General features: G+C 63.6%; 96 protein-coding genes and 1 tRNA gene (1 of these 97 running past the window's edge). 34 read left to right on the plus strand and 63 right to left on the minus strand.

What is annotated here, in order from left to right:
* The 3 genes from B5X73_RS05795 to B5X73_RS05805 form a co-directional block, all read left to right on the plus strand.
* A partial coding sequence (locus B5X73_RS05795; RefSeq protein ID WP_139382668.1) for an N-acetylmuramidase family protein occupies positions 1-1967 on the plus strand: 1967 nt, incomplete at its 5' end.
* A 979-nt stretch (positions 1968-2946) separates the two neighbouring features.
* Positions 2947-3276 carry a hypothetical protein gene (locus tag B5X73_RS05800; RefSeq protein WP_079520928.1) on the plus strand — a complete coding sequence of 110 codons (330 nt, stop codon included), beginning with the start codon at positions 2947-2949 and terminating at the stop codon, positions 3274-3276.
* A gap of 25 nt (positions 3277-3301) precedes the next feature.
* Positions 3302-3841 carry a hypothetical protein gene (locus B5X73_RS05805; protein ID WP_079520929.1) on the plus strand — a complete coding sequence of 180 codons (540 nt, stop codon included), beginning with the start codon at positions 3302-3304 and terminating at the stop codon, positions 3839-3841.
* 73 nt (positions 3842-3914) lie between these two features.
* Here B5X73_RS05805 and B5X73_RS05810 read toward each other — a convergent pair whose 3' ends face one another.
* The 10 genes from B5X73_RS05810 to B5X73_RS20565 all read right to left on the minus strand — a co-directional run bounded on the left by B5X73_RS05810 (position 3915) and on the right by B5X73_RS20565 (position 15291).
* Complete coding sequence (locus B5X73_RS05810; RefSeq protein ID WP_176167744.1) at positions 3915-5399, minus strand: DUF2875 family protein; 1485 nt, start codon at positions 5397-5399, stop codon at positions 3915-3917.
* A gap of 350 nt (positions 5400-5749) precedes the next feature.
* Positions 5750-6112: a hypothetical protein gene (locus B5X73_RS05815; protein WP_079520931.1), complete on the minus strand. Its 363-nt coding sequence runs from the start codon at positions 6110-6112 to the stop codon at positions 5750-5752.
* Positions 6105-8759 carry a type VI secretion system ATPase TssH gene (gene tssH, locus B5X73_RS05820; RefSeq protein ID WP_079520932.1) on the minus strand — a complete coding sequence of 885 codons (2655 nt, stop codon included), beginning with the start codon at positions 8757-8759 and terminating at the stop codon, positions 6105-6107. Before tssH ends, B5X73_RS05815 begins: the two co-directional genes overlap by 8 nt.
* 12 nt (positions 8760-8771) lie before the next feature.
* On the minus strand, positions 8772-9845 hold the full coding sequence (tssG, locus tag B5X73_RS05825; protein WP_079520933.1) for a type VI secretion system baseplate subunit TssG: 1074 nt from the start codon (positions 9843-9845) through the stop codon (positions 8772-8774).
* The gene (gene tssF, locus B5X73_RS05830; protein WP_079520934.1) at positions 9809-11560 is read right to left on the minus strand and encodes a type VI secretion system baseplate subunit TssF; all 1752 of its coding nucleotides are present in this window, start codon (positions 11558-11560) and stop codon (positions 9809-9811) included. Before tssF ends, tssG begins: the two co-directional genes overlap by 37 nt.
* A gap of 29 nt (positions 11561-11589) precedes the next feature.
* Entirely contained in the window at positions 11590-12111 is a 522-nt protein-coding gene (gene tssE, locus B5X73_RS05835; protein ID WP_079520935.1) for a type VI secretion system baseplate subunit TssE, read from the minus strand.
* Positions 12112-12156: 45 nt separating this feature from the next.
* The gene (locus B5X73_RS05840; protein WP_079520936.1) at positions 12157-12660 is read right to left on the minus strand and encodes an Hcp family type VI secretion system effector; all 504 of its coding nucleotides are present in this window, start codon (positions 12658-12660) and stop codon (positions 12157-12159) included.
* 35 nt (positions 12661-12695) lie between these two features.
* Positions 12696-14183 (minus strand): type VI secretion system contractile sheath large subunit, encoded by a 1488-nt coding sequence (gene tssC, locus B5X73_RS05845; protein ID WP_079520937.1) that lies wholly within the window; start codon positions 14181-14183, stop codon positions 12696-12698.
* A complete protein-coding gene (gene tssB, locus B5X73_RS05850) occupies positions 14180-14680 on the minus strand; it encodes a type VI secretion system contractile sheath small subunit (RefSeq protein WP_079520938.1) in 501 nt (166 codons plus the stop codon). Before tssB ends, tssC begins: the two co-directional genes overlap by 4 nt.
* Before the next feature lie 23 nt (positions 14681-14703).
* Positions 14704-15291, minus strand: coding sequence for a tetratricopeptide repeat protein (locus B5X73_RS20565; protein ID WP_139382669.1), 588 nt, complete (start codon positions 15289-15291; stop codon positions 14704-14706).
* A 301-nt stretch (positions 15292-15592) separates the two neighbouring features.
* Between B5X73_RS20565 and tssK the strand changes: the two genes are divergently transcribed.
* Together tssK and icmH are read left to right on the plus strand one after the other, a co-directional pair.
* Positions 15593-16933 carry a type VI secretion system baseplate subunit TssK gene (gene tssK / locus B5X73_RS05860; protein ID WP_176167745.1) on the plus strand — a complete coding sequence of 447 codons (1341 nt, stop codon included), beginning with the start codon at positions 15593-15595 and terminating at the stop codon, positions 16931-16933.
* Positions 16930-17694, plus strand: coding sequence for a type IVB secretion system protein IcmH/DotU (gene icmH / locus B5X73_RS05865; protein ID WP_139382670.1), 765 nt, complete (start codon positions 16930-16932; stop codon positions 17692-17694). The genes tssK and icmH overlap by 4 nt, the downstream gene beginning before the upstream one ends.
* 11 nt (positions 17695-17705) lie before the next feature.
* On the opposite strand, the gene B5X73_RS05870 is transcribed toward icmH, so the two are convergent.
* Positions 17706-19301, minus strand: coding sequence for a Na+/H+ antiporter (locus B5X73_RS05870; protein WP_036112374.1), 1596 nt, complete (start codon positions 19299-19301; stop codon positions 17706-17708).
* Positions 19268-20059: a VOC family protein gene (locus tag B5X73_RS05875; protein ID WP_254857239.1), complete on the minus strand. Its 792-nt coding sequence runs from the start codon at positions 20057-20059 to the stop codon at positions 19268-19270. The genes B5X73_RS05870 and B5X73_RS05875 overlap by 34 nt, the downstream gene beginning before the upstream one ends.
* Before the next feature lie 108 nt (positions 20060-20167).
* On the opposite strand from B5X73_RS05875, the gene B5X73_RS05880 reads away from it, so the two are divergent.
* The gene (locus B5X73_RS05880) at positions 20168-20386 is read left to right on the plus strand and encodes a hypothetical protein (protein ID WP_036112371.1); all 219 of its coding nucleotides are present in this window, start codon (positions 20168-20170) and stop codon (positions 20384-20386) included.
* A gap of 3 nt (positions 20387-20389) precedes the next feature.
* On the opposite strand, the gene B5X73_RS05885 is transcribed toward B5X73_RS05880, so the two are convergent.
* Positions 20390-21268 carry a LysR family transcriptional regulator gene (locus B5X73_RS05885; RefSeq protein ID WP_239709069.1) on the minus strand — a complete coding sequence of 293 codons (879 nt, stop codon included), beginning with the start codon at positions 21266-21268 and terminating at the stop codon, positions 20390-20392.
* Positions 21269-21412: 144 nt separating this feature from the next.
* On the opposite strand from B5X73_RS05885, the gene B5X73_RS05890 reads away from it, so the two are divergent.
* Positions 21413-22195 carry a dioxygenase family protein gene (locus tag B5X73_RS05890; RefSeq protein WP_079520942.1) on the plus strand — a complete coding sequence of 261 codons (783 nt, stop codon included), beginning with the start codon at positions 21413-21415 and terminating at the stop codon, positions 22193-22195.
* Positions 22196-22351: 156 nt separating this feature from the next.
* On the plus strand, positions 22352-24337 hold the full coding sequence (locus B5X73_RS05895; RefSeq protein ID WP_079520943.1) for a CocE/NonD family hydrolase: 1986 nt from the start codon (positions 22352-22354) through the stop codon (positions 24335-24337).
* A gap of 90 nt (positions 24338-24427) precedes the next feature.
* Here the strand turns inward: B5X73_RS05895 and B5X73_RS05900 are convergent, their stop codons facing one another.
* Genes B5X73_RS05900 through B5X73_RS05910 form a run of 3 tightly spaced genes read right to left on the minus strand, consistent with a single transcriptional unit; the run spans position 24428 to position 26785 of the window.
* On the minus strand, positions 24428-24757 hold the full coding sequence (locus tag B5X73_RS05900) for a hypothetical protein (protein WP_079520944.1): 330 nt from the start codon (positions 24755-24757) through the stop codon (positions 24428-24430).
* 14 nt (positions 24758-24771) lie between these two features.
* The gene (locus tag B5X73_RS05905) at positions 24772-25539 is read right to left on the minus strand and encodes a LytR/AlgR family response regulator transcription factor (protein WP_079520945.1); all 768 of its coding nucleotides are present in this window, start codon (positions 25537-25539) and stop codon (positions 24772-24774) included.
* Positions 25532-26785: a sensor histidine kinase gene (locus tag B5X73_RS05910; protein WP_079520946.1), complete on the minus strand. Its 1254-nt coding sequence runs from the start codon at positions 26783-26785 to the stop codon at positions 25532-25534. Before B5X73_RS05910 ends, B5X73_RS05905 begins: the two co-directional genes overlap by 8 nt.
* A 202-nt stretch (positions 26786-26987) precedes the next feature.
* Here B5X73_RS05910 and B5X73_RS05915 point away from each other — a divergent pair, with 202 nt between their 5' ends.
* Positions 26988-27329: a hypothetical protein gene (locus tag B5X73_RS05915; RefSeq protein WP_036112357.1), complete on the plus strand. Its 342-nt coding sequence runs from the start codon at positions 26988-26990 to the stop codon at positions 27327-27329.
* Here the strand turns inward: B5X73_RS05915 and B5X73_RS05920 are convergent, their stop codons facing one another.
* The 3 genes from B5X73_RS05920 to B5X73_RS05930 form a co-directional block, all read right to left on the minus strand.
* Positions 27330-28301, minus strand: coding sequence for an LD-carboxypeptidase (locus B5X73_RS05920; RefSeq protein WP_254857240.1), 972 nt, complete (start codon positions 28299-28301; stop codon positions 27330-27332).
* A gap of 74 nt (positions 28302-28375) precedes the next feature.
* Entirely contained in the window at positions 28376-29356 is a 981-nt protein-coding gene (locus B5X73_RS05925; protein WP_079520947.1) for a helix-turn-helix domain-containing protein, read from the minus strand.
* A gap of 201 nt (positions 29357-29557) precedes the next feature.
* Positions 29558-30934: an Hsp70 family protein gene (locus tag B5X73_RS05930; RefSeq protein WP_079520948.1), complete on the minus strand. Its 1377-nt coding sequence runs from the start codon at positions 30932-30934 to the stop codon at positions 29558-29560.
* A gap of 115 nt (positions 30935-31049) precedes the next feature.
* Here B5X73_RS05930 and B5X73_RS05935 point away from each other — a divergent pair, with 115 nt between their 5' ends.
* On the plus strand, positions 31050-32792 hold the full coding sequence (locus tag B5X73_RS05935) for a M28 family metallopeptidase (protein WP_079520949.1): 1743 nt from the start codon (positions 31050-31052) through the stop codon (positions 32790-32792).
* A gap of 143 nt (positions 32793-32935) precedes the next feature.
* Here B5X73_RS05935 and B5X73_RS05940 read toward each other — a convergent pair whose 3' ends face one another.
* Positions 32936-34327, minus strand: coding sequence for a porin (locus B5X73_RS05940; protein ID WP_217699744.1), 1392 nt, complete (start codon positions 34325-34327; stop codon positions 32936-32938).
* Between the two features lie 347 nt (positions 34328-34674).
* Here B5X73_RS05940 and B5X73_RS05945 point away from each other — a divergent pair, with 347 nt between their 5' ends.
* The 7 genes from B5X73_RS05945 to B5X73_RS05975 all read left to right on the plus strand — a co-directional run bounded on the left by B5X73_RS05945 (position 34675) and on the right by B5X73_RS05975 (position 43637).
* Positions 34675-36942, plus strand: a complete 2268-nt coding sequence (locus tag B5X73_RS05945; protein ID WP_254857241.1) for a TonB-dependent receptor — start codon at positions 34675-34677, stop codon at positions 36940-36942.
* 275 nt (positions 36943-37217) lie between these two features.
* On the plus strand, positions 37218-37400 hold the full coding sequence (locus B5X73_RS05950; RefSeq protein WP_079520951.1) for a hypothetical protein: 183 nt from the start codon (positions 37218-37220) through the stop codon (positions 37398-37400).
* A 49-nt stretch (positions 37401-37449) separates the two neighbouring features.
* Positions 37450-37785 (plus strand): hypothetical protein, encoded by a 336-nt coding sequence (locus B5X73_RS05955; RefSeq protein ID WP_079520952.1) that lies wholly within the window; start codon positions 37450-37452, stop codon positions 37783-37785.
* 5 nt (positions 37786-37790) lie between these two features.
* Entirely contained in the window at positions 37791-38165 is a 375-nt protein-coding gene (locus B5X73_RS05960; RefSeq protein ID WP_036112341.1) for a GntR family transcriptional regulator, read from the plus strand.
* Positions 38162-39019: an ABC transporter ATP-binding protein gene (locus B5X73_RS05965; protein ID WP_036112339.1), complete on the plus strand. Its 858-nt coding sequence runs from the start codon at positions 38162-38164 to the stop codon at positions 39017-39019. Before B5X73_RS05960 ends, B5X73_RS05965 begins: the two co-directional genes overlap by 4 nt.
* Complete coding sequence (locus B5X73_RS05970) at positions 39016-39978, plus strand: hypothetical protein (RefSeq protein ID WP_079520953.1); 963 nt, start codon at positions 39016-39018, stop codon at positions 39976-39978. Before B5X73_RS05965 ends, B5X73_RS05970 begins: the two co-directional genes overlap by 4 nt.
* Positions 39979-40196: 218 nt before the next feature.
* Positions 40197-43637 (plus strand): patatin-like phospholipase family protein, encoded by a 3441-nt coding sequence (locus B5X73_RS05975; protein ID WP_079520954.1) that lies wholly within the window; start codon positions 40197-40199, stop codon positions 43635-43637.
* A 37-nt stretch (positions 43638-43674) separates the two neighbouring features.
* Here the strand turns inward: B5X73_RS05975 and B5X73_RS05980 are convergent, their stop codons facing one another.
* On the minus strand, positions 43675-45789 hold the full coding sequence (locus B5X73_RS05980) for a TonB-dependent receptor family protein (RefSeq protein ID WP_079520955.1): 2115 nt from the start codon (positions 45787-45789) through the stop codon (positions 43675-43677).
* Between the two features lie 454 nt (positions 45790-46243).
* Positions 46244-47641: a class II fumarate hydratase gene (locus B5X73_RS05985; RefSeq protein WP_079520956.1), complete on the minus strand. Its 1398-nt coding sequence runs from the start codon at positions 47639-47641 to the stop codon at positions 46244-46246.
* 202 nt (positions 47642-47843) lie between these two features.
* On the opposite strand from B5X73_RS05985, the gene purB reads away from it, so the two are divergent.
* The 3 genes from purB to B5X73_RS06000 all read left to right on the plus strand — a co-directional run bounded on the left by purB (position 47844) and on the right by B5X73_RS06000 (position 51365).
* Entirely contained in the window at positions 47844-49211 is a 1368-nt protein-coding gene (gene purB, locus B5X73_RS05990) for an adenylosuccinate lyase (protein ID WP_079520957.1), read from the plus strand.
* A gap of 151 nt (positions 49212-49362) precedes the next feature.
* Positions 49363-49806 (plus strand): lysozyme inhibitor LprI family protein, encoded by a 444-nt coding sequence (locus tag B5X73_RS05995; protein ID WP_079520958.1) that lies wholly within the window; start codon positions 49363-49365, stop codon positions 49804-49806.
* Between the two features lie 26 nt (positions 49807-49832).
* On the plus strand, positions 49833-51365 hold the full coding sequence (locus B5X73_RS06000; RefSeq protein WP_079520959.1) for a peptidoglycan-binding domain-containing protein: 1533 nt from the start codon (positions 49833-49835) through the stop codon (positions 51363-51365).
* Positions 51366-51531: 166 nt separating this feature from the next.
* Here the strand turns inward: B5X73_RS06000 and B5X73_RS20570 are convergent, their stop codons facing one another.
* The gene (locus B5X73_RS20570) at positions 51532-51714 is read right to left on the minus strand and encodes a hypothetical protein (RefSeq protein ID WP_090351280.1); all 183 of its coding nucleotides are present in this window, start codon (positions 51712-51714) and stop codon (positions 51532-51534) included.
* A gap of 193 nt (positions 51715-51907) precedes the next feature.
* On the opposite strand from B5X73_RS20570, the gene B5X73_RS06010 reads away from it, so the two are divergent.
* From B5X73_RS06010 to pilH, 8 genes are all read left to right on the plus strand, one after another.
* On the plus strand, positions 51908-53110 hold the full coding sequence (locus B5X73_RS06010) for a cupin domain-containing protein (RefSeq protein ID WP_079521116.1): 1203 nt from the start codon (positions 51908-51910) through the stop codon (positions 53108-53110).
* Positions 53107-53601, plus strand: coding sequence for a DUF7931 domain-containing protein (locus tag B5X73_RS06015; RefSeq protein WP_052191321.1), 495 nt, complete (start codon positions 53107-53109; stop codon positions 53599-53601). The genes B5X73_RS06010 and B5X73_RS06015 overlap by 4 nt, the downstream gene beginning before the upstream one ends.
* Positions 53602-53733: 132 nt before the next feature.
* A complete protein-coding gene (locus B5X73_RS06020) occupies positions 53734-56586 on the plus strand; it encodes a 2-oxoglutarate dehydrogenase E1 component (RefSeq protein ID WP_079520961.1) in 2853 nt (950 codons plus the stop codon).
* A gap of 7 nt (positions 56587-56593) precedes the next feature.
* Positions 56594-57805: a 2-oxoglutarate dehydrogenase complex dihydrolipoyllysine-residue succinyltransferase gene (gene odhB / locus B5X73_RS06025; RefSeq protein ID WP_079520962.1), complete on the plus strand. Its 1212-nt coding sequence runs from the start codon at positions 56594-56596 to the stop codon at positions 57803-57805.
* A gap of 112 nt (positions 57806-57917) precedes the next feature.
* The gene (gene lpdA / locus B5X73_RS06030; protein ID WP_043694639.1) at positions 57918-59345 is read left to right on the plus strand and encodes a dihydrolipoyl dehydrogenase; all 1428 of its coding nucleotides are present in this window, start codon (positions 57918-57920) and stop codon (positions 59343-59345) included.
* Between the two features lie 159 nt (positions 59346-59504).
* Positions 59505-60095: an LOG family protein gene (locus B5X73_RS06035; protein WP_036112310.1), complete on the plus strand. Its 591-nt coding sequence runs from the start codon at positions 59505-59507 to the stop codon at positions 60093-60095.
* 56 nt (positions 60096-60151) lie between these two features.
* Positions 60152-61144 carry a YhdH/YhfP family quinone oxidoreductase gene (locus B5X73_RS06040; RefSeq protein WP_079520963.1) on the plus strand — a complete coding sequence of 331 codons (993 nt, stop codon included), beginning with the start codon at positions 60152-60154 and terminating at the stop codon, positions 61142-61144.
* Positions 61145-61327: 183 nt separating this feature from the next.
* A complete protein-coding gene (gene pilH / locus B5X73_RS06045) occupies positions 61328-61693 on the plus strand; it encodes a twitching motility response regulator PilH (RefSeq protein WP_036112304.1) in 366 nt (121 codons plus the stop codon).
* 91 nt (positions 61694-61784) lie between these two features.
* Here the strand turns inward: pilH and B5X73_RS06050 are convergent, their stop codons facing one another.
* Together B5X73_RS06050 and B5X73_RS06055 are read right to left on the minus strand one after the other, a co-directional pair.
* Positions 61785-62702 (minus strand): DnaJ C-terminal domain-containing protein, encoded by a 918-nt coding sequence (locus B5X73_RS06050; RefSeq protein ID WP_079520964.1) that lies wholly within the window; start codon positions 62700-62702, stop codon positions 61785-61787.
* Between the two features lie 92 nt (positions 62703-62794).
* Positions 62795-63247 carry an Hsp20/alpha crystallin family protein gene (locus B5X73_RS06055; protein ID WP_079520965.1) on the minus strand — a complete coding sequence of 151 codons (453 nt, stop codon included), beginning with the start codon at positions 63245-63247 and terminating at the stop codon, positions 62795-62797.
* Between the two features lie 158 nt (positions 63248-63405).
* Here B5X73_RS06055 and B5X73_RS06060 point away from each other — a divergent pair, with 158 nt between their 5' ends.
* Positions 63406-63888, plus strand: a complete 483-nt coding sequence (locus tag B5X73_RS06060; protein ID WP_079520966.1) for a peroxiredoxin — start codon at positions 63406-63408, stop codon at positions 63886-63888.
* Between the two features lie 409 nt (positions 63889-64297).
* Here the strand turns inward: B5X73_RS06060 and gyrA are convergent, their stop codons facing one another.
* The 7 genes from gyrA to B5X73_RS06095 all read right to left on the minus strand — a co-directional run bounded on the left by gyrA (position 64298) and on the right by B5X73_RS06095 (position 73753).
* The gene (gene gyrA / locus B5X73_RS06065; RefSeq protein ID WP_079520967.1) at positions 64298-66961 is read right to left on the minus strand and encodes a DNA gyrase subunit A; all 2664 of its coding nucleotides are present in this window, start codon (positions 66959-66961) and stop codon (positions 64298-64300) included.
* A 139-nt stretch (positions 66962-67100) separates the two neighbouring features.
* Positions 67101-67514: a GtrA family protein gene (locus tag B5X73_RS06070; protein WP_254857242.1), complete on the minus strand. Its 414-nt coding sequence runs from the start codon at positions 67512-67514 to the stop codon at positions 67101-67103.
* Complete coding sequence (mtnA, locus tag B5X73_RS06075) at positions 67511-68524, minus strand: S-methyl-5-thioribose-1-phosphate isomerase (protein ID WP_079520968.1); 1014 nt, start codon at positions 68522-68524, stop codon at positions 67511-67513. Before mtnA ends, B5X73_RS06070 begins: the two co-directional genes overlap by 4 nt.
* A gap of 91 nt (positions 68525-68615) precedes the next feature.
* Positions 68616-69683 (minus strand): class III poly(R)-hydroxyalkanoic acid synthase subunit PhaC, encoded by a 1068-nt coding sequence (locus B5X73_RS06080; protein WP_036112288.1) that lies wholly within the window; start codon positions 69681-69683, stop codon positions 68616-68618.
* Positions 69680-70705: a poly(R)-hydroxyalkanoic acid synthase subunit PhaE gene (locus B5X73_RS21495; protein WP_079520969.1), complete on the minus strand. Its 1026-nt coding sequence runs from the start codon at positions 70703-70705 to the stop codon at positions 69680-69682. The genes B5X73_RS06080 and B5X73_RS21495 overlap by 4 nt, the downstream gene beginning before the upstream one ends.
* A 41-nt stretch (positions 70706-70746) precedes the next feature.
* Positions 70747-73104 carry a glycoside hydrolase family 3 N-terminal domain-containing protein gene (locus tag B5X73_RS06090; RefSeq protein WP_079520970.1) on the minus strand — a complete coding sequence of 786 codons (2358 nt, stop codon included), beginning with the start codon at positions 73102-73104 and terminating at the stop codon, positions 70747-70749.
* An 82-nt stretch (positions 73105-73186) separates the two neighbouring features.
* Positions 73187-73753: a TetR/AcrR family transcriptional regulator gene (locus B5X73_RS06095; protein ID WP_079520971.1), complete on the minus strand. Its 567-nt coding sequence runs from the start codon at positions 73751-73753 to the stop codon at positions 73187-73189.
* 77 nt (positions 73754-73830) lie between these two features.
* Between B5X73_RS06095 and B5X73_RS06100 the strand changes: the two genes are divergently transcribed.
* The gene (locus B5X73_RS06100) at positions 73831-74580 is read left to right on the plus strand and encodes an SDR family NAD(P)-dependent oxidoreductase (RefSeq protein ID WP_079520972.1); all 750 of its coding nucleotides are present in this window, start codon (positions 73831-73833) and stop codon (positions 74578-74580) included.
* A 123-nt stretch (positions 74581-74703) separates the two neighbouring features.
* On the opposite strand, the gene pnp is transcribed toward B5X73_RS06100, so the two are convergent.
* The 7 genes from pnp to rimP form a co-directional block, all read right to left on the minus strand.
* A complete protein-coding gene (gene pnp, locus B5X73_RS06105) occupies positions 74704-76809 on the minus strand; it encodes a polyribonucleotide nucleotidyltransferase (protein WP_036112279.1) in 2106 nt (701 codons plus the stop codon).
* Between the two features lie 30 nt (positions 76810-76839).
* The gene (gene rpsO, locus B5X73_RS06110) at positions 76840-77106 is read right to left on the minus strand and encodes a 30S ribosomal protein S15 (RefSeq protein ID WP_036112276.1); all 267 of its coding nucleotides are present in this window, start codon (positions 77104-77106) and stop codon (positions 76840-76842) included.
* A 143-nt stretch (positions 77107-77249) separates the two neighbouring features.
* A complete protein-coding gene (truB, locus tag B5X73_RS06115) occupies positions 77250-78167 on the minus strand; it encodes a tRNA pseudouridine(55) synthase TruB (RefSeq protein WP_079520973.1) in 918 nt (305 codons plus the stop codon).
* Positions 78168-78202: 35 nt separating this feature from the next.
* Positions 78203-78577 (minus strand): 30S ribosome-binding factor RbfA, encoded by a 375-nt coding sequence (gene rbfA / locus B5X73_RS06120; RefSeq protein WP_036112272.1) that lies wholly within the window; start codon positions 78575-78577, stop codon positions 78203-78205.
* Between the two features lie 77 nt (positions 78578-78654).
* A complete protein-coding gene (infB, locus tag B5X73_RS06125) occupies positions 78655-81576 on the minus strand; it encodes a translation initiation factor IF-2 (protein ID WP_079520974.1) in 2922 nt (973 codons plus the stop codon).
* A gap of 133 nt (positions 81577-81709) precedes the next feature.
* Positions 81710-83224 (minus strand): transcription termination factor NusA, encoded by a 1515-nt coding sequence (nusA, locus tag B5X73_RS06130; protein ID WP_036112267.1) that lies wholly within the window; start codon positions 83222-83224, stop codon positions 81710-81712.
* A 44-nt stretch (positions 83225-83268) separates the two neighbouring features.
* Positions 83269-83814: a ribosome maturation factor RimP gene (rimP, locus tag B5X73_RS06135; protein ID WP_036117358.1), complete on the minus strand. Its 546-nt coding sequence runs from the start codon at positions 83812-83814 to the stop codon at positions 83269-83271.
* Between the two features lie 498 nt (positions 83815-84312).
* Between rimP and B5X73_RS06140 the strand changes: the two genes are divergently transcribed.
* Positions 84313-84942, plus strand: coding sequence for a GIY-YIG nuclease family protein (locus B5X73_RS06140; protein WP_079520975.1), 630 nt, complete (start codon positions 84313-84315; stop codon positions 84940-84942).
* Between the two features lie 7 nt (positions 84943-84949).
* On the opposite strand, the gene B5X73_RS06145 is transcribed toward B5X73_RS06140, so the two are convergent.
* The 7 genes from B5X73_RS06145 to B5X73_RS06175 form a co-directional block, all read right to left on the minus strand.
* Positions 84950-85945 carry a GlxA family transcriptional regulator gene (locus tag B5X73_RS06145; RefSeq protein WP_079521118.1) on the minus strand — a complete coding sequence of 332 codons (996 nt, stop codon included), beginning with the start codon at positions 85943-85945 and terminating at the stop codon, positions 84950-84952.
* On the minus strand, positions 85945-86508 hold the full coding sequence (locus B5X73_RS06150) for an isochorismatase family protein (RefSeq protein ID WP_036112262.1): 564 nt from the start codon (positions 86506-86508) through the stop codon (positions 85945-85947). The genes B5X73_RS06145 and B5X73_RS06150 overlap by 1 nt, the downstream gene beginning before the upstream one ends.
* An 86-nt stretch (positions 86509-86594) precedes the next feature.
* Positions 86595-87038, minus strand: coding sequence for a GFA family protein (locus B5X73_RS06155; protein WP_079520976.1), 444 nt, complete (start codon positions 87036-87038; stop codon positions 86595-86597).
* Positions 87039-87053: 15 nt separating this feature from the next.
* Entirely contained in the window at positions 87054-87578 is a 525-nt protein-coding gene (locus B5X73_RS06160; protein ID WP_176167746.1) for a 2'-5' RNA ligase family protein, read from the minus strand.
* A gap of 40 nt (positions 87579-87618) precedes the next feature.
* Positions 87619-88779, minus strand: a complete 1161-nt coding sequence (locus B5X73_RS06165) for an AAA family ATPase (RefSeq protein WP_079520978.1) — start codon at positions 88777-88779, stop codon at positions 87619-87621.
* A gap of 110 nt (positions 88780-88889) precedes the next feature.
* The gene (locus tag B5X73_RS06170; RefSeq protein WP_139382671.1) at positions 88890-91373 is read right to left on the minus strand and encodes a protease pro-enzyme activation domain-containing protein; all 2484 of its coding nucleotides are present in this window, start codon (positions 91371-91373) and stop codon (positions 88890-88892) included.
* A 364-nt stretch (positions 91374-91737) separates the two neighbouring features.
* Entirely contained in the window at positions 91738-92205 is a 468-nt protein-coding gene (locus tag B5X73_RS06175; protein ID WP_176167747.1) for an antitoxin Xre/MbcA/ParS toxin-binding domain-containing protein, read from the minus strand.
* Between the two features lie 142 nt (positions 92206-92347).
* Here B5X73_RS06175 and B5X73_RS06180 point away from each other — a divergent pair, with 142 nt between their 5' ends.
* Positions 92348-94198: a glycoside hydrolase family 35 protein gene (locus B5X73_RS06180; RefSeq protein ID WP_139382672.1), complete on the plus strand. Its 1851-nt coding sequence runs from the start codon at positions 92348-92350 to the stop codon at positions 94196-94198.
* Positions 94199-94330: 132 nt separating this feature from the next.
* On the opposite strand, the gene B5X73_RS06185 is transcribed toward B5X73_RS06180, so the two are convergent.
* The 3 genes from B5X73_RS06185 to B5X73_RS06195 all read right to left on the minus strand — a co-directional run bounded on the left by B5X73_RS06185 (position 94331) and on the right by B5X73_RS06195 (position 97280).
* A complete protein-coding gene (locus B5X73_RS06185) occupies positions 94331-94975 on the minus strand; it encodes a PKD domain-containing protein (protein ID WP_176167748.1) in 645 nt (214 codons plus the stop codon).
* 327 nt (positions 94976-95302) lie between these two features.
* Positions 95303-95764, minus strand: a complete 462-nt coding sequence (locus B5X73_RS06190; protein ID WP_079520981.1) for a YccF domain-containing protein — start codon at positions 95762-95764, stop codon at positions 95303-95305.
* Positions 95765-95918: 154 nt separating this feature from the next.
* A complete protein-coding gene (locus tag B5X73_RS06195) occupies positions 95919-97280 on the minus strand; it encodes an ankyrin repeat domain-containing protein (protein WP_079520982.1) in 1362 nt (453 codons plus the stop codon).
* Between the two features lie 499 nt (positions 97281-97779).
* Here B5X73_RS06195 and B5X73_RS06200 point away from each other — a divergent pair, with 499 nt between their 5' ends.
* Both B5X73_RS06200 and B5X73_RS06205 read left to right on the plus strand, forming a co-directional pair.
* The gene (locus B5X73_RS06200) at positions 97780-99003 is read left to right on the plus strand and encodes an MFS transporter (protein ID WP_079520983.1); all 1224 of its coding nucleotides are present in this window, start codon (positions 97780-97782) and stop codon (positions 99001-99003) included.
* A 391-nt stretch (positions 99004-99394) separates the two neighbouring features.
* Entirely contained in the window at positions 99395-101140 is a 1746-nt protein-coding gene (locus B5X73_RS06205) for an FAD-dependent oxidoreductase (RefSeq protein ID WP_079520984.1), read from the plus strand.
* A 145-nt stretch (positions 101141-101285) separates the two neighbouring features.
* On the opposite strand, the gene B5X73_RS06210 is transcribed toward B5X73_RS06205, so the two are convergent.
* The 14 genes from B5X73_RS06210 to B5X73_RS06275 all read right to left on the minus strand — a co-directional run.
* Positions 101286-102248 carry a DUF6338 family protein gene (locus tag B5X73_RS06210; protein WP_139382675.1) on the minus strand — a complete coding sequence of 321 codons (963 nt, stop codon included), beginning with the start codon at positions 102246-102248 and terminating at the stop codon, positions 101286-101288.
* A gap of 42 nt (positions 102249-102290) precedes the next feature.
* On the minus strand, positions 102291-102560 hold the full coding sequence (locus B5X73_RS06215; RefSeq protein ID WP_036112231.1) for a hypothetical protein: 270 nt from the start codon (positions 102558-102560) through the stop codon (positions 102291-102293).
* A 144-nt stretch (positions 102561-102704) separates the two neighbouring features.
* Positions 102705-102781: transfer RNA gene (locus B5X73_RS06220), tRNA-Met, on the minus strand.
* Between the two features lie 239 nt (positions 102782-103020).
* Positions 103021-104481, minus strand: coding sequence for an NADH-quinone oxidoreductase subunit NuoN (nuoN, locus tag B5X73_RS06225; protein WP_036112228.1), 1461 nt, complete (start codon positions 104479-104481; stop codon positions 103021-103023).
* A gap of 13 nt (positions 104482-104494) precedes the next feature.
* Positions 104495-106006, minus strand: a complete 1512-nt coding sequence (locus B5X73_RS06230) for an NADH-quinone oxidoreductase subunit M (RefSeq protein ID WP_036112225.1) — start codon at positions 106004-106006, stop codon at positions 104495-104497.
* A gap of 14 nt (positions 106007-106020) precedes the next feature.
* Positions 106021-108084 carry an NADH-quinone oxidoreductase subunit L gene (nuoL, locus tag B5X73_RS06235; RefSeq protein WP_079520986.1) on the minus strand — a complete coding sequence of 688 codons (2064 nt, stop codon included), beginning with the start codon at positions 108082-108084 and terminating at the stop codon, positions 106021-106023.
* A 4-nt stretch (positions 108085-108088) separates the two neighbouring features.
* Positions 108089-108394: an NADH-quinone oxidoreductase subunit NuoK gene (gene nuoK / locus B5X73_RS06240; RefSeq protein ID WP_036112219.1), complete on the minus strand. Its 306-nt coding sequence runs from the start codon at positions 108392-108394 to the stop codon at positions 108089-108091.
* Positions 108391-109050 (minus strand): NADH-quinone oxidoreductase subunit J, encoded by a 660-nt coding sequence (locus B5X73_RS06245; protein WP_036112216.1) that lies wholly within the window; start codon positions 109048-109050, stop codon positions 108391-108393. The genes nuoK and B5X73_RS06245 overlap by 4 nt, the downstream gene beginning before the upstream one ends.
* A 19-nt stretch (positions 109051-109069) precedes the next feature.
* Entirely contained in the window at positions 109070-109561 is a 492-nt protein-coding gene (nuoI, locus tag B5X73_RS06250; protein WP_036112213.1) for an NADH-quinone oxidoreductase subunit NuoI, read from the minus strand.
* Positions 109562-109566: 5 nt separating this feature from the next.
* Positions 109567-110589, minus strand: a complete 1023-nt coding sequence (nuoH, locus tag B5X73_RS06255) for an NADH-quinone oxidoreductase subunit NuoH (protein ID WP_036112211.1) — start codon at positions 110587-110589, stop codon at positions 109567-109569.
* 3 nt (positions 110590-110592) lie between these two features.
* The gene (gene nuoG / locus B5X73_RS06260; RefSeq protein WP_079520987.1) at positions 110593-112905 is read right to left on the minus strand and encodes an NADH-quinone oxidoreductase subunit NuoG; all 2313 of its coding nucleotides are present in this window, start codon (positions 112903-112905) and stop codon (positions 110593-110595) included.
* Positions 112902-114245, minus strand: a complete 1344-nt coding sequence (nuoF, locus tag B5X73_RS06265; protein ID WP_036112206.1) for an NADH-quinone oxidoreductase subunit NuoF — start codon at positions 114243-114245, stop codon at positions 112902-112904. The genes nuoG and nuoF overlap by 4 nt, the downstream gene beginning before the upstream one ends.
* Positions 114246-114255: 10 nt before the next feature.
* Positions 114256-114783, minus strand: a complete 528-nt coding sequence (gene nuoE / locus B5X73_RS06270; protein ID WP_079520988.1) for an NADH-quinone oxidoreductase subunit NuoE — start codon at positions 114781-114783, stop codon at positions 114256-114258.
* A gap of 21 nt (positions 114784-114804) precedes the next feature.
* A protein-coding gene (locus B5X73_RS06275; RefSeq protein ID WP_239709167.1) for an NADH-quinone oxidoreductase subunit D crosses the window boundary here: on the minus strand, positions 114805-115343 show its final stretch. 691 nt of this gene lie beyond the right edge of the window; only the last 539 of its 1230 coding nucleotides appear in the window; its start codon lies off the right edge, out of view; it ends in the stop codon at positions 114805-114807.

Consider the following 115343-nt stretch of genomic DNA (forward strand, 5'->3'; position numbering starts at 1 on the left):
TCGTCCTCGACCCGCCTTGCCCGGTCAAGGCGGGTGATCTACTGGGGTTTCTCGGAGAAAATCCGGGCAAGCATCAGGCCGAACCGCAGGGCGGGGTGCCTCGCCTGAAAGCGCGTGTGGCGATCGAGGTCTTTGCCGGTGCGGAATTCCCTGATTATCTGGCTGAAGCACGACGGCGAGTGGCGGCGCTTCCCGAAGCCGAGAAGCCCATGTTGATTGTCGAAAAGGGTGCGAAGCTGTGTCGGGGTCCGCGAGCTGCCGAGATGACGCTTACCCCGGGTTATGTCCTGGTTCCCCCGGCCGGCGTATCGACGACGGGGAGCTTCGTTTACGGCTCCATCCACCGCATCGAGCGGGTGCCGGTGCACTCGACCCTTCCGCGAGGCGCGATTGCCCGGGACTATGCGAAAGGGGACGGCACGCCGTGCATCGACAGCGCCCACTACAGCCGACTGAATCGGACAAACAAGGCGCTGTACACGCAGCGCGAGATCCTGATACCCGACGGCGATAGCGCGCCGCGCTGGGCCTATAGGGACCAGCCCCCCGATGCCAACATCCCGCTGTGGGATGCACCGCCGCTGCGAACGGAAGATGCCGACCTCGTCGCGGACTTTGAGCTTTCACTCAACCGTGGGCAGCTGAACGACCTGGAGGCTTCACGACGTTTCGTCGACATCGATGGGACGCATTGGTGGCAGATTGCAATAGGCGACGACGGAAACGAATGTCTGCTTGGCTGGGTGTGTTCAAAGGATCACCCGGGGACGCGCTGGGAGAGTCCGCATGCGTGGCCTGCGTTTCATCTTTCCGACGCGACCATGTTCGAACCGATGGCGGCACTTCAGCGGAGCGTCTGTCTGATGGGCGACGTGCGCGACGAGCACAGGGATGCCTTTGAAGCGGTTACGACCGAACTGGGCGCCAGTTACTTCATTACGAACCTGGAGCACATCATCGGCCTCGTCGGTACTCGCCGAGGGAGTGTCGTGTCGTCCGATATTGGCGAGGCTCAGCAACGTCCGTGGATCGCTCATCGCGTCAGCCGTCAGATCGTACGCTTCGAGAGTCACTGGAGCAGCAATATCGATCGATGGACGCAGTTGAATCCGTATATGAACGCCGACTGGCATGTGGACATGGAGCGGCAGGAGAAGAGTGGTTGGTGGAATGAGGTGGCGGGGAAGCTGGCAGGGTTTCCCTCGGACGCGAAGGTGCACCACATACATCCGTTTGGGTGGGTTGATAACTTCCGTGTCCCTGCTCAGCGTTTCCCAAGGATGACGATAGCCGGTCAAAAGGTGGATTTGCCATTCCTAGAAATTTTTTCGGGTCACGAGCTTTCCGAAGAAGACTTTGTTGAAGCTGCGAACGATCTCCAATGCGAAGCCGAAGTTATTAAAGCTATTGCCAAGGTTGAAACTGGCTACCCTGGACCATTTTTTCGCCCTGGGGAAATCTTGGACGAAGGCGACGATATCGTGCCGACCATACTCTACGAGCGGCATATCTTTCACCGCCGAACTGGCGGTGCCTATGACCTCACACACCAAGAGATTAGTGATTCGGCTCATTACGTGCGAAAGCTGGTACATGGTGAGCGTGAGACACCAAAAAAGATACTTTACGGAGACAGTGTAAAGCAGTACGAGCGCCTTCTTAAGGCTTACGCGATCTCTCCTCATGAAGCACTAATGTCTGCCTCCTGGGGAGCCTTTCAGATCATGGGGTTTAATTATGAGGCCTGCGGACACTCGTCAGTGGACGCTTTCGTCCGTGCGTTGAGCGAAAGCGAGTCAAATCATTTGAAGGCGCTAGTGTCTTTTATGAAAAAAAATCCTCGGCTTCTTACTGCGATTCGCCAGAAGGATTGGACGGCAATTGCCAAAAATTACAACGGGCCGCAATATGATGATTACGATGTTCGGATGTCAAGGGCATATGGTGCGATCAAAGAAAATGACTAGATCGCTAGTCATTCTTGTGGCGGCGACCTTGACTGTGGGTGAGGCACGTGCGGCCAGTAACTCATGCGTCAACGACGAATCGGAAATCTTTTCGTGCAGGCTACAGAATAGGAAGATGGTTTCACTTTGTACGCGAGCTATCGCAGAAGGTAATTTTCTCGTCTATCGATATGGAAAGCCTTCGCAGATTGAGCTTGAGTTCGCTGGTGATGCGTCGAAGACCGGCCCGTTCTTCTATGCTGGTTTGCGACAGCGCTTCGCATCCTATTTCGAAATAGGCTTCAAAAATGGAGGGTATCAATATTTACTGGTGCGAAAGTGGGGCGACGGAGAGTCGCTCTCATATCACCTGCTTGTTGACGAGGTCGAAAACGAGAACGGCAGGCATTTGGACCTTCGGTGCGTTAGCGACATCGTCGACAATGGACTTAGCGACGAAACCAACGGTTCGTGCGACCCGCGAGCAGTCGTAGGCTGTAACTACGCTGATCGGAGGTAATAACTAGCGGCGCGCCGACTATAAATCGGCGCGGAGTGCCGGATTTGCGATAAATGATGAATGATAATCTAATTAATCTCAAAGTTGACATGACAGTCACATCTTTGTCGCTCGTCGCATCGATTGCAGTCAACGGTGGACAAGACTACGTCGATGCGTGGTCGGGTATTCGATCTGCGGGCCCTAGGCATCGTCCGTCAACAAAAAAGATGAGGTCATGGTATTCGGGCATTCAAGAACAAAAAAATGGACCATTCGCATATAGCAAAAATCAAGGAAGGTCATGATTGCAAAAAGAAGTCGCGCTATTAGGCTTGCCGTGACAGGATGCCTTACTCCGAGCGTTCCGGCATTCTCAGGTGACCTGTGCAAGCCAGGCGAATCGCTTCATTTCTCCTGCGCAGTAGGTACCACAAAATTCATTTCGATCTGCAGGTCCGCAGACCGCGGGAGCCTGACCTATCGTTTCGGTCGCGTCGGTTGACCGAACTGCAACATACGGACATCGTAGGAAAGGACAGCTCGTTCAACTATGGAGTGCTGCATGGCCGCCTGACCGGCATATTTGAAGTAGGCTTCTCACGCTTGGGATACGACTACACGGTGTATCGCCAGACTGACATGCAGAGCGGTACGACGGCTCGTGGCGTTCGTGTGCACGCCAAGGGTTCCGATTCACTACACGATATCCCGTGTGACGGGGAGTTCAACGACACGAATTTCAACGCAGTCACCGACGTTCCGTGCGATTCGAATAAGGTGGTCGGATGCTCGTTTGAAAAGAACGAATATCACCGATATCTACTTTGAGAGTATAGGCGAAGACATGATATCTATGGCAATTGCGTTCGCCTTGCTCGCCGCAAATACAAGTTCGAACCCGGATGCCAGTGTCTTCGCGAGCGACGAGTCTCTCGTGTTTTCGTGTCGGTTCAAAAGCAGGAAGACGGTTTCTATCAGTAGATCGTCTGCGAACAACGATGATTACACAACGTTTAGGTACGGGTCGCCGGGCCAGCCGGAGATCACGCATCATGCGAAAAATAACAAGAAGAGCGATTTCTACTATGCGATGTTGGCCGATATGCAAGCGATCTTCTTCGAGTTCGGATTTGTCAACGATGGATCGAAATACAGCTTAATTCGCGATTGGTACGAAGGCGTAGGAGAGCCCTCGTATCTCTTGCGCGTGGTTGGCATGGAGCCACGCGAAGGATACGGCCTTCAGTTGCGCTGCGCTGACGACATTGTCGACAACGGCCTGACTGATCAAAGAAGCGTTCGGTGCGATGTCGACATGAAGCCGGGCTGTGACGACGAGGACAATGAGAAGGCTGGCTATCCCATGAAAGCGCCAGCGTCAGCGCAGCATTGATCTTTCGTAGAGGTATGGCGAAAGTGGTCCAGACCCCTCGTTGCTCGTTGCAACGAGGGATCGCTTCTACGCGTTATGTTTGAGAAGAACCCGCCGGTTCAATCAATGCCACGCTGACCGAGCCATCCGCGATGGAGACAAGGGCCGAGACATCACCGGCTTGTCGTGATGCCGCTACCGCTAACGCCATCGTTGTTGGATCTGCGCTGCTGCCAAGGCTGCCGGTGATTTCCTGGACGTTCGACAACTGAGCCAGATACCGCTTGTGCTCGGCATTGCTCAAGGTGAGAAGTTCGCGCAGTGCGTCTTGAAAGCGTTCGTCGGCTGCTTCACCCAAAACGGCTCGTTGAGGAGCCGGTGTGTCCGGATGGTTCGTGAGTACTGCTTTCCAGGCGGAGGACAGCGCGTCCGCGCGGTCTTTCGAAAGGTCAACCGCCCTGTGGGAGACTGATACCGGGCGATGAAGCGTTGCCACAGATGGCACTTTATCGAATTGGTTGAACCACGCCCTCATCCATGGTGAAGGCAGGTGAATGCCTGCCGACGAGTACCCGGGGGTGGGATGATTCTTTATGAATGCTTGCGCGTGGACGCGCCAACATTCCATGTCCATCCAGTACTTACTTCTTCCATGGTGCGGATCGCTTGCGACTTGGTCTCGGTAAATGCGGATCAGGTCTCGCTGCGCGTTGGGTGGCGTTGCTCTCCCGGGGATGTCTTCGATAAGGAACGGCTTGACCAACGTTTCGATGCGCTCCCGGTGTACAAGCACCATCAGGCTGGCATTCGACGTTACGCCGCTATCGGCGCCTACACGGAAGTTCTTCCCGTCCGCTGCCATGACCACTAGTATGGGTAGGGCGGGGTTGTCGTCGAACATGGAAAAGATGGTGTCGGCGAGATGCTCGCTCTTTCGCTTTTCGGCAGGGTGTTCTTCGACAAAGAAGAAGCCGTGGCGAATGGAGTCGGTAAACGCGTCGAGGGGATCGAACGCTAAGCGATCGCTATCGGATGGGGGCCATACCAGCAAAGGAATGGGCCAGGCACCAGGAAGCGCCGGTACGATCGCATCGAAAAGCTCAGCGATGGCGTCGGCCGGGTAGGCTTTGGCGCCCTTATAGGACCTCCCGCTGCGGCCTCCTGCGATCTTGTTCTGCCAGCCTTCCTTACCATGGCGAACGGCGTTCCACGCATCGACCTGCGAGCGTGGTCCGACAATGACATGGATACACCTGATCTCCAGCTTGCTCGTTCCATGCTCAACGGCGGTAAGGCGCTCGTGCCGTTTCTCCTCTTCGGACATCATCACCAGTTTTGTCGCAAAACTTCCGATAGCAACGAGCAGCATCACCAGCTCGCCTTTAAACGCCAACGTGCGCCATGATCTAAAGGTCAACCATTCGAAGTGGGGTGCTGCCCAATGAAGCAATGCGATGACAGCGCACCACGCAATGGTGAGAAAACATACCAGCATGGTATGAGAAAATGCGGAGTCGACGACAGGCTTGCTGGGGGACTTCCATGTCCAAAGGGGGCTGGTGCGGCGCAGCTTATCCATTCGCCACCTCATGGTCGAAACTTGATTCGAACGGGCAGTAATCCTTCATTGGCGCTCCTTCGTGAGTTGATGCTTCTGAGCGCGGCATACGCACGCGCAGGAAATGACCTGCGGCATGAAGTGCGCGGTCTTAGCAAAGAAATGTCAGTTTTTCAGAATCTTTCTCTGCCTAATGCCCGGCGATTCGCCGGCTTCGGTGTCAAGGTGATGCCGATGTATGCCCTTAGCACGAGTGTGTGGGGATCTGGGCCTTTCTGACCGAGCAACACGGCGCGGGAGTCTCGCCCGAATTCATCAATCGGAGACCGACGAGGTCATGGGAAAAGTCGTAGTACGGCGACAATAGCCGCTCAATGCCACGTACCCAGTCGTTCTCTCTGCCTCTCGACTAGATCGTCAGAAACAGGCAGACCCAAGGTGGCCTTTCTACCATTTGTGCCAGCGCTCTCAGAACGCAGAATGAGGCCGATAACAAACGCCGCAATGCTCACGATCATGCTGGCCACGCTGCCCTTTATTGGAAGGTTAGTCCAACCCATATAGGCAGCATCCCATTCGATGTGGGCCGTCATCCAACGCAAGACGAAAACGACGACGCCCCATACGATCGTCAAACACAGCCCTATGCTGCCCATCGTTCGAGCTGCCTGAGTCACCTTCGCCCCGGGATTCAAGATGCCTTCCAAAGCGGTACGAAGGACTTGCTTAGACACACTGCACCTCCATAGCACGCGTCTCTCCCAGTTCGCAGCACAGGAAGTCGTCACCGTTAACCGTCAGTTTCAGCGCTGCCCCGGGCACACCTTTCTCGTCCCGCCCCATAACGACGCGTGCGATCGTCCCCGCAACCTTTCCGTCAACCACCCGTATGGCATCACGCGCCCCCGCATCGATCTCCCGGCATTGCGACATCACCCAGTCCACGACCGACTGGTCGTAGACGAGGTCCTGCCCGGCTCGCTGTTTCAAGCGATCTCCCAGCTTATCGATCCGTCCACGGATGATGGCTTCGAAAGCGTCGTCGGTCAGGGGAAAATAAGGAACAGCGGTCAACCTGCCCAGAAAGGCCGCGTTAAACGCTTTGTAGAGGAACGGAAGCATGACCTCGAGGAGCGCGCCCGATGTCGGCCACCCTCCCTCTTCCGCCTGGAAGCAAGCTTGCATCGCGGCCCTGGAGCCCACATTGCTCGTCAATACGATTGTCGTCTGCCGGAAGTCGATCTCGCGTCCCTCAGCATCGGCCATGTAGCCTCGGTCGAACACCTGATAGAAGAGTTCGAGCACATCGGGATGGGCTTTCTCGACCTCGTCCAGCAGTAGGACGCTATACGGCTGCCGACGAATCGCTTCGGTCAGCGTGCCACCCTCTCCATAACCGACATACCCCGCGGGTGCCCCTTTCAGACTGGAGACGGAATGTGCCTCCTGGTACTCGCTCATGTTCACGGCGATCAGCTTCCGCTCGCTGCCGTGCAGCACTTCGGCGAGAGCGAGCGCGGTTTCGGTCTTGCCGACTCCCGACGGACCGACAAACAGGAACACCCCCTGCGGACCGTCCGGATCGCAGAGGCCGGAACGCGCCACGCGCACGCGATTCGCCACCTGAGAAAGCGCGTCTTCCTGACCGAGCACGCGCTCGGCCAGGCGAGCTTCGAGGTGATTAAGCACGGAAGTCTCTGACTGCGTCATCTTTCCGGCCGGGATGCCCGTCCAGTCGGACAGTACCGCGGCGACAACGCCGGCATCGACCACCCGTGGCACGAGGGGAGCGTCACCCTGAAGTTCTGCAAGGCGACGAGTTGCCGCGAGTCGTGACGCGACGACGTCGACATATTCAAGGGCGTGGCTATCGGAGGACTGGATCTGCTCGATCAGCGCCTTCTCGCCAGCGATGGCCGCCCTTCTGTCCTCGATACCTCGGGCAAGTTGTACGACCCGTTCCTGCGCCTCGTCCATGCTTTCTGGCGCCAGGTCACCGTCACCCTCATCCCGCGCCAACGCTTCAACACGAGTCAGTGCCCGGGTAAGGAAGGCTTCATCCATGGTCACGACCGGATGCGGATCGCAGCGACTCAGCATGACACGTGCGACCGCCGAATCGAGCAAGGCGATCGCCTTGTCCGGCAGCTGCCTGTCCGCGATGTATCGGGCGGATAGTGCGACCGCTGCCTTCACCGCATCATCCATGATTCGCACACCAGCGTGCGCCTCCAGCGTTGGAACCAAAACACGAAGCATGTCCTCCGCCGTTTCCTGGTCAGGCTCATCTACTTTCACTGGCTGAAAGCGCCGCGTCAGGGCTGCGTCTTTCTCGACATGGCGTTTGTATTCGGCCCAGGTGGTTGCGGCAATGGTGCGGAGCTCGCCACGCGCAAGGGCGGGCTTCAACAAGTTGGCTGCGTCGTTTTGACCAGCAACGCCTCCGGCGCCGATAAGGGTGTGCGCCTCGTCGACAAAAAGGATGACCGGGTTCGGACTGGCCTGAATTTCCGCCAGAAGGTCGCGCAAGCGGCTTTCGAACTCGCCCTTCACGCTGGCGCCAGCCTGTAACAGCGCCATGTCCAGTGACCGGATCTCCGCCTCCTTGAGAAGGGGCGGGACTGCACCTCGGGCGATCGCCAATGCGAGGCCCTCCACGACGGCGGTCTTTCCGACGCCCGCCTCACCGACTAGGATCGGATTGTTCTGGCGGCGGCGACACAAGATGGTGATCAGCTGGAGCGTCTCTTTCTCCCGGCCCACGACGGGATCCAGCCGCCCTGCCCGTGCGCGCTCCGTCAGGTCGATCGTAAACCGCTCCAACGCCAAGGCAGGACCGTTCGCGTTTAGAGGACGGGTGTCGCTACCTGGATCCCTTGCATCCGCGCCTGCGCCCTCGCCCGGGTGTTCCGACGCGCCGATGCCAAGCGACGCCATACACTGCCTCACCGCGGTCAAATCCAATGCCGCTAGATGCGGCGACACGCGGGCCAGCATCGGTCTCCAGTCGCCACGGCCCAGCAATCCCAGCAGCAGGTGGCCCGTTCGGATGGGCTGGTCCATGAGCTCATGCTTCGCGACCGCATCGGCCTCCTCAAAGAGCGACGGGATGAATCCCGCGAATACCGGCGTGCGCGCGTTGCCGCTACGAAAGACTTGTAAGCGACTTTCCAGATCTGCCCGAACCAGCGGCGAAACATTCCCTAGCCGCTCCAGAATCAGGTCGAGGTCGCAGCCACGCGTGTCGAGCGCTGCGAGCAGCACATGCTCGATATCGACTTCGTGATGCCCGTGGGCGACGCACAGATTGGCGGCTCGAGCGGTCGCACCGCGCAGGGCCTGAGTCATGGAGCTTATCAATTCGGACAGGTGATCAGACATGGAAAGTCCCTTTCATAGTTTTAGGATGTACCGGCCATCGCCGCGATGCACCTGGGCAGGGCCTGAAGACAAAAAGGCGTCGCGACCAAGCTGGCCAAAGCCCGATGGACCGAGGCGGATACCCTGCACATCGTCGCGGTGAAGCATGGGAATCACTTCGAATTCGCAGGCGCTGCCCACTGTATTCGCGAGCCACACCCGTAGCGAAGCTGCCGCCTCGCCCTTTGGCAGAAACGCCCGGTAGCGCTCAAGTCGTAGAGGTCCGATATGAATGCGCACGCGAACGTCGCGCCGCCAGCTGCGACTCCCGAGGATCATGTCGGCGCCCAGGCGCATGTTGGCGTTGCCAAGGCTGGCACGAAGCGGCCCAGGCAGGTCATACCACGCGCCGACGAAGTCTTCGACGCGGATGGTCTCGCCCAACGCAACGGACAAGATCCGGCTGAGGTACGGTGCCGACATGGGCGTCTGACGAAGGCCGGCGCAAATGCTGGCCACCTGATTATCGGGAATAGCCGCCAAGGGCCGGGCATGTCGTACTACGTCGCTGCTAAGCACCTGACCGGCCAGCGACGCCAGGCTGCGAGCCAGCGGATTCGCGTCCGACTCTTCATAGGCGACAACGGGGTGGCGGTAGCGCCACGCCTCGCAGTACTGCTCCATCGCCCGCCGGGTGAGCAGGTCGATGAAGGGATGCACCATCCCGCCCTGACGATCCATTTCTAGCGAGGACAGCCACTCGGTGTAAGCGAGCGGAAGCCCGCCGAACGTCCCGAACAGCCCCATGAAGGCCGGCGTCACTTCTACGTCGACTTCGGCGGCTGGGTCGGTCAGTGCTGCCAACGCCTCTTCGTGCCCGTCGATCGCTCGGCCGTCGCGGACGATCCGAATGGACTCGATGTCGCCTGCCGGATACGAGAGCGACACACTGTTGCGAAACCGGATCTTTGCCCGAACACCTTCTCCCTTCGTGCGGACCAGAACGCGACGGAGCAAACGTATGGCCTGATGAAACTCGAAGACCTGCGGTGTGGTGAGCAGCCGAAGCGTCAGATCAGCGGGCCGGTACCGGTACGCATGGCGCATCGATGCAACTCCTTTCCGGTGTGGGAAGACAAGACGGCCAGCTCCGTAAAGCTGTTCATCTGAGCGTATTGCGAGAAAAAGACGTCAAGCACTCGCAACAGCGCGTGCAGCCCAAGCCCTACCAGACAGGTCTCGTCGATAGAAATCGCGATCTCTGTTCCCCTCGCCAGCGTCGGCGGGAAGGCTCCGGGAAGCCAGCGGGTAACTGCCTCGTGCCGGACCGACACGAGCGCACTGACCATTTGCCGGCCCCATCGCGACGTGGGTGGAACGTATAGTTCGATGACCTGCTTTAGAACGCTGCAACTTGGCTCAAGAAGCGACACTTGCGTGAATGCCAGCTGCGATACCAGGCGCCACGTGGCCTGTTTTCCCAGTTGGAAGCGCGAGGCCCTTGTCGGGCGTGTAATCAATTGCCCGGTCGCGCTGGATGTTTCCGACCGGGAGGAGATCTTAGCCTCAGGTGTACCGCATGCGATTCGAGATGGCCTATCGCCATCGCAGCACCGGAGTTCGAGGCTAACACCGTAATCGAGATCGACAGGCTCACACACCCGGTCGACAAACATGATCGATTCGGCACCCGTGCGTTCATTCCGGTCGCCCTCCATCCAAAATGGCCCCACGTCTCCCGCACCGGCTCTCCGCAGGGCATAGAAGTGCGGAATTTCGCGGCGAACATCGACGTCGCCCGCGGACTGAGCAAAAACAGAGTCGACGGCTATGAGCCCGCCAGGCAAGATATCCAGGGCCGGTGCGTCTATTTCGAAAGACGTTCCAGCGTGCCTGTTAGCCGGGAGGCCAACTGTCCTTCGATAGATGTTGGCAACCGCTACGCAGCGCGTAAGAAGGTTTGCCGACCCCATCCTTTCGAGCGCATGTCCATCGCCGGTCACACCTGGATCGAGCACGACAATCAACCGACCCGAAGACGCCCCTACCATTTGCTGCGGATGAACGAGGTCGAAAAATCCGAATTTATCCGGAAACGCGAAGAGCTCGCGGAGCAAGCGCAAGCCCGGGTGAGCCGTACCGGGATCGTCCAGAACGCGAAAGTCATCGTCGAACCCCAGCGCGCGCACCGAGCCGCCATCCATGTAGCGCCCATCTTGGGAGGGATCGGGTATCAGCAATGCTTTCACGCCCAGCCCAAGGGCATCGCGCAGTGACGCCACCACGGAGGGGTCGCCGTCGACAAAGACCCGCAGCCGTTCGGTCGCATGTCCGTGCCAGGTCAGTTCCACGTAAGGGCCTGAATATGAAGCGCCACTCGTGCAGTGAAACGTGCCCGCGGTATGAAAGGCCGCGTCGGTGACCTCCGGATCACGCGTGCTTACCGCCATCAGCGTCGTAAAGGAGATCCGACTCGCGGCACCCGCCCCGGCGCGCACGGCTTTGCCCACCGGCCATTCCTCGGCGGCGCTGCCCGGCGTAAGGCGGGCAACGGCGCAAGCTGGGAAAGGTCGCCTGTAAACGGGATAAATGGCCTCGAGAAGTTTCTCGGCGAACCCGGCGTATTCATCATCGAGCCGCATGGAGATCCGCGCCGTCAGCAATGCAACCGACTGAAGCAGGTTGTTGACTTCGGGATCGCCGCCACCTTCATCAAACATGTGAAGCCCAGCGGCGAGCCGTGGGTAGCGGTCGGATAACTCGCGCGCACCTTCCCGCAGCGCGGCTATTTCGCGCTCGTAGTAAGAGAGCAATGTATTCATCGATGTCTGTCGTCGGCGTGAGTGTTATCTCATCCCCGACGACCGCCCTCCGGCTTTACTGAGAACTGCAATCTCGCCGATTCGAAGCACGCTTCGAAGCCGACGACGGATGCGACACCGGCCATGTGAAAACGCGCATGAATGGCGAAGTGCAGGGAGGCTCCGGCACTGGCCTCTGCCGGGAGCGTCACCTCGACCTGACTGAAGCGCCGGTCGTGCGTTTTTATGGCCTTCGCGACTTCCTGGGTCAGCCGCTGCCTGTCATTGCCGTTTGACAGGCTCAGCGCGGAGAAATCGGGCACCCCGTACATGACGATCGAGCTGTCGATTACGCTCACCGGCTCCGCCGCACCCTCGGTTCGCTCGCCTTTCCGCGTCACCGATGTGAGGTTTTTGCGTGCGTTCCGGGTGTTGAGCAACCGCTCTATATCGCGGGCGGCCATACCCACATAGGTGGCCTCGCTGACGTGCCCCGGAAGAAACGCGCCGGACGGATCTTCAACACCCAGCAAGCGGTCGATCAGCCCCGCCTTGATTCCCTGCTTTGTCATATTCCCTCGATGAGACGGGCGGTAGCCCGCCCACCTCCTTTCCAATCAGACCGTAAAGGTCTTGTCATTCTTCGTCAGGCTCCACGCACCCTGCGTGACGCCACCCTGCCCGCCATCGATGTTCTGCTTCTGGTACTTCCACTGAATCGCGGCATATTTAAGACAGAAAGACTCCGACGGAAGCGCCTTCCCATCGTTCGTCGGCGCAATGTGGGAAATCAGGACGTTCTTCATCTGGATATCGAGGTACTTGACGCGCTTGCCGTCGCCCGCATCACGGAAGAACTCTATCTGCGCCGTCTGGAACGTCGTACCACTGGACACCGCCTGATAGAGCAGCGGGCTGGCCGAGTCGAGATCCTTCACCAGCACCATGTCGCCGTGCTCGGTGCGCTCAGCGGTGTGGCCGCCCGAAGTGGACGCCGAGCCCGACTTCGGCTGCGTGATCGAGTGGTTCCAGGCGGTGATCTCGATCCACTGGTCGTGGTCTTTGTCGGCCGATTCGCCCTTCAGGTCGGGGCCGGTCAATTTCAGATAGATACTCTTCATGGGAAGTTTCCTTTCGGGGGTTGGGGAACGTGGGGTCAGCCGCCTGTAGCGGCAGGGAGCTCCGTGACCAGGCGCAGGGACACGGAGAGCTCGTCGAGCTGAAAATGCGGGCGAAGGAACGCCACCGCGCGGTACACGCCTGGCTTGCCTGCCACCTCGGACACCTGGATCGACGCTTCGCGTAGCGGAAAATTCGACTTCGCCTCGTGCGTTGCGTTGTCGTCAAGAAGCACGTACTGGCTGATCCAGTCGTTGAGAAAGGTCTGGACGCTGGAGGGCGAGGCAAAGCTACCGACCTTGTCGCGCATCATCGCCTTGAGGTAATGCGCAATGCGGGACACGGCCATGATGTACTGCAGCTGCGTCGACAGGATCGCATTGGCATTCGCCGAATCCGTGTTGTAGCGGGCGGCCTTCTGAATCGACTGAGCACCGAAAAACGCGGCGTAGTCGGTGTTCTTGCAATGAACCAGCGAGATGAAGCCCAGATCGCTGAGTTCCTTCTCGCGCCGATCGGTAATCGAAACCTCCGTCGGACATTTCAGGGCCAGCTCACCATCGCCCGTCTTGAAGGTGTGGGTCGGAAGATCCTCGACCAGACCGCCACCTTCGACGCCGCGGATCGCAGCACACCATCCGTAATCGACGAACGCCGATGCCAGACGGGAGGCAAACGCATAAGCGGCATTGCACCAGAGGTATTTCTCATGGTCGGTACCGTCGACATCCTCGCGGAACGCGAATCCTTCGGTGGGCAGCCCTTCCTGAGGGTCATACGGCAGGCGACCCAGGTATCTCGGCAACGTGAGCCCCACATAGCGACCGTCCTCCGATGCACGTAGCGAGCGCCATTTGACGTACTCCACCGTATCGAAAACCTTAGCCATGTCCCTTGGCTTGCTCAGGTCAGCGTAAGACGAAAGACCAAACATCGAAGGTGATGCCGCCGAGAGAAAAGGCGCATGTGCCGCCGCAGCCACATGCGACACCTGTTCGAGGAGGTAGAGGTCTTCAGGTTGACGCCCAAACTCGAAGTCACCCACGAGCGCGCCGAACGGCGCCCCGCCGAAAGAACCGAACTCCTCTTCATAGACCTTCTTGAACAAGGCGCTCTGGTCGAACTCCACGGCCGCACGGAAATCCTTGGCCAGTTCCTGGGTGCTCGCGTTGAGCAGCTTGACCTTCACCGAAGCGCCTCCCGCAGCGGTGGTGCATAGGTAATGCAGGCCTCTCCAGCTCGCTTCGAGTTTCTTGAACTCTGGGGCGTGCATTACCTCGCTCAGCTGGGCGGAGATGAGTTCATCGATCTGCGCAATGCGACTGTCGATGGACCGCCCCAGGGAGTCGGCCACAACGATCGTGCCATCCATCACTTCGCGGACCAGCTCGCCGATCACGTCCGCCGCCCTCTCCCGTTCCGCCGACGTCTGCGCGATATGAGTCCGTGAAATGATCTCAGCCAGGTCATCTTCCAGCACGATCGGGTGGCCGACCACCGGAGCACTCGATGCCGCTGCGCTCATGCGCCCACCTCCAGCCCATCCTCAGACACCGCGCCACTTCGGGTCTTCGCAAGCACATCGACAAGAAGGTCCTCCAGAAGGTCACTTCCGTTCATCTTGTTGCGCAAATCGGCCAGCCGCCCCCGCGCCTCGAGCAGCCGCCGCAGCGGCTCAACCTGCCCGACAACGGATTCCGGCCGAAAATCATCGATCGCCTTGAAGCTGAGGTTCACGGCGAAGGAGCCTTCACCCTCAAGCGCGTTCGGAACCGTGAAGCTCGCGGACGGCGTCATCCCCGCCATCACATCGTCGAAGTTGTCGACATCGACCTGCACGAACTGACGATCTCTGAGTTTAGCTTTGGAAGGGCTCTGCCCGGCGAAATCACCGAGCACACCGACAACGAAAGGAAGTTCCTTGGCCTCGATGGCGTCGCCCCTCTCTACTTCGTAGGTGAGGTGAACGCGCGGCTTTCGGACCTTCTGGAGTTTCTTCTGCGAACTGATTTGTTTCGACATGGCTCGATGCTCGGGTAAAGGGATCAGTTGTCTGCACGCAACGCCGAAAAAGGGTCACTGGAGTCGTGGATGCCGCGGGTCACCGCTGCTCCACGAGCCTGTTCCGCGGCGGTCGTAGCGGCCGACTTCGCAGGACGACGCTTCTTCTTGGGAGGCAGCAGCAAGTCCTGGCCAAGTGTTTCGCGCAATTTCTGTGCAACCTTGGCGGCTTCCAGATGCGCAGGACCCTTCGGGTCCGACTCACTGTGAATCAAACCGAGCGCATCGAGAGCGACGCGCAGACCGGAGACCGTCAACACGCTCTGCGCCGTCGTATCCATGGGGTCGCGCTTGAGAACTTCCTGAGCCTCCGTGATCGCCGGACCGTAGTCCTGCGCATTGAAATCAAGCTCAGCCATGCGTCGCCACGGTGCTTTGGACGTTGAATCGACCTCAGCAGCCTTACGAAAACTCGCCTTCGCGGAGGCAACGTCCTGAGCACGAATACTAGCCTCCGCCCGCGCCATCCAAAGGTCATAAGGCGGCAAAGGCGGCTTTGTCGGCGTCTTCTGGCACGCGGAAAGCGAAGCGATAAGGACTGGCACCGTGGCCAGTCGGAAGAGACTCTTCAATGGGATTCCTTTCTGTTACGTCGTCGATGACTTCTGCGCGGACCATGTAGGCGCAGGCGGACGCTTTATATAGATGTCTGACGACATATGTTTGAGAATTTGAGCCGACGTCGATCTTCGTACGGCATTCGTTCATGTGCACATCGTCAACTGAAGTGCACGAGATATCTATTGGATGTCGCCCAAGATGAAACGTAGGACTACGCCTATACACATCTGCATTCGTCATGGGATACGATGCGCGCCCCATTGAATGGACGTCCGTCGAGCGATCGACGTCGACACCGAGCGAGAGGATCGCATGACACTTCCATCCAAAGTCCTTTGGTCCGAGGGACTGTTCCTTCAGCCACAACACCTGCAGGCACATGACCGCCATCTGGAGGATCGTCTGTTGGCGACGTCCAGGGCGATTCACCCGTTTCCCTGGGGTATACGGCAAGTGGTTCCCGCGCAGGTAAACGGCCACATCGAGAGCCTGTCCCTGCTCAGGATCGACGTCGTGCTTCCCACCGGCGAGCACCTCGACACGCCGCTTACGTCGCGGCTTCCCGCGCCACTCTCGCTCCATGACATCCCGTCGACGTGTCAATCTTTCATCGCCAGCGTGGCGCTCCCTGTCGCCCGCCTGGACGCAAACAACGTCGCGCTCAATGACGAGAGCGGTCGCCGTTACGTCAACGAGGCTTTCGATGTCGCCGACATTTTTGGCGATGCCGCGACGGCGTCCGTACACTTCGCCGTCTACACGCCCCGCCTCATCATCGATGACAAAGCGACGCCAGACGTGAGCAAGGTTCCGGTTCTCCGCCTGCATCGCGGGACGGCCGGCAAGTTCGAAATCGATCCGACATTCATACCCCCCTCATTGACGATAGGGTCGTCGGTACCGCTCTTCCAGCGCCTGGTGGCGCTGCTTGAGAATCTGCGCACCAAAGCGGCCGCACTGATGGCCGAGAACGCGGAGCCGATTCATCAGGCGGTTGCCTTCCGTGCGGGAGACCACGCGTCGTTCTGGCTTTTGCATACGGTCAGCAGCGCCGCCGCGTCACTTCAGCACCTCGAGAAAGTTCCGGACGCTTCGCCGGAGAGGCTTCATCACGAGCTGCTTCGCCTGGCTGGCGGCCTGATGGCCTTTTCCCGTGCATACCGTATCGCCGACTTGCCTGCTTACGAGCACCACGCACCGCACGACGGTTTTCATTTACTTTTCAAGATGATCGACAAGCTCGTCGACACGGTGATCCCGACCCGCTTCATCCCTATCCCTCTTGAGAAAGCGGGGAAATCGTATTTCACCGGAACCATCGACGCCGCCAAGATCGATGCCTCCGCATCCATCTATCTGGGCGTATCCGCTGGAACTTCCGGTCAGGACCTCGCGACGTCGGTGTCATCACGATTCAAGATCGGCGCGTCGGATGACGTTGAGAAAGCGGTGACCTCCGCGCTTCCCTGCGTCAAGCTGATCCACATCCCGATTCCACCGCCGACGATTCCGGTCAAGCCGGGATATGCGTACTTCTTGCTCGAGGCCCATGGTGGCGCCTATGAGCGCATGCTCAAGACAGGCGCAGTGCGCGTCTTTGCGCCGGCTGGCCTCGAAGACCTTCCGCTTGAAATGTTCGCGGTGGTCGCGTGAATCCCGACATGGGATCGCCTCCGTTGAAATCGATCCACCGACCAGCGGACGCTGGCGGTGATTTCTCGCTCGTAGACGAGTACGCCGAAGCGTTTCAGTTGCTTCATATGTTACGTGCCGGTCCTGTCCCGATGGATAGGGAACGACTGGCTAATGAAGTCAGGATGCTCATCGGCGACGTACGAAAGCGTGCGCTTGCCGCGGGCATCGAGGTGACATCGGCCGACGACGCGGGCTACGCGATCTGTGCGGCAATCGACGAGGCCGTACTCGCGTCGGTCTGTGACTTTCGGAAATCATGGGAGTCGGCGCCACTACAGCTGGCGCTGTACGGCGATCAGTTGGCGGGGGAGCACTTCTTCGACCGACTTGAACGCCTGCGCGAACGCGGTCGGAGCCAACTACCCGCTATCGAAGTCTTCCATATGTGCCTGACACTCGGTTTCCGAGGCCGCTACCACCTGGATGACGAGGACAAACTTCGTTACCTGATGGCTCGAGTGGCCGACGAGATCTCCCAGGCAAGGCAAGGCTCCACCGGCCTCGCGCCGAATTGGGCCCGACCCGACGCTCCCGCCTTCCGGTTGCGCCGCATCGTATCCGCTTTTGCCGTGGGCGGTCTGCTGGCCGGCATCGGCATCACCTGCTGGCTCGCTTTACACGCCGGACTGAGGCGGGAGGCGCTCGGTGCAGTGTCTGGCCAAGATGACATCGTGCAGCTCCCCGCGCAGGTCGCTCGCGTGTCGATTACGCTCCCCTAGCGTCGCCGCCCTCACACCGGACTCTGCCGATCATTCTCCGCAGCGATCTCCTGCAGATCCAGATCCCGCTCCAGATAATGCAGCAGATCGTCATGAATCCGCCCTGCGCGGTGCAGCTTGAGCAGTTCAACACGCCCCGCTGCGATCGCCGCCAGGATCACGTCGTAATGTGACTCCCGCCCGCCGGTGAAGTCCTGCGGCGCGGCGGCGAAACGCTCCGCAATCGTCGCCCGATACGTGTACTGCTCCAGCAGACGCGGATGAATCAACGATCCATCCGCGCCATAGGCACGCGCCTTAACCGCTTCGAGCTGCGCGGCATCGATCAACGCACCTGCCTGCCCTTCGGTCAGATGCGCCATGTCGACATGCACCACACGGTCCAGCCCGAGCCAGCGAATCACCGGCCCCATTGTGCCGCCCTGCAACACCACGGTGACGAGAATCACCGCGAAGGCAGCGGCCAGGGTCAGGTCGCGCCCGGGCATTTCCTCAGGCAACGACAGTGCGATGGCCAGCGTCACCACCCCACGCATCCCCGCCCAGCTCAGCAAAAATGACTCCCGTGGCGACGGCGGCGCGGCTCCACGTCCGATCAGATGCGCGAGCGGCCGACGCAGATAATCCGTGGCATACACCCATACGAACCGCGAAAGGATCACCGCGGCCACCACCGCGAGGATGGGAAGGCCCAGCGCCTGCAGCGCATCGCCGAGGCCGCCCAGCCGCTCCACGACACCGCGCAGCGAAAAGCCGATCAGGATGAAGACGAGTGCTTCGAGCAGGAAGATCATCACCGCCCAGAAGGTCGTGGCGCGCACGCGGATGTTCGCCGAGAACACCTCGTGCTGGTACCAGCCGAAAATGATGCCGGTCGTCACCACCGCCATCACGCCGGACACGTGCACGGCCTCACCGCCGATGTACGCGGCCCATGGCGAGAGGCACGACGCGGTGATGGCGAGAAATACCTGATCCATCCGGCGCAGCACCAGGACGACGACCGCACCGATCAGCGCACCCACCGCGATGCCACCCAGCGCCAGGCCGGCGAAGCTCATCACCGCGCCCTGAGCGCTGAAGGCACCGGTCAGGGCGGCGGCCACCGCGAAGCGGAAAAGAACCAGCCCGGTCGCGTCGTTGAGGAGGCTCTCGCCTTCCAGCAACACCATCGGCCGACGCGGCAGCTTCACCTTGCCCAGCACCGCTTTCGCGGCGACAGCATCCGGCGGCGAAACGACGGCGCCGAGTGCGAAACATGCCGCCCATGGCAGCGACGGCAACACGGCATGCACCGTGACACCGACGGCGAAGGTGGTGAACACGACCGCCCCCACCGCCAGCCAGAGGATGCCGCCGAGGTAGCGGCGGAAGTCCGACCAGACCGTGTAGAACGCTCCGTCCATCAGCAGCGGCGGCAGGAAAACGATCAGCACCAGCTCGGGATCGAAGCTCACCGCCGGTATGCCAGGCAGAAAGGCGATGCCGATGCCACCGGCCAGCAACGCCGCCGCGGTAGGCAGGCGAAGACGTCGCGCGATGAGCTCGAGCGCGACGATCGCGACCAGAAGGATCAGGACGAATTTGAACGTTTCTGTCGATGACATGGTGAGGCCGACGCGGCGGGACGTACCGCTTGTGGCAAGGATAGTCGAGGTGACCGGCCATCGGTCTTGGCCGTCCGCGCGGTCAGCAACCAGCCGTTGGCATCGGCGAAGTGGCCGGTTGGCATCGCGCCTTCCAGCGTGACATGCAGGCCCAGTGCGCCGGGCACGCGACGCAGGTCGGGGAACCAGCGGCGGTCACGGTCGACGAGGATCAAGAGACCCTCGTGATCGCCCAGAGGGGCGAACAGGTCGGACGACTCGCCGAACGGTGCGATGCCGAATCGCGTCACCATGTCCCGCACAAGCGCGGGCACATCGTCGGTGGGCAGGCCCACTTCGCTGACGCAGGCGATCTCCATGCCGTGGAACGGGCCATCGACACCGTCCTCATAGGCGTCGTCGAAGGTGTCCGCCAGCGCGTCCCGCGCGATCAGCTCGAGCACCGCGTCATGCGGCCCGGCGAAGTAGACCGAATCCGACCGCCAGGCACCGCCCAGCCGGAAACGCTCCTCGTCCATGGGATCCCGCAGCAGCAGGGCTCGCTCGCGCAGCCAGGAAAAGGCGGCTTCGAAGCGGCGAGGCGATACGTTGAACGCCAGATGGACCGAGCCCGTATCGGCCGTCGCAGGCACGATCTCGAGGGTCGTCCAGCCGACCCGCACGAGCCGCCCTTCGACAGGGAGCTGCATGACGTCGCGATAAAAGGCCACACAGGCACCGACATCGACGGAAGGAAGGGTGATCCGGGTGATGCGCATGGGGGTCTCCTGCGATGTGCGAGACACCCATTGAACAACCTCAAGCGCGCTCGAGGTCAACCCCCTCCTTTACATGCGGCAGACACATCGTGGGGGTACGCTCCGTCCATGACGAACCGCGATGAACTCCGCCAGATGCTCGAACGCCTCGACAGCGAGGTGACCACCGGCTTGCGCGACAACCCCGACCGCGACGCTTTCTGGCCGGAGTTCGCGATGCAGTCGAACGCCGTGCTCGAAGCCGCCGGCGACGAGCACTTCGACTGGGTCAGCGCGGAGATTGCCGACATGCTGCACCGGCACGGCATCCCGGCTCCGGAAGCCTGAGCTTCAGCCAGCGCTCCAGTCCACGTCCTTGAAGGACTCGGCGAGAAAGTCGACCAGTCGACGCACCTTCACCGGCAGGTGCTTGCGCGACGGATACACGGCGTGGATGCCGATGACGCCCGCGGCGTGCCCCGGCAACACCTCGTGCAAGCGCCCCGCGCGCACGTCGTGTCCCACGATGAAGTCCGGCTGCAACGTGATGCCCTGACCGGCCAATGCCGCAATACGGCAGGTATCGCCGTTATTGCTTCGGATCACCGGGCGCACCGTGACGCGCTCCACCGCCCCCTCGTGCACGAACTGCCAGTCATCCGGCCAGTAGCTGTAGCCGAGCACGGCGTGACGGGCCAGGTCGGCGACACGTCCGGGCGCGCCGTGGGCGGCGAGGTAAGCGGGAGACGCGCACAGGATCATCCGCGTGGTCCCCAGCGTGCGACTGACCAGGGTCGAGCTGGCCAGCGTGGAGATGCGAACGGCGAGATCGTAGCCTTCCTCCACTAGGTCGACCACGCGATCCGACAACGTGATGTCCAGCGACACCTTGGGATGCGCCTGCGCGAACCGCGCCCACAATGGCGCAAGATGCAGCACACCGAAAGTCAGCGGTGCCGTGATGCGAAGCAGGCCACTGGCCTCTCCATGCCGGGCGGTGAGCTCCGACTCCGCCTCGGCGATCCCGGCCAGCAGCTCGCGCGCCCTTGCGTAGAAAAGACGTCCCTCCTCGCTCAGCGACAGCCGCCGGGTGGTCCGGTGGAGCAACCGCACCTCCAGCCGTTTTTCGAGGTCGGCGACATGGCGCGAGATGGCGGCCTTGGTGAAGCCGGTGGCCTGAGCCGCGCCCACGAAGCTCCCGGCATCGACGACCGCCACGAAACTGCTCATTTCCTGGACCTTGTCCACGTCCTACCCCGTATGCCGTGACGTCCGGAGTGTCTCATAAAGCGCAACACTGGGTCGTTCAAAACGCCGATTATCCGCGCCGGAGGAACCAATATCGTGACGATATCCGCAGAGGAACCGCCTGCCATGTCCACCACTCCCGTTGTCTTCATCTCCCACGGCGCGCCCACGTTCGCACTCGATCCCGGTCTGCTCGGGCCCGCACTGCAACGCTTTGGCGCCGGCTTGATCGATATCCGTGCGGTACTCGTCGTCTCGCCCCACTGGCAGGCCCAGGGCCTGACCGTGATGACCGGTGAGCGGCCGGCCACGTTGCACGACTTCCGCGGTTTCCCCGAGGCGCTGTATCGCCTGCAATACCCGGCTCCGGGCGCGCCCGACGTCGCGAGGGAGACGGCCGTGCTGCTGCAAGAGGCGGGCTATACGGTGCACGCCGATGCGACGCGTCCGCGGGATCACGGCGCCTGGTCGCCGCTGCGCTTCCTGTTACCCGCCGCCACGCTGCCCGTTTTCCAGCTCGCCATGCCGTACGACCTCGACGCCGCCGGTGCGCTCGCGCTGGGTCGTGCGCTGCGTCCCCTGCGCGATCGCGGCGTGCTGATCGTCGGCTCGGGCAGCGTCACGCATAACCTCTACGACATCCGCATGACGGCAGATGTCGCGCCGTATGCTCAGGCCTTCGCGGACTGGACGAGCAAACGCCTCGTCGCGCGCGATGCGGGTGCACTCGAAGACTATCGGCGGATCGCTCCGTCCGCCGAGCGCGCGCATCCGACGGAAGAACATTATCTGCCCTTGCTCGTGGCTTTCGGCGCCAGCGACGAGGCCGACCGGTTCGAGGTGCTGCACGGCGGAATGACCTACGGCGTGTTGTCGATGGATTCGTATGCATGGAGCGCCGCGACGTAACCGGACTGGACACACATCATCGATGTCAGTCGCTTCGTGCGATCGCCGGCAGCGGACGTCTGGATGGCAGACCGCCCCCTGCCGGAAGTCATGCATTGTTCTGACTGGACCGTTTTGTCAGACTCGATGAACCGTCCCTGAAATAGGCTTCGCCCGATGCGAACCCCGCGCCCTGCCCTCCACTCTGTCAGGACCGCGCTGTCGGTCGGCCTGGCGTCCTGCTGTCTGGCTCTGATCGCGGCCCCTGTTGCCGCACAGCAGACGACGCTCACGCCGGAACAGAAGGCGACCATCGCCAAGCGCATCGAGACCGAGCAGCAGCTCGAGGACATCGCCGTCGTCGACCGCAAGGTGATGGTGAAGATGCGCGACGGCAAGCGCATGGCGGCGGACGTCTATCGTCCGAAGAACGCGACCGGTAAGGTGCCGACGATCTTCGTCCGCACTCCCTACAACTTCAATTTCTGGGACGTGAAGCTCGGCGCGCCGCGCGACATGACGCGTCAGCTCGCCGCCGTGAAGCGCGGCTACGCGTATGTCGACATGAACGAGCGTGGCCACTACTTCTCCGAAGGCAATTACGACATCCTCGGCGCGCCGCTCAGTGACGGCGTCGACGCTGTGCGCTGGATGACCTCGCAGCCGTGGTCCAACGGCAAGGTCGGCACCACGGGCTGCTCGTCCACCGCGGAGTGGCAGATGGCCGTGGTGGCCGAGAACGAGCCAGGTCTGGCCACGTTCAACGTCCAGGGCTTCGGTGCGGGCGTCGGTCGCGTCGGCCCCTACTACGAGCAGGGCAACTGGTACCGCGGCGGTGCGGTGCAGATGCTGTTCCAGGCCTGGATCTACGGTGAGCAGAACCAGGTGCGCCCGATGTTTCCGGCGAACACCTCGCAGGCCGATCTGATCCGTGCATCGAAGGCCTTCGACCTCGACCCGCAGATGCCGCCGGTGGACTGGGACCAGGCGTTCTGGCACCTGCCGGAAAAAGACATCCTCAAGGCGGTCGACGGCCCGAAGGGCATCTTCGCCGATGTGATGGACGTGCCGACCGGCGGCAACATGATCGCGCGCACGCCCAACAGTCCCGCCTGGTACAAGGGCGGTCTGTGGCACGAGAACATGAAGATCAACAAGCCGGGCCTGTGGTTCATGAGCTGGTTCGACGTGTCCGTGTCGCCCAACCTGGCCGCGTACAACCACGTGCGTGCCACGGCGCCGAAGGAGATCGCGGACGAGCAGTACGCGGTGATCGCGCCGGTGCTGCATTGCGCATTCAGCCGCGCGACCGAGCACACCATGATCGGCGACCTCGACGTCGGCGATGCGCGCTTCGATTACGACAGCCTGGTCTACGGCTGGTTCGACAAGTTCCTCAAGGGCGTCGACAGCCCCGTCGTCGATAAGCAGCCCAAGGTCATGTACTACGTCATGGGCGAGAACAAGTGGCACAACGCGACCATGTGGCCACCGGCGAACGCGACCACGCGAGATCTGTTCTTTACCAGCGGCGGCAAGGCCAACACGCTTTACGGCGACGGCAAGCTGGTCACGGCGGCGGGAGGCACCGATCAGCCGGACCACTTCCTCTACGATCCGATGAACCCGGTGACGACACTGGGCGGTGGCGGTTGCTGCCAGGGCAATGCCGTGAAGTTCGGCTCGTTCGACCAGAACCCGCAGCTCACGCGTAACGACATCCTCGTCTACGACTCCGAGCCGTTCAAGGAAGGCACGGAAGTCAGCGGTCCGATCACCGTGACGCTGTATGTGTCGTCCGATGCGAAAGATACCGACTTCACCTTCAAGGTGATGGACGTCGGCACCGACGGCAAGGCCTTCAACCTGACCGAAAACATCCAGCGCATGCGTTACCGCGAGGGCTACGACAAGCCGCCGGTGTGGATGAAGGATGGCGAGGTGTACAAGGTGACGTTCCAGCCGATCGACACCAGCAATTTCTTCTATCTGGGACACAAGCTGCGTGTGGCGATTTCGAGCAGCAACTTCCCGCGCTTCGACCGCAACCTGAATACGGGTGGGAACAACTTCGATGAGACCAGCGGCGTGATCGCGCATAACGCGGTGCACCACGACGCGGCACACCCGTCGAAGATCACGTTCACGGTCGTGCCGCGGTAAGCGGCGTGTCGCGATCCACGTAGGAGCGCGCCTCGCGCGCGATGGGGCACGATCGAAACGTCCAATCGCGCGCGTCGCGCTCCTACGATTTCAGATGGCCTTGCAGGTCGGCGACATCTTTGCCCCGTCGCGGGTCACGCACTGCGCAAATCCACCGGGCAAGCCATCCACCCGCCGCTCTTCGCGCACCGCGAGCACGAAGCTCCGCAGCGGCTTATCCCCGTCGAACACCGTGTAATGACACTGCCCCGAATCGCTCGCTTCGCAGGCGAAACGCGCGCGTCCCATGCGCACCTCCGTTCGGCTGTCCAGGTTCACGTGGCCGTTTTCCTTCGCGGTCACCACCATGATGCGGTTCTGCGAGTCCGTGCAACCGGCAAGATTCAGAAAGCAGTAAAAAATCGCGAGGAACCATCGCATGACGTTCTCCTTCGTCACATGGCCCGGAAGATGGCCATGAAGGGCTGACTGACGCTCAGCGTTTCGGGACGACCGCGCAGGCGAAGACAGCCTTTACCGCTGTCGTCTCGCTCTACCGATGCCACCTGGCGCAGATTGACGATCGTGGAGCGGTGGATTTGCCGGAACGTCCTGGCATCCAGCTGACGCAGCAGGTCGCGGATCGGCCTCGTAAGCAAGGCATCGCCCTCCGCGGTAGCCACCAGCGTGTATTTGTTGTCCGCGCGGAAATAGATCACGTCGTCGACGAGAATCAGACGCGTGGCCTTCCCCGCTCCTGCGGTGATCCAGGTCAGCGGCTCATCGGTGGGCTCATCGAAACGGCCGATCAGATCCTTCGCCAGGTCGCCCGTGCGGCGTGAATGACGCTCCGCTTCGGCGAGCCGGCTGCGCAGGCGTCTCACGGTCTGCACCAGTCGATCCGCCACCACCGGCTTCAACAGGTAATCGACCGCGCCACGTTCGAAGGCATCGACGGCATACTGGTCATACGCGGTCACGAACACGACGAGCGTCGTCGGGCTGGCATCCGCCGCCGCCGCCGCGACTTCCATGCCGGTAAGACCCGGCATTCGGATATCGAGAAAAGCGACGTCGGGACGGTGCGTCGCGATGGCATCCAGCGCTTCGCCGCCATCTCCGCAGACCGCCACGATGTCCAGGTCCGGCCATGCCTGTGCCAGTTCACGCTGAAGCGCGGCGGCGAGCAGCTTCTCGTCTTCGGCCACGATGCACTTAGGCACGGTCGTTCACTCCCCGGGCCGGCAGCATGATGGTCGCCGCGACGCCGTGCGGAAAATTGTTGCCGATAGCGAACGTGGCCAGGGCACCGTAGGTCAGGCGCAGCCGTTCACGCAGATTCTTCAGGCCGATACCGGTGCCCGAGCCTTCGCTGCGGAAGCCGACGCCATCGTCGGCCACGGTGAGCGACAGCGAGGGGCCATCCAGCGTCGCGCGGATCCAGATGCCGCCGCCACCGGGCTTCGGCTCGAGCCCGTGCTTGATCGCGTTTTCCACCAGCGTCTGCAGCATCATCGACGGCATCGGCGTATCAGCGATAGGTGCCGGGACATCGACATGCACGGTGAGGCGCTCGCCCATGCGCAGCTTCATGATCTCCAGCCACGCCGTGGAACGTTCGAGCTCCTGCGCCAGCGTCGAGAGCGAACCATCGGTGCGCGGAAGCGAGCGACGCAGGTAATCGATGAGATGGCCCAGCATGCGATCGGCGCGCGCCGGGTCGGTACGGACGAGCTCCTGGGCACTGGCCAACGTGTTGTAGAGGAAGTGCGGTTCGACCTGCGCCTGCAGCAGTCCCAGCTGCGCCGCGGTCAGTTCCTTCTCCATCGTGGTCTGGCGCACGTCGGCGCGCTCGCGGTTACGACGTTCGGCCAGTCGCTGGGTCAAGGCGCGGACCAGGGTCTCCACGTACTCGAGCGAGGCGCCCCGATCGGGATTGAACCAGTCGCTCCAGGCACCGGCATCCGGCTCACAGACGAACATGACGCTGCATGATCCGTCGGCGGGCGTGATGGTCGCCGAGATGCGCGTCTGGACGTCCATCGGCAGCCGGGGCATCTGGCGCCCACGAAGACGTGGCCGCTCGTGCTCCGGTCCGCGAATGACGGCGCGCACCTGCAGGCCGCCGCGGGCCGCCGCGACCTCGTGAACGTCAGGCAGATCGCGCACCACGCTTTCGACGAGGGCGTAGGCCTCGTCGGCGGGATGAGGTACCTCGACACGGCGGCGCTGACGGTTCGACAACGTCTCCGCATCGATACGGCCGGCAATGGTCCGCACGCGATAGAGATGCGTGACGCCCCTCCCGAGTGCGATCAGCACACCGACGAACCACAGAAAGGTGAAGATCCATGGCAGCTCGCCATGGTTCCAGCCGAGCGCGTTCCACACGACGAGCATGACGCACCATGCCGCGACCCACGCCACCGCGATGCGCCCCAGAAATCTGACACTCCTGCCCCATGCCATCGCAGCCACCCGCGTCCTGAAAGTGCGGCGAGCATACGACGCTCCCGGCGCCCGGTGAGGGCCGATCCGACGAAACCGGCCATGGGCCGACGAAACCACGCTCCCGCGCCGCAGCATGACCTTGGCTGCGCGATGGGCCATGCTCGGGAAACGGCCCGGCGGTGGGGATCGCTGGCCAAGACAATGACAAAGGGGTTAACGCATGGCTTTGTTGCTCGTCGTTTTCGCTGTCGCTGTTCTCGCCATCTTCCTCGGCATCAACATGCTGCCGAAGAATCACCCCGCCAACTGGCTGCTCGGCATCGTCGGAGGCGCCTGCCTCGTCCTTGCCTGGTACGCCATCTTCCGTCCGATGCTGATCGCATCCGGCGGTGGCGACCCCTCGCTCGTCGCGGTCGGACTCACCGCCGCGGGCATCGTGTCCTGCGTGCTCGGTCTGGTGTGTCTGGGCGTATGCGTATGGCGCGATCCGGCACGCTTCTGGGTGCTGTCCATCGTTTTCATCGGCGTCATCGGCGCCACGCAGGTCACTGCCCTGGCGTGATCAGGATGGCAGGCGCGATCCGCCCGCGCAGTGGTATCCGCGGGCGGAGAGCAACGCGTTGCCGTCGACGATGCGCAGTTCGGCCGGCGCGCCGAAGGGAAGCGTGACCTTGTCCGGCCCGTGGCCGAAATGCAGACCGCGTACGAGCGGGGTCTCGGCAATGTCCGCGAAACGCTCGAGTGCGTGTTCCATGTCGTAGCCGTTGTCGTACTCGCTGATGCGCTGGCCGCCCAGGCCACCGATCAATATCGCCGACTGCCGGTCGATGACGCCACTCAGCTTCAGCTCGTAGAGCATCCGCTCGATGCGAAACGCCTGTTCGCCGCTCTCCTCGATATAGAGGATGCCGCCCTCGATGTCGGGCAGATAAGCCGTACCGGTGAGGCTGCACAGGGACGAGAGGTTACCGCCCCATAACGTGCCGCTGGCGCGCAGGTCGGTCTGGGTATCCGGGCACAGCCACTCGAAATCCGCACGCGGCGAGAGCACCGTGAGCCAGAACTGCCGCCAAGTCGTCTCGCGCAGGTAATCGGCGCCGAAGTCCGGCACGAGCATGGGCCCATGGAACGAGCTGATTCCGCTACAGGCCAGCAGGGCGCACTGCAGCACCGTGAACTCGCCGTGGCCGACGAAGGCGCACTGCTCGTCGGCAAAGCGCTCCCGCAACCCGGTGTAGTCGAGGCGATCCAGCAGCGGCACGGCACCGTAGCCACCACAGGTGGCCATGACGATGTCCGGGAGCGCCCGCCCCGCATCGGCCAGGCGATTGATCTCCGACGCGCGCTCGGCATCGCTCCCGGCGAAACGCAGCGAGACGCGGTCGAGCACATCGGTGCCCAGAATGGTATGGCCTGCGGCCTGGAGACGTTCGATCCCGCGCTGACCAGCAGCGCGGTCTTCCGCATAACCAGAGGGTGCGATGAGCCGTATATCGAGTCGTTTCGGCATATGAAGCAAAGTATGGACGCCCATACCAATACCCCTACGCCGACCGGAAGGCAACCCGGAGTTGGACGGACCGCCTCTGTCCGACGCTTACCCCTCCGTCACCAGCCGTCGTACTCCTCGGCAACCGTGAGGTCTTCCGCCGGTGCGCTTCGGGTCAGTGTCTCGCGTGGCTGCTCGCCAAAGACGCTGCGGTATTTCTCAGCGAAGCGAGACAGATCCCACATGCCGCAGCTCAATGCCACCGACTTGACCGAACGACGGCCGGCCTCCGCGGTAACCAGACTGCGATGGGCCGTACACAGCCGTAGCATCGCCAGATAGCGGTTGGGCGGGATACCGAGCAGGTCGTCGAAGGCGTAGCGCAAGCCGCGCTCACTGGCCCCTGCCGCCTGACAGAGCTCCTGCGAGTAGATATCGCGGCGCAGGTTAGCCCGCATGAAACGTTCCGCCCGCCGCATGACCTGATAGTGCGCCCGCCGTCCGCGCGAGGCCACCGGGCGGTCTTCCGGGGACGAACCGAGTGCGACACGGATGTGCTCGTCGAGGAGATCCTCGACCGGACCGAAAGCCAGGTCGTCGGACTCACGCAACCTGTCGGCGATTTGCCTGTAAGCCCGCTTGAGATGATCGGAGTTGACCGAAAACAGACGCAGTCGCTGGGCCGCCATGTCGACGTCGGCATGGTCGGAGGCGAGGAACCGGGAGCGGAACCGTGCGTACGGGGCCACGACCAGGGTAAAGCGCGTGCCTCGCTCGAACATGAAATCTGTCGGTGTTCCCCTGAGCAGGGTCACCGCCATTTCCGATTCCACGCTGATGCCCTGGCACCAGCTTCGTTCACCTGCCTCGTGCAGGTATACGAGCATGCAGGCATCTTCAGGAACGGTCAGTGTCCCGCGCACGTCGAAGTCCAGGTGCGCGGTGACATAGGTGACACCGTCATGCGACTTCGAGGACAGCGCGGCGCGAGGTCGCGCCGGACTCAGAGTGAGAAGATCGACGTCGCATACGCCCAGGGCGGCGCCCAGCGTCACCAGGTCGTAATCCTCGAGCCCCTGTACATCGGAAGGACGATTCATGTGCGGTCCTCCCAGCGATTCATCGTAGCCATACGTCTACACCCCCACCGTCCCGGGGACAGGCACTCTGCCTGTCCGCAGCATCTCCCTAGCCAATCGCCCTCACACATTCGAGTGAGACGACGTCAGACCGTATAACTACTCATGTAAGGCAAGAAATGCTAGTGGTGTGTGAATTTGCCGAATAGGCCTAACGTTCACTCAAGCATTTGATGAAATTGGCAAAAGTGCCGCCTGAGCCAGGCCTGCGACGACGCCCAGCGAGGGGTCCCCATGCACCACCGCCACGCCGGGGAAGCTGGCGCCCACCCGTGCGCGCACCTGTGGTGAACGCGAGGTGCCGCCGGTCAGGAAAACGCTGCGAGGCGCCTCGTCCAGGTCCGCACTTGCCTCGCTAAGCAAACGCGCCACGCGATCGAGGAAGTCCTCGGAAGCGGCGTCGAAATCCGCCGACACCGCATGGATCGCCAAGCCTGGCTCGATGAAGTCCAGCGAGGCCGTTGTGGAGTCGCTGGCCGACAACCCGATCTTTACCCGCTCCGCCGACTGGTTCAGGCGCGTCGTCGAGCCCGTGCCCTGCAGTGCCTGCAGGCGCGAGCGGAACGGCTCATCGACGAAGCGGTAGTCCTGTTTGCGGAACTCGCGCTGCTTGGGCAGGTTGTGCACGCTGGCCGCTTCGACGAAGTGGTGCACGGGAACGCCGGTGGTGTCCTTGCCGAACAGAGGCATGAAGCTGTGCAGGCTCACGCCGACATCCAGATCGGTACCCCCGCGCGGCAAGCCCCAACTGCGATGCATGACCGGCGTCTCGCCCGCGCCCAGCTCGGCATAAGCCACGTCGGTGGTACCGCCGCCGATGTCGACGATGATGGCCCTCTGCCGCTCCGGCAGGGACAGGTGGTAATGCATGGCCGCCGCCGCGGGCTCCTCGAGAAACGAGACCTCGTCGAAGCCGGCGATGCCCGCCGCCTCGCGCAGGATCGAGAGCGCCTGCTCGCCACCCGCCGCGCCCATCGAACTGCGGAATTCCACGGGGCGACCGATCACGGCCGCCCGTACCGGGGTGCCGAACTGGCGGGTCGCCACCAGGCGGACGTGCTCGAGAATGTGCGCCGCGATGCTGACGATCGTCTTGCGGACACGGGGATCCAGCTTATAGCCGAACATCGACTTGGGCGATTCGATCAGGTTGCCTGTGCCTTCTTCGAGGTAGGCCTCGACCGCCTCCTCGCCGAACAGGGCGTCCTGGAAGCTGGCCACCGATGCCGAGGCCTCCCGGGTCCGCTCCTCCATCCACTGGCGGCGGACCACACGGATCGCGTCGCGGCGCAGATCGCCTTCCGGGCGAGGGGTACGCCCTGACTGGCGTTCATCCGCACGCGAGGCGCGCACGAAAGCGTCCACCTGGGCCTCGAGGGCCGGCGTCAGCACGAAGTCGTCGATATTCGGGACGACCTCGGGGAAGAACACGGCGGTGCGAAATTGCTGGGCGTCGCCGAAGCGGACCAGTTCGAGCTGGCCGTCGACGACCGCGGCGGCGGCCGAGTAGCTGGTGCCGAAGTCGATGCCGATGCGCATGTAGGCGTTTCCGGACAGGAAAACCGTCCATTATGACCATGCTTGAGGCCGGGCGACAGGGCCGGCGATGCGGCTACACTCGGGGACCACCTCATCCACAAGGGTATGCCCGCCGATGCGTCGACTCGCTCTCGCCTGCCTGACCGCCCTGACCCTGGCGGCCTGCCAGTCCCACGACGAAGACAAGACCGCCGCGGCACCCGCGCCGGGCCCGGCCAGGGTGTCCACCTCACCGCCCCCGCCGTTGCCCGCCGTCGCAAACGAACACCACGATTTCAGCCCGGAGATCACGGCTGGCGACTTCGCGTCTCACCTGCGCACGATATCCTCGGACGAGTACGACGGCCGCAAGCCGGGCACGCTGGGCGAGCGCCTGACCACCAACTACATCGTCGAGCAGTTCAAGCGCATGGGCGTCGAGCCCGGCAACAAGGGCGACTGGCTGCAGACCGTGCCCGCGGTCTCCACGGCGTTGAACGACCAGGACACCCTGAAGCTCGATGTCGCCGAGGGCGGCGCCCGGGAGGACTTCGCCTTCGGCAAGGACATGGTCGTGGGCACGCTCCAGGCCAGGGCCGACGTGGAACTGAAGGATTCGGACATGGTTTTCGTCGGCTACGGCGTCAACGCGCCGGAGGCCCAGTGGAACGACTTCGACGGCGTCGACGTGAAGGGCAAGACCGTCGTCATCCTGGTCAACGACCCGGGCTGGAACGGCAACGACCCCAGGCTCTTCAAGGGTCGCGAGATGACCTACTACGGCCGCTGGACATACAAGTTCGAAGAGGCCGCACGTCAGGGTGCCGCCGCCGCGTTCATCGTCCACCAGACCGAGCCGGCCGCCTACGGCTGGAACGTGGTGCAGAGTGGCTGGACCATGCCGCGTCTGGATCTGCCCGAGAGCGAGGCGCCGGGCCCCCGACTGCCCGTGGCCGGCTGGCTCACGCATGAGGCCGCACAACGACTGTTCGCGAAGGCGGGCAAGAATTTCGACGACCTCGCAAAACAGGCCGACGTACGCGGTTTCAAGGCCGTGCCACTGGACGCGAAGGCGAACATCCACCTCAGCAGCACCATCTCGCATTCGCTCAGCAACAACGTGATCGGCATGATCAAGGGCAGCGAGAAGCCCGACGAAGCCGTTGTCTACACCGCGCACTGGGATCACCTTGGCCACGATCCATCGTTGAAGGGGCACCAGATCTACAACGGCGCTATCGACAACGGCACCGGCATCGCCGCCATGCTCGAGATCGCCGGCAAGTTCGCGCAGGAGAAGCCGAAGCGCACCGTCGTGTTCGCGGCGGTGACGATGGAGGAATCGGGTCTGCTGGGCTCTCAGTTCTACGTCGCCCACCCGCCCTTCCCACTCGCGAAAACGGTCGCCGACATCAACATGGACGCGCTGCCGGTCACGGGAGCCACGAAGGACATGGAAGTGACCGGCTTGGGTCAGGGCACGCTGGAAGACATCTTCGCGGATGTGCTGAAAGCCGATGGCCGTGTCGTCAGTGGTGACGCCACGCCCGAGAAGGGCCACTACTTCCGCTCGGATCACTTCAACTTCGCCAAGGCCGGCGTACCCGCCCTGGCCGCCGGTGGTGGCATCGACATGGTCCAGGGCGGCAAGCCCGCGGGTGAAGCGGCCGCCGAGGATTACACGAAGAATCACTACCACCAGCCCACCGACGTGTACGACATGCGCTGGAACTTCGACGGCGTGATCCAGAACGTCAAGGCGTATTACGCGCTGGGCGAAAAGCTGGCCGACAGCGATGTATGGCCGGAGTGGAAGGAAGGCAGCGAGTTCAAGGCGATACGCGAAAAATCGCTGGCGGCAGGTACCAAAAAGAAATAACAAGGTAGGAGCGCGCCCTACCCCGCGCGGTAGGAGCGCGCCCTGCGCGCGAAAAGCCTACGCAGCGAAAAAGCGGCACCCCTTCACCGCTGCGACGGCTTCTCGCGCGCAAGGCGCGCTCCTACAATCATGCGCTCCTACCGTCAGTAATTGACCTGCAGCTGCACCCTCAGCAGCTGCCCGTCGATCCGCCGGTACGGCGCCGCACTCACGTCGGTACGGCGCATGTTCGCCCACGCCACCGCCAGTTCCACGGCGCTCGACGGCTGCCACTCCACGCCCAGCTCCGTCTCGTCCACCGACATCTTCGGCGCGTTGTTATCGAACTTGGCCGCGCCGCGATACGTCTGCCATTTCGCGTAGGGAATCAGCGATCCATAGGCATCGCCATCGAACTTGTACATCACCTGCGCATAGCCGCCCCGCAAGGACTTCGTCCGGACGGTGCGGCTGGCCACATCGAGTTCCGGCCCCTTTCCGACCGTCCACTCCGCCTGAAAACCGAACGGCTGCGGGTAATACACCACGTGCGCGGCGACGCGCCGATCCGTCGAACCCGCTTCGGGCGCGTCGACCACCGGCGTGAACGTGCGGCCATCGATCGTCGCCGACGCGGTGCTCACCTTGTAGCGACCCGAATACGCATCCGCGCCGACTTCGAGGAACTGCCCGTTGGCGAACTTGAACGGATACGAGAAGTGGATGACCGAGTGCAGCTGGTCGTTGCGATCCGGTCGGTTGGCGCCCTGCCCGTTATAGACGCCGATACCGAAGACACCGTAATCGCCGGAGCCCTTGAGGCCTGACTTGACCAGGTACGCGTAGCGCTCCTTGATCTCCTTCGGCGTCCAGTAGAAGAACACGCCCAGGTCACGCTCGTCGCGTACGCCGGAGTTGAGCGCGTCCGCGCGATCCAGCGCCAGACGATTCTGGCTCGACTGCAGGTCTTCCCAGCCGTACGGAATCTTCGACTGACCCGCGCGGATGCGGAAGGTCTTGTCCTTGTCGAGCCAGAGGTCCGCGTAGGCATCGCGCAACTGAGCAAAGTTGCCCGTGCTCGAGCCCGACGGCGTGCTGGCGAGGTCCGGCTGGATGTAGATCGACATCTTGTCGGTGACATCGCCGCTGATCACCACACGGGCGCGGCGGATGCCAAAGCCCTGTTCGCGGCCGATGTAGCGATCGCCGGGCGACTTCAGGTCCTTCGCGTCATCGCCGAGTTCCTGGTTGTAGCGCATCTGCACGTAGCCGCGGATCCCGATCTTGTCGTACCAGGCTTTCGACGACGAAGCCGGCTTTGCGGCACTCGCCACGCTTGCCGACGCCGACGCGGCTCCACGTGGAGCGGCGATCCCCGCGTCCGCGACAGCGGGCGCCGTGACGGCGGCAGGCGCCGGGTTGTCGCTGACCTGGGCGAACTTGCCCAGACGCGTGCGACCCGGGCCGGGTTCCGCAAAGATCTGGCGGGTCTCCGAGTCCACATACAACTCGATGGCTGCCTGAGGCACGCCCTCGGCGGCCGCGGTTCCGCACATGGTCCAGAAGGCGGCGGCAAGGGGAAGTCTCTTCATACCAGCGTGCTCCGAAAGTATTGAGAAAAACCTCAAACGTCGTCGATCATGACGTTTAATGGTTATAAACACCGACAAGGCGTCGGACGGGGCGCAAGGTATCGAGCCCTCGTTTCACTTCCGTGACAGCCCGCGATTTCGTGACGCGGCAGTAAGTTTTTGCAATGCAACGCTTTCGTCATGACAGCGTCACAGGGGATAATTTGCGGGTTCGGGCCCCGCCAGGGGATTTGGCACCGTACGAACGGTTCGTACGTTGGCGAGGCTCGTTTTCCCACCCAAGTACCCCCACCCAGGCGGAAACCAACACCATGTCCCATGCCAGCACGCGCCGCATGCCGCGTCGCCTCGCCATTGCCCTGAGTATCGCCACCGTCCTTGCGGCCGGTTCGAGCTTCGCCCAGGACGCCACGCCCACCAGCCAGGCCCCCGGCAAAACCAAGTCGGCCACACTTGAGACGATCAACGTCACCGCCGAAAAGCGCACCGAAGACCTGCAGAAGGTGCCCATCTCGATGACGGTGGTCACGGCCGAAAAACTCGAGTCGTTCGGCCAGGCCGGTGACGGCGTGCTGCAGCTCGCTTCGCGCGCGCCGAGCGTCTATGCCGAGACTTCTTACGGTCGCGAGTTCCCGCGCTTCTATATTCGCGGTCTGGGCAACAGCGACTTCGACCTCAACGCGTCGCAGCCGGTGTCGATGGTTTACGACGACATCGTCCAGGAAAACCCGATTCTCAAGGGTTTCCCGCTGTTCGATCTGGAGCAGGTCGAAGTACTGCGCGGCCCGCAGGGCACCCTGTTCGGCCGTAACTCGCCGGCTGGCGTGATCAAGTTCGAGTCGCGCAAGCCGACGCAGGAAACCGAAGGCTACGCCCGCGTGTCTTATGGCTCGTACGGCACGGCCAACGCGGAAGCCGCTCTCGGCGGCAAGCTCAGCTCCAGCTGGTCGGGCCGCGTCTCCGCACTCGCGCAGCACCGGGACGGCTGGATCGACAACGACTACAAGGGCAAGAAGGACGACCTCGGCGGTTACAACGATCGCGCGGTCCGCCTGCAGGCGCTTTACAAGGCGACCGAAGATTTCGACGCCCTGATCAACGTCCACGCCCGCTGGCTCGACGGCAGCGCGATGGTCAACCGCGCCAACGCGATCACCCCCGGCGGCGATCAGTTCGTGCCCGGCTTTGATCGCGACTCCGTCTCGCAGGACGGCAACAACAAGCAGCACCTTTTCACCTGGGGCAGCAACCTGCACCTGAACTGGCACTTCGGCGACCTCAACTTCGCGTCGATCACGGGCCTCGAGCGCGCGACCACGTACAGCCTCGGCGACGTCGACGGCGGCTACGACGCCTCCGAAACCCCTGCCCGGAGCAGCTTCACGAACCGCACCACTCCGTTCTTCTCGGAAACGGCCGACGCCCTGCCGAAGGACCGCCAGATCACTCAGGAATTCCGCCTGTCGAACGACGCGTCGGATCGCCTGAAGTGGCAGGTCGGCACGTACTACTTCGACGAAGACATCGCGATCAGCAACTTCTCGTACGACACGCTCAACAACCACGTGCTCAACGGCTGGGTGGATCAGAGCCAGCGCACGAAGGCCTGGGCGGTGTTCGGCTCGGCGGACTTCAACTTCACCGATACGTTCGACGTACGCGCCGGTGCGCGCTGGTCGCACGACAAGCGTGAGTTCAAGGCGGAGCGCTTCCTCGGCTTCACGGGCCCGGTGGGTCCGCTGACCTCCGATCCGACCGATGCGCGCTGGAGCGGCGACCTGACCGGGACGTGGCAGCTGTCGAAGAACGCCAACGTTTATGCTCGCGTGGCCAACGGTTTCCGTGCGCCCAGCGTGCAGGGCCGGATCAACTTCGCCAACAGCATCTCGACGGCCAAGCCGGAGACGATCACCTCGTACGAAGTGGGCTTCAAGTCGACCACGGACGACCAGAAGCTGCGCTTCAACGCGGACGTCTACAAGTACAACATGCACAACCAGCAGCTGACGGCCGTCGGCGGCGCGACCAACGTCACGCAGCTGATCAATGCGAAAAAAACCGAAGGCTACGGTGCCGAGTTCGATCTCGAGGCTTACCTGACCCCGCAGTTCTACATGACCGCCGGCGGCAGCTATAACCACACCGAACTGAAGGACCGCGATCTCGCCGTCGCACCCTGCGGTGGCGGCTGCACCGTGCTCGACCCGCTCAACCTGTCGGGCAATGCGCTGATCAACGGCAACGCGCTGCCCAATGCCCCGAAGTGGATCGGCACCTGGACCGCGCGCTATGGCATCCCGTACGGCGAGAGCGGCGAGTTCTTCGTCTACACCGACTGGAACTACCGCAGCGAAGTGAACTTCTTCCTGTACGACTCGGCGGAGTTCAAGAGCAAGCCGTTCCTGGAAGGCGGTATCCGTGTCGGTTACAACTGGGACTTCGGCAAGCGTGAAGTCGCGTTCTATGGCCGCAACATCACCAACAAGAAGGTGATCACCGGCGGCATCGACTTCAATAACCGCACGGCGTTCGTCAACGACCCGCGGATTATCGGTGTGGAGTTCCGCGCGGAGCTGTAAGGCTTCGGGCGGCATCGTTCGGCTGACGGCCGGCTCTCTTGGAGCCGGCCGTTTTCGTATGTGAACCGCGAGCAGGGCTCCCGCTAAACCTTTTGAGAAAACCCTGCATCAGAAGGGGTGCCTGCCGACGCACCGCACCAGCACAGCGCGGCACGGCCATTCGGCCTAGGCCATAAGTCATATGGAAATTAACGAAATTTCCGTTGACGACTAAAAATCTGGTGTTATAGTTCACTACAACACCGGTCACCCACAGCACCACAGGAGCATACGTCATGAAATCGCCGAACTACATCGCCCTCGCCGCTTCATTCGCCATCGCCGTCGCCAGCCTGGCCGTCTTCAGCAGCACGTCGACGACCGCCGCGCCGCTGGCTGTGATCAACGGCACCAAGGTCACGAACATGGCCCCCGTCGTCGTTTACGCCGACACCGGCGCCACCGTCGCCGCCCTCTAACCTCAACACCTGCACGGCAAAGCCCGCAGCACGTCATCGGAGTCGTCCCATGAAAGCGCCGAATCTCATCGCACTGACCGCCTCTGTACTCATCGCCGGAACCAGCGTGTTCGCCCTGCGCTCCTTCGATGACCGTGCTGCCGCCATGATTGCCGCACCCCATTTCGTCAACGGCGTTCGCGTCGTCGACCTGCCCGCCCTGGAAGTCCGCCCCACCGCCGCCGATGTGCGCGAAGCGGCTCTGGGTAGCGAAGCCAGCCTCGATTCGGCCGCCGCCGCGCTCAAGCGCGGCGCGGAGGATCGCGCCGCCGCCCTTATCGGCGCGCAGCTGGCCATGCCCTACTATTCGTTTGGAAATGCACTGCGCCGCACGGCGAAGGATTGAACTACATGTCCATCACCTGGAACGACAGCGTCCCGATCTACCGCCAGCTGCGCGAACGCGTGGTGGCGATGATTCTGGACGGCGCCTTGAGTGAGGGCGACCCGCTGCCGTCGGTACGCCAGGTCGCGGGGGATTTTCAGATCAACCCGCTGACCGTTTCGAAGGCGTATCAGGAGCTGGTCGACGAACAACTGGTTGAGAAACGGAGGGGTCTTGGCATGTTCGTGATTGACGGAGCGCGCGACGCGCTGCTTAAAAGTGAGAGAGAGCGCTTCCTGCGCGAAGAGTGGCCGGCGCTGTTCGCCCGCCTCCAGCGCATGGGCCTCGACCTGAAAACCCTGATGCGTGAAGCCCATGGCTCCACAGAGGATCCGTCATGACCGCGGTCGTTACCGCCACCGGCCTGACCAAGCGCTTCAAGTCGTCCCTTGCGCTGGATGGCGCCTCCTTCCAGATCGGTTCGGGCCGCATCGTCGGCCTGATCGGCCCGAACGGCGCCGGCAAGACCACGGCGCTCAAGGCGATCCTTGGCCTGACCACCTTCGACGGCGAGCTCAACGTGCTCGGCCTCGACCCCCGCAAGGATCGCGGCAAGCTGATGGAACAGGTCTGCTTCATTGCTGACGTCGCGGTGCTGCCGCGCTGGCTCAAGGTGGGTGACGCGGTGGACTTCGTCGCCAATACGCACCCCCGGTTCGACCGCAAGAAGTGCGACGCCTTCCTGGCCCGCACCAAACTGCAGCCGGGGCAGAAGGTGAAGCAGCTGTCCAAGGGCATGATCGTCCAGTTGCACCTCGCACTGGTGATGTCGATCGACGCGAAGCTGCTGGTCCTGGACGAGCCGACACTGGGCCTGGACATCCTCTATCGCAAGCAGTTCTACCAGAGCCTTCTGGAAGACTACTTCGACGAAGAGAAAACCATCCTGGTGACGACCCACCAGGTCGAGGAAATCGAACACATCCTCACCGACCTGATGTTCATCCGCGACGGCAAGATCGTGCTCGATACGGACATGGACAGCCTGGGCGAGCGCTTCGCTGAAGTTCTGGTCGGCGCCGAACATGCTCCCGCCGCACGCGCCCTGCAACCCCTGGATGAACGCCAGGTGTTCGGCAAGAGCATCTTTCTCTTCGACAACGTCAACCGGCTGAAGCTGGAAGAGCTGGGCGAGGTACGACGTCCGTCGATCGGCGACCTCTTCGTCGCCACCATGAAGGGCACTTACGCATGAAAACCTTCTACTGGATGGTCAAGCGCGAATTCTGGGAGCACAAGGGCGGGTTTTTCTGGGCCCCGGTGATCACCGGCATCGTTTTCCTCGTGCTCAACACCATGGGCATCGCCGTGGGCGAAGTGTTCGGCCGCAGCAGCAAGTGGGGCGGCTTCAAGTTCGACCAGATGCACTTCCAGGGCGGCATGGACGCGGATCAGCTACGCAATGCCGGGGCGGCCGTCGACATCATGTTGTACGCCGTGGCTGGCATCGTGCTCGCGGTCACCGCCATCGTGATTTTCTTCTACTGCCTTGGCGCGCTGTACGACGACCGACGCGACCGCAGCATCCTGTTCTGGAAGTCGCTGCCGCTGTCCGATACGTCCACCGTGCTGTCGAAGGTGGCGAGTGCCGCGCTGGTCGCCCCGGTCATTTCCATCGTGGTCGGCGTGGTCGTGGGTCTTTGCCTGGCGATGGTGCTGGCGGTGGTCGGGTCCCTGCATGGCCTGGGCATCTGGCGCCTGCTGATGGAGGCTCACCCGATTCAGGTCGTGCTGAAGCTGGTGCTGCTGATCCCGCTGTATGCGATCTGGGCGCTGCCCACCATCGGCTGGCTGCTGCTCTGCTCCGCCTGGGCTCGTGGCAAGCCGTTCCTCTGGGCGATCGCCCTGCCCCTCGGTGCCGGCGTGATCGTCAGCTGGTTCGGCCTGATGGGGCTGGCCGGTCTGGAAAGTGGCTGGTTCTGGAAGAATATCGTGGGCCGCCTGCTGGGCAGCCTGGCTCCCGGTGGATGGGTCGGCAATGCGTCCCCCATGATCGTCCCCGGTCACGACAACCCGGCCGACCTGCTCGAAAGCCTGGATCTGGCCTACCACTACAGCGCGCTGGCCAGCCCCTCGCTCTGGATCGGAGCCGCGGCGGGTGTGGCGATGATCGCCGGCGCCATCTGGTTCCGCCGATGGCGCGACGACAGCTGATCCATGCACCAGGCAGCGGCCCCTTCGGGGGCCGTTTGCTTTCAGGCGCCGCTGATGACCGCCGCCCATGTACGAGGCGCTTTCCGATTCGTGCGCCAGCGCACGGGAATACGCTGGATGGCGGGTTGCGAGCCATCGGCACGGACGCTACAACAACGTAACGAAGCGCCCGGCGTGGGGACCGCCGCATCGTATCGACCCAGCCAAGGGATTCGGATATGACGGCAGTGGAAACTGAAAGCGAGGCGCTGGCCCGGCGGCGCTCCGAGGCCGGCGTGGCCAGCGGCGAGCCCGTCATCGGACTGGCGTTGTCGGGCGGCGGCATTCGCAGCGCGACGTTCTGCCTGGGTCTGCTGCGTGCGCTGGCGCGTAACAAGGTGCTGCACCGGTTCGACTATCTGTCCACCGTCTCGGGCGGCGGCTACATCGGGTCGGCACTGGGCCGATTGTTTCATGCCGGTGCGCATGGCGACGCCGCCTCAGTGGAAGCCGGCGTCGCCAATGACCGGTCGTTGTTCCTGTGGTGGCTACGCAACAACGGTCGCTTTCTCGCACCGGCCGGGGCTCGCGACCTGCTGCAGGCGTTTTCCAGCCAGCTTCGCGGCTTTCTCGCCACGCAGGCGGAGGTCCTGGTGCTGATGATGCTGGTCGCCTGCGCGGTCACCCTTCCTCACCTCGCCTATTCGTGGTTCGTCCCCCTCACACAAAACGTACCCCTGGCCGTCAGCCTCTGGTGGTGGCTTTTACCCGTTCCGCTGGCGGGTGTGCTTACGGCTTGCTACGGGTACTGGTTCCTCGGAAAGGAAACGGGTAGCGGGATAGCGACCGCTCTGATCGCCGCCGGCGTCGGCATGTACCTCGGACACTGGGCCTACACGGCTCAGGGCGGAGCCACGCCGGCCTCGTTCGACCAGATTCTGCTGGGCACCGCGGCCTTCCTCCTGCTACCCGCGCCACTCGCATGGCTCTGCGCACGGGTCAGTGGCCTGCGAAGAAAAGAAGAAGCCAACCGCGTGCGTTACACGACGGCGCTGGCGATGTGCCTGAGGGCGCTTGCCGCGGTCTTCGCCCTCGGCGCATTCGACATGCTCAGCTGGTACCTGAAGGTCTGGCTCGTCGCGGCACTGAGCGGGAACGCGACGGGTCACGTCGCCGCTGGCGTCGGAATCACCACGCTGCTGATGAGCCTCGCGCGCTACCTCATGCCCATGCTGCAAGACGGCGGTAAAGGCGGCATGGTGAAGATCTCGTGGGGTGTCGTGGCGAACGTGCTGGGTATCGCCCTGACGCTGGCCCTCACGCTGTTCTGGACGACGATTTTCCAGACGCTGATCTTTCCTGCGAAGGATGATCCACTCAGCATCCTCCTGCGCAATGCGTATGCGCGGTGGGCATGGGTGGCGATCGTCAGCGCCATCTACATCCTGCTCAACGGACGGGCCCTGCAACAGCTCAATCGATCGTCGCTGCACTACTTCTACCGTTCGCGCATCGCACGGGCGTATGTTTCCGTCGGCAATGTCGCGAGTGACGGGGCGGCCAGCCCGCGATTCCCGGCCAGCCCGCTCGTGGACAACACGCGCGAACTCACCGAAGAAGTGACCAAGGTCACCCGGCTGCTGGATGGCGACGACCCTGCAATGACAAGCTACACGCCACATCGCTTCGGCGGCCCCATTCATCTGGTCAACTGTTGCATCAATCAGACGGTGGACGACCGCACGGGTACCTATAACGCGGATCGCAAAGGCGTCAGCCTGACCGTGAGCGCGCTCGGTGTGGAAACGGGAACCCGCGGGCCCGTGGCCGGATCGGAGGCGCTTCTCGAGCACACCACACTGGCCGAATGGATCGCGATTTCGGGCGCGGCCGTGGGCTCGGGCATGGGATCATTGACCCGGCCTGGCACGGCGGCGATGTCCTTTCTGAGTGGCCTCCGCCTCGGCTACTGGCAGGCCAACCTCACGGTCGGTTACGTACGCGGGCGAGCATGGTTCGCCAAATACCGCGCGATGCTGGCGGAGATGTTCGCGCGCTTTCCCGGCCTGCGCAGCCGTGACTGGTATCTGTCCGACGGTGGCCAGTTCGACAACACCGGCGTCTACGCGCTGCTCAAACGACGCCTCTCGCTCATCGTGCTGGCCGACTGTGGCGCCGATCCCGATTTCCGCTTTGCGGATGTCGAGAATCTGGTGCGCAAGGCGCGCATCGACTACGACGCAACGATCGCGTTCGTGGATCCCGACCAGCTGGCGCCGGCGGCCGGCCCGCTCGCGGCGTTGTTCGGCTCGCCGAACACCCTCGAAGCCGCACCGGGCGACGCCCACCTGATGCTGGCCCGCATCACCTATGTCGATGGCACGCGTGGAACGCTGCTGGTGGTCAAACCACGCCTACCCACCGACCTGCCGCTGGACGTCGCCGGCTACGCCGGCAGCGACAGCAGCTTCCCCCAGCAAAGTACGACCAACCTGTTCTACAGCGAAGCCCAGTGGGAGAGTTATTGCGAACTCGGTGCGCTGCTTGGCGCGCCGGTCGATGCCGCCATGCTGCGCCACGCCGGCGACTGGGCATGGAGCACACCGGTCCTCGGCGCGAACTGCGCCACGCTCTCTCCGGCGGCGACGCCAATGACCCGTGGACAGCGACTGGCTACCACCGTCGGTACCGGCATCGGCGTGGGCGCCCTGCTGACCGCCCTGCTCGCCGGATGGCAGGCGTGGGATGCCCATTCGCAGCAACGCCTGTCCCTGCAAGCGGAAAGCGCGAATCTGGCCCGTCAGCTCAACAGCGATACCCGTCTGCTCATCGATTACCTGTCCACGCCCACCGTCAAGGGCGGCGAATTCGACAGCGAGATGGACGCGCAGGTAAACATGCTCACCGCGGTGATCGGTGGCCTGACCTTATCGGACGAGCAAAAGCGCGTTTTCCAGGATGTGAGCGACCTGCTGCAGCCTATATGCCTCCGCACATCGGATGCCGGACTCTCGACCCAGTGCAGCCGCCAGGCGTTCGCCCTGAGCGCCGACGGGATGGCGTCGAAAGGCGACTGGGACCGGGCCATGGACGACTATCAGGCCTGGCGTGACGCAGAGCGAGACGCCGTGTTGCAGGCCCGACGCGATGCCGAAGTGCTCGCCCGCACGCCGCCGGCGACGCAAGCCTCGACGCCCGGGGCAGCCTCCGCACAACCGACGAGTGCCGTCACCGGCACGGTTGCGAGCGCGCCGCCACCGGCCGCGCCTGCGCCGTCGCGCGCCCCGCCGTCGGTCGGACTCCGCGACGCGGCGATCAAGGCCTGCGGCAGCGCACGCCAGCCTTTCATGCTCTATACGCAGATCTACGAGGAAAGCCAGCGCATGATCGTGCTGCGCGAACTCGCGGCGGTGCGCCAGCTCGGCATCGTGGCGGCGGGCGTCGAGAACGTCACCGAGACGGCCAGACGTGACGGTCGCCACGGCCCGTTCGAATGGAAGACGCCAACCCTCCTCTATGCACCCGATGGCAAGGACTGCGCCACTGCACTCGTGAACTGGGCGAACGCGACCATGCCTTCGCTCACGCACAATCCCGCGCGGGCCGTGCCGCTGCCGATCGGCACGGGTAGCGCGAATGTTCTCGAACTGTGGGTGCCGCGGCCGCTGGCCGCGCGGTGATCCGTGCGAAGCTGGCCGATCGTCGAAACGTCGAGCGTCAGAAGGACAGCTCCAGCCCGACAGTCACACTGCGACTCGGAGCCGGCTGGCGGCCCCACGGGCTGGTATCGATTCCCCTGTACCAGTACCGCTTGTCAAAAAGGTTGTTTACTGCGAGCGATCCCGTCAGCACCGACGTGCCACGCGTCATCAGCACCTGCGTCCACTGCGCGTTCCATACGGCGTAGGAAGGAAGCTGACCGACCGAGGCGATGGCGTTCTCCGTGCGCGTATTGGCCGCGTCGGTGTACGCGCTGCTGAAGTAATAGCCGGACAACGCGACCGTTGTATGACCCCGTGTATACGAAGCGCCGAGATTGACCTGGTTACGCGAGGTGTATGGCACACGAAGGCCTTCGTACAGACCGGATTTCTGCTCGGCGTCGAGGTAGGCATAGCCTGCGGTGAGCTTCAGACCGTCCAGCACTTCAGGTGACCAGGCGACATCCGCCTCGAGGCCCTGATGCACGGTCTTGCCGATATTGCCGTAGGTACGCGTGGTGTTGTCGAGCTGGATCTGCTTATCGAAGTCGATCCGGTAGACGTCGGCGTGGATCGCCGTGCGCGCGGATGGGTTGAACCGCGCACCGAGCTCGTAATTCCATGCGAGTTCGGAATCGAGGTTATCGCCGAACACGATCTGGGTCACCTGCGGCGCGCGCAGGGAGCGCTGCGCATCTGCGTAGACGTACCAGCGCTCGGATGCCTTGAAGCCCAGGGTCAGGCCGGGCAGCCAGTTGCGCACGTTGTTGGTGAACGACACACCGTTGGCGCGATTGAGATAGGTCGCGTCGAGGTGCTCGTAACGCACACCCGGGGTCACGGTGAAGCGATCGTCCGCGAAGCCGATGGCGTCGCTGAGGTAACCCGCCCAGGCGCGGTCGCGGAACTGCCAGTCGCGGACGAGCGTGTAGACGCCGTTATCCAGGCCCGTGTTCCCCACGAGAAAATCGATATTCTCGTGGACGGCACGGGCGCCCACGGTGATCTGCTGGGTCACCGGCCCATCGACGTGCAGACTGAACTGGGGTTGCGTGCCGTAGACCTTGAAGCCGCGCGGTGCACTCTGCAGCAACTGCGGCGGCAGATCGGGGCGCCAGGTCTCGGTGGCGAGACGACGCATGCCCACGATGAAGTTGCGCTCGCTGTCCGCGCTGAAGTTGGTCCAGCTGAACTTCGAGCTGTCGAAGGCCCACCATGCACCCAGGTCCTGCTCATACGTCAGCGAGGCACGCGTGGTGGTGCCATGGAAGCGATCGAGCGGACGTGTGGCCTGCCGCGGGTCGTCAAGGTAATCGGCGACAGACAGTGCACCGGCCATATCCATGCGCGCCACGTAGCGCTGCACATCGGCCTTCACTACCTTGTCGTCCGCGATCCACCATTCGGTCCGCAGACGTACGTTTTTCACGTCGGTGCCGCTGTGTCCGCGAAAGTATTCGCCTTTGAGGTAATCGGCGTCGAGCTGCATGCCGAAGTTCGGCGTGAGGTAGCCACCTGTCGATACCGACGTGTCGCGGAGCATCTGGCCACGGCCGTAAGCGGTGATCTTCTCGCCGACGGTCGTCGTCCAGCCCTCCGGGATCGGCTTGCTGACGAAGTTGATCACGCCGCCGACGTTGTTCGGGCCGTACTGCACCGCCGCGCCGCCACGCACGATGTCGATGCGGTCGATCTGGTTCATGGTGACCGGGAACAGCGAGAGGCTGGTCTGTCCGTAGGGCGCAAGCGAGAGCGGAATGCCATCGAGCAGCGCCTGAACGCGACCGCTGCGGCTTTCATAGAGACCACGCAGAGCGATCTGGGGCAGTACGCCGGTACCGGTCTCGTCGAAGATCTTCACACCGGGAACGCGCTGCAAGGCATCGTCAAGAGACCGGTTCGCACCTGTCGACAGCGCTTCGCGGTCGATGACCTGGCGGCTGCCCGCATACGTCCTGACGTCTTCCACGCGCGACGCGCCCAGCACGCTGCCCGTCACGACGACCGGGTCGAGCTTGCGTGTCTTGTCCGTCGCCGTGTCCTGCGTGGTGTCCTGCGCCGCCGCGGCTTGCGCGGCGAGCGCGAGGGCCAGGGCGAAAACGATCTGGCGCTGGCGGATGCGGTCCTTCATGTAGCGTTTCCGTTGGAGAAGAGAGAAGTCGGACGTCGCGCAGCCCGGCGACGCGGTTGCGCGAGGCGACCTGAAGCAATCCGCGGTTTTCGCCGCAGGAACCACGGACAACGTGGAGCCGGGAGCGAGTTCGGAATGCCGGTCTGACGCCTCATTGCGTCCTGTCGCATCGATGGTGAAGCGACTACGACGAACGATAATGCGAATTATTATCAATAACAAGGGGTGCCGATCGCACGTGCAAGGCGGGAATGAGCGATGCAGCCGCGTCGTCGGGAGAGGTGGCGATCTACCGTGCCAGACCCACGTGTAGGAGCGCGCCCTGCGCGCGATCCGGCGTCGTCCGGCGTCGTCCGGCGTCGTCCGGCGTCGTCCGGCGTCGTCCGGCGTCGTCCGACGTCTATCGCGCGCAGGGCGCGCTCCTACCTTAATTCCGTTGGGCTGACCTGGCGGGTCAACCGCCTCCGCCACCGCCGCCGTGGATCCCGCCCTTGGTCAGTGCCGCCGGATCGAGCAGCTTGGCCAGCTCGGCTTTGCTGAGCCCCGTGGTTTCGAGCGCCACATCCATGATCGGACGCTTTTCCTTGTAAGCCTGCTTGGCGGTCGCGGCGCCCTTCTCGTAACCGATCACCGGATTGAGTGCGGTAACCAGAATCGGATTCTTGTCCAGGGCTTCGCGGATGTGCTCCTGGTTGACCTTGAAGCCAGCGATCGCCTTGTCGGCGAGCAGCGTCGTCACGTTGGCCAGGATCTCGATCGACTGCAGCAGGTTGTAGGCGATGACGGGCAGCATGACGTTGAGCTGGAAGTTGCCCGACTGACCCGCGATCGCGATGGTCGCGTCATTGCCGATGACCTGAGCGGCGACCATCGCGGCGGCCTCGGGGATCACCGGATTGACCTTGCCCGGCATGATCGACGAACCCGGCTGCAACGCCGGCAGCTCGATTTCACCCAGGCCGGCCAACGGACCGGAATTCATCCAGCGCAGGTCGTTGGCGATTTTCATCACCGCGACGGCGAGCGTGCGCAGCTGGCCCGACAGTTCGACCGGTGCGTCCTGTGCCGCCATGCCGGCAAAGTAATTTTCCGAGGACTCGAATTTCAGCCCCGTGAGCTTCGACAGCTCCGTCGCCACGGCCGGGCCGAACTTCGGATCGGCATTGATGCCGGTGCCCACCGCGCTGCCGCCCTGCGGCAGGCGGCGTGTACGTTTCAGGGTGTCGGTAAGGCGCTCGGCGGCATCGCCGATCTGCGCCGACCACCCCGAAAGCTCCTGACCGAAGGTGATCGGCATCGCATCCATCAGATGCGTGCGGCCGGTCTTCACCACTTTCCTCAGTTCCTTCGCCCGGCCGTCGATCACCTTGCGCAAATGCTTCAGCGCGGGCAGCAGCTTCTCGCTGGTCGCCAGCGTTGCGCTGACCAGGATGGCCGTCGGAATGACATCGTTGGAGCTCTGCCCCGCGTTGACGTGATCGTTCGGGTGAACCGTGCTCCCTGCCGCCTCGGCCAGGTGTGCGATCACCTCGTTGGCATTCATGTTCGAGCTGGTGCCCGAGCCGGTCTGGAAGACGTCGATCGGGAAGTGCTCGTCGACCTCACCGGCTGCCACGCGCTCGGCGGCGGCGCGGATGGCCTTGGCGGACGCTTTGTCGAGGTGACCCAGCTTGACGTTGGCCTCGGCGGCGGCCGATTTGATCAGGCCCAGTGCGCGGATGAACTCGCGCGGCAGGGTGAGGCCGGAGACAGGGAAATTGTCCACCGCGCGCTGGGTCTGGGCCCCGTAGAGGGCTTTGGCAGGGACCTTCAACTCACCCATGCTGTCACGTTCGGTGCGGAACCTTGTCATGCGGGAAGCTCCTGTGGGGATTCCCTTACATTAAGCCTCGCAAGCACCCATCGCCAGCCGTCTGGCTCCCGTCGGGCCGCCGCTAAGCGGTAGAGGCCCGTTCTGGCGGGAGCCCGCCTCATCGCCGTTCGCGGTAACCGGACCCCACCACCCCGCCGGGTTATAATCTCCGGCTGCTCCCGCCAAGCCTCAGGAACACCCCATGTCCCACGCCACGCTGACCGCCCTCTCGCCGCTGGACGGCCGCTACGCCTCCAAGGTCGAGCCGCTGCGCCCGATCTTCAGCGAATTCGGCCTCATGCATCGCCGCGTACATGTGGAAATCCACTGGCTGCTGGCCCTGGCCTCGCATCCGGGCATCATCGAGCTGCCGGCCTTTCCGGCCGACGCGGTGAAGACCCTGCTCGCCATCGCCGACGACTTCTCCATCGAAGACGGCGAGCGGATCAAAGCGATCGAGGCGACCACCAACCACGACGTCAAGGCGGTCGAGTATCTGATCAAGGAGAAGATCGGCAACGATCCCTCCCTCGCCCAGGCCAAGGAGTTCGTGCACTTCGCCTGCACCAGCGAAGACATCAACAACCTCGCCTACTCGCTGATGCTGCGCGACGCCCGTGAGTCGGTGCTGCTGCCGGCGCTGGATCAGGTCATCGCGAAACTCCGCGCACTGGCTCACGAACACGCCGGCCTGTCGCTGCTGTCGCGCACGCACGGCCAGACCGCCTCGCCCAGCACCATGGGCAAGGAAATCGCCAACGTCGTGGCGCGTCTCGAGCGCCAGCGCAAGCAGCTGGTCGCGATCGAGATCCCGGGCAAGATCAACGGCGCGGTCGGCAACTACAACGCGCACGTCATCGCGTACCCCGCGGTGGACTGGCCGGGTCTTGCCTCCCACTTCGTCGACGGTCTGGGCCTCACCTTCAATCCGTACACCACGCAGATCGAACCGCACGACGGCATCGCCGAGTTCGCCGACGTGCTGCGCCGGATCAACATCATCCTGATCGATCTCGCGCGTGACATCTGGGGTTACATCTCGCTGGGATACTTCCGCCAGGCACTGAAGGCGGGTGAAGTCGGCTCGTCCACGATGCCGCACAAGGTCAACCCCATCGACTTCGAGAACGCCGAAGGCAACTTCGGTCTCGCCAACGCCCTGCTCGGCCACTTCGCCGAGAAGCTCCCGATCAGCCGCTGGCAGCGCGACCTCACCGACTCCACCGTGCTTCGCGCGCTGGGCACGGCCTACGGTCACTCGCTGGTCGCCATCGAGTCGCTGCTCAAGGGTCTGGGCAAGCTCAACGTCAACGCCGAACGCGTCGCCGCCGACCTCGACAACAGCTGGGAAGTGCTGGCGGAGGCCGTGCAGACGGTCATGCGCCGCTTCGGCCTGCCGGAGCCGTACGAGCAGCTCAAGGCCCTGACCCGCGGCCAGGGGATTACGAAGGAGTCGATGCGCGCGTTTATCGCTGGCCTCGACCTGCCCGCCGACGCGAAGCAGGCGCTGGCCGAGCTGACGCCGGCCAGCTACATCGGACTGGCAGACAAGCTGGCCAAGGCGATCTGACTCAAGTAGCAAGAAGCAAGAAGCAAAACGACAAGCCCGGCGCAGCCGGGCTTTTTTCGGTCAGCTTTTCAGAATTATTCGATGGACCACAGCGGTTGGCTACGGTAGCGTCACTGCATTGCGCTGTGAGCCCTCAAACTAAGGAGCGTGCATGAGAGGCAGGTTTATTGGCTTCGCCGCCGTGGCAGTACTCGCGGCATCGCTTCAGACGCATGCCGAGGATGTGAGCACGGCTCAATCAATTCGTCTCAAGGCCCCCAGGGGAATTTCCGACGCTTTCTATTCGTGCATTGGCAAAGCAGGATCCGACAAGGACAAGCTCAGCGACTGCATCGACGTCGAAAAGAAGGCCCAGGACGTTCGCCTCAACAAAGCATACAACTCGCTAATGGCTCATATCGACGAGAAGTCGAAAGCCAGTCTTCGGGCCGCGGAACGCGCATGGCTTGATTTCAACGACAAGTCGATCACCGCGCAGACGAGTATCGGCGCATCCGGCCAGATCAACGATTTAGACGTAGCGGAATCGGAGCTCTTCCGGTATTGCCTGCAGGCTAACACGCTTGAGCATTATCTTTTCGGTATCGGCTATTAGCTAAAACTTATCAAGGAGGATAATCCATGACGGAATCAACGCGTAGTTCGAGAGACCTGACGGGAGCCATGTACTTCGTCGTCGGACGGGGCACAGAGGGAGGCGTCGCATCCTACCGGCTGAGCGTCGCTGGCGTGAGCGATTCGCACTGGGGCGACGTCAGCTACGTAAAGCAGAATAGCGGTTACTCGATCGGTACGATTCAGGTCGACCTCGGCCAGCGTGGAACGTGGCCGGTCGGATCAATCGACGGCAGCGGCCGAAAAGATGCGCCAAGCTACGTCGATGCAGTTATAACGCAATCGGCCGCCTATGCCGAGACCCACCGCCTTGCGTTCCCAGAGAATCATGCCGCATTACGTTCGGATTTGCTGACGCATGGAAATGGAAAGCATGATCGGCCGACCTTATCATTCATCAGTAATGACACTCGAACCGTAGTCAATGAATGGGCGTCATCTGTCGACGGTAAGAAATGGATTCATGCCAATATTGACTATCCCCAGGTCAAGAATGCAACGGAGATAGCCACACGCATGGTCGATAGCGCTGGAGAAAGAATCTCCGAGGATCATCGACTTGAAACCGTGGCTATTCTGGCGAAAACGGCCAACCAGTTTCCCAGTCAGCTAAAGCGATTTCAGGTCGCTCTCGACCAGGGTGGGGGGTACGCAGAAGTGCTGAAGACGGCTGAGCAGATCAAGGAGAACTATGATTTCTATGACGGCGTGAAAGCAGCCGACATAGCCCGTGCGTACCAGAGTGCGCTTAATGAATACGAGCGAGGTGACGCACTGCGGCGTGCTGAGCAAAAGGTCGCGGATCGAAACTTCGACCCTTCCAGCCAAGGTGCCGACGACGACGTCAGGGAAGCGCTGCATGTCATTGGCGGTACATCTGCTGTGCATTCGACGCATGTGTCCGCCGTGCTTCGCGTCGGATCGCACGGCGCGGGGGTCACTGCGCTACAGTCACAGCTAAACGAGCTGAGCACACCTTCAAATGACAATCTTGCCCTGCAAGTCGATGGTCACTTCGGGCCTGCCACGCAAGCAGCCATCGAGTCGTTTCAGCGCGACCACGGCATGTCGGTGGATGGAGTCGCTGGCCCCAGGACGCTGGACGCTCTCGCCAACGAGCTAGCATCAGCGCGCGAAGTGTCACGCATGAGCCTGAGTGACATCCGCCATCCTGGTGTGTCGCTATATACCCAGGCACTGGATGGTGTACGAGGCATCGACGAGCAACGTGGCCGCACGACCGACCAGGCTAGTTGCAACTTAGCAGGGTCGTTGGCCGTAGCTGCGTGCTCCGAGAGGATGCATCGTATTGACCATGTAGTTATGAGCGACGACGGCGCCCGGGCCTACGCCGTCCAGGGGAATATCAATTCTCCGTTCAAGGTACACGCCAACGTTGACGTTGCTCAGGGCGTGAATACATCACTTGAACAGAGCGGCGAGGCGTTTGTTCAGGCGACCCAGCAGCAGGCGCAACAACAGCCAGTACAGCAGCAAACGCAAGACACGCCAGGCCTTCAACCGTCAAGGCATCGATAAGAGGCAGGGAGAAGCCGATTCACGGCAAACATCGATGCCGGGCGCCGCTTTTACTTACCCGACGTCGAACGGCGTTGGCGCTTGAAGATCGACTCAGCCTGGCAGGCTTATCAAAAAGCCCCGGTCCATTGTCGGCCCGGGACTCAGATAGGAACCTTGGCCGATGTTAATGACGCGAGTGATCGTCATCGCAGCGATGGTCGCGATCATCGCAATGACGGTCACGATCGTCATGGTAACCCGGACCACCGCGGTCTCCGTAGCCACCGTGGCGATGGTCGCGAATGATGCAGCCGCTCAGGGAGAAAGCGGAAAGCAGAACCAGTGCGATAAGCAGCGGACGTTTCATCAGAACCTCTTTCGATCGCGGCTTATTGCCTTGGACGTAACGTACGCGTGCGTCAATCAATGCGGGATGAAGCGCGGCAAGCGGTGTTCTGGCTTTTCGCGCGCAGGGCGCGCTCCTGCGACGCAGGCGCCGGCTGGGCGGTGACGCAGCGTGACGCAGCGCGGAGGCGGGCTGCGCGGCTACAATGCCGGCCATGGCCATCCAGACCCCCACCCGTAAGCCCCTCCCGATCGAAGTGCGCGGCAGCGCCAGCCAGCCGCTTGGCATGAGTGCCGCGCAGTTTCTGCGCGATTACTGGCAGAAGCGTCCGCTGCTGATCCGTAACGCCTTCCCGGACTTCGAAGCGCCCATCGAGCCCAACGACCTTGCCGGCCTCGCCTGCGAAGAGGGGGTGCTCGCCCGCCTCATCGTTCATGACGAAAAGCGTGACCGCTGGACGGTCAGGAGCGGCCCCTTCGAGGAAGCCGAATTCGGCAAGACGCCCAAGCGCGACTGGACCCTGCTGGTCCAGGATGTCGACAAGTGGGATGCCGACGTGGCGGGCCTGCTCGAGCACTTTGCGTTTCTGCCCAGCTGGCGCGTGGACGATGTCATGGTGTCCTATGCCGAGGACGGCGGCGGCGTCGGCGCGCACGTCGACCAGTACGACGTCTTCCTCATCCAGGGCATCGGTCAGCGCCACTGGGCGATCAGCGACGACCCGGACGCACCGCTCGACTTCCGCAACGACGTCGAACTGAAGCAGCTGAAGGAATTCCTGCCGACCCACGAGTGGCTGCTCGAACCCGGCGACATGCTTTACCTTCCGCCAGGCGTGCCGCACGACGGCGTCGCCCTGGGCAATTGCATGACGTTGTCGGTCGGCATGCGCGCGCCCTCGCAGGCCGAGCTGACCGGCGACCTGGCGGACTTCCTCGCCGAACGCATGCCCGACGAGCTTCGTTACACCGATGCCGACCTGACCCCGGTCAAGCGCATCGGCGAGATCGACACGGCTGCGCTCAACCGCCTGCGTCAGGCCCTGCCCTTCGCCGCCGCGCTCGATCGTGACCTGCTGGCCGACTGGTTCGGGCGCTTCATCACCCGCTACCGCAATGCCCAGTCCCCGGCCGCGCCCCCGAAGGCGACCACCGTTGCCGCGCTGGACAAGGCACTGGCCGGTGGCTCGGGCCTGATCCGTCACCCCTACGCGCGGCTTGCGTGGGTGCGTGGCAAGAAGGACGCCACCCTCTATGTCAGCGGCAGTGCCTACGCCTGCCCGGCCGACCTGGCCGAGCGACTGGCCACCGAGCGGGACGTACGCCTGCAGCGCGCACCCTCGGCTGCCGAACGGGAGGTTCTGCTGGCTCTGGTCAACGACGGCGCGCTGGTCGTTCGCAAGGGTCGCTCCCGGTGAGCGGCGCGGCGGACACCGCGCTGATCGTCGAAGACCGTGCCGGTCTCGAGATAGCGCATGTCCGCCTGCTGACCCAGGCCCGCTACCGGGCCGCGATCTACCTGCCGCGCATGGACGTCGGCATGCTGGACCATGAGACGATCCTCACTGAGCTTCGCCGCCTGGCCACCAGCGGGCGGCAGGCGCAGGTCCGTATCCTCACCCATGATGCCGAGCAGGCGCACCGCGAGGGTCACCGGGTGATCGCCCTCGCCCAGCGCCTCCCCACGGCGGTCTCCATCCGTGTGCCGACCGATGAAATCCACCTGGGCTACGCATCGGCGTTCATCTGCGATACGACAAGTGGCTACCTGTTCCGACCCGTCGCGAGTCGCTTCGAGGCACGCGGCGACCTCGACGCACCCGGTGAGACCTCTCGCCTGATGGCCTATTTCGAGGAAGTCTGGGAGCGGGCCGAGCCCGCGTGGCAAATAAGACCACTTGGGATCTAGCTGGCATGAGAAACGTCGATTCAAGTTGGCGTGATGCCGCAGCACGGAGCTATACTTAACGGATTCTTATGCCGCGGCACGCCCTCGTGCGGCCAGCGGCAGCCCGTCCTTTTCGTGTGTGCCGGTGGTGACGTGAGCGCAAACCTGATCCGCGAGTTTTCCGAATCCTCCCAACTCGCCGGCGGTAACGCCGACTACGTAGAGCAGATCTACGAATCCTGGCTGGCCGATCCCGGCTCCGTCACGGCCGAGTGGGATGGCTATTTCAAGACGCTGAAGGGCCGCGAGGCCGGCGACGTCGCCCACTCCGCCGTGATCGCCCGCATCGAGGCCGCGCAGAAACAGCGTCGCTCCGCGGTCGCCGCACCCGCCGTCGGTTCCGCCGACGATGCCTATGCGCAGAAACAGGCCGGCGTCCTCCGCCTGCTGACAGCCTATCGCTCGCGCGGCCACATTTCCGCGCAGGTCGACCCCCTCGGCCTGACCGTCTCGGACGTCGACACCCCGGACCTCGGTCTTGCCTTCCACGGCCTATCCGACGCCGACCTCGGCACCGAATTCGACGCGGGCACCTTCGCCGGTGGCGGCCAGCGCATGACCCTGCGCGACCTGCTGGCGAAGCTCAAGCATATCTACACCGGCACCATCGGCGCCGAGTTCATGTACATCTCCGACTACGACCAGCGGTCGTGGATCTACTCGCGTCTCGAGAAGGCCGCCGGTTCGCCGGGCCTGCAGAACGCCGAGAAAGTCCGCATCCTCGAGGCGCTGACCGCCGCCGAGGGTCTGGAGCGTTACCTGCACACCAAGTACGTCGGCCAGAAGCGCTTCTCGCTCGAAGGGGGCGACAGCCTGATCCCGATGGTCGACGACGTCGTCCGTGCCGCCGGCGACAACGGCGTCAAGGAAGTCATCATCGGCATGGCCCACCGCGGCCGCCTCAACGTCCTGGTCAACATCCTCGGCAAGGCGCCCTCGCAGCTCTTCAACGAGTTCGAAGGCAAGTTCGAGCATGACGACAGCGCCATCCACACGGGTGACGTGAAGTACCACATGGGCTTCTCCACCGACGTCAAGACACCCAACGGCGGCGTCCACGTCGCGCTGGCGTTCAACCCGTCGCATCTGGAAATCGTCAACCCGGTGGTCGCCGGCTCGGTGCATGCGCGCCAGTCGCGTCGCCGCGATGTCGCGCGCGACAAATCGCTGGCCGTCCTGATCCACGGCGATGCCGCCTTCGCGGGCCAGGGCGTCAACATGGAGCTCCTGCAGATGTCGCAGGCGCGCGGTTTCGCCATCGGCGGCACCTTGCACATGGTGGTAAACAACCAGGTCGGCTTCACCACGTCCAAGCGCGAAGATTCGCGCTCCACGCTGTACTGCACCGATCTGGCCAAGATGGTCAACGCACCGGTGTTCCACGTGAACGGTGACGACCCGGAAGCGGTGATCCAGGTCACCCGCCTGGCTTACGAGTTCCGCAAGCAGTTCAAGAAGGACGTGGTCATCGACCTCGTCTGCTACCGCCGTCATGGCCATAACGAGGCCGACGAGCCGGCGGCGACCCAGCCGCTGATGTACCAGATCATCCGCAAGCGCCCGACCACGCGCGATCTCTACGCGCAATCGCTGGTCAAGTCCTCGACCATCGGTGCCGACGACGGCCAGAAGATGCTCGACGATTACCGCGCCCGCCTGGAAAAGGGCGAGCCGCTGATCGCGATCGATCCGAACCCGACGCGCGACATCCCGGTGGACTGGAGCCGTTTCCAGAACAACAAGCTGTCGATGTCGGTCGACACCGGCGTGCCGCGCGAACAGCTCGGCAAGGTGCTGGATGCGCTGCTCGACATTCCGTCCGACGTCACCCTGCACCCGCGCGTCGCCAAGATCTACGAAGACCGCCGCAAGATGGCCGCCGGCGAGCTGCCGGGTGACTGGGGCTTCGCCGAGAACCTCGCTTACGGCACGCTGATCGCCGAGGGCAACGACCTCCGCGTGGTCGGCCAGGACGCCGGCCGCGGTACGTTCTTCCACCGTCATGCCGTGTTGCACGACCAGAAGAGCGACGACACCTACCTGCCGCTGTCCAAGGTGCGCGCCGACGCCCGCGTCGACGTCATCGACTCGCTGCTCTCCGAAGAAGCGGTCATGGCCTTCGAGTACGGCGAAGCCACCACCTCGCCCGATCAGCTCACCATCTGGGAAGGCCAGTTCGGCGACTTCGCCAACGGCGCCCAGGTCGTCATCGACCAGTTCATCAGCTCCGGCGAAGCCAAGTGGGATCGCCTCTGCGGCCTGTCGCTGTTCCTGCCGCACGGTTACGAGGGCCAGGGTCCGGAGCACTCCTCCGCGCGCCTCGAGCGCTTCCTCCAGCTGTGCGCGCTGGACAACATGCAGGTCTGCGTGCCGACCACCCCGGCCCAGGCGTTCCACATGATCCGTCGCCAGCAGGTGCGCCCGGTGCGCAAGCCGCTGATCGTCATGACGCCCAAGTCGCTGCTGCGCCACAAGCTGGCCGTATCCTCGCTGGACGAACTCGCCCACGGCCAGTTCAAGCTGGTGATCGGCGAGCATCGCGAACTGGTCGCCAGGAAGGTTCAGCGCGTCGTGCTGTGCTCGGGCAAGGTCTACTACGACCTGCTCGAAGACGCCGAGAAGCGCGGTCTGACCGATGTGGCCATCGTCCGCGTCGAGCAGCTCTACCCGTTCCCCCGCCCGGAAGTCTCGGCCGAACTGGAAAAGTACCCTTCCGCGAAGGAAGTGGTCTGGTGCCAGGAAGAACCGATGAACCAGGGCGCGTGGTTCCAGATCCGTCATCACCTGCAGGCCTGCATCGGGTCGAAGCAGAGCCTGTCCTATGCCGGACGCTCGCGCTCGCCCTCGCCGGCCGCCGGTCACCTCAACACCCATATCGCCGAACAGACGGCGCTCGTCGAGCAAGCGCTCGTCGCGCCCGTCGGCACCGATCACGCAGCGGAGTAAGACAAGCATGTCCATCGAAGTCAAAGTCCCGGTCCTGCCGGAATCGGTCTCCGACGCGCTCATCGCCACCTGGCACAAGAAGGCCGGTGATGCGGTCAAGCGCGACGAGAACCTGCTGGATCTCGAAACCGACAAGGTCGTGCTCGAAGTGCCCTCGCCCGTCGACGGCGTGCTGAAGGAAATCAAGTTCGAGGAAGGCGCCACGGTCACCAGCAGCCAGGTCATCGCCGTGATCGAGGAAGGCGCCGCCGCTGCCGCGCCCGCCCCGGCCGCCGCGCCGGCCGCCGCCGAAGCACCGAAGGCTGAGAAGACCGAAGCCGCCGTCGCACCCCAGGGTGTCGACGAGCTGTCGCCCGCCGGCCGCCGCGTCGCCGTGGAAGAAAACATCGACCCGTCCAAGGTCGCCGGCACCGGCCGCGATGGCCGCGTTACCAAGGAAGATCTGGTCAACGCCGGCAAGGGTGGCTCCGCCGCGCCTGCCGCCGCTGCCGCTCCGGCCGCCAGGCCGACGCCGGGTTCGCGCCCGGAAGAGCGCGTCGCCATGACCCGCATCCGTACGCGCATCGCCGAGCGCCTGATGCAGTCGAAGAACTCCATCGCGATGCTCACCTCGTTCAACGAGGTGAACCTTGCCGAGGTGGTCAAGCTGCGTAAGTCGCTGGGCGAGCAGTTCGAGAAGGCCAACGGCGTCAAGCTGGGCTTCATGAGCTTCTTCGTGAAGGCCGCGACCGAAGCCCTCAAGCGCTACCCGGTGATCAACGCTTCGGTCGACGGGTCGGACATCATCTACCACGGCTACCAGGACATCTCCATCGCCGTCTCCACCGACAAGGGCCTCGTGACCCCGGTGCTGCGCGACGTGCAGGACATGTCGTTCGCCGACGTCGAGAAGGGCATCATCGGTTACGCCAAGAAGGCGCGTGACGGCAAGCTCGGCCTGGACGACCTCCAGGGCGGCACCTTCACGATCACCAATGGCGGCACCTTCGGTTCGCTGCTCTCCACGCCGATCGTCAACCCGCCGCAGAGCGCCATTCTGGGCATGCACACGATCAAGGAGCGCCCCATCGTCGAGAACGGCCAGGTCATCGCCGCCCCGATGATGTACATCGCCCTGTCGTACGACCACCGGATCATCGACGGCCGTGACGCCGTGCTGTTCCTGGTAGACATCAAGAACCAGCTGGAAAACCCGCAGCGGATGCTGCTCGGCCTGTAATGATCGGCTGAACGTCACACGTGAAGGCGGGAGTCGAAAGACTCCCGTTTTCGTGTTCCGACCCCATATTGGGCGGTAGCCAACTACCGCAGAAACATCCGGAGCAAGAGCTATGAGCGACAAGTTCGACGTCATCGTCATCGGTGCGGGTCCCGCGGGTTATGTGGCCGCGATCCGCGCCGCGCAGCTGGGCCTGAAGACCGCCGTGGTCGACGCGTTCGTCGGCAAGGACGGCAAGGCCGCCCTCGGCGGTACCTGCCTCAACGTCGGTTGCATCCCGTCCAAGGCGCTGCTGGATTCGTCCAAGCAGTTCCACAACCTGACGCACAACTTCAAGGATCACGGCATCACCGCCGAGAATCCGAAGATCGACATCGGCACGTTCATCGGCCGCAAGGACAAGATCGTCAAGCAGTTCACCGGCGGCGTGACCATGCTGTTCAAGGCGAACAAGGTCACCTCGTTCTTCGGCAAGGGCAAGCTGCTCAAGGGCAACGAAGTCGAAGTCACCGGTAACGACGGCACGGTCTCGACCATCTCGGCGACCAACGTCATCCTCGCCTCGGGCTCGGTGCCCATCGAACTGCCGTTCGCCAGGTTCGACGGCAAGCACATCATCGACAACGCCGGCGCGCTCGACCTGACCGACGTGCCGAAGCGCCTGGGCGTGATCGGCGCCGGCGTCATCGGCCTGGAGCTGGGCAGCGTGTGGAAGCGCCTGGGCGCCGAGGTCACCGTGCTCGAAGCGCTGCCGAAATTCCTCGCCGTGGCCGACCAGGACATCGCCAAGATGGCCGCCCGCGAGTTCGCCAAGCAGGGCCTCGACATCAAGGTCAACGCCAAGGTCACGTCCGCCGAGGTCAAGGGCGACGAAGTGCACCTGGGCTACACCGACAAGGACGGCGCCGCGCAGTCGCTGGTCGTCGACAAGCTGCTGGTTGCCGTGGGCCGTCGCGCCTACACCGCCGGCCTGCTGGCAGACGATACGGGCGTGAAGCTCGACGAGCGTGGCCGCATCGTCGTCGACGAGCATAACCACACCGGTGTCGACGGTGTGTGGGCCATCGGCGATGCCGTGCGCGGCCCGATGCTGGCACACAAGGGCTCCGAAGAAGGCGTCATGGTCGCCGAGCTGATCGCCGGCAAGCCGGGTCACATCAACCTCGACACCGTGCCCTGGGTCATCTACACCGAGCCGGAAATCGCCTGGGTCGGCAAGACCGAAGAACAGCTGAAGGAAGAAGGCATCCCCTACAAGACGGGCGCATTCCCCTTCGCCGCCAACGGTCGCGCTGTCGCGATGAACGAGGGCATTGGCCAGGTCAAGATGATCGCCCACGCCGAAACCGATCGCATCCTCGGCGTGCACATGGTGGGCCCGGTCGTGTCCGAGCTGATCCATGAGTGCGTCGTGGCGATGGAGTTCAAGGGCTCGTCGGAAGACCTTGCCCGCATCGTCCACGCTCACCCGGCGCTGTCGGAAGTCGTGCACGAAGCTGCCCTGTCGGTCGACAAGCGCGCTATCCACAAGGGCAACTAAGCCCGCGTGAAACGAGCCCGCCCCTGCGAGTAGCATGGGCGGGCTTTTTCGTTCCGGAAGCGGCGCCTTTGTAGGAGCGCGCCCCGCGCGCGATGGATGTCATCGCAAGCCCCATCGCGCGCAGGGCGCGCTCCTACAAATACGTTGGAGGCTTTTTTTATGCGTGACATCAAATCGCTGTGCGTTTACTGCGGATCCAACAGCGGCTCGCACCCCGAATACACCGAGGCGGCCATCGCCTTCGGGACACGAATGGCGAAGGAAGGCATCGCCCTGGTTTACGGGGGCGGCAAGGTCGGCCTGATGGGTACCGTGGCCGATGCCGTGCTTGCCGCGGGTGGCCGCGTCATTGGCGTCATTCCGCGCCAGCTGGTCGAGAAAGAAGTCGCGCATACGGGCCTCTCGGAACTGCAGGTGCTCGAGACCATGCACGAGCGCAAGACGCGCATGTACGAACTGTCCGATGCCTTCGTCGCCCTGCCCGGCGGCTTCGGCACGATGGACGAGATGTTCGAGATGCTGACCTGGGCGCAGCTCGGTCTGCACAGCTATCCCTGCGCCTTCCTCAACGTGCGTGGCTTCTACTCCCACGTGTCGGCGAGCATGGACCACATGGTGGCGGAAGGCTTCGTCAAGCCGAACCAGCGCGAGCAGGTCTGGTTCGGCGACAGCATCGACGCGCTGTTCGACTGGATGAAGCACTACGAGTCGACCTACACACCCAAGTGGATCACCAAAGACGCCGTGTAGGAGCGCGCCCCGCGCGCGAAAGCCCCAAGCAGCCACCGCCAGGAAAGACGCCGCCGATGCCCCTCATGAAAGCCTTCCGCATCCACAGCGACGACACCGGCTATCGCGCCGGCGTCGAAACCATGGACACCGACGCCCTGTCACCCGGCGAGGTACTGGTCAAAGCCGAGTGGTCCTCGGTGAACTACAAGGACGCCCTCGCCGGCACCGGTAAGGGAAAAATCCTGCGCAGGTTCCCATTGAACGGCGGCATCGATGTCGCCGGCACGGTCGTCGCATCCACCGACACCCGCTTCAGAGAGGGTGACAAGGTGCTCGCTACCGGCAGCGGCCTCTCCGAGACCCGCGACGGCGGCTACGGCGAATACGTCCGGCTTCCGGCCGATCTGACCATTCCCCTTCCCGCCACACTGACCACGCGCGAAGCGATGATCCTGGGCACCGCCGGCTTCACCGCCGCGCTGGCGCTGCTGCGCATGACCGACAACCGGCAGACACCGGACCTCGGCCCGATCGCCATCACCGGTGCCACGGGTGGCGTAGGCATGCTCGGCATCGATATCTTCACCCGGGCCGGCTATCAGGTGCACGCGATCAGCGGTAAAGCCGACCGCTTCGACTTCCTGCGGGGGCTCGGGGCGGTCGATTGCCTCGATCGCCACGCACTGAGCTTCAGCGGCAAGCCCATGGAATCGGCAAAATACGGCGGCCTGCTCGACAACGTCGGCGGCGAGACCCTGGCCGGCTTCCTTCCGATGATCGCGTCCTACGGCAACGCGGCGATCTGCGGCCTCGCTGGCAGCCCCGACCTCGCGACGACGGTCATGCCTTTCATCATCCGCGGGGTCAGCGTGCTGGGTGTAGCGTCCGCCGGTACGGGCCGGGCCATTCGCGATGAGGTATGGCAACGCCTGTCCAGTGACTGGAAACCACGCCATCTCGACACCATCTGCACGAAGGAGCTGGCACTTGAAGACGTGGCGAGCGTTTTCGACACCATGCTCGAGGGCGGTTCCTTCGGTCGAACCGTGGTCAGGATTGGCGGTTAAGTCGCTGTCCCGGAAGGTTTACGCCGCCGCACCATTGATACGGGCGCAGCGGTCGGTAGAATGGCGCATCGCCAGAGGCGCAACGCGCGACAGAATTACGTCGCCGTGGTTATCGAAGACGTTCGCCCGGATGGCGCACGTCACCAAGGAAAACGCATCGGGCATCGACCCGGGGGAAAGTGAATGGCTCGCATCCTGATCGTCGACGATTCGCCGTCGCAGTTGCTGGGAATCAAGCGCATCGTCGAGAAACTGGGCCACGAGGCCATCACCGCCGAAGACGGCGCCCAGGGCGTCGAAGTGGCCAAGCGTGAAATACCCGACCTCATCCTGATGGACGTCGTCATGCCCAACCTCAATGGGTTTCAGGCCACGCGCACCATCAGCAAGGAAGAAACGACCAAACACATCCCGATCATCCTGGTGACCACCAAGGATCAGGACACCGACAAGGTGTGGGGCCTGCGCCAGGGCGCGCGTGCTTACGTCGTCAAGCCGATCAAGGAAGACGAGCTGGTCGCGGCTCTGAAAGAGCATCTGCCAGGCTGATCCAGCCTGACGGCTGTCGAGCGGGTCTGCTCAAGGAGGCTGGCTCCGTTGGGAGCCAACCCCGTTGGCGTAAAAGCAGCCCGCGAAGGTCTTACCCCTTCCGCGGATCGAACCCCGCGAACGCATCCTTGAACTCCGCGTAGGCCGCCTGCTCTTCATGAGTCTCAGGCACCGGCACGCGTATCTCCAGTACGACGATCTGGTCACCCGGCTCCGAACCCGGCAAACCACGCCCCTTCAGCCGTAGCTTGCGGCCCGACTGCGAGCCCGAGGGAATGCGCAGGTCCACGTGACCGCCCAGCGTCGGCACGGGCACCGTGGCACCCAGCGCGGCTTCCCAGGGCGTAATCGGCAGCGTATGCGTGACCGTCCGCCCATCCAGCCGGAATCGCGCGTCGTCGCGGATGCCGATCTCCAGCAAGAGGTCGCCTGACGGGCCACCGCCCATACCCGGGTGACCCTGCCCGCCGAGCCGGATGGTCTGCCCCGGCGTGATACCCGCCGGAATCTTTACCTCGAGCACGCGCTCGCCGCCGTTGGAATCGTTGAGCACGACCCGGGTCTTGCCGCCGTTGAAGGCGGTCTGCAGATCGGTCTCGATCCGCGCCTGGATGTCACGCCCGCGACGGGCCTGACTCTGCTGCTGACCACGACCGCGGCCCGCGCCGCCGAACAGGCTCTCGAAGAAGTCGCTGAAGTCGCCGTTGCCGCGGCCGCCCATGTCGCCGAAGTCGAACCCACCACCACCCTGACCAAAGCCCGGCGGCGGACGGAACTGCTCGCCCTGGCGATAGCCGCCGGCGCAGAACTGGTCGTACTGACGACGCTTCTCGGGATCCTTCAGGGCCTCATTGGCCTCGTTGATCGCCTTGAACTTCTCTTCGGCACCCGCCTCTTTGTTCTTGTCCGGGTGGTATTTGCGGGCAAGCTTGCGGTACGCCGCCTTGATCTCGGCGTCGGTCGCGTCGGGCTTGACCCCTAATGCTTCGTAGTAATCCTTGAACTCCACAGGCTCTCCCGGGCTTGTGTCGACACCAATAAAACGAAATGCCCGCGGCGGACAGCGTCCACCGCGGGCCTGACCTGCAAGCTTAGAGCGAATCAGCCCACGGCGTTAACTACAATACGCCGAGGAGCGCTTTCCGCCTTCTTCGGGATGGCGATTTCCAGCACACCGTTGCTTCCCGACGCGGTAATACCTTCGGCATCGGCGCTTTCCGGCAGGGCGAAGCTACGCTTGAACGCACCCGCGGTCCGCTCGACCCGGCTGAACTTGCCCTCGGTCTCACTGGCGAATGCCTTGCGCTCGCCCTTGATGCTGAGCACGTTCTTTTCCATCTGGATGTCGATGGCGGCCAGATCCACACCCGGCACATCGGCAAGGATCAGGAAGCGACCGGCTTCCTCACGAATGTCGACACGCGGCGCCCACGGGCTCTCGGCCTGGCTGGCCGGCGCGGGAATCTCGTTGCCGAAGAGGTGATCGAAGACGTTGCGGACATCGCTGGCGAACACCGGCGCACGACGGAACGACACCTGACGAAGCTGGTTCATCTGTTTGACTCCCAAGAAGTTTTTCGGCCCGTGGCCGTCTGCGAAGAAAGATATGACCGACCCGGCGCGATTCAAGGGGGCGACGGTTGCGGTTGCCGTCGCTTCAGGGAAATGGCCTTCACGTACACTCGGGGCTTTCCTCCACGAAGGACCTTGCCATGACCATCGCAGTTGGCGACCGCATTCCCGAGGGCACCCTTACCGTCTTCAAGGACGGTATCGAAACCGTCACCAGCACCGACGTGCTCGGCCAGGGCAAGGTCGTGCTGTTCGCCGTACCCGGCGCCTTCACCCCGACCTGCTCCAACAAGCACCTGCCCGGCTACATCCAGCACATGGAAGATTTCCGCGAGCGCGGGGTCAAGGTCGCCTGCCTGTCGGTCAACGACGCCTTCGTGATGCACGCCTGGGGCGAGTCGCAGGGCGTCCCCGAGGACCTGGTGATGCTGGGCGATGGCAATGCCACGTTCGCGCGAGCGCTGGGCCTGGAACTCGATGGCACGAAGAACGGCATGGGCATTCGCGCAAAGCGCTTCGCCATGTACATCGAGGATGGCGTGGTGAAGGTGCTCAATGTCGAGGCACCGGGCGAGTTTCGTGTGTCGATGGCCGAGACTGTCCTGGCCGCGATCGACGCCTGACCGTTGTGGCGTAAGCCGCTTCCCGCGCACGGGCTCGGCTTCGCCATCGCGTTGGCTGTTCGCGCTGAGGGATGGGCGCCGTTGGGTGTCATTCTCGTCGCTAAGTCCTCCTTCGGCCTTCGCCTACGTGCGGAAGCGCTCCGAGAACGACACCCAACAGCGCCCTCCAACCCATGAGGCTGCGGAAAGGAACGCGACAAGCAAAGCGCTGCGTGAAGTGTCGCCGCGCAGCTCCGCTCGCCTCCCAACCCGCCGCATCGTCGAAAGGGAGTCGTCGGCTGCCGTTTCCTGGAGCGATTCCGCACGTAGGCGAAGGCCGGAGGAGGACTTAGCGACAGGAAACGGCAGCCGACGACTCCCCCACCTCGACGCGCGAAAAAAAACCCCGCGTCTCCGCGGGGTTCTTCTTTTAGCCTTCCGTCGGCTCAGTCGGCTCAGTCGGCTCGTCCGGTTCGCCCTCACCCGTCGGCCCACTCTCCACCGGCGGCAGATCGGCTGCGACGACACCGTCAACCGTCACGTCGCCCTCGCCTTCGATCTCGAGCTCTTCCTCGGCCTCGAGACGGACGATACCGATCAGGGTCTCGTCCTTCGGCAGCTTGATCAGCGTAACGCCCTGCGTGTTACGGCTGAGCTGGGAGACTTCGGAGACGCGCGTACGCACCAGCGTGCCCTGGTCGGAGATCAGCATCAGCTGCTGGGCCTCGGTGACTTGCGTGGCGGCGACCAGCTTGCCGTTGCGCTCGGAGCACTGGATGCCGATGACACCCTGAGTGCCGCGGCCCTTCTTCGGGAACTCCTCGAGCACGGTCCGCTTGCCATAGCCACGCGCCGTTGCCGTGAGGATATCGCCCTCGCCCTTCGCGACGATCAGCGAGACGACTTCGGTGTCTTCGGCCAGACGCATGCCACGCACGCCGGTGGCCGTACGGCCCATCGAGCGCACGGTGCCTTCGTCGAAACGCACGACCTTGCCGTTGGACGCGAACAGCAGAACGTCGCTTTCGCCCGAGGTCATGGCCACGTCGACCAGTGCATCGCCCTCATCGAGGTTGATCGCGGCCTTGCCCTTCTGCAGCTGGAACGCGAATTCCGTGAGTGGCGTCTTCTTGACCGTACCGTTGCGGGTGGCAAAGAACACGAAGCAGGTCGGGTCGTAATCGCGCACCGGCAAGACGGCCTGCACCTTCTCGCCCTCACCCAGCGGCAGCAGGTTGACGATGGGCTTGCCACGCGCGCCAGGACCGGCTTCCGGCATCTGGTAGACCTTGAGCCAATAGACGCGACCGGTGCTGGTGAAAGTCAGCAGCGTGTCGTGCGTGTTGACCACCCACAGCTGCTGCACCACGTCTTCGTCTTTCAGCGCCGAGGCCGAACGACCCTTGCCGCCACGCTTCTGCGCCCGGTACAGGCTCGCAGCCTGACGCTTGATGTAGCCGGTGTGCGACAGCGTGACCACGACGTCTTCCGGCGCGATCAGGTCGAGGACGTTGAGGTCCTCCTGCGAGTGCTGGATCTCGGTGCGACGGGCGTCGCCGTAATCCGTGCGGATCTGCTCGAGCTCGCCACGAATGACTTCGAGCAGCACCGCCGGGTTTTCGAGAATCTCGATGAGGCCACGGATGGCTTCGAGGATTTCCTTGTATTCGTCGGAGAGCTTTTCCTGCTCCAGACCCGTGAGGCGATGCAGACGCATCTGCAGGATCTCCGTCGCCTGGGCTTCGGACAACTGGTAGCCGTCGTCACGCAGTCCATCGCGCGGATCCATGTCTTCCGGACGCGACGATGCCGCACCGGCGGCATCGAGCAGCGCCTTGACCAGACCCGGCTCCCAGCGACGGGCGACCATACGCTCGCGTGCTTCGGTCGAGGAAGCCGACGTGCGGATCAGTTCGATCATCTCGTCGATGTTGGCGAGCGCGACCGTCAGGCCTTCAAGGATATGCGCGCGCTGACGCGCCTTGCGCAGATCGAAGATGGTGCGACGGGTGACGACTTCGCGGCGGTGACGGATGAACGCCTCGAGGATGTCCTTGAGGTTGAGCAGCTTCGGCTGGCCATCGAGCAGCGCGACCATGTTGATGCCGAACGTGACCTGCAGCTGCGTCTGCTGGAACAGATTGTTCAGCACGACGTCGGCCATCGCGTCACGGCGGATCTCGATGACCACGCGCATGCCGTCCTTGTCGGACTCGTCGCGCAGCTCGCTGATGCCTTCGAGCTTCTTTTCCTTGACCAGCTCGGCGATCTTCTCGATCAGACGCGCCTTGTTGACCTGGTACGGCAGCTCGTGGATCAGGATCGTCTCGCGGCCGTTGGCCTCGGTTTCGATCTCGGCGCGGGCGCGCACGAGGATGCGGCCACGGCCGGTACGGTAAGCCTCGACGATGCCCGACGAGCCGTTGATGATGCCGGCGGTCGGGAAATCCGGGCCCGGCACGAAGGTCATCAGCTCGTCCACACCGAGCGAGGGATCCTCGATCAGTGCGAGTACGGCGTTGATCACCTCGGTCATGTTGTGCGGCGGGATGTTCGTCGCCATGCCGACGGCGATACCGGCCGAACCGTTGACGAGCAGATTGGGCACGCGCGCGGGAAGGACCAGCGGCTCGCTTTCGCTTTCGTCGTAGTTAGGCCCGAAATCGACGGTCTCCTTGTCGATGTCGGCCAGCAGCTCGTGCGTGAGGCGCGACATGCGCACCTCGGTGTATCGCATGGCTGCGGCGTTGTCGCCGTCGACCGAACCGAAGTTACCCTGGCCGTCGACCAGCATGTAACGCAGCGAGAACGGCTGAGCCATACGGACGATGGCGTCGTATACCGACGAATCGCCATGAGGATGGTATTTACCGATCACGTCACCGACGACGCGCGCCGATTTCTTGTAAGCACGGTTCCAACCGTTACCGAGTTCGTTCATGGCGAACAGAACGCGTCGATGCACCGGCTTCAGGCCGTCGCGGACATCGGGGAGTGCGCGACCGACGATGACGCTCATGGCGTAATCGAGGTAGCTCTGACGCATCTCGTCTTCGATGTTGACGCGGATGATTTCTTTGGCGAGTTCTGCCATCAAACGGCTTCCTGGATGTCCATCAAAATGCCCCCGTCGCCCGCATGTGTCGCGGTATGGCGACGCGGTCGACCCAACCCATCGATGATATCACAACCGGAGCCGAAAAGACAGCGAAAAACGGCGTAAAAACAATGACTTACGCAAGTGTTTTCGGGGCGCGGAAAAGCAGGGTCCTGGCGAACAGATAATTCGCCGTCGCCCCTGCCGCGGAGCCGAACGCGACAGCCACCGCCGGCCAGGGCCGCAGGCCCGGAAACGCCTGCAACACCAGCAGATACACGCCATTGTTGATCACCGCGCCGACGGCCATCAAAGCCATCCAGTGCAGCCATTCCGCGCGTGCGCCGCGACCGGAATCGCGATGCGCGAAGGTGTGCCGGCTGTTCCACCACCAGGTGAACGTCGCGGCGGACAGGAACGACACCACGCGCGCCGTGTAGACGTTCCAGCCGACGAAGCCGACCAGAGCCTGCGCCATGCCCGCGTCGACGCAGAGACCGAGCACACCGCCCGCCGCGAACAGAGCGACTTCGCGGCGGATGTGCTTCACGGAAACAGGATCCGCATTTGCTCTTCGTCGGGCCTCAGGATCACGCCGCGCTCGGTGACGATCGCGTCGATCAGCTCGGCGGGCGTCACGTCGAACACGGGGTTCCAGGCGTCCGCACCTTCAATGACGGTGCGCGTGCCGGACATCGACAGGAGCTCGGCCGCATCGCGCAGTTCGATCTCGATATCGTCGCCGTTGGCCGTCGCCATGTCGACTGTCGTCGACGGTGCCACCACCATGAACTTGACGCCATGATGCCGCGCCGCGATGGCCAGCTGGTAGGTACCGATCTTGTTGGCCGTGTCGCCGTTGGCCGCGATGCGGTCGGCGCCGACGATCACCCACTTCACCTCGCCGTCCTTCATCAGGTGCGACGCGGCGGAGTCGGCGATCAGACGTGCGGGGATGCCGTCCCGAACGAGTTCCCACATGGTCAGGCGGGCACCCTGCTGCCACGGCCGCGTTTCACCGGCGTAGACCTGCTCGATATGGCCGGAAGCGACGCCGGCGCGAATGACGCCGAGCGCCGTGCCGTAGCCGGCCGTCGCGAGAGAACCCGTGTTGCAGTGCGTGAGTACATGCGACCCGGGCTCGATCAGCGCGGCGCCGAGTTCGCCCATGTGACGATTGGCGGCGAGATCCTCGTCCTGAATGGCTTGCGCCTCGCGTTCGAGTGCGTCCGTATCGGCCCCATCGAGGATGCACCGGTTCATGCGATCCAGCGCCCACATCAGGTTCACCGCCGTGGGCCGCGCGGCGCGCAGAATCGCGATGGCCGCGGGCAGGTCTTCGCCGGCCTTCGCCGCCAGTACCACGCCCCAGGCGGCCGCGATGCCGATGGCCGGCGCACCGCGCACGGCGAGGTCGCGAATGGCCGTGGTCACCTGATCGGACGTCGTGCTGTCGAACCAGATTTCCTCGGCGGGGAGGCGGCGCTGATCGAGCAGGCGCAGACGGTCGCCGTGCCACTGCACGGCGCGAATGGAGTCATGGGAGGCGGTCGTATTCATCGCAGCATTATCGCATTCCCACCGGCCGGACGGAGCCAGCGCGGAAAACCCTGCGCGGTCGCCACCCAAGCCGTGCGCCGACCGGAAGGACTCAGCGATCCGCCAGCCACTCATGAATGGCCGGGGGCACCAGCTTCTGCGCGCGGCCCGACACGTAGATACCGATGTGACCGCCCTGGAAGGCCAGCGCCGTGTAATCGGTGCTTCCGATCGCGTCCCCGAGCGGTTTCGATGCGGCAGGCGGCACGAGGTGATCCTGCTCGGCGTAGATGTTCAGCACGGGCTGAGTGATGTTTTTCAGGTCGATGCGGTGGCGCCCGACCTTCGCCTCGCCCTTGATCAGAAGGTTCTTCTGGAAGAAGTCGCGCGCGAACTCGCGGAAGGCCTCGCCCGCCTGATCCGGCGAATCGAAGATCCACTTTTCCATGCGCAGAAAATTTTCGACTTCCCTGGGATTGTCGAGGACGTCGACCAGGCCCACGTATTTCTGCTGATTGAGCCGCACCGGTTTCAGCGTCAGGTAGGCGAAGTTCATCAGGTCGGCGGGGATGTTGCCCATCGTGTCGACGAAGAGGTCGATGTCGACGTTACGCGCCCAGTGCGACAGCATGTTGTCCGGCGTATGGAAGTCCACCGGCGTGACCATGGTGACGAGGTTGCGGACCTTTTCCGGATGCAGCGCGGCGTAGCAAAGAGAGAACACCCCGCCCTGGCAGATGCCGAGCAGGTTCAGCGATTCGTCGCCATGGCGGTCGCGAACCGCGTCCACGCAGCGATCGAGGTAGCCGTCGATATAGTCCTCGAGGGTGAGCCAGCGATCGGCGCCGTCGGGGTAACCCCAGTCGATGAGGTAGACGTCTTCTCCCTGATCGAGCAGGTTGCGCACCATCGAGCGGTCTTCCTGCAGGTCGACCATCCACGGCGTGTTGACCAGCGCATAGCAGATCAGCAGCGGCGTTTTCGCGGTGGGCTTCTTCTCACCCCTGAAGTGCCAGACGGTGAGCTTGTCTTCGGTATAGACGGCTTCGCGCGGCGTCGTACCCAGTTCGATGGGGCCGACATGTCTGAGCGTTTCCATGCCGGCTTCGAGCTTGCGGCGGAACGCGTCGACCTCGGCCTGTGCGCGGGCGGGATCGAACGAGAACGGGTTATCGGTCATCGGCTGCCGCCCCGGGAGGTGGCTTTGCTGGCCGTGACTTTTTTAGCGGCGGCTTTTTTAGCTGCGACTTTCCTGGGTGCGGTCTTTGAGGGCGCCGTCTCCACGGGTGCGGATGTCCTGGGCTCGGCCTTCTTCGGCTCACCACCGCGCAGCGATGCAATCTCCGCCTTCAGCGCCTCGACTTCAGCCGCCACGCCCTGCAACTGACGCAGTTCACGACGCACCGCCTGCAGCCGCTCGCCGAGACGATCGACTTCAGTTCGCGTCGGCATGCCCGTCTGTACCGCAAAGCGCTCGACCTGCTTCTGTTGCAGCAGCCTGAGGCGCATCTGCGCATTCACCAGGGACGCATAGACGTCCTTGAATTCTTCCGACAGCGCAGCCTCACCGTAACTTTCCTCGGCGAGGTTCACCCAGCGGTCGTATACCGAGCGCATGGAGTCCGCGTCCGTCGGCGGCGCCTGCTCGCGGAGCGCCGCGCCGGCGCGATCCTGCACACCCTGCAACAGCGTCTGATAGCGCTGGTAATGTTCCGCGTAGTCGATCCAGGCGCGCAGCAAGGCCTGCTGTTCTTCCTGCTGTTCACGCGTCAGGCCGAAGGCGGGCATCGACAGCGTTTCACGCGCGACGCGCGCCCAGTCATCGAAGTTCTGCGTACCGGGCTGGGCGGAAGCCCCGGGAGGCGCGCCATAGCCGAACGGTCCCGCTCCGGCGGCGCCTGCGGCGAACGGCGGCATGCCCGGACCGCCTGCGCCGTAAGGCATGGGACCCGGTCCCGTGGCGCCGAAGGGCGGCATGCCGCCCATGGGAAACGGCGGCGCACCGGCGGGCTCGCCCAACGTGAACGAACGCATCCAGTCACCGTAGCCGCCCAGACCGCCAAACATGCGGCTCATGATGTCGGCAGGAGGCACTCCGGGAGCGGTATCGCCCTTGGGATCGAACTGACGGGACCACGCCTCTAGGCCGTCGCGCACGAGGGCCTGGTACTGGTCAATGAAATCGTGGGGTTTATCGGCCATGGGTCTATGTTACGGCACCCGTCGGGCCGCTGCGCCCCGGATCAGGGGGCGATCGTGAACACCGCCTCCTGTTCGGCCCGCGAGCTGCCACCGACCCATACCGTGTACCGGGTCGCCTCGACCACCTGCCTGCTTCTCGCATTCCAGAAGGACAGCTCCGGGAAGCCGAGCTGGAAGGACACCCGCTTCGACTCCCCCGGCTGCAGGGGCACCCGTTGGAAGCCCTGCAGCCCGCGCACCGGCTGGGAAACACTGGCGCCGACGTTGCGCACGTAGAGCTGCGCCACCTCCGTCGCAGCACGACGACCCGTGTTCGTCACCGTGGCGGTCACGGTGACGAGGTTTCGCGCATCGGACCGATTCGCCTCCGCCAACGGCACGGAGGCGCGCGAGACACGGACGTCCGAATAACTGAACGTCGTGTACGACAGGCCGTGACCGAACGGATAGAGCGCATCGTTGGGTGCGTCGATATAACGCGATACGTAGGTCGTGTCGTGCGAGGGTGGCTGATGCGTATCGATATCGCCTGCGGGGCGCCCGGTCGGCAGTGCGTTGTAATACAGCGGCTCCTGCCCTTCCGTGTACGGGAAACTCATGGTCAGCTTGCCGCTCGGTACCACATCGCCGAACAGTACATTGGCCACCGCGTTACCCGCCTCGGCACCCGGGAACCACACCGCCATGATTGCCGGTACATGCGCGTCTGCCCAGGCAAGTACGAGCGGCCGCCCGGAGAACGCCAGCAGCACGACGGGCTTGCCGGTGGCGACCACCTGCTCGAGCAACTTCTGCTGATTGCCGGGCAGCCCGAGGTGCGCGCGGGCGCCGGCTTCACCACTCATGTCGGCGGCTTCACCGAGTGCCATCACGACCACGTCCGCTTGCGCGGCGGCCTTGAGCGCCTCGGCAAAACCGGCGTCGGAATCGTCGTCGATCCCGGTGCCCTTCGCGTAGATCAGCTGGCCGCCCTGCGCTTTCATCCGGCCGGCGAGCCCCTTGCGTACCGTGGTGAAGTCATCGAACGTGCGCGCCCCACCCCACGGGCCCTGCATCTCGCTGACCGCATCCGCCAACGGACCGATCAACGCGACCTTTCGCGAACCGGGACCGAGCGGAAGCAAGGGCGCGGTACCCACGCGGTCGTTCTTCAGCAACACGAACGATTCCTCCGCCGCACGACGCGCCAATGCGTGGTTGGCCGCCACGGGCGCCTTCAGCTCAACGGTGCGTGCATAGGGATGCTCGAAAAGACCCAGCGCGAACTTCACCCGCAGGACGCGACGCACCGCCTCGTCGACCGTCGCCAACGAGAGCCTGCCCTGCTTCAGCAAGACCGGAATCTGGGTGTCGTAGTAATGGCTCATCATGTCCATCTCCACACCCGCCTCGAGCGCCTTGCGCGCCGCGGCAGCCGCATCGGACGCGACGCCGTGGTGAGTCAGTTCCATGATCGCCGTGTAGTCGCTGACGACGAAGCCGTTGAAGCCCCACTCCTTCCGCAGCACGTCGGTCATGAGGTAGGGATCGGCGGTGGCCGGCACGCCGTTCAGCGCGTTGAACGCACTCATCATCGTCGCCGCACCCGCTTCGACCGCCGCGCGATACGGCGGCAGATACACCTGGCGCAGGCGTACGTCGGACATGTCCGTCGTGTTGTATTCACGCCCCGCTTCCGCGGCACCATACGCGGCAAAGTGCTTTACCGAGGCGGCCACGCTATCCGGGCTTGCCAGGTCATCACCCTGATACCCGAGGATGTACGCGCGCGCCATGGCGGAGCCCAGGTAGGCGTCCTCGCCCGCGCCTTCCGCCGAGCGCCCCCATCGCGCGTCGCGCGAGATATCGACCATGGGTGAGAACACCCACTTCACCCCGCCGCCGGTCGCTTCCAGCGCAGCCATCCGCGAAAGGTCCTGCACGAGCCGCGGATCCCATGTCGCCGACAGTGCGAGAGGGATGGGATAGATGGTGCGGTAGCCGTGGATGATGTCCGCGCCGAACAATAACGGGATGCCAAGACGGCTTTTCAGAGCGGCCTCCTGAAAAGGCCGCGTCTTTTCCGCGCCGACCAGATTGAGTACCGATCCCAGCTGGCCCTGGCGGGCCAATGCCATCGTGTCGACCTGCGTACGCGTTTCGGGATTGGGCGCGAAGGCGTCGTTATCGCCGCCGGCCGACGCGCCCTGGGCCGCGTACTGGACCAGCTGACCGATTTTCTCCTGCAACGTCATACGCGCGAGGAGTGCGTCGACCTTGTTCCCGATATCGGGCGAGGCGATCTGCGCATTGGACGGCCTTGCAGCCATGTCCGCAGGCAGCGCCGTGTCGGCCGCGACGGGTGCCGTGGCGGTACCGAGCAACGCGACGCAGAGAGTGAGGCGAACGGTGTAAGGCATGACGGCTCCGGAAACGATAACCGCCCGAGACTGCCAGCGAAACGTTTACATCGCCATGGGCGCGCGTCGCGGACGGACGAATTCAGCGCGCCCCGAAACCCTCGAGAAACAGATCGACCCGATGTGCGGTCCGTGCCTTCACGGACGCATCCTGCTCGACGGCGAGCGAGATGGCCATGATCACGCAGACCAGATCGCCGATGGTCACGTCCGGGCGCATGACACCCGTCTCCTTCGCCCAGAGGAGCAGCCGGCACCCTTCCGCCGTGCTCGCGTGGCATCCCGGCGTTTCGCTTCGCAGCACCGCGCCCAGCGTTGCCGCCAGTCCCCGGTAGTGCGTCGTATGAGCGACGAGTTCGGTGACAAACATCCGGATGGAGGCCATGGGGCCGAGCTCGTCACGCTGACGGCTGGCATCGGCGATCGCCAGAAGACGCTCGTCACTCATGGCCGCGAGAAGGTCTTCCCGGGTGGGGAATCGACGGTAGAGCGTACCGATGCCGACGTTGGCGCGCCTGGCGACCTCCTCCAGCGAAGCATCCGCACCGCGCTCCACGAAGACGGCTTCGGCGGCCTCGAGAATCCGCGCACGGTTACGGGCCGCATCCGCGCGCAGGGGCGCCTCGTCACTGACCATCTTCTTGTTCATCGACGCCCTCGATTGCAAAGCGGATGATGCCTCCATATAGTAAGTGGAGCAATCCTCCACTTATACAAGGATCAGATATGGCAACGCGGTTTGAAAACAAGATCGTCGTCATCACGGGCGGCAGCGAGGGCATCGGTCTCGCCACGGCGCGGCAGTTCGCCGCCGAGGGCGCGAAGGTCTATATCACCGGACGCCGGCAGGACCGTCTCGACGAGGCGGTGGCCACGATCGGCCACGCGGCGGTCGGCGTCCAGGGCGACGTCTCGAACCTGGACGATCTCGACCGGCTGTACGACCGGGTGAAGCGGGACCACGGCACGCTGGACGTCGTTTTCGCGAACGCCGGTGTGGCGGAAGTCGAACCGCGGCCCCTGGGTTCGATCGACGAGGCGGGCTTCGATCACATTTTCGGGCTCAACGTCCGCGGTCTTCTCTTCAGCGTGCAGAAGGCGCTTCCCCTGCTGCAGGACGGCGGCGCGATCGTCCTCAACGGCTCGGTTGCCGGCAGCAAGGGTTTCCCGGGGCAGTCGCTGTACAACGCGAGCAAGGCCGCCGTCCGGTCGTTTGCGCGCAGCTGGACGACAGACCTGAAGGACCGGGGCATCCGGGTGAATGTCGTGTCGCCGAGCGGCACCGAGACGACGCCGATGCGTCGCTATCTCGAGGCACGCCCTGGGGTCGAGGACATCATCAACCAGATGGTGCCGATGGGACGGCTGGGGCTGCCGGATGAGGTCGCACGGGCGGTGCTTTTCCTGGCGTCCGGCGAGAGCAGCTATATCGCCGGCACGGAATTGTTTGTAGATGGTGGGTCGATGGCGGTGTGAGGCTCGGCGTCGCCGCTTTGTTGGCTTTTCGCGCGCGGGGCGCGCTCCTACCATGGCGCCATGCATGTGACAAAAAAAACGGCGCCTTTCGGCGCCGTTTTTTTACACACACGAGGCGATGAATCAGCCCGTGACGTTTTCATCTTCGGTGACGGCCTTCATCGACAGGCGGATACGGCCCTGCTTGTCGACTTCGAGGACCTTGACCTTGACGATGTCGCCTTCCTTGAGCTTGTCGGAAACCTTTTCGACGCGCTCGCTGGAGATCTGCGACACGTGCACCAGACCATCCTTGCCCGGCATGATCGTGACGAATGCACCGAAGTCCATCAGCTTGGCGACCTTGCCTTCATAGATGCGGCCCGGCTCGACGTCGGAGACGATCTGCTCGATGCGCTTGCGGGCAGCTTCGGCTGCTTCGCGGTTCACCGAGGCGATCACGACGTTGCCGTCGTCCGTGATGTCGATCGTGGTACCGGTCTCTTCCGTGATCGAACGGATGGTCGCGCCACCCTTGCCGATCACTTCGCGGATCTTGTCCGGGTGGATCTTGATCGTGAGCAGGCGCGGTGCGAACTCGCTCATTTCCGAGCGGGCTTCGGTGATGCACTTGGCCATTTCGCCGAGGATGTGCAGACGACCGCGCTTGGCCTGGGCCAGCGCCGAACGCATGATCTCTTCGGTGATGCCGTCGACCTTGATGTCCATCTGCAGCGCGGAAACGCCATCGGCGGTACCGGCCACCTTGAAGTCCATGTCACCGAGGTGATCTTCGTCACCGAGGATGTCGGACAGCACGACGAAGTCGTTGCCTTCCTTCACCAGACCCATGGCGATACCGGCGACGGCCGACTTCAGCGGAACGCCCGCGTCCATCATGGCCAGCGACGAACCGCAGACCGATGCCATCGACGAGGAACCGTTCGACTCGGTGATTTCCGAGACGACGCGGATCACGTACGGGAACTCTTCGATCGTCGGCTTGACCGCCTGCACGCCGCGCTTGGCGAGACGGCCGTGGCCGATTTCGCGACGCTTCGGGCTGCCGACGCGACCGGTCTCGCCGACCGAGAACGGAGGGAAGTTGTAATGGAAGAGGAACGTGTCCTTCCACTCGCCTTCCGGCGCGTCGATGAGCTGCGAGTCACGCGTGGTGCCGAGCGTGGCAACGACCAGCGCCTGGGTTTCACCGCGGGTGAACAGCGCCGAACCGTGCGTGCGCGGCAGGACGCCGACGCGCACCGAGATCGGGCGGACGTCGTCGAGCTGGCGACCGTCGATGCGGACCTTGGTGCTGAGCACGCCGTCACGCAGGGTGCGGTACTCGACTTCGCCGAAGGCGTTGCCGATGTCGCCATCGGTCCAGCCATTGGCTTCGGCGTCGGCGGCGATGGATGCCTTCACGTCGCTCTTGAGCGCGCTGATGACGTCACGACGCGCCAGTTTGTCGCGGATCTGGAAGGCTTCGGCGAAACGGTTGCCGACGGCGGCCTTGACCGCGTCGTACAGGGCCGTCTTGGCCGCCGGGGCTTCCCACTTGAACGTCTTGGCGCCGGCTTCGGCGACGAAGGCGTTGATCGTGTCGATCGCCGCCTGCATCTGCTGGTGGCCGAAGACCACCGAGCCGAGCATGACGTCTTCGCTGAGCAGCTTGGCTTCCGACTCGACCATCATCACGGCGCTGGACGTACCGGCCACGACGAGGTCGAGGTCCGAGGTCTTCAGCTGCGTGGCGGTCGGGTTGAGGATGTACTGGCCGTTGGCGTAGCCGACGCGCGCCGCGCCGATCGGACCCTTGAAGGGCACACCGGCGAGCGACATGGCCGCGGAGGCACCGAGCAGCGCCGGGATGTCACCGTCGACTTCCGGGTTCAGCGAGACGACCTGGGCGATGACCTGGATCTCGTTGCGGAACTCTTCCGGGAACAGCGGACGAAGCGGACGATCGATGAGGCGCGAAGTCAGCGTCTCCTTCTCGGTCGGACGGCCTTCGCGCTTGAAGAAGCCACCCGGGATGCGACCCGCGGAGTAGAACTTCTCCATGTAGTCGACCGTGAGGGGGAAGAAGTCCTGGCCTTCGCGCGCCTTGGGCGCCGCGACGACCGTCACCAGGACGACGGTGCCGCCCATGCTGACCATGACCGCACCGGAGGCCTGCCGGGCGATTTCGCCCGTCTCCAGTGTGACTTCGTGAGAACCGTACTGGAATGACTTGGTTACTTTCGCCACTTCGATCTCTCCTCGTCCTGTTCCGGTGAATTAACGGCGCAGGCCGAGGCGTTCGATCAGGGTCTGGTAGCGAGCGAGGTCGTTCGTCTTGAGATAGGCAAGCAGCTTCTTGCGCTGATTGACCATCTTCAGCAGACCGCGACGCGAGTGGTGATCCTGCTTGTGCGCCTGGAAGTGATCCTGGAGCTGGAGGATGTTGGCGGACAGCAGGGCGACCTGGACTTCGGTCGAGCCGGTGTCGTTTTCCTTGCGGCCGTAATCCTTGATGATCTGACCAGTCTGTTCGGGAGTAAGCATGTGTATCGATTCCTTAAAAGCGGATACGAGACTTGCGCAACCTCAACGGATACCGATGAAGTTGCGCAAGCCTCGCTTTTGAATGAAAGCTGTTAAACGAGCACGTAATTGTAACGTCCTGCGCGTAGCGGCAACAAGCCCGGTCAGACGGGCGGCATGTTCAGGCCCCGCACGATCCTCAGGATGCCGTCTTCGCCGGCTTCCCCGAGCGCCATCAGGCGCCCGTCGGCACCCCAGACACCGCAGCGACCGGGTAAAACGCCCTGCCCCAGCGGCACCGGCTGGCCGAAACCGAGGACACGGGTCTGTTCCGGGTCGAGTTCCACCCGGGGAATATGACTGAGTCCGGCGTCGACCGGCAAAATACAGGCTTCGAGTGGATCCGGCCCGGTTTCGGCGGCGATGCGAAGTTCGTCCAGCGTCACCATCACCGGCGCCATGAACGGCTCGACCCAGAGCCGGCGCAAGCCCGTGAGGTGGGCGCCGCAACCGAGGTTCGCACCGAGATCCACCGCAAGGCTGCGCACGTACGTCCCCGAGCCACACTCGACCATCAGGCGCACGGTGTCGCCCTCGCGACCGATCACCTCGAGCCGGTACACGTCGACCTCGCGCGCCGGCACGTCGACGTCCTCACCGCGACGGGCACGGACATACAGCGGCACGCCGTCCTGCTTGATCGCCGAATACGCGGGAGGGATCTGCACGATGTGCCCGCGCAGGGGCGCCAGCGCGGCTTCGATGACCGCATCGTCCAGCGAGGGCACCGGGCGTATCTCCACCACCTCGCCCTCGAGATCGGCGGTGGTCGTGGTCACACCCAGGCGAACCTCAGCCTCGTAGGCCTTACGCGAGCCGAGCAACCAGCCGGCGAGCTTGGTCGCCTCGCCGAAGCACAGTGGCAACAGGCCCGTGGCGAGCGGATCGAGGCTGCCGGTATGGCCACCCTTGGCGGCGCCCACGAGCCGGCGCGCCGTCTGCAGCGCCTGGTTGGAACTCAGGCCGAGCGGCTTGTCGAGCAGAAGGATGCCGTGCAGGTCACGGAAGGTTCGGCGATTCATCACACACGCTTACCCGCGCGCCAGGCGCGCGGTCATCAAGTTTCGTCGGACGGATCGGCCGGCGGAACGGGGTTTTCGCGCAGCAGGCGCTCGATGCGCTCGCCGGTATCGACGGATTCGTCGTACTTGAAACGCAGCTGCGGCACGCGACGCAGGATCATCGACTTCGACAGCGAATGACGGAACTCGGGGGCGAGCTCCTTCAGCGCCTTGACCACCACCGCCGACTGGTCGGGCATCAGCGCCGTCACCCACACGGTGGCCCAGTCGAGGTCACGGGTTACTTCCACATCCGACACGCTGACCGAAGGCAGCGCGTGGTCGCGCACGGCGGCGTGGACCAGTTCACCGATTTCACGGCGAAGCTGGGCGGACACGCGGTCGGTACGCTTGAAATCACGGGACGGCATATCCGCCTCCAGCCTGAATAAGGTGCACTAACGAAAAAGCCTCCCCGGCGTATGCCGGGGAGGCGCATTGCATGCCGTTACAGCGTGCGCGGCACTTCGATACGCTCGAAGCACTCGATCTGGTCGCCGACCTTGACGTCGTTGTACTGCTTGACCGCGATACCGCATTCCATGCCGTTACGGACCTCGTCGACGAGTTCCTTGAAGCGGCGCAGCGACTCGAGTTCGCCCTGGAACACCACCACGTTGTCACGCAGCACGCGGATCGGCTTGGAGCGCTTCACCAGGCCCTCGACGATCATGCAGCCCGCGACCGCGCCGAACTTCGACGAACGGAACACGTCGCGGACCTGCGCGATACCGATGATCTCTTCGCGAATCTCGACACCGAGCAGACCCGACGCCGCCTGCTTCACCTGATCGATGACGTCGTAGATGATCGAGAAGTAACGGACATCGAGACCGTTGGTATCGATCACCTTGCGTGCCGACGCATCCGCACGGACGTTGAAGCCGATGATCAGCGCCTTCGACGCCGCCGCCAGCGTGGCTTCCGACTCGGTGATGCCACCCACGCCGGACGAGATCACGTTCACCTTGACCAGCTCGTTGCCGATCTGGGTGAGCGAATCGCGCAGTGCCTCGACCGAACCCTGCACATCCGCCTTGACGAGGATGTTGAGGGTCTGCTGGCCCTGACCCTGACCCATCTGGGCCATGATGTCTTCCAGACGGTTGGATTTGCTGACCAGGCGCGTCTCGCGACGCTTGAGCAGACGCTCGGCCGCCACTTCGCGCGCCAGACGCTCGTCCTTCACGGCGACGAAATCGTCACCCGACTCGGGCACGCCCGACAGACCCAGCACCTGGACCGGAATCGACGGACCGGCTTCATTGACCTGCTTGCCGGTTTCGTCGACGAGCGCACGCATGCGGCCGTATTCGACACCGCAGACGACGAAGTCGCCCTTCTTCAGCGTGCCCTGCTGCACCAGCACCGTCGCCACCGGACCGCGACCGCGGTCGAGGCTGGATTCGATCACGACACCCGAAGCGCGGCCATCGGCCACTGCCTTGAGCTCCATGATTTCAGCCTGGATCGAGATGGCGTCGAGCAGCGCGTCCACGCCGTCGCCCGTCTTCGCCGAAAGCGGCACGAACGGGGTATCGCCACCCCACTCTTCAGGGATGACTTCGAGAAGGCCGAGGCCCTGCTTGACGTTGTCCGGGTTGGCGCCGGACTTGTCCATCTTGTTGACCGCGACGATCAGCGGCACCTTGGCGGCGCGCGCGTGCTTCACGGCTTCCTGCGTCTGCGGCATGACACCGTCGTCGGCGGCGACCACGAGCACCACGATATCCGTCGACTGCGCGCCGCGGGCACGCATGGACGTAAACGCCGCATGGCCCGGGGTGTCGAGGAAGGTGATGACGCCACGGCTGGTTTCGACGTGGTAAGCGCCGATGTGCTGCGTAATGCCACCCGCTTCGCCGGAGGCGACCTTGGTACGACGGATGTAGTCGAGCAGCGAGGTCTTGCCGTGGTCGACGTGACCCATGATCGTGACGACCGGCGGACGCGTGACCTTGTCGCCCTCGAGCTCCGCATTCTGCGTGTGCGTCGCGAGCGCGGCTTCGGCGTCGTTCTCGGTGGCGCGAACCGGGTTGTGACCCAGTTCTTCGACCACGAGCGCGGCGGTGTCATGGTCGATCGTCTGATTGATCGTGGCCATGACGCCCATCTTGAACAGCGCCTTCACCACCTCGGCGCCCTTGACGGCCATCTTCTGGGCCAGCTCGGTCACGAGGTTGTTGTCGCCGATCACGACGTCACGGACCACGGCGGCGGTCGGACGGGTGAAGCCGTGCGGACCGCCCGACGAGGCGGCGCCACGCGACGCCGTCATGCGGCCACGGTCCTTGCCACCGCCACGACGGTTGTTGCTGGACGAGCGGCGTGCGCGGTCGGCATCGGAAAGATGCATTTCGCCACCGGCGAAGCGCTTGCCACCGGCTTCACGATCGTTACGACCGCCACCGCCGGGAGCACCACCACCACCACCGTGCTTCGGACGCGCGTTGCCGCGCGTATCGTTGGCGGCAGCCACGGCACCGGGCGCCGGACGCGGAGCGGCCGGACGTGCGGCGGCGGGAGCCGCCGCGACAGGTGCCGGAGCCGGCGCCGGCGCGGGCGCCGGCGGCGGGACAGGCTTGGACACCACGCGCTCGCGCTTGCGCGGCTCGTGAATGCGCGGAAGGATCATGCCGAGCGAACGCGTATCGAGCTTGGCGGTCTGGTGCGTCGGCAGGCCATCGTCGCCCAGCGGCGCGGTGGACACCGGGGCCTCAGGGGTCGCTTCCGGCGCGGCCGCAGGCGCGGCGGCCGGCGTCACGGCGGCTTCAGCGCTGGCGGCCGCGGCACGTGCCGCTTCGGCGCGTGCATGCTGCTCGGCAGCTTCTTCAGCCTGACGGCGTGCTTCGGCGGCGGCTTCTTCCTGACGGCGTGCTTCGGCCTCGGCTTCGCGACGGGCCGCTTCGGCCTGATCGCGACGCTCGGCTTCTTCACGGCGCTCCGATTCCTCGTGCTCGCGCTGAGCCTGCGATTCGGCCAGCTTGCGCACGGCGTCCTCGCGCTCCGGCTCGTGCGACGCATCCTCGGCGATGGCGCTGCGCTTGACGTACGTACGCTTGGCACGGACCTCGACGTTGACCGTCTTGGCCGGACCGGCACCACGACCGGAACCGGACGCCACCTTCAGCTCGCCGACCGTGCGGCGCTTCAGGGTGATCTGTCGCGGCGCGGAGGCGTCCCCTTCGGGAGCGGCCTCGTTCTTGCCGTGGGTGCGACGCAGGAAACCCAGCAGCTTCACCTTTTCGGTGCTGCTGATGACCTGCTCCGCATCGGAGAAATTCATGCCGGCTTCGCCAAGCTGCCCGAGCAGCTTGTCGACCGGTAGGCCCAGTTGATGGGCGAGTTGTTTGATAGTGACGTCCGACATGGTTCTTTATTCTCCGCCTTTCCCGCGCGTAACCTTACGTGCCGACGATGACCCGTACGGCTGCCTCCATCCCTGGCGGGAGACCTCATGGCCTCCCTCGAGGCGTCCGTCCAGGACGCTTCCGGTCTCGCGCTTAACCACCTTTCTCCAGGCGGGCGATCATCGGAGCGCGCGCAGCCATGATCAGCTGCGATGCGCGGTCCTCCGTCATGCCTTCGATATCGATGAGCTCGTCGACGGCGAGATCGCCGAGGTCGTCGAGCGTCTTGATGCCACGGTCCGCCAGCGCGATAGCGACCGTTTCGTCCATGCCGTCCAGGCCGAGCAGTTCTTCGTCGACCGCGACTTCCTCGACGCCTTCCTCGGCGGCGAGCGCCTCGGTCAGCAGGGCGTCACGGGCACGGGCACGGAGTTCCTCGACGATGTCTTCGTCGAAGCCTTCCACCGCCAGCAGCTCGGCACTCGGCACGTAAGCAATTTCTTCGATCGACGAGAAACCTTCCTGCACCAGGATGCTGGCGATTTCTTCGTCGACTTCGAGCTTGTCCTGGAACAGCGCCAGGGCGGCAGCCTGCTCGGCCTCGCTCTTGGCGGTGACCTGATCCTGTGTCATCACGTTGAGCTGCCAGCCGGTGAGCTTGCTCGCCAGGCGGACGTTCTGACCACCGCGACCGATCGCCTGGGACAGCTTGTCCTCGGCGACGGCGATATCCATGGAGTGCTTTTCCTCGTCCATGATGATCGACTGCACTTCGGCCGGCGCCATCGCATTGATGACGTACTGAGCCTGATTCTCGTGCCACAGGATGATGTCGACGCGCTCACCGTTGAGCTCGTTGGACACGGCCTGGACGCGCGAACCGCGCATGCCGATGCAGGCGCCGATCGGATCGGTGCGGCTGTCGTGGGCGACCACGGCGATCTTGGCGCGGTCGCCCGGATCGCGGGCGCAGCCCTTGATTTCGACGAGGCCCTGACCGACTTCCGGCACCTCGAGCTTGAACAGTTCGATCATGAACTCCGGCGCGCTGCGCGAGACGAACAGCTGCGGACCACGGATTTCCGACTTCACTTCGTACAGGTAACCGCGGACGCGGTCGCCGACGCGGGCCGACTCACGGGGAATCGTCTTGTCGCGCGGAATGAACGCCTCGGCGTTGCTGCCCAGGTCGAGGTAGACGTTGCCGCGCTCGACGCGCTTGACGATACCGGTGACCAGCTCGCCCACGCGATCGACGAAGGCATCGACGACCTGCTGACGCTCGGCTTCGCGAACGCGCTGCACGATCACCTGCTTGGCGGCCTGCGCGGCGATGCGGCCGAACTCGGCGTTTTCGATCTGGTGCTCGATCCAGCCACCGACTTCGGCGACTTCGCCCTCACCGGCTTCGTCTTCGGCGTCCATCAGGCGGATCTGGTAGGAGGGATCCTCCATCTCGCCGTCGTTCTCGATGATCTCCCAGCGACGGAAGGTCTCGTAGTCGCCCGTATTGCGGTCGATTTCGACCCGGATGTCCGGATCTTCCTCGGGGTAGCGCTTTTTCGCGGCCGAAGCCAGCGCCGCTTCCATGGCGTCGAAAATCACTTCGCGCGGCACGCCTTTTTCATTGGCGACCGCGTCGACTACCAGCAAAAGTTCTTTGCTCATTGCCGCTACTCCCGTAAGGATGCCCCGCGGCACCCCATCAATCGTTATTTAGGTTTCTTACCGCCCGGCGTGGGCTTCGGCTGCGGCGCATAGCCGAGTGCCACCCAGTCGGGAACCACGCGGGCGCTTTCGACGTCCGCATGCTCGAATTCGAATCGGCCAGCCTCGCCCTCGACCACAATGTGCTCGCCGTTTACTTCAACGACGTTGCCCTTGAGGCGACGGCGACCGTCGACCGGGGCTTTGAGCAGCACCTTGATCTCCTGACCACTGACACGGGCGAACTGCTCCGCCGTGAAGAGGGGACGATCGATACCGGGAGAGGAGACTTCCAGTACATAGTTGCCGGGGATCGGATCTTCAACGTCCAGATAAGCCGAGAACTCGCGGCTTGCCGCTTCGCAATCCTCGACGGCGACCTCGACGGGGAGCTCCGCGCCCTTGCGACGTTCGCGCTCGGCCTCGAGCACGTCCAGATAGACGCGCAGCGTCATCTGTCCGTCGGACGGACCGAACTCCATACCCAGCACTTCGAGGCCGAGCTCGGCCACGATGTCTGAAAAGCGTTGTGAAAGTGCGTTGGTATCCACGTTACCTGCGGTTTTTCCATTCGCCAGAAACAAAAAAAGGGCGCGAGCGGCCCATTCCATTACGTCGCCGATGTATCCGACACTTTCCTCCAGCGAACGCCGCGATGCCCTGACGGCGCTCACGAAAATGTCGCAGGACGCCTCCGTGCGCCCAACAAAAAAGCCTCACGAGGAGGCTTTCTTGTAAAAAGAAAGTTCCTGAAGCAGCCAGCGACGAAAGGCCGTAACCGATGTCAATGGCGCTTAAGATTCACTGAGTCTATCGTATTTTACCGCCGTCATGCAAGGTCGCGGACCTGAACCGGCGTCCGCCCGAGCCCGTCGGACAGCATGCGGACGGAGCGCTGCCGGCGGGAACGTCACATAGCGCTCCGCGCGTCTGCGCACTCGATTCGTCCGTAAATTCATGCAGTTGCGCACACCAGTCCGTTCGAGGCCGGCCGCGCTGCCGGTTCCGTATCGCACGTCGCGAGACAGCGACAGGCGATCCTTTCCCCCATGCATGAAGAAACACCGTATCCCCGCTTCGCCTCACAGGGCCGCGCGTATGTGTACGTGCTGCCCTGTCGTGACGAAGACCTGCTGAAGGTCGGCTTCTCGCGTGACCCGTTCACGCGCTTCAGCACCCTTCACCGTCGGTTCTTCGACTTTTTCGATCTGGATCGCGGGATGTTGCTTGACGCCGAACGGGTCATCCATGCACGACGTATCGAGCGACGGCTCATCGAGGCCTTCGCCGGGCAGCGCGCCAACGCCCCGCTGGTCGTACCGGTTTCCGCCGCCGGGCATACCGAATGGTATCGCGGCGTGCACGGGGAGGTCGGCACGCTGCTCGAGGGGATCGCCGCAGCGGAGAGTCTTTCGCTGGAGCGGAGTCTGAGCCCGTGGCTGCGCGGCTACCTGGATGCGCGGGCCGATCTTCTGCACGACTGGTCACTGCGCGTCGTCGATACGCTCGACTGGGCAACGCACAACGCGCCCGGGGACCCGGGAGCGCCGAAACTGCGCCGCGCACTGCTGGATACGCTGGACATGTTCTCCGCCGCGGGACTGACGATCGAAGCGCTCGTACCCGATCGCGTGCTGGAGTGGTACGCCAACGGCGAGCATCGCCGCCTGTTCGGTTAACGGCGCATCAAGAGGCCAGATCGCGCGACCGGCTCGGCGGCAACGCGTTCCACCGCCCCCACGCCCGACGCAGCTGCCTTGCCGACCCGAAACCCGAACGCTCGGCGACCGCCTCCATGTCCAGCTGCGAACCTGACAGCAATTCGCTGGCCAGAGCCACCCGCATGCGGTTTACGTAGTCGGTGACGCTCATCCCCGCATGCTCGTTGAACAACCGGGACAGGTGTCGCGGACTGATAGCCGCTTCGCGCGCCAGCGCCGTCACCGTCCACTCGCGGGCGGGATCGCCGGCCACGGCGTCCTGTGCGCGATGGATGGAGGGATGCATGTGGTTGCGCCCCTCGAGCCACGGTGACAGTTGTGGATCGTCGCCTGCGCGCCGCAGATAAACGACGAGAAAGCGCGCCACGGCGACCGCGACGGCCGCGCCAGCGAGGCCGGCAACGACGTGCAGCATCAGGTCGATTCCAGCGGTGATACCGGCACTGGTGAGGCGCTCGCCATCCACGACATAAAGGCGGTTTTCGCGGACGTGAGCGGAAGGTGCCTCACGCGCCAGTTGATCGGTGCAACCGTGGTGGGTCGTACATGCATGCCCGTCGAGCAAGCCGGCCCGTGCCGCGAGGATCGCACCGGAACAGATCGTCGCCACACGGATGCCGGGACGCACCGAGCGGCGAAGCCAGCCGACGATGGCCTGCTCGTGCGCGGCATGCTGCGCGTCGCTGGTCACCGGCTCTCCAAGCGGCAGGTCCGCGTGGCCCGGCACCACGACCAGCGTATCGTCGGGCAGTCTTGCCGGCATGGGCCGGATGCCCGATATCGTCATACCCACCGAGCTCCCAAGCGTCCGTGCAGGCCCGATGTAGACCACATCGAAATGTACCGCCTCCTGCTCGAGGTTGGCCTTGCGCAACACCTCGATGGGCCCGGCCACGTCCAGCAGCAGCACCCGCGGCGGCACGACCACATAGACGGGGATCCGGCGAGGTGTCGTTTGCATCATGCAGCCCTGAGTGCCTGCGTCTCGAGCGCGGCATCCACCGTCACGATGCGGGCGAAGCGGTCCGCGAGAACCAGCTCCGTCCGCGCGCGGATCTCAGCCGCGCTCCACTCGCGACCCGTGACATCCACCATCGGGAACGTGAGCGTCGCCTCGCCGACGAAGTCGACGGCGTAGCCAAGGTCCGAAGCGTGGCGGGTCGTCGTCTCACAGCACTGTTCGGTGCGGATGCCCGAGACGATCAGACGACGGACAGCGTTCGTGGTCAGCCATACGTCGAGGCCGGACCCGACCAGCGCGCTGTGGCGCCGCTTACGAAAGACGGCATCGGCATCGATCCGCAACGGCTTCAACGGCGTAACCAGCCCGGATGCCTCGCTGAACGGACCGGTATCCTCGACATGGAACACCTGGACCACGCGGATGCCAGCACGCTTCGCGCCATCGATGAGAGCCTGCTGACGCTCGATATACCCGTCGACGTCGTCTGTCCGCCAGTAGGGGCGGGAACGGAACGACTCCTGGGCATCGATGACGATCAGCGCGGTTTCGGAAGCGGACATGGCGGAGCTCCTCTCGTGGGAATGAGGACAGTTTCCGCGCATGAACGCAAGCGCGCGAGTCACGACCCGGACCGCTAGCGGACAAATCACGCCACGAAGGCGGCATCCTGGTAATCGATCTCTACATGGCCGATCCACCGCGCGGCGCGCCGGGTCAGCCGGTCGGCCTCCCCCTCACCGTCGAAGCTCACCGTCTCCGTGGTGAGTCGACTGCGCTCGAAGTCATCGAAGGTATTGACGTTCACTACGGCGTAGCGCGCGCCGTCGATATCGCTGGTGGCCACCGGCACGGCCCCGCATCGCGTACACACATGAAACGCCGCGGTCCCGGTTCCGAACGCATACGACGACGTCCTGTCCGCATCGGCGATCCTGATCCTGAGCCTTGCATCGGAATGCGCAGTCCATACACCACCGTGCTTCACGCAGAACGAGCAGGTGCAGGCACGCGCGGGCACGGAAGCGCCCTCGCCGGGCCAGTCCAGTTCAAATGCGATGTTTTCGCAGTGACAACTACCCTGAATGAGCATCGAGTCGATTCCTGATTACGTGCCGCCGCCGAGAGGCACCCGTGAGTGCATTTGCCAGCCCTCGTCGCTGCGCGTCATGACATGGACATCGGCGCAGTGACACACCACGCCATGCGCCGATCCAAGCCGGTCTTCGAGCGTCGCCACCACCGCATCACGATCGCCAAGGATGTTTCGCGCCACCGAAAGATGCGGCACGAAGCGCTCGAAGACGCGCCCTGCGGTCGGACGGTCGGGGAATGCGGACTCGAGCGCGGCGGCTAGCGAGACGATGGCCTCGGCAGATCGGGGGGCCAGCCAGACAGTAGAGGGAAACGTACCCACCTCGTCGAGCACGAACGAAACGGGCGCATGCTGCCTCGCGACATTGCGCAACCGCTCCGCGACATCGTCGTCGATCGCCTCGCTATCGAGAAAGGGATAGACCAGCGTAATGTGCGCACCGAGCCCCAGCCGGGCGGCGGGGTCCAGTCGTGCACGAAGGTCACCAACGAGCGGCTCGGCATCGGGCACCAACAGGGCGAGCAGGGTTCGACTCATGCCGGCTACGTTATCACCGCTCACCAGTCCCGCGACAGCGCTAGCGCGACGGCCAATACCACGCCGGCTCATCGAGCATCCCCTGCCCCACGATGCGTGTCTCACTCAATGTTTTTTCCAGGCGCAACGAGTGGCAGTCCGGCGATTCCTCCAGCGCCGCAATAAGCCGCGACGCATGCGAGACGACCCACACCTGACAAGTCGTCGATGCTTTCAGGATCAGTCGCCCCAGGGCGGGGAGAAGATCCGGATGGAGACTGGTCTCTGGCTCATTCAACACCATGAGCGGCGGCGGCCGCGGCGTGTGGAGCGCGGCGATCCATAGGAGGTAACGCAGGGTGCCGTCCGATAGCTCGGCGGAGGACAGGGGACGCAACAAGCCCGGCTGCTGGAAGGTAAGCAACAAGCGGTCGCCTTCTTGCCCTACCCTCACCACTGCGCCGGGAAACGCGTCATCGACGGATGCCTCCAGCGAGGCCACATCGCCGATCTCCCGAATCGTTTGCCAAGCTGCGGCAAGGTCGCGCCCATCGTGACTCAGCACGGGCGTGCGCGTTCCCAGCTGCGGCCATCGGGCGGGCGCGTCGGCGTCGGAACGGAAATGATCGTAGAAGCGCCAGCCGCGTATCGACTCACGCAAGGCCATGACCTCGGGTGCACGTTCGGGATCGGCCAGCTGGGTAAAGACGCTTTCGAACTGGCTGAGATGTTGAGCGGCGACGTGCCACTGACGACCGTCGCGAAGTTTGGCCATCGGACCGCGGCGATCCATCAACAAACTGGCGGCGCGCAGGAAGGGGCCGCTCCATATCGCTTCGGATTTGATTTCGGGATCCCGGCCAAACATCGACAGGCTCGGTTCGGGCAGGCCGAGATCGATCGCATAACCGAACGATTCACCGGCAAAGCCGAGCTTGAGTGACACCGGTTCGGTGCGAGGTCCACCTTGCACGGGCACATCACCGCTGAGCATGCCGCGCGAAAACTTCTCCGGACCCGCCCACAGCGTCGAAGACAGACCGCCCTCACGCGCCAGCGCGGGAACGACGCCGCCTTGCGCGGTCTCGGCCAGCAGGCGCAGCGCACGATAGAGGCTCGACTTGCCGCTGCCGTTGGCACCGGTGACGAGGTTGATCCGGCCCATCGGCAGAACGAAAGATCGCAGGGAGCGGTAGTTCGCTACCGCCAGGGTCGCCAGCATGTCGTCTCGCCTTCAATGGCAGGGAGAGCAGACTGTGTCATAGATGTCTCATTTCGCGCGACTCCCGCCGGGGTGAGGGAATCCTCACCCCGGATCGAACTCAGGAAGGATCAGTTAGTCCACGTAGCCTTCAGCGACACGCCCGAGAACGCGGCGTATCCGTTGAGCAGCACGTAGTACGTCCCCGTCTGCGGCGAGGCAAACGAGCAGCTTTCGGTGTTACCGGTCACGTACGGACGGCAGTCGTAGCTCGACGTCGTCGGCGCCGAACCGAACTTCACGTAAAGATCCGCATCGCCGGTGCCACCCGAGATCGCGATCTTCAGGCTCTTCGCGCCCGACGGGATCGCCACGGTGTACTTCAGCTGGCCGTTCTTCGCCGCCGACAATCCGGTCGCTGCGACGCCGTTCTGCAGCACGGTGCCACCACCGGTACCGCCAGACGAGCTCACGGTCACCGACGAGGTCTTCGTGCTGGTGGCGCCCGCATTGTCCGTCACGGTTTCAGCGACGCTGTACGTGCCTGCGGCGGTGTACGTGTGGCTCGGGCTGGTAGCCGTCGAGGTGCTGCCATCGCCGAAGGTCCAGGCATGCGACGCGATGCTGCCGTCGCTGTCGGTTGAGCTATCGGTAAAGGTGGCGAGGAGCCCGTTGGTCGCGACACTGAAGTTCGCAACCGGCGGCGCGTTGGTGCTGCCACCGCCGCCTCCGGTCACCCAGTTGGCCTGCGCGTACGTGTTGAGCTTACCGATATCGAAGCTGCCGAAGCCGGTCGCTTCGTCGAAGCCCGTCGCCGCGGTGTAACCGTGGCTCTGGTAGCCGTTGTTACCGGAGGTCACGTCATGCAGCAGCGAGGTCTGCGTCGGGAACGCCTGATAGAACTTCGACGCCGGGAAGCCGATCGCATTGTTCGCCGCGGATTCGATGCGCGCAAACGCACCGACGAACAGCGGCGAGGCAAGGCTGGTTCCGCCCACCTGCTCGGTCGATCCATTGACGACGATCAGCGCACCTGACGACGACGCCGCATCGAACGCAACGTCCGGACCGACGCGCTTGGTCGAACTGGATACCGACGACTGCCATGACGGTGCCGCCTCGTAGAGGCTGACGCCGCCACCCGTCGCCCACAGGCGCTGGTTGTTGTCGCCCTGGCTCGGCGCGATCGCCGAGAGGCCTTCGTTCCACACCGTTTCGCCCGACCACGTCGTGCCGCTGGTGGACAGCGTCGTACCACCGACCTGGATGACGTATGGCGAACTCGCCGGCTCACTCACCGAGTAGTGGGTCAGGTCGATCTTCACCGTACCGGCGGAATTCGCCACGTAGCCGGGCGAGCCCGAGGTGGGATCGGTCGACCACTGGTAGACACCCGCGTCGCCGGAAGCGATCGAGAAGGTCTGACCCTGAGCCACGGCCTGCTGGAAGATCGCGTCGTCAGCCGCCTGAGTACCCGACTGCTGCGCGGCGGTTTCGTCTTCGCCGAGCGATACGTTGATGAGCTTGGCGATGTTGTCGGTGACCGCGCGGTTATACGATGCGGTGATACCCGCATCGGTGATGCCCGACGAACTGGAATCGCCGTTGGCCGAGGTATAGAAAATCAGTTGCTTCACGCCTCCGGCGATACCGACGATGTCCTGGCTGTCCAGCGACCATTCGCCGTTGGAATCCGGATCGTTGGCGAACGTACCGCTCCCCACCTTGGTGATCGTGGAGTTCACCGTAGCCAGACCTGCGCCCGAGGTGAAGCTGTTGAGATCGGTCACCGTCTGCGTGATCGATCCCCAGGTGATGATGCCCACCGCGGTATTCGTGGCGGCCGGCAGGCTGCTGCCACCGTAGATAGCGGCGAAATCCTGAGGATGATGCGCAGCGACGGCGGCGGCAGCCTGCGTGCCGACGTTCGGTCCGGGAACCGTGACGTCCTCGGGGTGATATACGTGGTGCAGCGTGTGCTTGACGGACACGTTCTGCAGACCGAGCACGGCGTTGACACTGTCACCAAGCGACGCCGGGACCAGTGCGGGTGCATCGTTGGCAAAGAACTCACGGCCATTGGCGCTGAAGCGCTTGATCGACGTGCGGAACCCGTTCGTCGCGGCACCCGCCGTACCATCGGCAGAGATCAGCAGACGGTTCGGTGCGACTTCGATGTTGGTGAAGCCGGCCTGCTGCAGGTGGGCGACGACGGCGTCGACCTGCGATTGCGTCGGCCCGAAGCGTTCGGTGAACTGCGACGGCGTAAGGAACTTGCCGAAGAGTGCGTTACCCGGCGTGGTCACGCCGGCAAGGAAGGTCTGCAGCGCATCGGGATTGCGCAACTTCAGCGCGATTTCCACATGCAGCGGATGATCGGCTTCCAGTGCCGTGACCGCGGTGCCGTCTATCCGCGGTGAGCCCGTCATGTTCAACGTATAAGCATTGCCGGTCGTCGTCGCGCTGGTCGAACTCGCCGCCAGCACCTGGGTGCTGGCGGGCGGTGACATCGCCGCCTGCGTATGCGTCGAGACCCAGGCGTCTTCCGCATGCGCTGAAAGGGAGGACATCGCCAGCGCGATGGCAACCGTCAATGCGGTCTTCTCAATCTTCATGGATGGTCCTTCGTCTGCCCGTAAGTGGCCTGCCGTGAAGCGACAGGCCTGACACGTCCGGCTTTGCGGCGGCACCTCGGATTCCCTGCCCCGAATCACGAAAAACGCAGGAAACTACGAATGCGCCACCGGTCCGCCAGCTCTTCCCCCTGTCCATCAACGCATGACGGGTTCAGGCTTTCGCGAAGCTTTCGTGCCGGGTCAAGGCAGGAACACATGAGGGCGTGACGTGACGGACCACGCAGAATGAGGCACGGCGTCGGGGCTTCACGCCTCTGGGCAGGTGTGCAAGACCGATGCGTTACGACCGACCCGTTCGCACGATCTTGCGTCTTTGCCGAAAACGGGACGACCGCACGCGCACTCACGTGGACCGACGCGCACGCACCTGATCGAGCAGCGCGGCAACGACGGCGCGCCCCTGCGCGAGATCCATGAACTGCAGGGGCGCACGGTGTTCGAGTTCAGCGTGAGGGGTTCGCAGCCATCGTCCCAGCCAGGCGGCGGCGTCGAGGTTTACGTCGGGACCGCCTTCGACGGCGGCCCCGAGAGCGAGCAGCGTTTCGCCCAGGAAGACCGCGAGTGCCATGACGCCTTCGGATTCGCGGGGCGACAGTCGATCTTCGTCCACCACTTTCTGGCGAACGCGTACCCGATGCAGACCCAGGTAAAGCATGAGGTTGTCTTCGGACAGGCGCAGATCGTAGGCGAGGTCCATCACCAGCTCAGGCGGCAATCCGCGGCGGATCATCTCGACGCGCTCCAGCGGGGTCGCGCGTGCCATGTCGGCGTAGACCGGTGAAACGCCTTTGCGGCGCGGGGAAACTACCATGTCGTCACTCTCCGGATAACCAATGGCCCGGTAACGTGCCACAGCGCATAGCGTCATGACTTGAGAATCGGGACCGGTTTCCGCTTGCAGTCGCGGAACGAGCCTGTGTACCGTCGGGCGATTCCACCCGCCGGAGTCACGCGTGAAGCCACTGTCCCTGCTGCTTTCGACCTGCCTCGCCGCCTCGGCCGCCCTGCCCCTTGCCGCCGTCGCGGCGCCCGCGCATTTCGCGGTGGAGAACGGGCAATTCCTGCTGGACGGCAAGCCCTATGTGATTCGCTCCGGTGAAATGCATTACCCGCGCATTCCCCATGCCGAATGGCGTGACCGCCTGCGCAAGGCCCGGGCGATGGGTCTGAATACCATCACCACCTACGCATTCTGGAATGTGAGCGAGCCGGAGCCCGGTAAATTCGACTTCACCGGCGACAACGACATTGCGACCTTCGTGCGCACGGCGCAGGAAGAAGGCCTCAATGTGATTGTCCGACCCGGTCCGTTCGTCTGCGCGGAGTGGGAATTCGGCGGATTCCCGGCGTGGCTGCTGCGCACGCCAGGCCTCCGCGTGCGTTCGTACGACGCGCGTTTCCTCAGCGCCAGCGCCGCATGGTTCAAACGACTGGGACAGGAACTGGCTCCGCTGCAATCCACCCGTGGCGGTCCCATTCTGATGATGCAGGTGGAGAACGAATACGGTTACGTGGGTAACGATCGCGATTACATGGCTGCCATCCGCCAGCAGATGCTCGATGCCGGCTTCGACGTTCCCTTCTTCATGTCCAACGGACCGGGCCCCACCTGGATGAGTCGCGGCACGCTGCCCGGCATGCTTTCGGTCATCAACTTCACCGGCGACGCCACGAAAACCGAGCGCGCCTTCAGGCGGTCGGCAGCACAGATGGAAGGCATGCCGAAGATGGCTGGCGAATACTGGAGTGGCTGGTACGACCGCTGGGGCGAGGAGCACAAGACGCGCTCGACCGAAGAAGTCGCCGGCTCGCTCGGCTGGATGCTCGACCACAACATCTCATTCAACCTGTACATGGTGGACGGCGGGACCAACTTCGGCTGGATGAACGGCGCCAACAACGACGATACGCATTACCTGCCCGTCACCACGAGTTACGACTACGACTCGCCCATCGATGAAGCGGGCAGGCTCACGCCCAAATACGATGCGCTGCGCAAGGTGATCGCCGCGCATCTGCCCAAGGGTGAGCATCTGCCGAAGCCGCCGGCTTCGTCGCCCACGACCGCCACGGCGCGCGTCGAACTGCGTGAGTCGGTCGGCCTGCTCGATGCCCTGCCGACGCTTTCGGCACAGCCCAGGACCTCAGTGACACCGCAGGGGATGGAAAGCTTCGGGCAGAACTACGGCCTGATCCTCTACCGCAAGAAGCTCGACAACGACGCAAAGGGCAAGCTGGACGTGAACGATGTCCACGACTACGCCACCGTGCTGACGGACGGCCATGCGATCGGAACGCTGGACCGGCGCAAGGACGAACACAGCCTGCCCGTCGACCTGGAGAAAGGCAGCACACTCGACCTGATCGTCGAGAACATGGGCCGTATCAACATCGGCCCCGGCATGGAAGACGACTACAAGGGGATCACGTTCTCGGTCGAGCTGGCTGGAGAGGATCTGACGCAGTGGACGGTTTATCCGCTGCCGCTGAACGATCTTTCCGGCCTTAAGTACGGCTCGGGTGCGGCGCCCGGTGGCCCGGGGTTCTGGCATGGCACGCTCGAGGTTCCCACCGTGGCCGGCACGTTCCTCGATATGCGCGGCTGGCATAAGGGCAACGTCTGGATCAACGGGCACCATCTGGGCCGCTTCTGGGAAATCGGGCCGCAGCAGTCCTTGTACGTGCCGGCATCGTGGCTGCACAAGGGCAGGAACGACGTGGTCGTCCTCGAGATGCAGGGCGGCGGTTCGCACAGCGTCGCTGGCATGGCGAACCCGGTTTTCTCTACCAAACCAGCACCGTGAGAAGGTTCTTTACCGAATATGTGTAGGCCAGCGCTGACAGACGGACGTCCGAATACCGCTTATTGTTCATCCGCGCACGGCCCTCCCGGAGCCGTGTGTCACGCAACACGTCACTGACCGCCCCCCACTTGGTCAGTGATTTTGAGCGGCGCTCGATGCGCCGCTTTTTTTATCTCCGGCTTCCGCCACCGTCTCGTTCCATGAAGCCTTCAGCGAAGCGTCGGCAAAGTTCTTCGTCGCCAGGATACGGGCGTAATAAGGACCGGCGCGCGGTGCATCGAAGGTGCAGCGAGCGGCACCGTCGGTCAGCGCCACATGGCAGTCATAGCTGCTGTCGGTCGGCACCGATCCGAACTTCACGTAGAGCTCGGCCAACCCCGCCGGCCCCGTCAATTCGAGGTCCAGGTGAGACGCCCCCAGGGGCGGACGAGCGAAGTAATGCAGCTCGTAGGTCGCGACGGCCGACAGGCCCGGTCGCGCCGTTCCGTTGCGCAACTCCGGCGGGAAAGGCATGACGCGAACCGGCAACGTCCGGTCGAACGTCTTGCCCTCGCCATCCGCGATGGTCTCGCGCACCTCGTAGACGCCGACGCGCGAATACGCGTGGATGGGCGCGGCGGCCACGGACGTGGCGCCGTCGCCGAAGTCCCATGTCCGATTCAGGACCGTGCCCTCGGATTCATCGGTGAAGGAGGCCGTCAGCCCCTCCGCCACGACCGAGAAGGCCACGGGTCCGCCATAAGGCTTGGGCTGCGGCGCCACCTCGGCCGCCGGCATCGTCGTACTTCCCGTCACTTCCGGAGGCACCGAGGCCTCCTTTCCCACATTTCCGCAGGCGGAAATCGCGACGAGCGCCCCCAGAACGAAGCCCGACCGGCCGCCCATCCGTGCGTTGCTGTCCATTCGCCCCTCCCCTCGGCCGTCTCCGGCCGGATCATCGGTATAACCCACTCGCGCCACCTCGGCCTGCCCGCTGCCGATTCGGCGTGACGCTAGCGCGGCAGACCGGAAGAAGGCGTCAACAGCGGTTTTTCCCTCGAAGATCCCCGGCGACGCCGGCAGGCGTCGTCGCCACGAGTCGCCGCGCGAGTGGCGACGGCTGGTTCAGCGGACGCCGCGCATCCCCAGTACGGAAGCCTCCGCCTGCACGCGCCTCGATGCATCGGCCACTTCAATACTGACCACCGTCTTACCGATGGGCGCGAGCGCGATGCCCGCGAGCTTCAGGTGCTGGATGGCAAACGGAATGCCGATGATCGTGACGAAGCAGGCAATCGCGGACATCACATGTCCGATGGCCAGCCAGACGCCAGCGAGCAGAAACCAGATGATGTTGCCGATCGTGCCGAGCCCGCTGGTGCCGATGTCGCCGCGCCCGGTGAGGTCACGCCGGTTGACCGCCTCCTTGCCGAACGGGAAGAAGGTGAACGTTCCGATGACGAAACACGCACGCGCCCAGGGAATGCCGACGATGGTGATGAATGCAATCAGGCCGGCGAGCCACCAGCCCAGACCCATGACGAAGCCGCCAAGGATGAACCACAGAAAGTTGAAGATGGTGCGCATGTCGTCTTCCTTGTGAATGTACGGGAGTAACCTAGGACGGGCGCCGAGGGTGAGCAAGTGTCACTCGTCATAGCCCGCGTGCCTCGCGACGGTCAAAGCCACTCGCACGCCTCACCGGGCGCAACCCAGCCCGGTATCCGGAAGCCGGTGTCGGTCACTTCGCCGGGGACATGGCATCGATCCACGCAACGACCTGCATCCAATGTCGGCCGACAGCATATTTCCGAAACGAGGCGGGTCCACCGTTCATGGCCGAAAGGTCCGTGCCTTTTTCAAGGAGGAGCATGGCGATATTTTCGCGCTCGACGCCACCAAGTGCGGGCAGCCCATAACGTCCCGGCGTCGATGGGGCGATGCCGACCGAGAGTGCATACCGCACCATGCCGATGTCCCCGGCACTCGCCGCGATGTGCAGCAGCGTATTGCCATCGACTGCCGCGGCCCTGGGATCGCAACCGCGCTCGACGAGCCAACGGGCAATCGCTTCGCCCTGCCAGCGCCGCTTGTCGGTACTGAAATGATTGAGCAGCAATGTCACAGGCACTCGCCGTGCCTCCGCGTCGTGATCCGCGTCGTCACTGAAGGTCAGCGAGGGATGCGGCTCGGTCGCATGCTCTTCCCAGATGCGTTTGACGGACGCGAGATCGCCACCGCGGATCGCGGCGCGAAACGCACTGTCGATCTTCGCCTGATCCCGTCGCCCTGCCGTGTCCAGAAGACCCCGGGCGATCAACGGATCCACCAGAGTGATTCGGCCGTAACGCAAGGCTTCCTCCAGCAAGGAACCCAGATACGGTCGAAAACCAAGCGTTTCGTCGGGAAGCGTATGCGTGACCGGCGCACCGAGTTCGATCATGCGACGCATGGCTGCGTCATCATGCGATTGCTCATTGGACACGGCACGAAAAAGGATCTCACCGGCCTCGGCTGAGTCGAAACGGAAGCCCTCCGCCGCCATCGTCGTGACCGCTTCCTGGGAGAGATGAATCCACCTGTCCGCCCTCCCGACCTCGTCGATGGCGCGCTCGAACTCGACCACTTCCGGCGGCATGCCCACGTAACTCCCCAGAAAGTCCTCGACCGTATGAACGTCGTGACCCACGGCGATCGTGACCTTATAGACCGGAAGGTCGGTCACCGGTGCATGATAGACCGGTCGTAACGACCACAGGTTCGTCGTTTCGATGCGGCGCGCGAGCGCGGCCGCGGCGGCAGGTGACACGCGATACGCGTGGCGCCCAGAGACGTCGGCGTAATCGGCGCCTTCGTAGATGACGCTTCCATCACCCCGGACTTCGATCCGATAGGAAGGGCACGCGCCATAGCACTGCCCACGCGACAGCGACATTCGAATGTCCGCGAGTGGCGCTTTCGGAGCCGGAACGCGACGGGCAGGACGTTCCACCTCGGCCACCGTCTCCGAAACGATGGCGGTCACCGGTGCACCATCGACTTCGAAGGGCGCATACCGCCAGTGGGCCAGTCGCCCCAGGAGCGCGCGCCGGGAAACCGCCATCGGCGATTCGCCATCCAGATTCGCTCCCGTACTGAAGCAAGTTACGCGCCCTTCCGTGTCTATCCGGAGCAACAGATCAAATCCCCATCGCTCCGCTGTCGTGTCGAAGGGATAGTCGATCAGGGGCGCGGGAAACCTGCGATGGGATGCAGTGTCTGACTCATCGACTGGGTGGCCAAGCAGTTGCTCGGGCGAACACGGACCAGGCGCCGCGGCCCTGACCGTGGCCGACATGAAAAGGAAACTCAGAACCGCCGCGTACCGCATCCGTCCGTGCATTCGTTGTTCTCCCGCGCCGCGCGTGGCGCACCTGCCGATCTTCGCACGATCCTGCGAGCATGCGCAGGCCACGCTTGCACGGTTTTACGGCCAGGTGCTAGCATTTTCCCCGCTACCCCGTCGGGCGTAGCCGTAAGCGTTTACGTCAACCAACGCGCATATCTGGACAGACCGGCTCCCCGTGAGCGGCTGTTCGCTGCGCGGAGTGTGTGACGTGAATATGTTTACCCAACGCTTCACCGGGAACCTCTCGTTCCTGTCTGTTGTAAAGCGGCCGGCATCGATCGCCCTGCTTCTTTTCCTTCTCGTTGGATTCGCCGATGGCGCCATGCTGCCGTTCTTCGCCTTATGGGCGCAGGGCGAAGCCGGTATTCCCGTGGCGTGGATCGGCGTGCTCTTCGGCTGCTACGCGGGCGGAGAGATTCTCGCGACACCTTTTATCGGCGGCATCGCCGACCGTATAGGGCGACGGCCTGTACTGCTTTGCTCGACACTGGGCGTCGGACTTGGATTTGCGATGCTTTATTTTTCGCATGGGGTTTTCCAGGCCGCGTGTGTCCTGCTCTTCATCGGCGTAAGCGAGAGCGTCCTGCATCCGACGATTGCCACCGTTATCGCGGACACCATTCCCGGCGAGAAAACACGTTCCTACTTCTCCCTGGCGCGAGTGATGTCGAACATCGGGCGCGCCGCCGGCCCGGCCGTCGGGGCCGTTCTGGTCCTGCATTCCCTCGGAACCGTGTTTCTCGGATCCGCAGTTGCCCTGTTCGCGTGCGCCTGCCTTGTCGCCCTGGCGTTGCCGGAGACGCGCCGCGCCGGTTCGTTGGCGGACGATGACGATGAAGAGGGGCTCGCCTCGCTGCTTCCCGCTTTCCGCGATCGCCGCCTCGCCGGTCTGCTGGCCTGGGTCGTCCTTCTCGAAATGTCGAGCAGCTGGATCGAGGCCGTGCTTCCTCTCTATGCGCACGGCGCACACACGCTTACGCCATCCGGTGTCGGCAGCCTGTTCACCTATGGCGCGCTGCTCGTGGTCGTCTTCCAGTTTCCGCTTACGCGCATGACGCGGAACGCGTCGGAATCGACGCTGATCATCGCCAGCGGTGTGGTGCTGATGGGGGCGTTCGTAGCGCTCATGCTCTCGTCCGGCGTGACCACACTGATCATCGCGATGACCGGTTTCGCTTTCGCCGACATGCTGTTCGGGCCACTCGTTCCTGCCGCGGTCAACGCCATGGCCCAGGACGGCAACCGTGCGACCTACATGGCCGCTGTGTCGGTTGCGAACGACATCAAGGATACCGTCGGGCCCGCGACCGGCACCGCGCTGTTTGCTGTCGGGGTGCATGTGCCCTGGGTGGGAGGGATGGTGATCGCGGCGCTGGCGGCGTGGGGACTTGCTTCATCGATGAGACGCTCCCGGGGTCAAGACCGTCGTATCCCATAGCGATCCCTCGCCCGCTCGAGCGCCCCGTCGATTCCCTCCCGACGCCATCGTGCACAGACCAGGGCATAGGTGTGGACGAGCAGACCGGTCAGCGCTCCCACGCACAGAGCGAGAAACGCGAGATCAATCCAGCGGTCCAGTTCGATCGCCCACTGCGGTGGGTGGGCGTGACGTGCGATTACGTGAAGGGTGCCGGGATGCACAGAAGAGACCTGCCCTGCTTCGCCACCCCGATAGTGGGCCGCGACGCCCGGCATGGTTACGCGAATCCGGCCACCCGCCCGTCCCTGCCACCCCGCGATTCGTCCCCGGACCGGCGATATTCATCCCAACAGGCGCGACAGCACGGGCCACGCGGCGCACGATCGACGGCAACCAAAGGAGACCGACCATGGACCGCCGCACCCTGCTGAAGACCGCTCTCATCCTGCCCCTGCTGCCCCTCGCGGCCAAGGTGGACGCCTTCGTCACCGGCGGCGGTCGCTGGCTGAAACCCGGAGCATCCGGCTGGCCGACCGATGCCGACTGGGACGCGCTGAACCGGCAGGTGGGTGGCCGTCTCTCGATTCCGAAGAACCCGTTGCTGGACCCTGCTACCCGTGAGGACGCACTCGCTCACATCGGCAACCAATTCTACGTCGGCGATCAGCCGGGCCTTACGCAGACCGGCGCCTATTACCGGGCATGGACGTCGACGCCCAGCGCCCGTGTGCTGGCAGCCGAGAGCGCCGAGGACATCGCCACGGCCATCGCCTGGGCACGTCGACGCCGGGTGCGCCTGGTCGTTCGTGGCGGCGGTCACAGCTACCTCGGCGCGTCCAACGCACCGGACTCCCTGCTCATCTGGACTCGCCGGATGAACACCGTCGAGATGGTCGACAGCTTCGTGCCCAAGGGGGCCGCTTCCGGATCTATCGGCGTACCCGCGGCCCACGTCGGTGCGGGCGCCATGTGGATCGACGCGTACCACGCGGTAACCACGGTAGGCGGTCGCTACATCCAGGGCGGCGGCTGCACGACCGTCGGGTGCGCCGGTTTCACCAACGGCGGCGGCTTTGGCAGTCTCTCGAAGGGCTTCGGCACCGGTGCGTCAAACCTGCTGGAGGCGGAGGTCGTCACGGCGGACGGAAAGATCCGCATCGTCAACGCTTTCCAGGATCCCGAGCTGTTCTGGGCATTGAAAGGCGGTGGCGGTGGCAGCTTCGGCGTCATCACCCGCCTCACCTTCCGCACGCACGATTTGCCCGAACAGATCGGCGGGGTCCACGGACGCATCGAGGCGGATAGCGATGCGAGCTTCGTCGCGCTCGTCGCGCAGGTACTTCGACACTTTCGCGAGAACCTCTGCAATCCCCACTGGGGTGAGCAGATCGAATTCCATGGCGACCGCCACATCGATCTCTCGATGTTGTTCCAGGGACTCAGCGAAGACGAGGCGAAGGCGGCGTGGCAACCCTTCCTGCAGTGGGTTGCGGGCCGACCGGCTTACACGTGGGTCAAGCCGTTCTGGCTGAAGGCGATGCCGGCGCGGCACTTCTGGGACCTCGCTTTCTACCAGAAGCTAGGCCTGACCTTCGCTGTGCCGGACGACAGGCCGGGCGCGCCCGCTCATCACATGATGTGGGCGGGCGATAAGGAACAGGTGGGAACGTACATCCATGCCTATACGTCGGCATGGCTGCCTTCGCGTCTGCTTCAGGACAATCAGGTGGAGACACTGGCCACGGCGATCGTCGAGGCATCACGCGAGCTGGGCTTCTCGCTGCATTTCAACAAGGGGTTGTTCGGTGCTTCCGCGGAGACGCTGGCGCAGGCACGCGACACTGCGATGAATCCCGACGTGCTGGACGCCTTCGCCCTGGCCATCATTGCGAACGGTGGTCCGGCGGTTTTCGAGGGGCTGCCCGGCATGCATCGGGACGATGCGAAGGCGCAGCAAGGTGAAGACGCGACGCGGAAATCGTATGCGCGCCTGACGCGCGTCGCGCCGGGTGCGGGCGCGTATTTTTCCGAAAGCGATTTCTTCCAGAAGGACTATAAAAAAGCGTACTGGGGGACGAACGTACCTCGACTCGCGGCGGCCAAGCGGAAGTACGATCCCGAAGGAATATTCGCGGTGAGAAACGGGATCGGCTGAGGCAGGTGCTATCCCGCCGCGCGCGGATCAGTCGCCTCACGAGTTCCGCGCAATTCGCACGCGAGCTCATGCGTGTGCGCTTACCGCCATTCGAGCAAGGCGCTTAGGCGCCCATCAAAAATGGGTCGATTACCGGAGTACTCTCCTAGCTGACCTGAACCGATGGCGTCGAGAACCATCGGTCAAAATCGCCGTCTTTATAAAGCGATGCAGACTCAATCTCGGAGGCTGGGATCACCTTCAGCCATTCTGTAGCATCGAAGGATTGAAGTGCACCGTACCGAGCCAGATTTTCCACGAGATCGGTACGCTCCCGAATCAATTGGCGACCATAATTCTTCACCCCCGCGATAGTCGGCTCATCCGGGGATGCCTCCGACATCGACCTCACCGCCCTCAGCACGCGCACGAGTCTGGCTATGTCTCTGATCTCACTATCCAACGACGCTTTTCGATCAAACGCGCGCTTTAATGAGAATGCCCTGTATTCCGTTCGAGTCTCCGGCAAGAACTTCAGCGAATCTTTGTCTCGTGTTATGGAGAACGCCGGAATTAACTGGATGTGCACCATAGCGGATTCATGCACCCCACGAATTCCGGAGATCAGACCGCAGTAGACCTTCCTCGATTTGAGGCAAATCATGACGAGTGAGTCATCAGAGACAGCACGGCGAACCAGCTCATCGAGAGCGGTGACGTGCTCGGACATCTCGCGCCAGTAAGTCCACACGCTTACACGCCTGCTATCAGCTGGTGCCTTAAGGCGTTTCCGCCACCACAAGTACCCATTCGCCGCATGCCCAAAAAACGCTGCGAGCATGATCGCCCCGAGGAACGTCATGCTGTAGGGAACGGGAATTGCCTGGTGGAACCAGTCCATCAATTCGCGAAACCGGCCCTCTGAGGGAAGGTGTCGCCGTAGCGACGCGGCTATGGCAAACGCAATGCAGCCGATGCTGAAGCCTGCGATCACGCATGAGAAAAACAGCCGCTGTCCATCTGCGCGCGCCAGTCGAAAGCGCGTTCGATAGAAAATTGAGTTAAAAATGAAACCCGCCGCGAGCAGCGGCAAAATCCCTACTAGTGAAGCGCCACTAGATGTGCCCAAGTTCACCCTTCCCTGTGAAAAACTTGCCGCCGATATAAATGCCTACTTTTTTCGGAGACGCTCTATCGATTGCATCGCCTTTTTGCCTTCAGCCTCTGAGGTGTACAGGCCAGCATTGCCACGCACGTACAGGGCATCGCCTGAGACACGCATGGCCCGATCGCGTGCGGTGGCGACCTCTTCCCGCGCGAAACTCTGAGCAAGTTTGACCAAGCTATCGACTCGCTGCTGGGTGCTCAACCCGAGACCAGCCTTCGACTGAGAGTCGAGTAACTTGAGTGTCGCTTTCTTAAACGTTTTGAACGTCGCCATCGATGCTCCTCCCAGCGACACTTTGCGCGCCGCCACTTGGTATTTCAATAGGCTGGGGGCTCCACCGGCAGCAAGGATTCTCTGACAGTACCGTCGCCGCATAGAAAAAAGGCGCTGACCAGAGTCAGCGCCTTTTTAGAAAACTGGTAGCGGGGGTAGGATTCGAACCTACGACCTTCGGGTTATGAGCCCGACGAGCTGCCAGACTGCTCCACCCCGCATCAGAGTCAGCAAGTATACGGACATGGCCGGATTCTTGCAAGCGTTCTGCAACAAATAATCGGGAAAGTTCGCATCGGCTCAGAACCAGGGCGTCACCCCGCCCTTATTCGCCACCCTCCCCGCCCGATACGCCACTACGGTCCCAACCCATGGAACCGATCCTGTGGGCGAAAGACGCATAAAAAAGACGCGGACCGAGGTCCGCGCCTTTTCCGTCATTCATCGGGCGACGTCAGCCTCAGCTGGCGAACGCCTTCTGGCACCAGGCCAGCAGCGGCGACCAGGTGAAGCCCAGCACGAGCAGCGCGAGCGCGTTGATCGAGAGTACCCAGCGCGACGGCGCGTCGGCGACGGCACGCACGTCGGTGCCTTCCACCGGTGCGTCGAAGTACATGATCTTCACCACGCGCAGGTAGTAGTACAGGCCGATGATGGCGAACACGGCGCCGACCAGGGCCAGCCAGAGGAAGCCCGCGTCGACGGCGGCCTTCAGCACCAGCAGCTTGCCGAAGAAACCGAACAGCGGCGGCACACCAGCCAGCGAGAACATCACCAGAAGCATGAGGAACGCATACCACGGCGAACGCTGATTGAGCCCCTTGAGGTCGTCGATCTCTTCGCACTCGAAGCCCGAACGCGACAGAACGATGATCATGCCGAAGGCCGCGGCGCTGGTGAGCGCATAGCTGACCGCATAGAACATCGAGGCCGAGTAGCCTTCCGGACCGGCGTTGACCAGACCCAGCAGCAGATAGCCCATGTGCGAGATGGTCGAATAGGCCAGCAGGCGCTTGAGGTTGGTCTGCACGATGGCGACGAGGTTACCGATCGCCAGCGAGAGCACCGCCAGCGTCGCCAGCATCATCTGCCACTGCGGCGCCAGGCCGGTCGCGCCACCGGCGATATCGCCCATGCCGGTGGACAGCAGACGATAGGCCATACCGAACGCCGCCAGCTTCTGCGCCGAACCGATGAAGATGGTCACGGCGGTCGGCGAACCCTGGTACACGTCCGGGATCCACATGTGGAACGGAGCCGCGCCCAGCTTGAAGCCGATGCCGACGATCATGAAGACCAGGCCGAACAGCAGCAGGGTCTTCCACTCGGTGTTGACGATGGCGGCGTGGATCGTGTGCAGGTCGAGGCTGTGGGTCGCGCCGTAGACCATCGACATGCCGTACAGCAGCATGCCCGAGGCCAAAGCACCCAGCACGAAGTACTTGATCGCCGCTTCAGACGACAGCTGCGAATCGCGGTTCAGCGCGACCAGCGCATACGACGAAAGCGTCAGCAGTTCGAGACCGAGGTACACGGTAACGAGGCTGCCGGCGGAAACCAGGAACATGATGCCGACGGTGGCGAAGATGGTCAGCGTGTAAAACTCGCCGAACGGAATCGCCCGCGCCTTAAGGTACGGACGCGCGTAGACGAAGATCACGGCGGTGATCAGCAGCGAGAACACCTTCAGCACTTCCGCGACGCCGTCGCGGATGAACATGCCGCTGAAAGCGGTGATGCTGGTGTCCGGCTGACCGCTGACGACGAGGTACGCGCCGATCACCAGGACCAGGATGGAAAGCCAGTGGACTGCGCCCTTCTGTGCCGGCGAGAGCCATGCGTCCATGAGAAGCAGGACGCAGGCCGCCAGCACGAGGTAAACCTCGGGGAGCAGGATCAGGATGTCGTTGATACCAGGCATGGATAGTTCCCGCTCAGACTTTGGTGATGGCCAGCTGCTCGACGATCCGAGCAACCGAGGCATCCATCAGGTGCACCAGCGGCTCCGGCCAGATACCGAAGACCAGCACACCGGCGGCGAACGCGCTCAGCATGAAGATCTCGCGACCGTTGACGTCCGTCAGTTCCGCGACGTGCTTGTTCTTGACGTCGCCCCAGAGGACGCGCTTGACCATCCACAGCGTGTACGCCGCGCCGATGATCAGCGTGAACGCGGCGAACAGCGCGATCCACGGGTTGGCACTGAACGAGGCCAGGATGACCATGAACTCGCCGACGAAACCGCTGGTGCCCGGCAGGCCGCTGTTGGCCATGGCGAACAGCACGTAGAACGGGGCGAAGATCGGCATCACGTTGATGACGCCGCCGTAGTCCTTGATCTGGCGGGTATGCATACGGTCGTACAGCACGCCGATGCAGCTGAACATCGCGCCGGAGATGAAGCCGTGCGAAATCATCTGGACCATGGCGCCCTGCATGCCCAGGCGCGCGGCCTCGACATTGTTCGACTCACGCACCAGCAGGAAGGCGATGAAGATACCCAGAGTGACGAAACCCATGTGGGCGATCGACGAGTACGCCACCAGCTTCTTCATGTCCTGCTGCACGAGCGCGATGTAGCCGATGTAGCAGACCGCGATCAGGCTGAGGACGATGACCAGCCAGGCGAAGTGATGCGACGCGTCCGGCACCATCGGCAGGCTGAAGCGGAGGAAGCCGTAGCCACCGATCTTCAGCATGACCGCCGCCAGCACCACCGAACCGCCGGTAGGTGCTTCGACGTGGGCATCGGGCAGCCAGGTGTGTACCGGCACCATCGGCACCTTGATGGCGAAGCCCAGCAGGAAGGCGAAGAACAGCCAGCTCTGCTCGGTCATCGTCAGGTGCACGTTGGCCATGTCGGCCATGGCGAAGCTGCCGCCGGTCTTGTGATACAGGTAGATCAGGCCGATCAGCATGAAGATCGAGCCGAAGAACGTGTAGATGAAGAACTTCAGCGTGGCATACACACGGCGCGGACCACCCCAGATACCGATGAGGATGAACATCGGGATCAGCATGGCTTCGAAGAACACGTAGAACAGCAACGCATCCGTCGCGCAGAACACGCCGATCATCATGCCTTCGAGGATCAGCATGGCCGCCATGTACTGGTGCGGCTTGTTCTGGATGACTTCCCAGGCACCGACGATCACGAGGATCTGGGTGAAGGTGGTCAGTACGATGAGCGCGACGGAAATACCGTCGACGGCCAGCGAGTAGTTGATGCCCAGTGACGGAATCCAGCTGAACGATTCGTTGAGCTGAAGCGTACCGGTGGAGGCATCGTAGGCAGGCAGGAGGGCAAGGCTGGCGGCGAAGGTGGCAACCGCGACCAGCAGCGAGATCCAGCGGGCGAGACCCGGACGACCGGCGCCGGCCAACAGCACCGGAATGGCGCCGACGACCGGGAGCCAGATCAGCAGGCTGAGCAAGTGATTCGACATATAGCTCGTTTCCCTTATTGCCCGATCAGCCAGTACCCGCCGAGGAGCAGGATAAGACCGAGGATCATGGCGAACGCGTAGTGGAAGAGGAATCCGGATTGCAGGCGACGGGTGCCGCTCGCGATGCGCTGTACGAGGCCGGCCGAGCCGTTGACGATGGCGCCGTCGATGATGGCGGTATCGCCCACCTTCGAAAGACCTTCGCCCAGCTTGACGCCGCCCTTCGCGAACACCGCGAAGTAGAGTTCATCGATCCAGTACTTGTGGTCGAGCAGGTTGAACACCGGCTTCAACGCGTTCTTCGCCTTGTCGGCGACGGACGGGTTGAACAGGTAGACGTAGGTGGCGACGACGAAGCCCGCGAACGCGATCCAGAACGGCGGCTGCAGGAACCCATGCAGGCCGGCCGCCAGCGCACCATGGAACTCGTGACCGAGTTCGCCGAGCACGTTGTTGGCTTCGTTGACGTGGATCGCCTTGCCGAACCAGTCGCCGAACAGCATCGGACCGACCGTGAAAGCACCGATCAGGATGGACGGAATGGCCAGGAGCACCAGCGGTACCGTGACGACCCACGGCGACTCGTGCGGTGCATGCTCGAGAACGCCCGGCGTGTGATGGCCGTGATCGTCGTGCGCGTCGTGCGCGTCGTCGTGGTGGTCGGCATGGGCGTCATGACCGTGGCCATGCGCCTTGTGCTCGACGGTGAAGCGCTCCTTGCCATGGAAGGTCATGTACAGCAGGCGGAAGCTGTACAGCGAGGTCACGAAGACGCCGCCCATCACGCAGAAGTAAGCGTACGTCGCGCCCCAGCGATGCGACTCGCCGACGGCCTCGATGATCGCGTCCTTCGAATAGAAGCCCGAGAAGAACGGCGTACCGGCGAGGGCCAGCGAGCCGATCCACATCGTGATCCACGTCACCGGCATGTACTTGCGCAGGCCGCCCATGTAGCGCATGTCCTGCTCATGGTGCATGCCCATGATCACCGAACCCGCGCCGAGGAACAGCAGCGCCTTGAAGAAGGCGTGGGTCATCAGGTGGAACACGGCGCCGCTATAGGCGGACACGCCGAGCGCGACGGTCATGTAGCCGAGCTGCGAGAGCGTCGAGTACGCGATAACGCGCTTGATGTCGTTCTGCACGATACCGATCAGGCCGGTGAAGAAGGCCGTGGTCGAACCGATCACCAGGATGAAGGAAAGCGCACCCTCGGTCAGTTCGAAGATCGGCGACATGCGCGCGACCATGAAGATACCGGCGGTCACCATCGTCGCCGCATGGATCAGCGCGGAGATGGGGGTCGGGCCTTCCATCGAGTCCGGCAGCCACACGTGCAGCGGCACCTGGGCCGACTTGCCCATGGCACCGATGAACAGCAGGATGCCGATCACGGTCGCGGCGTCCCACGCATGGTTCTGCGTGATCTGCAGCGTCTTGCCGACCAGCTCGGGAGCGTGGTCGAAGGCGGTCTGGTAGTCCAGCGTCCCCATGAAGTACAGGATGGCCGAGATACCGAGCAGGAAACCGAAGTCGCCCACGCGGTTGACCAGGAATGCCTTGAGGTTAGCGAAGATCGCGGTCGGACGCTTGTACCAGAAGCCGATCAGCAGGTACGACACCAGGCCCACCGCTTCCCAGCCGAAGAACAGCTGCATGAAGTTGTTGCTCATGACGAGCATCAGCATCGAGAAGGTGAACAGGGAGATGTAGCTGAAGAAGCGCGTATAGCCCGGGTCTTCTTCCATGTAGCCGATGGTGTACAGGTGCACCAGCAGCGACACGAAGGTCACCACCACCATCATCATGGCGGTGAGACGGTCGACCATGAAGCCGACCGACGCGTGGTACTTGCCGATCTCGAACCAGGTGTAGATGTCCTGGTTGAAGTTCTGCGCACCGGCGAAGACCAGCTGGTAAAGCACGTAGAACGAAAGGGCGCAGGAGATGCCGACACCGAGGATGGTCGCGGTGTGCGCCCCTGCCCGGCCGATCACCCGACCGAACAGGCCGGCCAGGATCGAGCCCACCAGCGGCGCCAGTGCGATCGTCAGCAGGATTGAAAGCGAGAGACTCATCGGATCAACCCTTCATGCTGTCGATTTCGGCGACATTGATCGTGCTGCGGTTACGGAACAGCAGGACCAGGATCGCCAGGCCGATGGCGGATTCCGCCGCGGCCACGGTGAGGATGAAGAACACGAAGACCTGGCCGCCGACATCGCCGAAAAAGCGCGAGAAGGCGACGAAGTTGGTGTTCACCGCCAGGAGCATGAGCTCGATCGCCATGAGCAGCACGATCACGTTCTTGCGGTTGATGAACAGTCCGGCGACCGCGATGCAGAAGAGGATCGCGCCGAGGACGATGTAATGGGAAAGCGTGATCACTTGGCGTTCTCCTGCGTCGGATCGACAACCGGGGCCGGAGCCGGGCTGACGGAAGCCATGGTTTCGCTGGCGACCTTGACCACGCGGACGCGGTCGGTGGCCTGGACCACCACCTGCTGCGAGGCGGTCTGGTGCTTCACGCCCAGACGCTGGCGGAGGGTCAGGGCCACGGCGGCCACCACGCCCACGGTCAGGATCAGTGCGGCGATCTCGAACGGAAGCAGGAAGTCGGTGTACAGGGCCTTGCCCAGCCAGGCGACGTTGGACTCGCCCGCCGGGTTGGGACCGAGCGTATGGGCGTGCATGGCCTTGACGCCGATCATCGCCAGCATTTCGACCAGCATGACCAGGGCGACGATGATGCCGACCGGCAGGTAGCGGATGAAGCCCTCGCGGACGACCTCCTGCTTGATGTCGAGCATCATGACGACGAAGAGGAACAGCACCATCACCGCGCCGACGTAGACGACGACGAGGGCGATGGCGAGGAACTCCGCTTCGGCCAGCAGCCAGACGCAGGCCATGCTGAAAAAGGTCAGCACAAGCGAGAGCACGGCATGCACCGAGTTCTTCACGGTGATGACCATCAGCGCGGCAATCACGGATATGCCGGCGAAGAGGTAGAAACAGATGAGTTGGAGCAGATCGGTATTCATCGCTTGTTCTCCGGGCGCCTCAGCGGTAAGCCGCGTCTTGCGCGCGGGCGGCAGCGATGTCCTGCTCGAAGCGGTCACCGATGGCCAGCAGCTGGCCCTTGGTCACCACGTTTTCGCCGCGATGTTCGAAGTGGTACTCGTGCACGTGCGTTTCGACGATGGAGTCGACCGGGCAGCTCTCTTCGCAGAAACCGCAGAAGATGCACTTGAACAGGTCGATGTCGTAACGCGTGGTGCGGCGCTGGCCGTCTTCCGGCCGCGGAGCCGAGTCGATCGTGATGGCCAGGGCCGGGCACACCGCCTCGCAAAGCTTGCACGCGATGCAGCGCTCTTCACCGTTGGCGTAACGGCGCAGAGCATGCAGACCACGGAAGCGGTTCGACTTGGGGATGTGCTCGAACGGGTAGCGCATCGTGTACTTCGGGCTGAACATGTAGCGCATGGTCAGGCCCATGCCGGCGAACAGCTCGAGGAGCAGGAGGCTCTTCAGGTAATGGATAACGCGGGTCATGGCGATCAGGCTCCCGTGCCGAGGTGGACCCAGCCGAAATACTTCAAGCAGCCGGCGACGAGGACCCAGACGATGGTGATGGGGATGAAGACCTTCCAGCCGAGGCGCATGATCTGGTCATAGCGGTAGCGCGGGAAGCTCGCGCGGAACCACAGGAACAGGAAGGCGAAGATGAAGGCCTTGATGAACAGCCAGTGGAAACCGCCGTGACCGAGCAGGCCCCACGATTCCGGGAACGGCGACAGCCAGCCACCCATGAAGAAGATCGAGGTCAGGAAGCTGACCAGGATCATGTTGGCGTATTCCGCGAGGAAGAACAGCGCGAACGGCGAGCCGGAGTATTCGACGTGGAAGCCCGCGACGATTTCCGATTCGCCTTCCGCCACGTCGAACGGTGCGCGGTTGGTTTCCGCCACGCCCGAGACGAAGTAGACGACGAACACCGGCAGCAGCGGCAGCCAGTACCAGGTGAAGAAGTTGCCCGCCTGCGCGTTGACGATGGCCGAGAGGTTCAGGCTACCGGTGAGCACCAGCACGCAGACGATCGACATGCCCATGGCCAGCTCGTACGAGATGACCTGAGCCGCCGCGCGCATGGCGCCGAGCATCGCGTAACGCGAGTTGGACGACCAGCCGGCGAGGATGATGCCGTACACGCCCATCGAGGTCATGGCCAGCAGGTAGAGCACGCCGGCGTTGACGTTGGCGAGCACGACTTCCGGACCGAACGGCACCACCGCCCACGCGGCGAGCGCCGGTACCAGCGCCAGCAGCGGCGCGAGGTAATAGAGCACGCGGTTGGCGTTGGTCGGAAGGATGACTTCCTTCAGCAGCAGCTTGACGACGTCGGCGAAGGCCTGAAGCAGACCGGCGGGACCGACCTTGTTCGGCCCCATGCGGACGTGCATCCAGCCCAGCACCTTGCGCTCCCACCAGACGTACAGTGCGACGCCGATGACCAGCGGCAGCACGATCGCCAGGATGAAGAGGATCGGCAGCAACAGGTGGTCGAAGAGTTGATCGGCCATGGTTTACGCCTTGCTCACGGTAATGGCCGCGCCGTATGGGGGCAGCATGGCGGTTTCGGAATGCGCGGCTTCGATCCAGACGGCGCCGGCAGGCACCGCCGCGTCGAAAGCCACCGGCAGGACGACGTCGCCGATGCGCGCGTTGGCGCCATCGGTGAGACCGAGCTTGCCGGCCTCTTCCGCACCGATGCGGATGGCGGCGGGACGGTTCAGCGGATGCGCGTTGAGCGCGCCGGCACGACGAAGCACCGCGTCGCCGCGATAGATCGGCGTGGTGGCCAGACGCGAGAGCGAGACGCCGTTGCTGCGCGAACCCAGCACCTGGCGGACGTCCGAAGCGCGTTCGGTGAACCCTTCACGCAGACCGGCGAGGTCGTCGAACTCGAAGCCCGCCACGTTGAGCATCCCGCCCAGCGCGCGCAGCACCTTCCAGCCCGGACGGGCGTCGCCCGGTGCCTTCGCACCGGCGACGACGGTCTGCGCCGTACCTTCGACGTTGACCAGGGTCGCGTCGATTTCCGGCGTCAGACCGATCGGCAGGATCACGTCCGCCGAGTCCTTCAGGGCGTCGCTGGCGTAAGCCGCGAAGGCCACGACCGTCTGCGCCGAATGCATCGCCCGCTGCGCGAGTGCGCCATCGGCGAAATCGTGCGGCGGCTCGACGTTGTACAGGATGTAACCCTTACGGGCCTGGGCGAGCATGCCGCGCGCATCCAGACCGCCAGCGGTCGGCAGGACGCCGACCGACGACAGGCCCAGCGCGTTGGCACCGACCGGGATTTCGTTGAAGGCCGCACCGGCCGCCTGCGCGATGAAGCGAGCGATGGCACGCAGCCACGAGGCTTCCGGATGGGTGACCGCGGCGTGGCCGAAGATGACCACCGCGTTCTCGCCGAGCGCCTTGAAGGCGTCGCGGTGCGCGTCGGTCGTCTCCACGCCGTTCAGTGCGGACGCCAGCGACTCCGGCACCGAAGCGCCGTTCTCACCGGCCGCCTTGGCCAGGATCAGCAGTTCGTTCACCAGCGCGTGCGGCGCGGCGACCGATTCACCGGCCAGCGGGTAGTTGAAGTTGAAGTGGGCCGGATTGACCGCGTACACCCTGGCGCCCCTCTTCACCGCCTGACGGAGGCGATGGTTGAGGAGCGGCACTTCATGGCGCAGGTCCGAACCGACCAGCAGCGCGGCCTTGACCTTGTCGATCGAGGCGATCGGCGAGGCGAACGGCTTCGCGAACGCGTTATCCGCGAAGTCGAGCTGACGCAGGCGGTGATCGACATGGGCACTGCCCAGGCCGCGTGCCAGCCGGACGATCAGCTCGCCCTCCTCGTTCGACGTGGCGCCGTTGACCAGCACGCCGAGTTCGGCGCCGGAGATGCTCCTGAGCGCTTCGGCGGCGACAGCCAGCGCGTCGTCCCAGGTCGTCGCCGACCACTGGCCGTTGCGCTTGACCATCGGGGTCTTGACGCGGTCCGCCGCGTACAGGCCCTGATGGCTGTAACGGTCACGGTCCGAGAGCCAGCACTCGTTGATCGTCTCGTTGTCGCGCGGCACGTTGCGCAGCACTTCGCCGCGGCGCGTGTGCATCCACAGGTTGGAGCCGAGCGCATCGTGGTAGGCGATGGACGGACGCGCGATCAGCTCCCACGCGCGGGCCTGGAACTGAAACGGCTTGTTGGTCAGCGCGCCGACGGGGCAGACGTCGATGATGTTGCCCGACAGTTCGCTCTCGATGGTCTTACCGATGTACGTGCCGATCTCGAGGTTTTCACCACGGCTCATGCCACCCAGTTCGTACGTGCCGGCGATCTCGCTGGTGAAGCGGACGCAGCGCGTGCACTGGATGCAGCGGGTCATTTCGGTCGCGATCAGCGGCCCGATGTTCTCGTCGGCGACGGTGCGCTTGCGCTCGTTGTAACGTGACACCGAGCGGCCGTAGCCCAGCGAGACGTCCTGCAGTTCGCATTCGCCGCCCTGATCGCAGATCGGGCAGTCGAGCGGATGGTTGATCAGCAGGAATTCCATCACGTTGCGCTGCGACTTCAGCGCCTTGTCCGAGCGCGTGAAGACCTTCATGCCCTCACCCACCGGCGTGGCGCAGGCAGGCGCGGGTTTCGGCATCTTCTCGATTTCCACCAGGCACATGCGGCAGTTGGCGGCGATCGGGAGCTTGCGGTGGTAGCAGAAGCGCGGGATGGCGATACCGACGGCGTCGGCCGCCTGGATGATCATCGACCCCTTGGCTACCTGCACCGGAACGCCGTCGATCTCGACGTTGACGAGGTCCGGCGCGGCATTGGCTACGGGCTGCGCACTCATGCAGCGACTCCAGTGGTGACCGTGTCAGCCGGACCGTCGACGATCGAACGGCCATGCTTCACGTAGTATTCGAATTCGTGCCAGAAGTGGAACAGGAAGCCCTGCACCGGCCACGCCGCGGCTTCGCCGAAGGCGCAGATGGTGTGACCTTCGATCTGACCGGCGATCGCCTTCAGGCGATGCAGGTCGTCTTCCGTGCCCTTGCCTTCGACGATGCGCGAGAGCACGCGGTGCATCCAGCCGGTGCCTTCGCGGCACGGGGTGCACTGACCGCACGACTCCGCCATGTAGAAACGCGAGATGCGGTGGCAGGCGCGGACCATGCAGGTGGTCTCGTCCATGACGATCACGGCACCGGAGCCCAGACCCGAACCCGCCTTCTGCAGCGAGTCGTAGTCCATGGTGCATTCCATGATCTTCTCGGCCGGCAGCACCTTCATCGAGGAGCCGCCCGGGATCACCGCCTTGAGCTTGTTGCCGTTGCGCACGCCACCGGCCAGCTGCAGCAGGTCGGCGAACGACGTGCCCAGCTTGATCTCGAAGTTGCCCGGGTTGGCCACGTGGCCGGATACCGAGAAGATCTTCGGACCGCCGTTGTTCGGCTTGCCGATGTTGAGGAACCACTCCGCGCCGTTGCGCAGGATGGCCGGCACCGAGGCGTAGGTCTCGGTGTTGTTGATCGTGGTCGGGCGACCGTACAGGCCGAAGCCGGCCGGGAACGGCGGCTTGAAGCGCGGCTGGCCCTTCTTGCCTTCGAGCGATTCCATCAGCGCGGTTTCTTCGCCGCAGATGTACGCGCCGGCGCCGAGCGCGTTGAAGATGTCGACATCGATGCCGGAGCCGGCGATGTCCTTACCCAGCAGGCCAGCCGCGTAGGCTTCCTTCAGGGCTTCTTCGATGTGCTCGAACGGCTCGTGATGGAACTCGCCGCGCAGGTAGTTGTAGGCGACGGTCGAGCCGGTGCAGTAGCAGGCGATGGCCAGGCCTTCGAGCACCGCATGCGGGTTGAAGCGCAGGATGTCGCGGTCCTTGCAGGTACCCGGCTCGGATTCGTCCGAGTTGCACAGGATGTACTTCTGGCCGGGTGCCGTGCGCGGCATGAACGACCACTTCAGGCCGGTCGGGAAGCCCGCGCCACCGCGACCGCGCAGCGCGCTCTTCTTCAGTTCTTCGATCAGCGCGGCGGGATCCGGCTTCTCGGCCAGTATCTTGCGCCAGGCCTTCCAGCCATCCATCTTCTCGTAGCTTTCGAGCGCCCACGGCTTCTCGAAATGCAACGTCGTATAGACGACCTGGTGTTCCTGCGGTGCGGGTCCGACCGGACCAGTGGTGCTAGCCATTGCCCTTACCTCACTTCAGACCGTCGAGAATGGCGTCGACCGATTCGGCCGTCAGCTTCTCGTGGTAATGACCGTTGACCACCATCATCGGCGCGCCGGCACACGCGGCCAGGCATTCCTCTTCCTGCTTGAGGTAGATGCGGCCGTCGGCGGTGCTCTCGCCCGTCTTGATGCCCAGCTTCTTCTCGCACTGACGCACGATGCCTTCGGCACCGTTCAACCAGCAGGAAATGTTGGTGCAGATGGCGACGTTGTTACGACCGACGGGCGTCGTCTCGAACATCGAGTAGAAGCTCGCGACTTCGTACGCCCAGATCGGCGGCAGGTCGAGGTACTTGGCGACGGCGGTGATCAGCTCGTCGGTGAGGTAACCGACGTTCTGCTCCTGCGCCGCCATCAGCGACTGGATCAGCGCGGAACGCTTGCGATCCGGCGGGAACTTGGACACCCAGTGATCGATGTGCTGACGGGTGTGATCGTTGAGCGCGGCGAGGGGATCGACGTCCTTGACCTGCTCGAATTGACCGGTGGCTTTCATGATTCAGTTCACTCCGTCGACTTAGCGGTCGACTTCGCCGAAAACGAGATCGTAGGTGCCGATCATCGCGACGACGTCGGCGAGCATATGGCCCCTCACGATCGCGTCCATGGAGGACAGATGCGCAAAGCCGGGCGCGCGCAGATGCACGCGGAAGGGCTTGTTGGCACCGTCGGACACGAGATAGCAGCCGAATTCGCCCTTCGGCGCTTCGACGGCGGCATAGGTTTCACCGGCCGGCACACCATAGCCCTCGGTGAAGAGCTTGAAGTGGTGAATCAGCGCTTCCATGTCGTTTTTCATCTCTTCACGACTGGGCGGAGCGACCTTGTAGTTCTGCACCATCACCGGGCCCGGGTTGGCCTTCAGCCACGCCACGCACTGCTTGATGATGGCGTTCGACTGGCGCATCTCCTCGACGCGGACCAGGTAGCGGTCGTAGCAATCGCCGTTGACCCCGACGGGGATGTCGAAGTCCATGTCCGCGTACGCGGCATACGGCTGCTTTTTGCGCAGATCCCAGGCGATGCCCGAACCGCGCAGCATGGCGCCGGTCATGC

The sequence above is a fragment of the Luteibacter sp. 22Crub2.1 genome (genome assembly GCF_900167995.1).
GTDB lineage: Bacteria > Pseudomonadota > Gammaproteobacteria > Xanthomonadales > Rhodanobacteraceae > Luteibacter > Luteibacter mycovicinus.

Excerpts from the sequence above, each read along its gene's own strand:
- tssK (WP_176167745.1), top strand. The coding sequence starts at position 15,593 with ATGACACTTCCATCCAAAGTCCTTTGGTCCGAGGGACTGTTCCTTCAG.
- B5X73_RS06140 (WP_079520975.1), top strand. The coding sequence starts at position 84,313 with ATGCATGAAGAAACACCGTATCCCCGCTTCGCCTCACAGGGCCGCGCG.
- lpdA (WP_043694639.1), top strand. The coding sequence starts at position 57,918 with ATGAGCGACAAGTTCGACGTCATCGTCATCGGTGCGGGTCCCGCGGGT.
- nuoL (WP_079520986.1), bottom strand. The coding sequence starts at position 108,084 with ATGAGTCTCTCGCTTTCAATCCTGCTGACGATCGCACTGGCGCCGCTG.
- B5X73_RS06245 (WP_036112216.1), bottom strand. The coding sequence starts at position 109,050 with ATGAATACCGATCTGCTCCAACTCATCTGTTTCTACCTCTTCGCCGGC.
- B5X73_RS06055 (WP_079520965.1), bottom strand. The coding sequence starts at position 63,247 with ATGAACCAGCTTCGTCAGGTGTCGTTCCGTCGTGCGCCGGTGTTCGCC.
- B5X73_RS05805 (WP_079520929.1), top strand. The coding sequence starts at position 3,302 with ATGGCAATTGCGTTCGCCTTGCTCGCCGCAAATACAAGTTCGAACCCG.
- B5X73_RS05870 (WP_036112374.1), bottom strand. The coding sequence starts at position 19,301 with ATGTCATCGACAGAAACGTTCAAATTCGTCCTGATCCTTCTGGTCGCG.
- B5X73_RS05875 (WP_254857239.1), bottom strand. The coding sequence starts at position 20,059 with ATGCGCATCACCCGGATCACCCTTCCTTCCGTCGATGTCGGTGCCTGT.
- B5X73_RS06175 (WP_176167747.1), bottom strand. The coding sequence starts at position 92,205 with ATGGTAGTTTCCCCGCGCCGCAAAGGCGTTTCACCGGTCTACGCCGAC.
- B5X73_RS06145 (WP_079521118.1), bottom strand. The coding sequence starts at position 85,945 with ATGCAAACGACACCTCGCCGGATCCCCGTCTATGTGGTCGTGCCGCCG.
- B5X73_RS06190 (WP_079520981.1), bottom strand. The coding sequence starts at position 95,764 with ATGCGCACCATCTTCAACTTTCTGTGGTTCATCCTTGGCGGCTTCGTC.
- B5X73_RS05900 (WP_079520944.1), bottom strand. The coding sequence starts at position 24,757 with ATGCGATGGTTCCTCGCGATTTTTTACTGCTTTCTGAATCTTGCCGGT.
- B5X73_RS05945 (WP_254857241.1), top strand. The coding sequence starts at position 34,675 with ATGTCCCATGCCAGCACGCGCCGCATGCCGCGTCGCCTCGCCATTGCC.
- B5X73_RS06060 (WP_079520966.1), top strand. The coding sequence starts at position 63,406 with ATGACCATCGCAGTTGGCGACCGCATTCCCGAGGGCACCCTTACCGTC.
- odhB (WP_079520962.1), top strand. The coding sequence starts at position 56,594 with ATGTCCATCGAAGTCAAAGTCCCGGTCCTGCCGGAATCGGTCTCCGAC.
- nusA (WP_036112267.1), bottom strand. The coding sequence starts at position 83,224 with ATGAGCAAAGAACTTTTGCTGGTAGTCGACGCGGTCGCCAATGAAAAA.
- B5X73_RS06090 (WP_079520970.1), bottom strand. The coding sequence starts at position 73,104 with ATGCCTTACACCGTTCGCCTCACTCTCTGCGTCGCGTTGCTCGGTACC.
- B5X73_RS05880 (WP_036112371.1), top strand. The coding sequence starts at position 20,168 with ATGACGAACCGCGATGAACTCCGCCAGATGCTCGAACGCCTCGACAGC.
- B5X73_RS05885 (WP_239709069.1), bottom strand. The coding sequence starts at position 21,268 with ATGAGCAGTTTCGTGGCGGTCGTCGATGCCGGGAGCTTCGTGGGCGCG.
- nuoH (WP_036112211.1), bottom strand. The coding sequence starts at position 110,589 with ATGGCCGATCAACTCTTCGACCACCTGTTGCTGCCGATCCTCTTCATC.
- B5X73_RS05960 (WP_036112341.1), top strand. The coding sequence starts at position 37,791 with ATGTCCATCACCTGGAACGACAGCGTCCCGATCTACCGCCAGCTGCGC.
- B5X73_RS06200 (WP_079520983.1), top strand. The coding sequence starts at position 97,780 with ATGTTTACCCAACGCTTCACCGGGAACCTCTCGTTCCTGTCTGTTGTA.
- B5X73_RS06195 (WP_079520982.1), bottom strand. The coding sequence starts at position 97,280 with ATGGCGGTTTCCCGGCGCGCGCTCCTGGGGCGACTGGCCCACTGGCGG.
- B5X73_RS06170 (WP_139382671.1), bottom strand. The coding sequence starts at position 91,373 with ATGAAGATTGAGAAGACCGCATTGACGGTTGCCATCGCGCTGGCGATG.
- B5X73_RS06205 (WP_079520984.1), top strand. The coding sequence starts at position 99,395 with ATGGACCGCCGCACCCTGCTGAAGACCGCTCTCATCCTGCCCCTGCTG.
- tssF (WP_079520934.1), bottom strand. The coding sequence starts at position 11,560 with ATGAATACATTGCTCTCTTACTACGAGCGCGAAATAGCCGCGCTGCGG.
- B5X73_RS06000 (WP_079520959.1), top strand. The coding sequence starts at position 49,833 with ATGACGGAATCAACGCGTAGTTCGAGAGACCTGACGGGAGCCATGTAC.
- pilH (WP_036112304.1), top strand. The coding sequence starts at position 61,328 with ATGGCTCGCATCCTGATCGTCGACGATTCGCCGTCGCAGTTGCTGGGA.
- B5X73_RS06230 (WP_036112225.1), bottom strand. The coding sequence starts at position 106,006 with ATGTCGAATCACTTGCTCAGCCTGCTGATCTGGCTCCCGGTCGTCGGC.
- B5X73_RS06160 (WP_176167746.1), bottom strand. The coding sequence starts at position 87,578 with ATGAGTCGAACCCTGCTCGCCCTGTTGGTGCCCGATGCCGAGCCGCTC.
- B5X73_RS05930 (WP_079520948.1), bottom strand. The coding sequence starts at position 30,934 with ATGCGCATCGGCATCGACTTCGGCACCAGCTACTCGGCCGCCGCCGCG.
- rbfA (WP_036112272.1), bottom strand. The coding sequence starts at position 78,577 with ATGCCGTCCCGTGATTTCAAGCGTACCGACCGCGTGTCCGCCCAGCTT.
- B5X73_RS05980 (WP_079520955.1), bottom strand. The coding sequence starts at position 45,789 with ATGAAGGACCGCATCCGCCAGCGCCAGATCGTTTTCGCCCTGGCCCTC.
- mtnA (WP_079520968.1), bottom strand. The coding sequence starts at position 68,524 with ATGAATACGACCGCCTCCCATGACTCCATTCGCGCCGTGCAGTGGCAC.
- tssH (WP_079520932.1), bottom strand. The coding sequence starts at position 8,759 with ATGTCTGATCACCTGTCCGAATTGATAAGCTCCATGACTCAGGCCCTG.
- B5X73_RS21495 (WP_079520969.1), bottom strand. The coding sequence starts at position 70,705 with ATGGCCGATAAACCCCACGATTTCATTGACCAGTACCAGGCCCTCGTG.
- B5X73_RS05810 (WP_176167744.1), bottom strand. The coding sequence starts at position 5,399 with ATGGATAAGCTGCGCCGCACCAGCCCCCTTTGGACATGGAAGTCCCCC.
- B5X73_RS06150 (WP_036112262.1), bottom strand. The coding sequence starts at position 86,508 with ATGTCCGCTTCCGAAACCGCGCTGATCGTCATCGATGCCCAGGAGTCG.
- B5X73_RS05895 (WP_079520943.1), top strand. The coding sequence starts at position 22,352 with ATGCGAACCCCGCGCCCTGCCCTCCACTCTGTCAGGACCGCGCTGTCG.
- B5X73_RS05935 (WP_079520949.1), top strand. The coding sequence starts at position 31,050 with ATGCGTCGACTCGCTCTCGCCTGCCTGACCGCCCTGACCCTGGCGGCC.
- B5X73_RS05920 (WP_254857240.1), bottom strand. The coding sequence starts at position 28,301 with ATGGGCGTCCATACTTTGCTTCATATGCCGAAACGACTCGATATACGG.
- B5X73_RS05910 (WP_079520946.1), bottom strand. The coding sequence starts at position 26,785 with ATGGCATGGGGCAGGAGTGTCAGATTTCTGGGGCGCATCGCGGTGGCG.
- nuoN (WP_036112228.1), bottom strand. The coding sequence starts at position 104,481 with ATGCCTGGTATCAACGACATCCTGATCCTGCTCCCCGAGGTTTACCTC.
- purB (WP_079520957.1), top strand. The coding sequence starts at position 47,844 with ATGTCCCACGCCACGCTGACCGCCCTCTCGCCGCTGGACGGCCGCTAC.
- B5X73_RS05890 (WP_079520942.1), top strand. The coding sequence starts at position 21,413 with ATGTCCACCACTCCCGTTGTCTTCATCTCCCACGGCGCGCCCACGTTC.
- gyrA (WP_079520967.1), bottom strand. The coding sequence starts at position 66,961 with ATGGCAGAACTCGCCAAAGAAATCATCCGCGTCAACATCGAAGACGAG.
- B5X73_RS20570 (WP_090351280.1), bottom strand. The coding sequence starts at position 51,714 with ATGAAACGTCCGCTGCTTATCGCACTGGTTCTGCTTTCCGCTTTCTCC.
- B5X73_RS05985 (WP_079520956.1), bottom strand. The coding sequence starts at position 47,641 with ATGACAAGGTTCCGCACCGAACGTGACAGCATGGGTGAGTTGAAGGTC.
- truB (WP_079520973.1), bottom strand. The coding sequence starts at position 78,167 with ATGAATCGCCGAACCTTCCGTGACCTGCACGGCATCCTTCTGCTCGAC.
- tssB (WP_079520938.1), bottom strand. The coding sequence starts at position 14,680 with ATGTCGAAACAAATCAGTTCGCAGAAGAAACTCCAGAAGGTCCGAAAG.
- nuoG (WP_079520987.1), bottom strand. The coding sequence starts at position 112,905 with ATGAGTGCGCAGCCCGTAGCCAATGCCGCGCCGGACCTCGTCAACGTC.
- B5X73_RS06010 (WP_079521116.1), top strand. The coding sequence starts at position 51,908 with ATGGCCATCCAGACCCCCACCCGTAAGCCCCTCCCGATCGAAGTGCGC.
- B5X73_RS05975 (WP_079520954.1), top strand. The coding sequence starts at position 40,197 with ATGACGGCAGTGGAAACTGAAAGCGAGGCGCTGGCCCGGCGGCGCTCC.
- nuoI (WP_036112213.1), bottom strand. The coding sequence starts at position 109,561 with ATGACCCGCGTTATCCATTACCTGAAGAGCCTCCTGCTCCTCGAGCTG.
- B5X73_RS06080 (WP_036112288.1), bottom strand. The coding sequence starts at position 69,683 with ATGACCGATAACCCGTTCTCGTTCGATCCCGCCCGCGCACAGGCCGAG.
- tssG (WP_079520933.1), bottom strand. The coding sequence starts at position 9,845 with ATGCGCCATGCGTACCGGTACCGGCCCGCTGATCTGACGCTTCGGCTG.
- nuoE (WP_079520988.1), bottom strand. The coding sequence starts at position 114,783 with ATGAAAGCCACCGGTCAATTCGAGCAGGTCAAGGACGTCGATCCCCTC.
- B5X73_RS05955 (WP_079520952.1), top strand. The coding sequence starts at position 37,450 with ATGAAAGCGCCGAATCTCATCGCACTGACCGCCTCTGTACTCATCGCC.
- nuoF (WP_036112206.1), bottom strand. The coding sequence starts at position 114,245 with ATGGCTAGCACCACTGGTCCGGTCGGACCCGCACCGCAGGAACACCAG.
- B5X73_RS06035 (WP_036112310.1), top strand. The coding sequence starts at position 59,505 with ATGCGTGACATCAAATCGCTGTGCGTTTACTGCGGATCCAACAGCGGC.
- B5X73_RS06040 (WP_079520963.1), top strand. The coding sequence starts at position 60,152 with ATGCCCCTCATGAAAGCCTTCCGCATCCACAGCGACGACACCGGCTAT.
- B5X73_RS06215 (WP_036112231.1), bottom strand. The coding sequence starts at position 102,560 with ATGGCGACGTTCAAAACGTTTAAGAAAGCGACACTCAAGTTACTCGAC.
- B5X73_RS05995 (WP_079520958.1), top strand. The coding sequence starts at position 49,363 with ATGAGAGGCAGGTTTATTGGCTTCGCCGCCGTGGCAGTACTCGCGGCA.
- B5X73_RS06185 (WP_176167748.1), bottom strand. The coding sequence starts at position 94,975 with ATGCCGGCGGCCGAGGTGGCGCCGCAGCCCAAGCCTTATGGCGGACCC.
- infB (WP_079520974.1), bottom strand. The coding sequence starts at position 81,576 with ATGTCGGACGTCACTATCAAACAACTCGCCCATCAACTGGGCCTACCG.
- B5X73_RS05940 (WP_217699744.1), bottom strand. The coding sequence starts at position 34,327 with ATGTGCGGAACCGCGGCCGCCGAGGGCGTGCCTCAGGCAGCCATCGAG.
- tssE (WP_079520935.1), bottom strand. The coding sequence starts at position 12,111 with ATGACAAAGCAGGGAATCAAGGCGGGGCTGATCGACCGCTTGCTGGGT.
- B5X73_RS05840 (WP_079520936.1), bottom strand. The coding sequence starts at position 12,660 with ATGAAGAGTATCTATCTGAAATTGACCGGCCCCGACCTGAAGGGCGAA.
- B5X73_RS05970 (WP_079520953.1), top strand. The coding sequence starts at position 39,016 with ATGAAAACCTTCTACTGGATGGTCAAGCGCGAATTCTGGGAGCACAAG.
- B5X73_RS06165 (WP_079520978.1), bottom strand. The coding sequence starts at position 88,779 with ATGCTGGCGACCCTGGCGGTAGCGAACTACCGCTCCCTGCGATCTTTC.
- B5X73_RS05950 (WP_079520951.1), top strand. The coding sequence starts at position 37,218 with ATGAAATCGCCGAACTACATCGCCCTCGCCGCTTCATTCGCCATCGCC.
- B5X73_RS06100 (WP_079520972.1), top strand. The coding sequence starts at position 73,831 with ATGGCAACGCGGTTTGAAAACAAGATCGTCGTCATCACGGGCGGCAGC.
- tssC (WP_079520937.1), bottom strand. The coding sequence starts at position 14,183 with ATGAGCGCAGCGGCATCGAGTGCTCCGGTGGTCGGCCACCCGATCGTG.
- B5X73_RS06095 (WP_079520971.1), bottom strand. The coding sequence starts at position 73,753 with ATGAACAAGAAGATGGTCAGTGACGAGGCGCCCCTGCGCGCGGATGCG.
- rpsO (WP_036112276.1), bottom strand. The coding sequence starts at position 77,106 with ATGCTTACTCCCGAACAGACTGGTCAGATCATCAAGGATTACGGCCGC.
- B5X73_RS05965 (WP_036112339.1), top strand. The coding sequence starts at position 38,162 with ATGACCGCGGTCGTTACCGCCACCGGCCTGACCAAGCGCTTCAAGTCG.
- B5X73_RS05925 (WP_079520947.1), bottom strand. The coding sequence starts at position 29,356 with ATGAATCGTCCTTCCGATGTACAGGGGCTCGAGGATTACGACCTGGTG.
- B5X73_RS06155 (WP_079520976.1), bottom strand. The coding sequence starts at position 87,038 with ATGCTCATTCAGGGTAGTTGTCACTGCGAAAACATCGCATTTGAACTG.
- B5X73_RS05915 (WP_036112357.1), top strand. The coding sequence starts at position 26,988 with ATGGCTTTGTTGCTCGTCGTTTTCGCTGTCGCTGTTCTCGCCATCTTC.